The sequence below is a fragment of the Shimia sp. R9_1 genome (genome assembly GCF_017743775.1).
In the GTDB taxonomy this organism is placed as follows: Bacteria; Pseudomonadota; Alphaproteobacteria; order Rhodobacterales; family Rhodobacteraceae; genus Shimia.
Genome location: NZ_JAGHRN010000002.1, coordinates 1 through 115,343, shown reverse-complemented (window position 1 = coordinate 115,343; position 115,343 = coordinate 1). Strand labels below are relative to the sequence as shown.

Annotated in this window: 89 protein-coding genes and 1 tRNA gene (1 of these 90 running past the window's edge); 58 read left to right on the top strand and 32 right to left on the bottom strand. The window is 59.6% G+C overall.

Annotated elements, in window-relative coordinates; genetic code table 11:
• Both J7399_RS06930 and J7399_RS06925 read right to left on the bottom strand, forming a co-directional pair.
• Window positions 1-891, bottom strand: the 5' portion of a protein-coding gene (locus tag J7399_RS06930; RefSeq protein WP_209084930.1) for an NAD(P)H-dependent oxidoreductase subunit E. It extends 801 nt beyond the left edge of the window; 891 of the gene's 1,692 nt are visible here — the first part of the coding sequence; the start codon lies at window positions 889-891; its stop codon lies beyond the left edge, outside the window.
• Window positions 892-980: 89 nt separating this feature from the next.
• The gene (locus J7399_RS06925) at window positions 981-1,865 is read right to left on the bottom strand and encodes a LysR family transcriptional regulator (RefSeq protein WP_209084929.1); all 885 of its coding nucleotides are present in this window, start codon (window positions 1,863-1,865) and stop codon (window positions 981-983) included.
• Window positions 1,866-2,306: 441 nt separating this feature from the next.
• Between J7399_RS06925 and petA the strand changes: the two genes are divergently transcribed.
• From petA to J7399_RS06905, 4 genes are all read left to right on the top strand, one after another.
• Window positions 2,307-2,867, top strand: coding sequence for a ubiquinol-cytochrome c reductase iron-sulfur subunit (gene petA, locus J7399_RS06920; RefSeq protein ID WP_209076002.1), 561 nt, complete (start codon window positions 2,307-2,309; stop codon window positions 2,865-2,867).
• An 11-nt stretch (window positions 2,868-2,878) separates the two neighbouring features.
• A complete protein-coding gene (gene petB / locus J7399_RS06915; protein ID WP_209057808.1) occupies window positions 2,879-4,195 on the top strand; it encodes a cytochrome b in 1,317 nt (438 codons plus the stop codon).
• A gap of 14 nt (window positions 4,196-4,209) precedes the next feature.
• The gene (locus J7399_RS06910; protein WP_209057807.1) at window positions 4,210-5,001 is read left to right on the top strand and encodes a cytochrome c1; all 792 of its coding nucleotides are present in this window, start codon (window positions 4,210-4,212) and stop codon (window positions 4,999-5,001) included.
• 208 nt (window positions 5,002-5,209) lie between these two features.
• Window positions 5,210-6,088, top strand: coding sequence for a phosphotransferase (locus J7399_RS06905; protein WP_209084928.1), 879 nt, complete (start codon window positions 5,210-5,212; stop codon window positions 6,086-6,088).
• Window positions 6,089-6,262: 174 nt separating this feature from the next.
• On the opposite strand, the gene J7399_RS06900 is transcribed toward J7399_RS06905, so the two are convergent.
• The 3 genes from J7399_RS06900 to J7399_RS06890 all read right to left on the bottom strand — a co-directional run bounded on the left by J7399_RS06900 (window position 6,263) and on the right by J7399_RS06890 (window position 8,158).
• Window positions 6,263-7,573: an FAD-dependent oxidoreductase gene (locus J7399_RS06900; protein ID WP_209084927.1), complete on the bottom strand. Its 1,311-nt coding sequence runs from the start codon at window positions 7,571-7,573 to the stop codon at window positions 6,263-6,265.
• A 308-nt stretch (window positions 7,574-7,881) separates the two neighbouring features.
• Window positions 7,882-8,007: a type B 50S ribosomal protein L36 gene (gene ykgO / locus J7399_RS06895; protein ID WP_008562923.1), complete on the bottom strand. Its 126-nt coding sequence runs from the start codon at window positions 8,005-8,007 to the stop codon at window positions 7,882-7,884.
• 76 nt (window positions 8,008-8,083) lie between these two features.
• Window positions 8,084-8,158, bottom strand: a tRNA-Val gene (locus J7399_RS06890).
• Between the two features lie 147 nt (window positions 8,159-8,305).
• On the opposite strand from J7399_RS06890, the gene J7399_RS06885 reads away from it, so the two are divergent.
• From J7399_RS06885 to pncB, 4 genes are all read left to right on the top strand, one after another.
• Window positions 8,306-9,169: an N-formylglutamate amidohydrolase gene (locus tag J7399_RS06885; RefSeq protein WP_209084926.1), complete on the top strand. Its 864-nt coding sequence runs from the start codon at window positions 8,306-8,308 to the stop codon at window positions 9,167-9,169.
• Between the two features lie 127 nt (window positions 9,170-9,296).
• Entirely contained in the window at window positions 9,297-9,893 is a 597-nt protein-coding gene (gene pncA / locus J7399_RS06880) for a bifunctional nicotinamidase/pyrazinamidase (protein WP_209084925.1), read from the top strand.
• A gap of 68 nt (window positions 9,894-9,961) precedes the next feature.
• Window positions 9,962-12,199 (top strand): PAS domain-containing hybrid sensor histidine kinase/response regulator, encoded by a 2,238-nt coding sequence (locus J7399_RS06875; RefSeq protein ID WP_209084924.1) that lies wholly within the window; start codon window positions 9,962-9,964, stop codon window positions 12,197-12,199.
• Between the two features lie 128 nt (window positions 12,200-12,327).
• A complete protein-coding gene (gene pncB / locus J7399_RS06870) occupies window positions 12,328-13,620 on the top strand; it encodes a nicotinate phosphoribosyltransferase (RefSeq protein ID WP_209084923.1) in 1,293 nt (430 codons plus the stop codon).
• Between the two features lie 2 nt (window positions 13,621-13,622).
• Here pncB and J7399_RS06865 read toward each other — a convergent pair whose 3' ends face one another.
• Both J7399_RS06865 and J7399_RS06860 read right to left on the bottom strand, forming a co-directional pair.
• Entirely contained in the window at window positions 13,623-14,582 is a 960-nt protein-coding gene (locus tag J7399_RS06865) for a phosphotransferase (RefSeq protein ID WP_209084922.1), read from the bottom strand.
• Window positions 14,579-15,844, bottom strand: a complete 1,266-nt coding sequence (locus J7399_RS06860; protein WP_209084921.1) for an aminotransferase class III-fold pyridoxal phosphate-dependent enzyme — start codon at window positions 15,842-15,844, stop codon at window positions 14,579-14,581. The genes J7399_RS06865 and J7399_RS06860 overlap by 4 nt, the downstream gene beginning before the upstream one ends.
• A gap of 205 nt (window positions 15,845-16,049) precedes the next feature.
• On the opposite strand from J7399_RS06860, the gene J7399_RS06855 reads away from it, so the two are divergent.
• Complete coding sequence (locus J7399_RS06855) at window positions 16,050-17,045, top strand: ATP-grasp fold amidoligase family protein (RefSeq protein ID WP_209084920.1); 996 nt, start codon at window positions 16,050-16,052, stop codon at window positions 17,043-17,045.
• A 24-nt stretch (window positions 17,046-17,069) separates the two neighbouring features.
• Here J7399_RS06855 and arfB read toward each other — a convergent pair whose 3' ends face one another.
• The 6 genes from arfB to J7399_RS06825 all read right to left on the bottom strand — a co-directional run bounded on the left by arfB (window position 17,070) and on the right by J7399_RS06825 (window position 22,325).
• A complete protein-coding gene (gene arfB, locus J7399_RS06850) occupies window positions 17,070-17,492 on the bottom strand; it encodes an alternative ribosome rescue aminoacyl-tRNA hydrolase ArfB (RefSeq protein ID WP_209084919.1) in 423 nt (140 codons plus the stop codon).
• Window positions 17,493-17,862: 370 nt separating this feature from the next.
• On the bottom strand, window positions 17,863-18,498 hold the full coding sequence (locus tag J7399_RS06845; RefSeq protein ID WP_209075978.1) for a queuosine precursor transporter: 636 nt from the start codon (window positions 18,496-18,498) through the stop codon (window positions 17,863-17,865).
• A 96-nt stretch (window positions 18,499-18,594) separates the two neighbouring features.
• Window positions 18,595-19,500, bottom strand: a complete 906-nt coding sequence (locus J7399_RS06840; protein ID WP_209084918.1) for an esterase-like activity of phytase family protein — start codon at window positions 19,498-19,500, stop codon at window positions 18,595-18,597.
• Window positions 19,473-20,399: a penicillin-insensitive murein endopeptidase gene (mepA, locus tag J7399_RS06835; RefSeq protein ID WP_209057769.1), complete on the bottom strand. Its 927-nt coding sequence runs from the start codon at window positions 20,397-20,399 to the stop codon at window positions 19,473-19,475. Before mepA ends, J7399_RS06840 begins: the two co-directional genes overlap by 28 nt.
• Window positions 20,375-21,733, bottom strand: a complete 1,359-nt coding sequence (locus tag J7399_RS06830; protein WP_209084916.1) for an MFS transporter — start codon at window positions 21,731-21,733, stop codon at window positions 20,375-20,377. The genes mepA and J7399_RS06830 overlap by 25 nt, the downstream gene beginning before the upstream one ends.
• A gap of 55 nt (window positions 21,734-21,788) precedes the next feature.
• Window positions 21,789-22,325 carry an acyl-CoA thioesterase gene (locus J7399_RS06825; protein WP_209057753.1) on the bottom strand — a complete coding sequence of 179 codons (537 nt, stop codon included), beginning with the start codon at window positions 22,323-22,325 and terminating at the stop codon, window positions 21,789-21,791.
• 126 nt (window positions 22,326-22,451) lie between these two features.
• On the opposite strand from J7399_RS06825, the gene J7399_RS06820 reads away from it, so the two are divergent.
• The 3 genes from J7399_RS06820 to yaaA all read left to right on the top strand — a co-directional run bounded on the left by J7399_RS06820 (window position 22,452) and on the right by yaaA (window position 25,663).
• Window positions 22,452-22,736: a YggT family protein gene (locus J7399_RS06820; protein ID WP_209057751.1), complete on the top strand. Its 285-nt coding sequence runs from the start codon at window positions 22,452-22,454 to the stop codon at window positions 22,734-22,736.
• 81 nt (window positions 22,737-22,817) lie between these two features.
• On the top strand, window positions 22,818-24,857 hold the full coding sequence (gene recQ, locus J7399_RS06815) for a DNA helicase RecQ (protein WP_209084914.1): 2,040 nt from the start codon (window positions 22,818-22,820) through the stop codon (window positions 24,855-24,857).
• 29 nt (window positions 24,858-24,886) lie between these two features.
• The gene (gene yaaA, locus J7399_RS06810) at window positions 24,887-25,663 is read left to right on the top strand and encodes a peroxide stress protein YaaA (RefSeq protein WP_209084912.1); all 777 of its coding nucleotides are present in this window, start codon (window positions 24,887-24,889) and stop codon (window positions 25,661-25,663) included.
• Window positions 25,664-25,668: 5 nt separating this feature from the next.
• Here the strand turns inward: yaaA and J7399_RS06805 are convergent, their stop codons facing one another.
• Window positions 25,669-27,849: a response regulator gene (locus tag J7399_RS06805; protein WP_209084910.1), complete on the bottom strand. Its 2,181-nt coding sequence runs from the start codon at window positions 27,847-27,849 to the stop codon at window positions 25,669-25,671.
• A 144-nt stretch (window positions 27,850-27,993) separates the two neighbouring features.
• Here J7399_RS06805 and J7399_RS06800 point away from each other — a divergent pair, with 144 nt between their 5' ends.
• Window positions 27,994-33,429, top strand: a complete 5,436-nt coding sequence (locus J7399_RS06800; protein WP_209084908.1) for an alpha-2-macroglobulin family protein — start codon at window positions 27,994-27,996, stop codon at window positions 33,427-33,429.
• Window position 33,430: 1 nt separating this feature from the next.
• Window positions 33,431-35,470: a penicillin-binding protein 1C gene (gene pbpC, locus J7399_RS06795; RefSeq protein WP_209084906.1), complete on the top strand. Its 2,040-nt coding sequence runs from the start codon at window positions 33,431-33,433 to the stop codon at window positions 35,468-35,470.
• A gap of 127 nt (window positions 35,471-35,597) precedes the next feature.
• Here the strand turns inward: pbpC and J7399_RS06790 are convergent, their stop codons facing one another.
• Window positions 35,598-36,773: an acetyl-CoA C-acyltransferase family protein gene (locus J7399_RS06790; protein ID WP_209084904.1), complete on the bottom strand. Its 1,176-nt coding sequence runs from the start codon at window positions 36,771-36,773 to the stop codon at window positions 35,598-35,600.
• A gap of 149 nt (window positions 36,774-36,922) precedes the next feature.
• On the opposite strand from J7399_RS06790, the gene J7399_RS06785 reads away from it, so the two are divergent.
• Complete coding sequence (locus J7399_RS06785) at window positions 36,923-37,480, top strand: XRE family transcriptional regulator (protein ID WP_209084902.1); 558 nt, start codon at window positions 36,923-36,925, stop codon at window positions 37,478-37,480.
• A gap of 60 nt (window positions 37,481-37,540) precedes the next feature.
• Here the strand turns inward: J7399_RS06785 and J7399_RS06780 are convergent, their stop codons facing one another.
• Complete coding sequence (locus J7399_RS06780; RefSeq protein ID WP_209084900.1) at window positions 37,541-38,437, bottom strand: helix-turn-helix domain-containing protein; 897 nt, start codon at window positions 38,435-38,437, stop codon at window positions 37,541-37,543.
• Window positions 38,438-38,533: 96 nt separating this feature from the next.
• Here J7399_RS06780 and J7399_RS06775 point away from each other — a divergent pair, with 96 nt between their 5' ends.
• Together J7399_RS06775 and J7399_RS06770 are read left to right on the top strand one after the other, a co-directional pair.
• On the top strand, window positions 38,534-39,334 hold the full coding sequence (locus J7399_RS06775; RefSeq protein ID WP_209084898.1) for an MBL fold metallo-hydrolase: 801 nt from the start codon (window positions 38,534-38,536) through the stop codon (window positions 39,332-39,334).
• Window positions 39,335-39,465: 131 nt separating this feature from the next.
• A complete protein-coding gene (locus tag J7399_RS06770; RefSeq protein ID WP_209057721.1) occupies window positions 39,466-40,023 on the top strand; it encodes a TetR/AcrR family transcriptional regulator in 558 nt (185 codons plus the stop codon).
• A 15-nt stretch (window positions 40,024-40,038) separates the two neighbouring features.
• Here J7399_RS06770 and J7399_RS06765 read toward each other — a convergent pair whose 3' ends face one another.
• Window positions 40,039-43,503 (bottom strand): translocation/assembly module TamB domain-containing protein, encoded by a 3,465-nt coding sequence (locus J7399_RS06765; RefSeq protein WP_209084896.1) that lies wholly within the window; start codon window positions 43,501-43,503, stop codon window positions 40,039-40,041.
• Window positions 43,503-45,314 (bottom strand): BamA/TamA family outer membrane protein, encoded by a 1,812-nt coding sequence (locus tag J7399_RS06760; protein ID WP_209084894.1) that lies wholly within the window; start codon window positions 45,312-45,314, stop codon window positions 43,503-43,505. Before J7399_RS06760 ends, J7399_RS06765 begins: the two co-directional genes overlap by 1 nt.
• Window positions 45,315-45,457: 143 nt before the next feature.
• Between J7399_RS06760 and J7399_RS06755 the strand changes: the two genes are divergently transcribed.
• The 7 genes from J7399_RS06755 to J7399_RS06725 all read left to right on the top strand — a co-directional run bounded on the left by J7399_RS06755 (window position 45,458) and on the right by J7399_RS06725 (window position 53,064).
• Window positions 45,458-46,189, top strand: a complete 732-nt coding sequence (locus tag J7399_RS06755; RefSeq protein ID WP_209057707.1) for a lysophospholipid acyltransferase family protein — start codon at window positions 45,458-45,460, stop codon at window positions 46,187-46,189.
• A 111-nt stretch (window positions 46,190-46,300) separates the two neighbouring features.
• Window positions 46,301-47,125, top strand: a complete 825-nt coding sequence (locus tag J7399_RS06750; protein WP_209057704.1) for a flagellar motor protein MotB — start codon at window positions 46,301-46,303, stop codon at window positions 47,123-47,125.
• Window positions 47,126-47,219: 94 nt separating this feature from the next.
• Window positions 47,220-48,530, top strand: coding sequence for a flagellar hook-basal body complex protein (locus J7399_RS06745; RefSeq protein ID WP_209057702.1), 1,311 nt, complete (start codon window positions 47,220-47,222; stop codon window positions 48,528-48,530).
• A 40-nt stretch (window positions 48,531-48,570) separates the two neighbouring features.
• Window positions 48,571-50,025, top strand: a complete 1,455-nt coding sequence (gene flgK, locus J7399_RS06740) for a flagellar hook-associated protein FlgK (protein ID WP_209084892.1) — start codon at window positions 48,571-48,573, stop codon at window positions 50,023-50,025.
• 1 nt (window position 50,026) lies between these two features.
• Window positions 50,027-51,040: a flagellin gene (locus J7399_RS06735; protein ID WP_209057696.1), complete on the top strand. Its 1,014-nt coding sequence runs from the start codon at window positions 50,027-50,029 to the stop codon at window positions 51,038-51,040.
• An 8-nt stretch (window positions 51,041-51,048) separates the two neighbouring features.
• Entirely contained in the window at window positions 51,049-52,149 is a 1,101-nt protein-coding gene (locus tag J7399_RS06730) for a flagellar basal body P-ring protein FlgI (protein ID WP_247742801.1), read from the top strand.
• Between the two features lie 204 nt (window positions 52,150-52,353).
• Window positions 52,354-53,064, top strand: a complete 711-nt coding sequence (locus J7399_RS06725) for a porin (RefSeq protein ID WP_209084888.1) — start codon at window positions 52,354-52,356, stop codon at window positions 53,062-53,064.
• A gap of 178 nt (window positions 53,065-53,242) precedes the next feature.
• Here J7399_RS06725 and J7399_RS06720 read toward each other — a convergent pair whose 3' ends face one another.
• Complete coding sequence (locus tag J7399_RS06720) at window positions 53,243-55,516, bottom strand: ATP-binding protein (RefSeq protein ID WP_209084887.1); 2,274 nt, start codon at window positions 55,514-55,516, stop codon at window positions 53,243-53,245.
• 279 nt (window positions 55,517-55,795) lie between these two features.
• Here J7399_RS06720 and J7399_RS21170 point away from each other — a divergent pair, with 279 nt between their 5' ends.
• From J7399_RS21170 to J7399_RS06705, 3 genes are read left to right on the top strand one after another with little or no spacing between them, the layout of a single operon-like run.
• Complete coding sequence (locus J7399_RS21170) at window positions 55,796-56,266, top strand: MarR family transcriptional regulator (protein ID WP_209084886.1); 471 nt, start codon at window positions 55,796-55,798, stop codon at window positions 56,264-56,266.
• Window positions 56,263-57,318: an efflux RND transporter periplasmic adaptor subunit gene (locus J7399_RS06710; RefSeq protein ID WP_209057684.1), complete on the top strand. Its 1,056-nt coding sequence runs from the start codon at window positions 56,263-56,265 to the stop codon at window positions 57,316-57,318. The genes J7399_RS21170 and J7399_RS06710 overlap by 4 nt, the downstream gene beginning before the upstream one ends.
• An 8-nt stretch (window positions 57,319-57,326) precedes the next feature.
• Entirely contained in the window at window positions 57,327-60,401 is a 3,075-nt protein-coding gene (locus J7399_RS06705; protein WP_247742800.1) for an efflux RND transporter permease subunit, read from the top strand.
• 71 nt (window positions 60,402-60,472) lie between these two features.
• Here J7399_RS06705 and J7399_RS06700 read toward each other — a convergent pair whose 3' ends face one another.
• Window positions 60,473-61,351, bottom strand: coding sequence for a haloalkane dehalogenase (locus J7399_RS06700; protein WP_209084885.1), 879 nt, complete (start codon window positions 61,349-61,351; stop codon window positions 60,473-60,475).
• A 77-nt stretch (window positions 61,352-61,428) separates the two neighbouring features.
• Between J7399_RS06700 and J7399_RS06695 the strand changes: the two genes are divergently transcribed.
• The 3 genes from J7399_RS06695 (at window position 61,429) to J7399_RS06685 (ending at window position 64,638) form a co-directional block, all read left to right on the top strand.
• Complete coding sequence (locus J7399_RS06695; RefSeq protein ID WP_209084884.1) at window positions 61,429-62,040, top strand: TetR/AcrR family transcriptional regulator; 612 nt, start codon at window positions 61,429-61,431, stop codon at window positions 62,038-62,040.
• Window positions 62,037-62,636: an exonuclease domain-containing protein gene (locus J7399_RS06690; RefSeq protein ID WP_209084883.1), complete on the top strand. Its 600-nt coding sequence runs from the start codon at window positions 62,037-62,039 to the stop codon at window positions 62,634-62,636. Before J7399_RS06695 ends, J7399_RS06690 begins: the two co-directional genes overlap by 4 nt.
• 211 nt (window positions 62,637-62,847) lie before the next feature.
• Complete coding sequence (locus J7399_RS06685) at window positions 62,848-64,638, top strand: methyl-accepting chemotaxis protein (RefSeq protein ID WP_209084882.1); 1,791 nt, start codon at window positions 62,848-62,850, stop codon at window positions 64,636-64,638.
• Between the two features lie 79 nt (window positions 64,639-64,717).
• Here the strand turns inward: J7399_RS06685 and gyrB are convergent, their stop codons facing one another.
• The 4 genes from gyrB to dnaA form a co-directional block, all read right to left on the bottom strand.
• A complete protein-coding gene (gene gyrB, locus J7399_RS06680) occupies window positions 64,718-67,135 on the bottom strand; it encodes a DNA topoisomerase (ATP-hydrolyzing) subunit B (protein ID WP_209084881.1) in 2,418 nt (805 codons plus the stop codon).
• Window positions 67,136-67,229: 94 nt separating this feature from the next.
• Window positions 67,230-68,336: a DNA replication/repair protein RecF gene (recF, locus tag J7399_RS06675; protein WP_209084880.1), complete on the bottom strand. Its 1,107-nt coding sequence runs from the start codon at window positions 68,334-68,336 to the stop codon at window positions 67,230-67,232.
• Between the two features lie 57 nt (window positions 68,337-68,393).
• The gene (gene dnaN, locus J7399_RS06670; RefSeq protein WP_209057553.1) at window positions 68,394-69,512 is read right to left on the bottom strand and encodes a DNA polymerase III subunit beta; all 1,119 of its coding nucleotides are present in this window, start codon (window positions 69,510-69,512) and stop codon (window positions 68,394-68,396) included.
• Between the two features lie 183 nt (window positions 69,513-69,695).
• The gene (gene dnaA, locus J7399_RS06665) at window positions 69,696-71,090 is read right to left on the bottom strand and encodes a chromosomal replication initiator protein DnaA (RefSeq protein WP_209084879.1); all 1,395 of its coding nucleotides are present in this window, start codon (window positions 71,088-71,090) and stop codon (window positions 69,696-69,698) included.
• A gap of 785 nt (window positions 71,091-71,875) precedes the next feature.
• Here dnaA and nth point away from each other — a divergent pair.
• Both nth and J7399_RS06655 read left to right on the top strand, forming a co-directional pair.
• Window positions 71,876-72,520 (top strand): endonuclease III, encoded by a 645-nt coding sequence (nth, locus tag J7399_RS06660; RefSeq protein WP_209084878.1) that lies wholly within the window; start codon window positions 71,876-71,878, stop codon window positions 72,518-72,520.
• Window positions 72,517-73,503: an adenosine kinase gene (locus J7399_RS06655; protein WP_209084877.1), complete on the top strand. Its 987-nt coding sequence runs from the start codon at window positions 72,517-72,519 to the stop codon at window positions 73,501-73,503. The genes nth and J7399_RS06655 overlap by 4 nt, the downstream gene beginning before the upstream one ends.
• A 302-nt stretch (window positions 73,504-73,805) precedes the next feature.
• Here the strand turns inward: J7399_RS06655 and J7399_RS06650 are convergent, their stop codons facing one another.
• Window positions 73,806-74,423 (bottom strand): TetR/AcrR family transcriptional regulator, encoded by a 618-nt coding sequence (locus J7399_RS06650; RefSeq protein WP_247738550.1) that lies wholly within the window; start codon window positions 74,421-74,423, stop codon window positions 73,806-73,808.
• Window positions 74,424-74,571: 148 nt separating this feature from the next.
• On the opposite strand from J7399_RS06650, the gene J7399_RS06645 reads away from it, so the two are divergent.
• The 8 genes from J7399_RS06645 (at window position 74,572) to J7399_RS06610 (ending at window position 83,749) form a co-directional block, all read left to right on the top strand.
• Window positions 74,572-75,753, top strand: a complete 1,182-nt coding sequence (locus tag J7399_RS06645; protein ID WP_209084876.1) for an acyl-CoA dehydrogenase family protein — start codon at window positions 74,572-74,574, stop codon at window positions 75,751-75,753.
• Between the two features lie 10 nt (window positions 75,754-75,763).
• On the top strand, window positions 75,764-76,879 hold the full coding sequence (locus J7399_RS06640; protein WP_209084875.1) for an acyl-CoA dehydrogenase: 1,116 nt from the start codon (window positions 75,764-75,766) through the stop codon (window positions 76,877-76,879).
• Window positions 76,880-77,040: 161 nt separating this feature from the next.
• Window positions 77,041-77,916, top strand: coding sequence for a branched-chain amino acid ABC transporter permease (locus J7399_RS06635; protein WP_209084873.1), 876 nt, complete (start codon window positions 77,041-77,043; stop codon window positions 77,914-77,916).
• A gap of 4 nt (window positions 77,917-77,920) precedes the next feature.
• Window positions 77,921-79,006 carry a branched-chain amino acid ABC transporter permease gene (locus J7399_RS06630; protein WP_209084871.1) on the top strand — a complete coding sequence of 362 codons (1,086 nt, stop codon included), beginning with the start codon at window positions 77,921-77,923 and terminating at the stop codon, window positions 79,004-79,006.
• Complete coding sequence (locus J7399_RS06625; RefSeq protein WP_209057517.1) at window positions 79,003-79,773, top strand: ABC transporter ATP-binding protein; 771 nt, start codon at window positions 79,003-79,005, stop codon at window positions 79,771-79,773. The genes J7399_RS06630 and J7399_RS06625 overlap by 4 nt, the downstream gene beginning before the upstream one ends.
• Window positions 79,773-80,546: an ABC transporter ATP-binding protein gene (locus J7399_RS06620; RefSeq protein WP_209086040.1), complete on the top strand. Its 774-nt coding sequence runs from the start codon at window positions 79,773-79,775 to the stop codon at window positions 80,544-80,546. Before J7399_RS06625 ends, J7399_RS06620 begins: the two co-directional genes overlap by 1 nt.
• 13 nt (window positions 80,547-80,559) lie before the next feature.
• The gene (locus tag J7399_RS06615; protein ID WP_209084869.1) at window positions 80,560-82,452 is read left to right on the top strand and encodes a long-chain fatty acid--CoA ligase; all 1,893 of its coding nucleotides are present in this window, start codon (window positions 80,560-80,562) and stop codon (window positions 82,450-82,452) included.
• Between the two features lie 142 nt (window positions 82,453-82,594).
• Window positions 82,595-83,749 carry an ABC transporter substrate-binding protein gene (locus J7399_RS06610; RefSeq protein WP_209084867.1) on the top strand — a complete coding sequence of 385 codons (1,155 nt, stop codon included), beginning with the start codon at window positions 82,595-82,597 and terminating at the stop codon, window positions 83,747-83,749.
• A gap of 368 nt (window positions 83,750-84,117) precedes the next feature.
• Here J7399_RS06610 and J7399_RS06605 read toward each other — a convergent pair whose 3' ends face one another.
• Window positions 84,118-84,825, bottom strand: coding sequence for a response regulator transcription factor (locus tag J7399_RS06605; protein ID WP_209075890.1), 708 nt, complete (start codon window positions 84,823-84,825; stop codon window positions 84,118-84,120).
• Window positions 84,826-84,835: 10 nt separating this feature from the next.
• A complete protein-coding gene (locus J7399_RS06600) occupies window positions 84,836-86,749 on the bottom strand; it encodes a PAS-domain containing protein (protein WP_209084865.1) in 1,914 nt (637 codons plus the stop codon).
• A 208-nt stretch (window positions 86,750-86,957) separates the two neighbouring features.
• Here J7399_RS06600 and J7399_RS06595 point away from each other — a divergent pair, with 208 nt between their 5' ends.
• The 8 genes from J7399_RS06595 (at window position 86,958) to J7399_RS06560 (ending at window position 95,749) form a co-directional block, all read left to right on the top strand.
• A complete protein-coding gene (locus J7399_RS06595) occupies window positions 86,958-88,928 on the top strand; it encodes an AMP-binding protein (protein WP_209057489.1) in 1,971 nt (656 codons plus the stop codon).
• Window positions 88,925-89,746 carry an ABC transporter ATP-binding protein gene (locus J7399_RS06590; protein WP_209084863.1) on the top strand — a complete coding sequence of 274 codons (822 nt, stop codon included), beginning with the start codon at window positions 88,925-88,927 and terminating at the stop codon, window positions 89,744-89,746. The genes J7399_RS06595 and J7399_RS06590 overlap by 4 nt, the downstream gene beginning before the upstream one ends.
• Window positions 89,747-89,787: 41 nt before the next feature.
• Entirely contained in the window at window positions 89,788-90,789 is a 1,002-nt protein-coding gene (locus J7399_RS06585) for a branched-chain amino acid ABC transporter permease (RefSeq protein ID WP_209084861.1), read from the top strand.
• 20 nt (window positions 90,790-90,809) lie between these two features.
• Window positions 90,810-91,067: a hypothetical protein gene (locus J7399_RS06580; protein WP_209057482.1), complete on the top strand. Its 258-nt coding sequence runs from the start codon at window positions 90,810-90,812 to the stop codon at window positions 91,065-91,067.
• Complete coding sequence (locus tag J7399_RS06575) at window positions 91,067-92,143, top strand: branched-chain amino acid ABC transporter permease (protein WP_209057480.1); 1,077 nt, start codon at window positions 91,067-91,069, stop codon at window positions 92,141-92,143. Before J7399_RS06580 ends, J7399_RS06575 begins: the two co-directional genes overlap by 1 nt.
• 78 nt (window positions 92,144-92,221) lie before the next feature.
• Window positions 92,222-93,505, top strand: a complete 1,284-nt coding sequence (locus J7399_RS06570) for an ABC transporter substrate-binding protein (protein ID WP_209057478.1) — start codon at window positions 92,222-92,224, stop codon at window positions 93,503-93,505.
• Between the two features lie 77 nt (window positions 93,506-93,582).
• Window positions 93,583-94,401, top strand: a complete 819-nt coding sequence (locus tag J7399_RS06565) for an ABC transporter ATP-binding protein (protein WP_209057476.1) — start codon at window positions 93,583-93,585, stop codon at window positions 94,399-94,401.
• Between the two features lie 127 nt (window positions 94,402-94,528).
• Window positions 94,529-95,749, top strand: coding sequence for an AMP-binding protein (locus J7399_RS06560; protein WP_209084859.1), 1,221 nt, complete (start codon window positions 94,529-94,531; stop codon window positions 95,747-95,749).
• A gap of 267 nt (window positions 95,750-96,016) precedes the next feature.
• Here J7399_RS06560 and J7399_RS06555 read toward each other — a convergent pair whose 3' ends face one another.
• The 3 genes from J7399_RS06555 to J7399_RS06545 all read right to left on the bottom strand — a co-directional run bounded on the left by J7399_RS06555 (window position 96,017) and on the right by J7399_RS06545 (window position 98,492).
• The gene (locus J7399_RS06555) at window positions 96,017-97,270 is read right to left on the bottom strand and encodes a DNA polymerase IV (RefSeq protein ID WP_209084858.1); all 1,254 of its coding nucleotides are present in this window, start codon (window positions 97,268-97,270) and stop codon (window positions 96,017-96,019) included.
• 82 nt (window positions 97,271-97,352) lie between these two features.
• Window positions 97,353-98,072, bottom strand: a complete 720-nt coding sequence (gene pyrF / locus J7399_RS06550; protein WP_209084857.1) for an orotidine-5'-phosphate decarboxylase — start codon at window positions 98,070-98,072, stop codon at window positions 97,353-97,355.
• A gap of 153 nt (window positions 98,073-98,225) precedes the next feature.
• On the bottom strand, window positions 98,226-98,492 hold the full coding sequence (locus tag J7399_RS06545) for a hypothetical protein (protein WP_209057454.1): 267 nt from the start codon (window positions 98,490-98,492) through the stop codon (window positions 98,226-98,228).
• A 258-nt stretch (window positions 98,493-98,750) separates the two neighbouring features.
• Here J7399_RS06545 and clpB point away from each other — a divergent pair, with 258 nt between their 5' ends.
• The 3 genes from clpB (at window position 98,751) to J7399_RS06530 (ending at window position 103,471) form a co-directional block, all read left to right on the top strand.
• Window positions 98,751-101,366, top strand: a complete 2,616-nt coding sequence (clpB, locus tag J7399_RS06540) for an ATP-dependent chaperone ClpB (RefSeq protein ID WP_209084856.1) — start codon at window positions 98,751-98,753, stop codon at window positions 101,364-101,366.
• Between the two features lie 88 nt (window positions 101,367-101,454).
• Window positions 101,455-102,810 (top strand): dGTP triphosphohydrolase, encoded by a 1,356-nt coding sequence (gene dgt / locus J7399_RS06535; protein ID WP_209084855.1) that lies wholly within the window; start codon window positions 101,455-101,457, stop codon window positions 102,808-102,810.
• 7 nt (window positions 102,811-102,817) lie between these two features.
• A complete protein-coding gene (locus J7399_RS06530) occupies window positions 102,818-103,471 on the top strand; it encodes an HAD family phosphatase (RefSeq protein WP_247742799.1) in 654 nt (217 codons plus the stop codon).
• Here J7399_RS06530 and J7399_RS06525 read toward each other — a convergent pair.
• Window positions 103,458-104,429 carry an alpha/beta hydrolase gene (locus tag J7399_RS06525; RefSeq protein ID WP_209084853.1) on the bottom strand — a complete coding sequence of 324 codons (972 nt, stop codon included), beginning with the start codon at window positions 104,427-104,429 and terminating at the stop codon, window positions 103,458-103,460. The genes J7399_RS06530 and J7399_RS06525 overlap by 14 nt on opposite strands.
• A 316-nt stretch (window positions 104,430-104,745) precedes the next feature.
• On the opposite strand from J7399_RS06525, the gene J7399_RS06520 reads away from it, so the two are divergent.
• From J7399_RS06520 to J7399_RS06495, 6 genes are all read left to right on the top strand, one after another.
• The gene (locus J7399_RS06520; RefSeq protein WP_209077454.1) at window positions 104,746-106,230 is read left to right on the top strand and encodes an FMN-binding glutamate synthase family protein; all 1,485 of its coding nucleotides are present in this window, start codon (window positions 104,746-104,748) and stop codon (window positions 106,228-106,230) included.
• 160 nt (window positions 106,231-106,390) lie between these two features.
• Window positions 106,391-107,296: a protein-methionine-sulfoxide reductase catalytic subunit MsrP gene (gene msrP / locus J7399_RS06515; RefSeq protein ID WP_209084852.1), complete on the top strand. Its 906-nt coding sequence runs from the start codon at window positions 106,391-106,393 to the stop codon at window positions 107,294-107,296.
• Between the two features lie 5 nt (window positions 107,297-107,301).
• Window positions 107,302-107,526, top strand: coding sequence for a GDCCVxC domain-containing (seleno)protein (locus J7399_RS06510; RefSeq protein ID WP_209084851.1), 225 nt, complete (start codon window positions 107,302-107,304; stop codon window positions 107,524-107,526).
• Window positions 107,519-108,145, top strand: a complete 627-nt coding sequence (gene msrQ, locus J7399_RS06505) for a protein-methionine-sulfoxide reductase heme-binding subunit MsrQ (protein ID WP_209084850.1) — start codon at window positions 107,519-107,521, stop codon at window positions 108,143-108,145. The genes J7399_RS06510 and msrQ overlap by 8 nt, the downstream gene beginning before the upstream one ends.
• A gap of 310 nt (window positions 108,146-108,455) precedes the next feature.
• Window positions 108,456-110,399, top strand: coding sequence for a methyl-accepting chemotaxis protein (locus J7399_RS06500; RefSeq protein WP_209057437.1), 1,944 nt, complete (start codon window positions 108,456-108,458; stop codon window positions 110,397-110,399).
• A gap of 366 nt (window positions 110,400-110,765) precedes the next feature.
• Window positions 110,766-112,757: a methyl-accepting chemotaxis protein gene (locus tag J7399_RS06495; protein ID WP_209084849.1), complete on the top strand. Its 1,992-nt coding sequence runs from the start codon at window positions 110,766-110,768 to the stop codon at window positions 112,755-112,757.
• Between the two features lie 29 nt (window positions 112,758-112,786).
• Here J7399_RS06495 and J7399_RS06490 read toward each other — a convergent pair whose 3' ends face one another.
• Window positions 112,787-113,671, bottom strand: a complete 885-nt coding sequence (locus J7399_RS06490; RefSeq protein ID WP_209084848.1) for an AraC family transcriptional regulator — start codon at window positions 113,669-113,671, stop codon at window positions 112,787-112,789.
• A gap of 198 nt (window positions 113,672-113,869) precedes the next feature.
• Here J7399_RS06490 and J7399_RS06485 point away from each other — a divergent pair, with 198 nt between their 5' ends.
• Window positions 113,870-114,601, top strand: coding sequence for an SDR family oxidoreductase (locus J7399_RS06485; protein ID WP_209057408.1), 732 nt, complete (start codon window positions 113,870-113,872; stop codon window positions 114,599-114,601).
• The last annotated feature ends 742 nt before the right edge of the window (window positions 114,602-115,343 follow it).

Here is a 115,343-nt window from a genome sequence, read left to right as displayed (position 1 = left end):
GGGGTTCTCGTCGCGCATGTAGATAAAGCAGGTCGCCGCTTCCACAGCCCAGGCCGCAATCAGCATGCCCTCAAGGAACATATGCGGGTTGCGCTCAAGATGGTGGCGGTCCTTGAAGGTGCCGGGTTCGCCCTCATCCCCGTTCACCGCCAGATAGCGGGGGCCGGGGTTGGCGCGCACAAAGCCCCATTTGGTGCCGGACGGGAAGCCCGCACCACCAAGGCCACGCAGGCCAGCTTCTTTGATCTGCTCCTGCACCTCTTCCCAATTGCCGTTCTCACGCAGGGCGCGCAGGGTCTGATAGCCGCCATCAGCCTTATATTCCGCCAGCCCTTGGTAGTCGCCGATCTGCGGATGGGTTTCCCCGGCATGGATCGCGGCGTTCACCTTTTCATGGGTGGCATGCAGAATGTGGTTGTGGCCCACTTCGACCACAGGCGCTGTGTCACAGCGGCCCATGCAAGGCGCGCGCAGCACACGCACCTCCGACGGGTCCATGCCGATTTCGAGCGCTTTGCGCAGCTGCTCGGCACCGGCCAATTCGCAGGACAGCGAATCACACACGCGAATCGTCAGGGCAGGGGGCGGGGTCTCATCCTCGGCCACCACATCGAAGTGCGCATAGAATGTCGCCACCTCATAGATCTCTGACTGCGCCAGACGCATCTCTTCGCCCAACGCACGGATATGCGCTGCGGACAGATGTCCGTAACTATCCTGAATCAGATGCAGAAATTCGATCAGCAGATCGCGGCGGCGTGGCCTGTCGCCCAGCAGCGCCTGTATTTCGTTTAAGGCGGAATCATCCACCTGACGGCCTTTGGGCGTACGGCGTGATTTGCCGGTGCCCTTCTTTTTCCAAACGCCTTTTGAATCGTCCAGCGGTACCATAGTGCTCTCCCTACCAGATCGACATAGGGTGACATCACAAAGACTGATGATCAATCAGGCATTTCTTATCCTTAGATAAGCATTGCTTATCATGAATTCAGCTTGAGGACGGTACGTAAAGCTTCCACCGTAGACAGCCCCGGAAGCCGGTGTGGCGTGACCAAACTGACGTTCTTTTCCACCGCAGGATCGCCCAGAGGCAGGGCTACGATGTCCTGCATTTCACCCAGACTGTGCAGCAATCCTTCGGGAATCACGGTGGCCGCCACACCGTTTGCAGCCATCAGCAGTGAAGAAGTGAATTCGCCGGTCTCCGCCACCACAGAGGGCACCACACCCACGTCGCGAAACACCAAATCCAGAATGCGCCGGTTCTGCATACTCGGCTCAAGCAGGCTCAGGGGCAATTCCGCCGCCTCCGCCCATGTCGCCGTGCCGGTTTTACGTGGCGCCAGCGCCTTTGGTGCCACCAGAACATAGCGCTCTTCATAGAGCGGCTCGACCCGCATCATCTCTGGGGAGACGCCCTCGCCATAGGTGATGCCCGCATCAAACACGCGCTTTTCCAGCCCCTGCTGGATGGTCAGCGAGGAGGCCGTTTGCAGCCGCACCGTGATCGCGGGGTGGGCGGCGCGCAACTGCCCCACGGCCTGCGCGGCAAATCCCACGGCGGTGGGGATCACCGCAAGCGAGAGCTGACCGGTGACCTCGCCCCCGGCGGAGCGGAACTCCTCTTCCAGCAGTTTCATCCCGTCCATGATCTTGCGGGCGTGCCGCATCAGCGCCTCACCCTCGGGGGTGAACCCCTGAAACCGGTTGCCCCGTTTCACAATCGCCGCATTGAGCCGCTCTTCCAGTTTGCGAATGCGCATGCTGAAGGCCGGTTGCGAGACGCCACACTCCTCAGCGGCGCGCGCAAAATGCCCGTGACGTGCCAGTGAGGTGAGAAATTCGAGGTCTTTCAGGCTAATCACGGCGCAGATCTCCGAAGTGAGCGACACTGCAAGCACTAGCCGCTTTGCGTCATTGGAGCCAGTCAAACGCGAATCGACTTGGCCTCTGAGCGACCTGCAGCGCAGAGGGCTGCGGCATGTCCTCGCCGCGCAAAACCCATGGAAACCGCGTCAAAACCCATGAATTTCAGCGGTTTTGGCGATTCTTCAGAATTTTCGCACCCGCCCCTTGAGGCGGCTCAGACAGCGCCTAAGTAAGAGGTTCCAGCAGAATGTGCGACATTCGCGCCACTCTCAATCTTCTGTTAAGCGCGACACAGAGCCGCGATGCGCCTCCTGATGTGACTGCGCGCTGGACGGGTTGCACCACCTTCGTTAAAAACCGCCCATGAAAGGCTGCGGGCAACCGTGGCCGGAAAGTATTTATAGGCCGCTGTTGCGGTCGCTTAATGGAGGAACCTCGTGTCCCACGCAGAAGATCACGAAGGCACCCGCAGAGACTTTCTCTACTACGCCACCGCTGGCGCAGGCGCAGTCACTGCCGGTGCAGCCGTCTGGCCACTGGTCAATCAGATGAACCCCTCCGCGGATGTGCGGGCGCTGTCCTCGATTCGCGTGGATATTTCGGGCATTGAGCCAGGCACCCAGCTGACCGTGAAGTGGCTTGGTAAGCCGGTCTTTATCCGTCGCCGTACGCAGGATGAGATCGACGCGGCCCGTGCGGTTGCTCTGGAAGACCTGACCATCGACGCCACCAGCCAGAACGCCAACAAGCCCGGCACCGACGCTGCGGATGAAAACCGCGCGATGGATGAAACCGGCGAATGGCTCGTCATGATGGGTGTGTGTACCCACCTTGGCTGTGTGCCTCTGGGCGACGGCGCGGGTGAGTTCGGCGGCTGGTTCTGCCCATGCCACGGCTCCCACTACGACACTTCCGGCCGCATTCGCAAAGGTCCGGCCCCCCAAAACCTGCATGTTCCGCTCGCCCGCTTTGAAGGCAGCGAACTGGTTCTAGGATAAGGAACGCGATCATGTCCGGAATTCCACACGATCATTACGAGCCCAAGTCTAAGGGCGCAAAATGGGTTGAAAGCCGCCTGCCGGTGATTGGCCTGATTTACGACACCATCATGATCCCGACCCCCAAGAACCTGAACTGGTGGTGGATCTGGGGCATCGTTCTGGCTTTCTGCCTGGCGCTGCAAATTGTCACCGGCATCGTTCTGGTGATGCACTACACCCCACACGTTGATCTGGCCTTTGCCTCCATCGAGCACATCATGCGCGATGTGAACGGCGGCCATATGCTGCGTTACATCCACATGAACGGCGCGTCGCTGTTCTTCTTTGCGGTCTACATCCACATCTTCCGTGGCATGTATTACGGCTCCTACAAGGCGCCGCGTGAAATCACATGGATCGTCGGCATGATCATCTACCTGTTGATGATGGCCACCGGCTTCATGGGCTACGTTCTGCCCTGGGGTCAGATGTCCTTCTGGGGTGCGACCGTGATCACTGGCCTGTTTGGCGCGATCCCGTTTGTGGGTGAAGGGCTGCAGACCTTCCTGCTCGGCGGCCCTGCGGTGGACAACGCCACCCTGAACCGCTTCTTCTCGCTGCACTATCTGCTGCCGTTTGTGATTGCTGCTCTGGTGATCGTCCACATCTGGGCGTTCCACACCACCGGCAACAACAACCCAACCGGTGTTGACGTGCGTCGCGGCTCCAAAGAAGAAGCCCAGAAAGACACGCTGCCATTCTGGCCCTACTTCGTGATCAAAGATCTCGTAGGTCTGGCAATTGTTGTCACCATCTTCTTCGCGGTTGTTGGCTTCATGCCAAACTACCTCGGCCACCCGGACAACTACATCGAAGCGAACCCGCTGGCGACACCGGCACACATCGTGCCTGAATGGTACTTCCTGCCGTTCTACGCGATCCTGCGTGCCTTCACCGCCGACGTTTGGGTTGTGATGGCCGTGAACTGGATCACCGGTGGCATCATCGATGCGAAATTCTTCGGTGTTCTGGCGATGTTTGGTGCGATCATCGTGATGGCGCTGCTGCCTTGGCTCGACACCTCCCGTGTCCGCTCCGGCCGCTTCCGTCCGATGTTCAAATGGTGGTACGCGCTGCTGGTTGTCGACTTCATCGTTCTGATGTGGGTCGGTGCTCAGGAAGCCAAGTTCCCCTATGACTGGATCTCTCTGGTGGCGTCTGCCTACTGGTTTGCCTACTTCCTCGTGATCATGCCGCTTCTGGGTATCATCGAGAAGCCGACAACTCCGCCGGCGACCATCGAGGAAGACTTCAACGCCCATTATGACATCAAGCCTGCCGAGTAATAAGGACAACAGCCATGCTTAAGAAGCTTAGCATTATCGCATTCGCGGCACTGTCCCTGTCAGCAGGTGGTGCCATGGCCGCAGGCGGCGCGGGCCACATTCACGATGTGGACTTCTCCTTCGAAGGCCCGTTCGGCAAATTTGACCAGAACCAGCTGCAGCGCGGCCTTCAGGTCTACACCGAGGTCTGCTCGGCCTGCCACGGGATGCGCTACGTGCCCCTGCGCACGCTCGCAGACGAGGGCGGCCCGCACCTGCCCGAAGATCAGGTGCGCGCTTACGCGGCGCAGTTTGACATCTATGACCCTGAGCTGGATGACGACCGCCCACGCAAACCAACCGACTACTTCCCTGAAAGTGGTCTGGAAAGCGCACCGGACCTCAGCCTGATGGCCAAGGCCCGCGCCGGTTTCCACGGCCCTTACGGCACCGGGATCAACCAGCTGGTCAAAGGCATGGGTGGCCCGGAATATATCGCCTCGATCCTGACCGGTTACACCGGTGAGGAAAAAGAGGAAGCGGGCACCACCTTCTATGAGAACACCGCCTTCCCGGGTGGATGGATCGCCATGGCGCCGCCGCTTTACGGTGAGGATGTTGAGTATGCCGACGGCCACTCCAACTCCCTGCACCACGAAGCCGAAGACGTCTCCGCCTTCCTGATGTGGGCCGCAGAACCCAAGATGATGGCCCGCAAGCAAGCCGGTCTGACCGGGGTTCTGTTCCTGGTGGTTCTGAGCACATTGCTCTACCTGACCAACAAAAAGCTCTGGGCGCCGGTCAAAGGCAAAAAACTGGACCTCTAAGGCCTGACCTGAGCAAGATAAGAAAGACGCCGTCAACGAAAGTTGGCGGCGTTTTTTGTTTTAGAGTCGCTGTGATGGCTTCGCGCCAGGCATGTTTAGGCTGAGGTCGCCCTTGGTTGCGCTGGTTCAAGCGCTGGCCCCACCTACCCATCGCACCTGAAAAAGGGCATCAACAGGTATGACTGACCTTTCAAGAATAGCGGCCATTATGTCTGATATGGACATCTCGGTCGCCTCGGCACAGGCGCTCTCAGGCGGACACTCTCGGGAGACCTGGCTGGTCACCTGTGCAGACAACAGGCGCGTCGTCCTGCGCTTCGGAGGCGCCCACTCCCACATTGAAGCCGCGATTCTAAGCCGGTCAAAAACCGTTGTCCCTGTTCCGGAGGTCATTGCCTGTGGCGCTGGGTTTTTGGTTTCTGAGTTCGTCGAAGGCCAGACCTTGGAAGAGCTTCTCCGCGCGGGCATCGCTGCGGGTGAAGGCGAAGCGCTGGCCGCCCAGCTTGGCCAATCCGCTGCCGCGATTGGGACCGTTGAGTTTGACCGTTCCGGGTTTTTCACAGACGGCGATCTGTCGGTAGGCAAAACCCTTCCACAAGCGCATCAACTGGCACCGCTTTGTGCAGAATGGCTCAGCAAGTCAGGGCGTTTCACCTCTTCTGAGACAGAGAGATGGAAGGCGCAGTGCGCACAAAACTTCGAGATATTGACCCCTCTGAACCAGATCAGCCGCTTGGTGCACTCGGATATGAACCCGAAGAATATCATCGTGGACCGCGTCGACGGGGGCTGGAAGCTCAAAGCTTTCATTGACTGGGAATTTGCCCATTCAGGCTGCCCATTTGCCGATGTTGGTAATTTCTGCCGGTTTGCCTCGGAATATCCCAAAGGTTTCCTGCGTTCTTTTGTCAAAGCCTTTGAGGATGCCGCCCCTCTGACCACCGAGGAATGGCAACAGCAGGCACGGGTTCTGGATATGATTGCTCTGAGCGATCTGGCCTCAAGGCCGGTCGGACATGTGGTTGGCGACAAAGCAGCAGCGCTGATCCGCTCTTGGACTGCCAACGGTATCCCGCCACTCGTGTGAAAGCCCCAAAACCCTAAGTCTGCTTCCCATTCGCCCGCAGCAGATCATGGAAGGCCCGGAGCCCTCTCGCGTACCAAGCCAAGCCCCCCCAAGCTTCTCATTCCCAAAATATCCCGGGGAAGCCACCGCTTGCGGTGGCAGGGGCAGCGCCCCCAAAACCCCCGCTTCACCCCCTCACTCCGCAGCCAGCTCCGCTGTCCCCAGCCGGTTAAGCCCCTGCTCCTGCAACAATTGCAGAAGCTGCGCGTGGGGCACCTCCTGCACCGGCACATTGGCGTGCAATGCCAGCGCCGCTGCCGTGCCGGTGGCCTGTCCCATGGCCATGCATTGCGGCATGCCGCGCACCGAGGCAAAGGCCACCGGATCCGCCGACAGATTCCGCCCGGCAAACATCAGGTTGGGAATGCGTTCAGGCAAAAGCGCGCGAAACGGGATGGTGTAAAACTGCCCGGCCTCAAGCGCAGCGTGATGGGTCATCTCCCCTTCGGCGCGCATCACATCATCCACCGGGTTGTCACAGGCCACAATGCCATCGGCAAACTTGGTGGCGCGGGCCAGATCCGCGCCGGTCAACCGGTAAACCCCTTGCAGCTTGCGGGTCTCGCGCACCCCGACCGTCGGCGACAGCATTGCCATATGCGCCCCAGCAAATCCGGGCACATCGCTTTGCAGGAACTGCGCCAGCTGATGGCACCGTCTGCGCCCTTCCTGAGTCGCGGCAGCCACCGCCACGGGATCCGTGCCGTCCACGCCCCGCACATGCACCGAATTGCAAAACACCGTCCCTGGATGAAACCCGCGCATCAGGTAAAGCTGCGCCAGATCCGCGTGCAGCCGCCCCTCGGCAATGCCTTTGGCCGCATACGCCTGAAAATAGGGATCGGGATCGGCAAAGGCGCGGTCCCAGTCCACCCCCATCATGAAAAACGATATGGTCACCGCCATCATATTGCCTGAAGCATCGCCCAAGGCGTAAGGCACCCCCGCCTTGGCGGAAATGTCGCCATCTCCCGAACAATCAATGACGATCTTGGGTTTCACCGTGAACGGCCCGTGCCGGTCACAACACTGCACGGCGGAAATGCTGTGGCCCGCCATCTCCGGCGCGATGGCCATCGCCCCCAGCCGGACCTGCACAGCGGCCTCTTCCAGCATCTCGAACATGGTCAGGGTGGCCACGTCGTGGTCATAGATGATCTCAGGCCCGAAATTCTCCAGCGTGCAGGCGCGTTTTTCCGCGGCAGGCGGATCCATTGCGGCCAGCCGGTCGGTCAGCTCCTCGATCAGCCCGCCAATGATGCGGTCCATCGGGTAGGCCCCACCCCAGGGCATGCCGGGGCAAAAGGCCATCACGCCGCCCACCTTATAGGTCGCCTCCAGAAGCGTCACCGCAAGCCCCTGCCGTGCCGCCGCAATCGCGGCCCCGAAGCCCGCCGTTCCGCCCCCAATCACCAGCACATCGGTCTGAACACTGTCTTTGGCCAATTTCTATTCCCCGCCTTAAAAACCCGGCGCCTGCGCCTTTTGGGAAAAAGACGCCCCACAGCGCGCCGCAGTCAAGCAGAATGTCAGACAATAGGTGGCGCGGCTGTCCGCCAACCGTTGCCAGAGGGCAGTCGTCTGCCATCCTGCCAATATCTTCTCATTCTCAAAGTATCCCGGGTGAAGTCCCAACTTGCTTGGGACGAGGGCAGAGCCCTTCTGCTGATCCCTCAGCGAGTACCCGAACCCCAAACACAAAAAAGCCGCCCAAAAAGGCGGCTTCTTCAACTCTGTGATGCAAGTCCTGCGACTTAGCCCTGACGTGCTTTGAAGCGACGCTGGGTCTTGTTGATCACGTAAACGCGGCCCTTGCGGCGCACAACGCGGCAATCACGGTGCCGGTTCTTGAGCGAGCGGAGCGAGTTCTTGACCTTCATGGGTCTTCTCCTCATTTCGCGGCGCTGCATTGCGCCTGGGGTTACGGGACCTCTCCTCAGAGAGGCGATGAATTCATGGTGGGCGATACTGGGATCGAACCAGTGACCCCTTCGATGTCAACGAAGTGCTCTACCGCTGAGCTAATCGCCCTTTACCGACGTATACGTCCTGACCCCTAATGAAAGGGGCGCGGAAATCCGCGCCGGTGGCGGCTTCTATAAAAGGAGTCGCGGGGGGGATCAAGGGCTTTTGGCACAGTAATTTTTGCGTCTATAATTTGTTGGAACAGGAGAGACGATGCAAACGCAGGCTTATCACATTTTTGCCCCTGAATCATGCCGGACATCGGTGGTTTTTGCCTCTCCGCACAGCGGCAATGACTATCCTGAGTGGTTTATCCAGCGTTCCCTGCTCAACGCGCATACGATTCGCTCTTCAGAGGATGCCTTTGTGGATCAGCTGTTTGCGGATGCCCCGTGCTTTGGCGCGCCGTTTCTGGTGGCCAATGCCCCCCGCGCATTGCTGGATCTCAACCGCGCGGCCGAAGAACTTGATCCTGCGCTGATCCAAGGCGTGCGCAAGGTGGGCCACAATCCGCGAGTCGCCTCCGGACTTGGGGTGATTCCCCGCGTGGTGGCCAATGGGCGGGCGATCTATCACGGGAAAATGAGCCGGACCGAGGCCGATCACCGGGTGGAGCACTACTGGCGGCCCTATCACCGCGCGCTTACGAGTCTCCTCGCCGCCGCGCACAATCAATTTGGCGAAGCGATTCTCATTGATTGCCACTCCATGCCCCATGAGGCCGTCGCCGGAGCCGCCCGCCGCAGCGGTAATGCGCCCGAGATCGTGCTTGGCGATCGCTTTGGCGCGGCTGCGGATGTGGAGATCGTGGACCGGATCGAGGCCGCCTTTGTGCGCGCGGGTTTCACCGTGTCGCGCAACACGCCTTTTGCCGGCGCCTATGTGACCCAGCAATACGGCCGCCCGCACCGCCGCCAGCACGCTATTCAGGTCGAGATTGACCGCGCGCTCTATATGGATGAGGCGCGGATCGAGCCGCTGCCGGAGTTCGACAGCTTCCGCACACGGCTGCGGAGTGTCATTGCAGAGATCTCCGAGATCGGCGCGGCACCGGAGCAGGATCTGGCCGCCGAATAAGCGCGCCAGCGGCCCACCGGCGTTTCACACATCCCTGCTGAGGCTCTCTGATTCCCTCTGACGCCGCGCTTTCATTGACCTTACGTGCAGGCTTCGTCAGATTGCGCGCAAACCAGAGGAGAGAGCCATGTCCAGCGCCCTGATCGTGATCGATGTCCAGAACGACTTTTGCCCCGGCGGCGCATTGGCGGTGCCCGAAGGTGACCTGATCGTGGCAGGCATCAACGCACGGATGGCCGCCTTTGACACGGTGGTGCTGACACAGGATTGGCATCCCGCAGGCCATTCCTCCTTTGCCAGCAGCCACGCAGGCAAAGCGCCTTATGATCTGGTTGAGATGCCCTATGGCCCGCAGGTGCTGTGGCCGGATCACTGCGTGCAGGGCAGCGCGGGCGCGGCGTTTCATAACAGGCTGGATGTGGATCGGGCCGATCTGATCATCCGCAAAGGCATGAACCCAGCCATCGACAGCTATTCCGCCTTTTTTGAAAACGACCAGACCACCCCAACCGGGCTTGAAGGCTACCTGCGCACCCGCGGGATCACCGCGCTGACACTGGTGGGGCTGGCCACGGATTTCTGTGTGAATTTTTCGGCACAGGATGCCGCGCGGTTGGGCTTTGATGTCACGGTGGAAGAGGCACTTTGTCGCGGCATTGATTTAGATGGATCTTTAGCCTCCGCTCGGAATACACTACAATCTATTGGTGTGTCTCTTATATAGCATTAACGATTTGAAATTTATTAACCTTTTACCGCCACGCATAATACGTTGCCTTTGGGAGTAAGCGTATGTCAGCGGGTATATTGGAACTGAGGCAGGCGCTCGCAGCATTTGACCGGAAAAACACTCGGTCTGGTAGATTGCAGCGCTATGCGCGCGGCCGACGCCGCTACGCGACCAGCCGGCTGGTGGTCGAGGTTCTTGGTGCAACCTTGATCATGGCGGCTGCATCTCTCCAACTGGGTCTCACAGCACTCGCCGCCGCACTTGTCGGAGATGCGATCGACCTGCTGATTCTACGCAAAATCAAGGCACGTCTGAAAGCCGGGGTGTCGATCCAGCGCATCGAACGCCTGTCCACTCTCAGCGCCTTTGCTCAGGCGGCGGGTCTCGCGGTTTTTGTTTCCGTGATGTGGACATCCCTGCCGGGCGAAGTCGGGCTGTTGCTCTGCCTCAGCTATCTCATTGCGGCGTCTATCAACGCGATCATGGCGTATTCTTACCACCGCGCTGCAGCGACGGTACGTATTGTGGTCTTTGGCCTTGCCATTGTGCTGCTGTTTCTCAGCGACATTTACACTGGGCGACAGGAGGGCGTGCCGCTCCTTATCAATATCTGCGCCACACTGCTGGTGGCATATGCGATGCTGCCCTTTGTGAACTATGTCACCAAGGTCCGCTTTGGCGATTTGCAGCAAAAACGCCAGCAGATCCAACAGGCGCTGGCGCTTGCCAAGGCCAACGCCTCTTTGCTGGCGCAACAGCGGGAAACACGGCGTCTTCTCTCCATCCCGGAAAACGCCGCCGAAGGTGTTTTGATGCTGGATAAAGACGCCTGCATCCTCTGGGCCAACCCTGCCTTCACCAAGCGCTCGGGCTACGCTTTGGAAGAGGTGTTGGGGCGGCGGCCTTCGGAGTTCCAATACGGCCCGGCCTCTGATCCCGAGGCGGAGGCCAGCTTGCGCGAGAGCATTATGGCTGGCCGGACCGCCCGCAAAGTCAATATGAACTACACCAAATCCGGAGAGGCATATTGGGTTGAAAGCAATGTGGCCCCGGTGTTTGACGAAAAAGGCGAGCTGGAAATCTGCGTCTCCATTGAGCGCGACATCACGCTGCAGAAACAGAATGAACGAGAGTTGGCGGAGGCCAAACGCGCCGCAGAAATCGGAGAGCAGGCCAAAACCATCTTCCTCGCCAATATGAGCCATGAAATCCGCACGCCGATGAATGGCATCATTGGCATGGCGGATCTGCTGTCTGATGCGAATCTGGAGCCGGAGCAGGCACTCTACGTGCAGACCATCCGCCATTCCTCTGAGGCGCTACTTACAATCATCAACGACATTCTGGACTACTCAAAACTGCAAAGCGGTAGCATGGCCATCAACCCGTCCCGCTTTGATCTGAAGGCGCTCATTCAGGATATTGTGAACCTGCTACAGCCGCAGGCCGATGCCCGAAATCTGGCACTCAATGTCCACATACAGGACGACCTGCGCCAGTTTTTGTGGGGTGATCACGGGCGTCTGCGCCAGATCTTGCTGAACGTTATCGGCAACGCCATCAAATTCACCGAATTTGGCAGTGTCAGTGTCGAAGTGGCGCAAAGTGAAGGGGGCGATGGCCTGACCATTCAGGTCACGGACACAGGCATCGGCATTTCGACCAACCGGCTCCCGCATGTGTTTGAACAGTTTGAGCAGGCCGACAAGGATACCACCCGCCAATTTGGTGGCACCGGTCTTGGCCTGGCGATTTCTCGGCAACTCGCGCGCATGATGGGCGGGGATGTGACCGCCACCAGCACGCTGGGCGTTGGCTCCTGTTTCACCATCAATGTGGCCATCCCCTCGGCACGTGCCCCTGACATCATACAGGATCCGGCCAAATCGGGCCTTGATAAGAGCCTGTTTGAGGGGGTGAAAGTCCTTCTGGCAGAGGACAATCGCACCAATCAGCTGCTGATCAAGAAGATGCTGAAAGACCTGCCCCTGCGTCTCTACGTGGCGGGGGACGGCTCTGAGGCGGTTGTGCAAGTCATTTCAGAGGAGCCTGACATCGTGCTGATGGACATGTCCATGCCGGTGATGGATGGTCTCGACGCCACCCGTGAAATCCGCCGTCTCAGCATCACACAGCCCAAGATCGTGGCCATCACTGCCAACGCTTACAGTAGCGACCGCGCGGCCTGCATTGAGGCGGGTATGGATGACTTCCTGAGCAAGCCTCTGCGCCGGGCCGAGTTGTTGGACACACTCGCCAATATCCTGCGGGCGCGCGGCTCTCAGCCACTGGACGCCTAGTCCCGCCCAGAGACCTGCCCAGTGCTCTCCCCAACCCCGCGCCCCAAGCCTCAAACGCTTATGGGCTTGGAGCGCCTCGCAATTCTCGTTATCAACAGCGTTATCAGTGACTTTGAGGGCCGGCAAAGATGGTCGATATCGCTACGCGCGTCTGGAACCACAAATGGAAGATCGACCCGATTGTGCGGTCTCTGATCGACAACGACTTTTACAAGTTGCTGATGTGTCAGTCGATTTTCCGCAATCGCCCTGATGCCCATGTCACCTTCAGCCTGATCAACCGCTCCTCCAAAGTGCGGCTTGCCGACCTCATCGACGAAGGGGAGCTGCGCGAACAGCTCGATCACATCCAGTCGCTGTCGCTCTCCCGCGGAGAAAGCACCTTCCTGCGCGGTAACACCTTCTACGGCAAACGCCAGATGTTCCGCCCCGATTTCATGGAGTGGTTTGAGAACATGCGCCTGCCGGATTACCATCTGGAGAAGCGCGACGGCCAATATGAGCTGACCTTTGAGGGCAAATGGCATGAGGTCATGCTCTGGGAAATCCCCGCCCTTGCGGTGCTGATGGAGCTGCGCGGCCGTGCCGCGCTGAATGACATGCGCAAATTTGAGGTGCAGGTGCTCTATGCCCGCGCCATGACCAAGCTCTGGGAAAAGATTGAACAGCTGCGCACCTTGCCTGATCTGCGCATCGCAGATTTTGGCACCCGCCGCCGACACTCCTACCTCTGGCAGGATTGGTGCGTGCAGGCCATGGGCGAGGGGCTGGGCGACAAATTCATCGGCACCTCCAACTGCCTGATCGCCATGAAACGCGATCTGGAGGCCATCGGCACCAACGCCCATGAAATGCCTATGGTCTTCTCCGCGCTGGCCAACTCCGACGCAGAGCTGGCCCATGCGCCTTATCAGGTGCTGGAAGACTGGCATGAGGAGCACGACGGCAACCTGCGCATCATCCTGCCAGACACCTATGGCACCGAAGGCTTCCTGAAGCGTGCGCCCGATTGGCTCGCAGGCTGGACCGGCATCCGCATCGACAGCGGCGATCCGGCTTCCGGCGCGGAAACCGCGATCCGCTGGTGGAAAGAGCGCGGCGAAGACCCCACCAAGAAGCTCATCATTTTCTCCGATGGTCTGGACACCGACAAGATTGTCGAGCTGCACAACCAGTTTGCCGGCCGTGCGCGTGTTTCCTTTGGCTGGGGCACCCTGCTCACCAACGACTTCCGCGGCCTCACCCCGGATGACGGCCTCGCGCCCTTCTCACTGGTCTGCAAAGCCATCAAGGCAGACGGCCGCCCCACGGTCAAACTCTCTGACAACCCCAACAAAGCGATGGGGCCACAGGCAGAGATCGACCGCTACAAGCGCGTCTTCAGTGTTGGGGAGCAGGATAAGATGGACGTGATTGTTTAGGCTCAGCCCCGCCACCGACGCGCCATCTCCAGCGCGCGTTCTGCATAGCCCCGCACCGCCGGATCATCATCCGCATACCGCCCGTTGGTCCAGCCACAGCTGGCCAGCCCGCGCATCAATGTGAAGGCCTCCAGCAGGTCTTCTGCCCGCTCCGGCAGTGCCCGCACGGTGGCATAGCCCCGCAACAGCGCCGCGCCCAGTTCCTCGCGGTTGGGTTGATCCCAGTTCTGCGACATCTGCACACCCAGCTCATACATGCGAAAGCCAAACACACCGTCGTCAAAATCAATCAGCCGCACCTGATCGCCCTGTTGCAGCACATTCTCCCGCAGCGCATCCGCATGGATCAGGCCAAAATCCCCGCCCTGTTCGGCGTGCTTGGCAATCACCTCACGCAGCTCTGCGCCCGCCGCGCGCAGCTCTGCAGATTCCGCTTCCGTCAGGCTTGGGTTCTCCCAATACCGCCCCCAGGCCGGATCCGACCCCAGCAGCGCTTCGAGATCCATCGTCGCGCGCTCAAAGGCCTCCGGGCGGGTCATGTCGTCACTGACCATATGCAGCCGGGCCAATTCTGCCCCCAGCGCTTCATGCAGGGCTTCCTGCTCGGCAGGAGGCATGGCCAGCGGCACGCCTCCTTCGCCCAGCGGCTCGCCGTCCAGCCAAGTCACCAGCGAGGCCACCCGCGCGCCACCTGTCGCCAGCACCTCACCGTCCAATGTGCGGATCGGCTGCGGCACGGTCATGCCCGCCGCCACCAGCGCCTCAGACCACCAGAGTTCCGAGCGGATCGCATCATCGCTCTGATAGCCGGGCCGATGCAGGCGCAATGCCGCGCGCTGCCCCTCTGGGCCCTCGGACTCCAGCACGATATTCTCGCGGTTCTTGATCAGCCGCGGCGTCGCGGTGACACCCCAAGCCTTCAGCGCGTCCTGTGCTGCCTTCAGTGCCTCTGCTTCGGTCATGCCACTTTCTCCAGCGCTGCATCCATCACCTCCGCCAATTGATCGGCGTTCTCCTTGGTGAACACACAGGGCGGGCGGATCTTCAGCGTGTTGTCAAACCGCCCCTCGGTGTGCAGCAGCACGCCAGTGTGGCGCATCTCTTCCACCACCGCATCACAGAGCGCAGTCGCAGGCTTGCCATCCCGCCACAGCTCGGCCCCAAAGAACAAACCCGAGCCGCGCACATCGGCAATCACATCATGACGCTTTTGCAGCTCGTTCAGCAGGCCAAGCGCATAGGCGCCCACTTCTTTGGCGTTCTCCACCAGCTGTTCATCCTCAATCACATTCAGCACCGCCATCGCCGCTGCCGCGCTCACCGGGTTGCCGCCAAAGGTGTTGAAATATTTGAAGCCTTCCTGAAAACAGGTGAGGATTTCCGGCCGTGTGATCACCGCCGCCACCGGATGGCCGTTGCCCATCGGTTTGCCCAGCGTCACGATGTCAGGCGCGAAATTCAGCTTCTGATGGCCCCACCAATGGCTGCCAATTCGGCCAAAGCCCGGCTGCACCTCATCGGCAATGATGATCCCGCCCGCCGCACGCACCAGCGCGATGGCCTCATCCAGAAAGCCTGCGTCCAGTGTCGGGAAGCCTTCATTGGCAAAGTAGGGGCAGACGATCAGCGCCGAGACCCCGTGGCCGTTCTCTTCCAATGTGGCAATCGCCTGTTTCACCCCTTCGGCAAAGGCCGCCGCCTGTCCGTCGCGGGTGCCGCCGGGGGGCATCATATTGTCCGGTGCCGGGGCGCGCTGCACATGCGCCTGAAAGCCGCCAATCGGCACTTTGGAGGTGTTGAGCTGGCTCACCGCCGCGGTGTTGCCGTGATAGGTGTTGTCGGTGGTGATCACCCCGGTCTTGCCGGTCATCGCCTGCGCCATGCGCAGTGCCACGTCATTGGCCTCAGAGCCGGAACAGACCATCACCATACTGTCCAGATCATGGTCAAACTTCGCGGTCAGCGCCTCGCCATATTCCACAATCCCGTCATGCACATAGCGTGTGTGGGTGTTCAGCACCGCCGCCTGTGAAGCAATCGCCTCAACCACCTTGGGGTGGCAATGGCCCACATGCGGCACATTGTTGTAGCAATCCAGATACTGACGCCCGTCCGTATCCCAGAGAAACACACCTTCGCCACGGGCCACATGCACGGGCTCTTTGTAAAAGGTGGTCATATGCGGCCCCAAAAGCCGCGCGCGGCGCTCATAGATAGTGGTCATGTCGCTCTCCTGTTTGGCGCGACCCTAAAGCGCAATTTCAAAAGGGGGAACCAGTTTTAAGTGTGGATAATAGGTCATTTTTCCCCGCGAATTCCGGAGCTCCCAAGAGGTGCTGCTACGCACAATCCCGTGCATCGGCAAGCGGCGCTTGCTTACGCTTTGGCAGCCTGTATCTTTCTGGCAAATAACAATGAAATTGAGCCCGATGGCAGTAGCTAACCACATCAAACGCAAGTCACGCAGACTGACGCGCAGTTTTATCGCCAAAGCTTTTGCGGAAAATCTGTTTGGCGCGGCCCGCCCGGCCCCTGCGGGCACCTTAAGAGGGATCGACGTTCTGCCAACCTCCACGGTGCAGCAAAAACTGTCCCGTGCGGCTCAGATCATGTTCACTTCGCGCGGGGAACTGCCCAATTATGAAGCGCCCAGCACGTTTTACGAGAAGCTGGTGCTCAGCAAGTTCTTCGCTCCGATCCCCATGCCCTCTCCCGCAGACAAGCTGGGCTGCGGGGAGTTTATTCCTGAAGAGTTTTCCGAGGTTGCGCAGACCATCCCGCCTGTCTGGGTCGGGCATGAACCCATCACGCTGGAGCTTCTGCAGTCGCTTGATTTGCCGGAGGGGCGGTATTTTGCAAAATCCAATTGCGGCTCGGGCACCAATCTCAGTTTCCAATGGCCCATTTCTGAAGAAAAGCGCGCCAAGCTGGAGAAATACTCCGAAGGCTGGTTGACCCTTGCCCATGGGGAGCGTGCAGGTGAATGGTGGTATGGGTTGATCCGTCCGCAAAATCTGATCGAACCGGATTATGCGCCCGATCCCTCCGCGTCGCTGAGCGATTGGAAATTTCACACCGGCGGCGGACGTGTGGTGGCGGTGCAGCTCGATCTGGACCGCAGCGGGGCCCATCGGCAATTGATTTTTGATCGCGATTTCAACTTCATCAACGAAGAGCTGTTCTTTCGCACCGGCGCGCCCATCGACAAGCCTCCGATGTTTGAAACTGCGGTCGCTGTGGCAGAGAGCATGGCGCGCAAGTTCGAATATGCGCGGATCGATTTTTATCTGATGGAAGACCGTCTCTATCTCGGAGAGGTCACACTCGCGCCCATTGGTGGCCAGCGTTTGCCGCGCTCATCTGAGCTTGACGCCATCATGGGCCGTGCATGGCAAAGCGGCCTGTTTGGAAGCGGTGAAAGCTAAGATTGCTCTAAGCTGCGGCGGTATCTAATCCTCGCCACGTACCTTGCCGCGCATGGATTTGACTTCACCGCGCTCTTTCTTGGCCTTCAGTCGCCGCTGTTGGCTGCCGTAGGTCGGCTTGGTCTTGATCCGGCGTTTGGGGGCGACCAGCGCTTTGCGGATCAATTCGGCAAGGCGCTCGCGCGCGATCTCCCGATTGCGGGCCTGGCTGCGGGTCTCGTCACATTGGATCACCAGCGCGCCGTCTTTGGTCCAGCGCCGGCCCGCCAGCCGTTTCAGCCGGGCCTTGATTGGCGCGGTCAGCCCGGGAGAGCGTGCCGCCTCAAAGCGCAGCTCCACAGCGGTCGCCACTTTGTTCACATTCTGCCCGCCCGGGCCGCTGGCGCGCATGAACTGTTCGGTCAGCTCCCAATCCTCAATTGTGATCTCATCGCTGATTCTCAGCATGGCGCTCCCCGTGTTGCGCGACCGATGGGTTAAGACATGCGGTTTTCTATGCGCTCAAAAATTCCACCGACGCAATACAGTGGGGATACCGACGCGATACCGACGTGTGATTTTTGCCCATAAAATAGGTTAACGCAGAAACAAAAAGGGCTGTTTCCCGCGTTGGAAACAGCCCTTCGAGATGATTGGAGGTGCGCCGGTTAGGTCCACACCAATTCGGACATTATGTCAGCCAAGGGCTGCCTCAGCTGCACTCCTTCCAAACTGTTCCGACTCCGTTCTCCATAGCTTCTCTAGACAATGGGCACCTCCTTTCAGATTGTTTCGCGTATCTCCAGCCTGCCATAGGTTGGAGATATGTCAAACAAAATCATGTGGTGCGTGCTGTCAAAGACCCCACGATGATGCGGAATGGCACAAGTGCGAGCAAAGCAAGCGAAAGTTTGACCATCCAATCGGCAAAGCCAAGGCTCACCCACAGAGGCGCGATCGGGCCGACACCCAGCAGGGGCAGCATTTCACCGGCCCAGCTGACGTCGTTGCCGGGTTCAACAAAGGTGAGTGCGCCGCTGAAGGCAACGGTGAAGAAAATCGCGGTATCCAGTGAGGAGCCGATCAGCGTGGAGGCCAGCGGCGCACGCCACCAGGCACCGCCACGCAGACGATCAAAGATAGCAACATCAAGCAGTTGCGCGGTCAGGAAGGCCAAGCCGGACCCGATGGCAATGCGCAGTGTCACCGCCGGATAGGTGAAGCCATCGCCTTCCAGCATGATCTTGGTGCCGATGAAGGAGCAGATCACGCCGACGATGAAACCGGCCAGAACCACGCGGCGCGCAGCGGCGACACCGTACACCCGGTTCATCACATCGGTGACAAGGAAAGCGAGAGGATATGTGAAAGCACCCCATGTCAGCCATTGCCCGTAAAGGAACTGCACGAGGATGTTAGAGGCCACCACAATGGCGGCCATGGCAAGAATGCCAGGAAGATAGGTCTTGTTCATAAGCTTAAGCCCGTTTTGACAAGGTAGCGGCGACTTGGCCCCACGCGCATCGCGGGACGACAGGCACCTACCTTTAAGGGGCGGATAGATCAAGTTTTATTGAGGAAGCACATATTCCACGAGTTCTGTGCGCTGGATCAGCCGGAAATTGTCGTCAGAGATCATCGTGAGCCTGATACGCCCCTCAGCATCGCGCCAGACCGACAGGCCTTCGAGGTTGTCGTGACCGCCTATACCATTGCGAAACAATATCTTTTCGTCACTGGCGCCGGTTTTGTCGACGTGAAAACTGCGCACACGGGTGCGAAACCCAAAGCCGTTAAAGCCCCGTTCCAGCAGATAAAGCCGCCCATCCGGTCCAAAATCCGCGCCAACCGGTTGAAACTGTTTATCCCGTCTCAGCGTAAACGCCGCGCGCCACCGTTTGCCCTGCAGCACATAGGCTTGGATCAGCCTGTCGTTCTCCAGCGCATCTTCGGGCATCACCACCAGTTGCCCAGCGGGATCGACCGCAAGTGCTTCAAAGCCCGCGTTGCCCTCCATGTCCTCAAACCAGGCTTCTGTGGGAAAGGATTTGGGCCGCGTGCCGGGGGCAGTGAAAGCTTCAACCCGATGCACCCCTTCAAAGGACACCACCAACGCTCCGTTCTTCAGGCGGGCCAGCCCTTCGCTGTCCCTTTGATTGGTGTGCGGGGAGAATTTTCCCTTTTTGTTGAGAACCTTATCGTGTTTGACATTGGACAGGCTCACAATCACATCATTCTCACGTGCGATGTCGGCGCTGACAATCTGGCCGCGGTCGGAGATGGTGATCAGCTGCGTGCCATCCTCTGAAATCTCCAAACCGGAAAACCCGCCAAACCAGCCCGCCTGGATCTGCCACCGATAGGTGGACAGATGCTCTGCGGTGCCAGATTTGGGGTTAGAGGCTTCGGCCCAAAGCGCCAGCCCGCCGGACACGGCGAGGCAGGCGGTTATGGCGATTGCAAGACGGTGACGCATTGGCGGGGCAGATCTGTCATTTGAAGGTCACGGCGAGGTTTCGGCTTGGGCGCATTGGGGTCCGGTGGCGGAGGCGGTGGTGGGAACAGAATATCCTGCACCCATTTTTTGGCATCTGCGCAGCCATCTCCGGCGGGGGGCGGGTCCTGATTGACACAGCCTGCGGCCCCATCCGGGCAATTCAATCTGACGTGAAAATGATAGTGGTGTCCCCACCACGGGCGTATCTTGCGCAGCCAAGCCCGGTCGCCTTTTTCGTCTTCACACATCTGCACTTTGGCACCGGGGAAGACAAAAATACGCGCCACACGGGGATCACTCGCGGCCGCTTTCAGGATCTCATGATGCTGTTTTGTCCAGCTGCTGTTGACATAAGCCCCATTGTCGCGCCGCATGGAGATCGACGAAATATTCTCCCGATCCGAAGCACTTAGCGAGAGATTGTTTGCCGGGCGCATCCAGATATCGACGTCCAGCCCAAGCTGGTGGCTGCGGTGCCCAGTGAGCATCGGCCCACCGCGCGGCTGGCTTATGTCTCCGATATAGAGCCCCTGCCAGCCCGGCTGACGTGCCGCCTTGGCAGAGAGATCCTGAATATAGGAGATGGTTTCCGGATGGCCCCAGTTGCGGTTCCGCGAAAGCCGCATCGCTTGCCAAGTCGGCCCGGTCTCCGCCAGCTCGGCACCGCCGGCCAGACAGCCTTTGGCGTAGCTGCCATACGGCGTGCTGCTTTGTTTTGAGCCTTCGGGTTTCGCGCCAAAAAGCTGTTTGGCGGCAACCCCCTGCATGGCGACGGGCACTTCCTGCTGGGTGGAGAGCACCACCGAAGATTTTGGTGTGTCTTCCTGACAGGCGGCCAAGCCAAGCAGGGCAATCAGGATGAAGAGGCGTGGCCCCATTGTGCGCGATCTCCCTCTGGGTCAACCCAGCGTAGCAGGATCAGCCCCACCAAGAAAAGTGCGATCAGCGGGGTCACGCCAATCTGTTGGCTGTCTGACAATGTGGTCATCACACCGATGAGAAATGGGGCAATGAAGGAGGTGGCTTTACCCGCCAGAGCGTAGAGCCCAAAGGACTCAGCGGTGCGTCCCGGAATGGATTGACGTACCATCATTGTGCGGCTCGCGGATTGGATCACGCCACCCGCCGCGCCGATGATCGCGCCAAACACATAGAAGGTGTAATCCGGCAGGTTGGACTCCGGTCCAACCGCGATACCAAAGACGCTTTCACGGGATACAAAGATGATGGAAATCGCCACCCCACAGAGCAGCAGAATGCAGATATTGATCACCGGCTTCGGGCCAAATTTCGTGTCTGCCTTGCCGCCAAGCCAGGCAAAGACTGCGCCTGCGATGATCGCCAGAATGCCAAAGATACCCACATCCACCACGGACCACTGCAGCACCCCTGCCGCATAGATGCCGCCGAAGGTATACATGCCGTTCAGCGCGTCGCGATAGAACATGGAGCTGCCGAGATAGGCAAACAAAGAAGGGGTTTGCGGCAGGTTGCGGATTGTCCCCCACACATCGGTGAGCGCTTTGCCCACAGCGCCTTTGGGCGCTTTGGTGGGGCGCGGATCACGCACCCACAGGAAGAAGGGGATCATGAAGACCGCATACCAGATCGCGGTAAGCGGGCCGACAAACCGTGTGCCCTCGCGCTGCTCCGCATCCAGCCCGAAGAGCGGATCTTTCCCGATCAGCGTTTTACCTGTTTCCGCGTTTTCGGCAAACAGCGTGAGCATGACCACCAGCCCGACCAGACCGCCGAGATAGCCAAAGGCCCAACCGTTGCCGGAGATACGTCCGATTTCCTCTTTGGTGCCCAGATCCGGCAGCATCGAGTTGGTGAAGATCGTGGCGAACTCCATCCCGATCATGCCGATGGCAAAGAGGGTCAGGGTCCACAGCAGGTTGAAGTTGTCCGGCGCAGCCCACCAAAGGCCAAAGGCGCCAACCACATACATCACCGAGAACAGCCATATCCAACGCAGTCGGTTGCCAGAGCTGTCAGACAAGGCGCCCAGCACAGGGGCGAGCACGGCGATGATCACACCGGCCGCGGCGATCCCAAATCCCCAGGCAGCCTGCGCTTCTGCGCCGTCGCCAATCAGGTCTTTGATGTAGGGAGCAAAGATAAATGTGATCAGAAGGGTGTTGTAAGGCTGGCTTGCCCAATCAAAAAAGAACCAACCCCAGATGCGCTTTTTTGTTGCCGTCTTGTTCATCCGCATCCCCCCGGACTTTAGCTTCAATTAGACAGGAAGGATCAACCATAGCAAGTTATTCCTGCATGGGCGGCCAGGGCCGTGTTGCTTCGGCATCAATCCAGGCTTTGATCCATTCCGGAGCTGGCGGGGAGCTTTCGTCACGGCCCAGAGCCTCCATCACCTCTGCCGGCGGCACAATGCCTTGGCGGTTGGTGATCGCCGCACGATAGAGCGCGTGGTTGGCGCATTCGCCGTTCTGCTTCCACATGGATTGCTCAATGTAGACAAAGCGTTCGTCCCAATAGGCCGTCCGGCTGCGCATTTCGATTTTCTCAAAAGTCCGGATACGCCGGCGATAGCGCACCGTGGCCCCGGCCATCGTCATGCTCCATTTGTTTTTGCGCAGGACAGGGACCAACCCGATGCGGCTGGCCAGCGGAATGCGCCCCAAATCAAACAGCGTCAGGGTGCGGCCGTTGTTAAGCTCCATCCACAGGTCAATGTCAGAGGGCCAGCAGCGGTGCTCGGACACATGTGTGCCGGTCAGCGGCAGAGGTGTGGCGTTGCGGTATTTGACCAACTCTTTGATCATGCGCATGACAGGGTACATGGGGCTCTCCTTTGCACGCCCTTCAAGGCTGCTTTAAACGGTTCGTCAACCGACTTCCTCGCGTCAGTCTTGTGCTTTTTGCGCTTGGTGCTTAACTGTGGGCCAATCGCAGCAAAGGAGCCCTCCATGATGGCAATTTACGGTCCGCTGAGACTGATCCTGGACATCGCCTTCTTCTTTATGTTGGCGCATATCATCATGAGCTGGCTGATCAATTTTCAGGTCTTGAACCTGCGTCAGCCGATCGTGGCGCAAATCTGGACCGGTCTGAACCGTTTGCTGGAGCCGATCTATGAGCCGGTGCGCCGGGTGCTGCCTGACACGCGCCCGCTGGATCTCGCGCCGCTGGTGGTCTTTGTGATCATCATCTCGCTGCGTGATTACATCCTGCCGTCTATCCTTCTGGGCTAAACGCACGCTTCGGGCTTGAGCCTGCTTGGGCACTGTGGGACAACTGCGCAGAGCAGATTGCCCAGATAAACAAGGTGAACAATGCGGGCTGCCAGTACCGTTCTCAGTGATGTTTTCGGCTTTGACGCATTCCGCCCCGGGCAGGAAGAGATCGTCAGCGCCGTGACCCAAGGCGAAGACGTCCTGGCCATCATGCCGACAGGCGGTGGCAAATCTCTGTGTTTTCAATTGCCTGCGCTTTTGCGCGAGGGGGTGACCGTTGTCATCTCCCCGCTGATCGCCTTGATGCGAGATCAGGTGCGGGCCTTGCGGGAAACCGGTGTTGAGGCCGGAGCGCTGACCTCTGGCAACACCGATGAGGAGACCGCACAGGTTTGGGATGCGATTGAGGCGGGGCGGCTGAAGCTGCTTTATATTGCGCCTGAACGTCTTACCTCCGGTTCCGCGCTGGGCATGTTGCGCCAGATTGGTGTCAGTCTGATTGCCGTGGACGAAGCCCACTGCGTCAGCCAATGGGGCCATGATTTCCGCCCGGACTATCTGCGCATCGGAGAGCTTCAGCAGGCGCTGAATGTCCCGATTGCTGCCTTTACTGCCACCGCCGATGCGGAAACCCGCGATGAAATCATCGAGCGGCTGTTTGCAGGACGCACCCCGCAGGTCTTCCTGCATGGGTTTGACCGCCCCAACCTGCATCTGGCCTTTGCCGCCAAGGACAATCCGCGCCGTCAGATCCTGCAATTCGCTGCTGCGCGCAAAGGCCAGTCCGGCATCGTTTATTGCGGCACACGCGCAAAAACCGAGAGTCTTGCCAAGGCTCTGCGCGAAGACGGGCATCAGGCGCTGTATTATCACGGCGGTATGGACCCGCAGGAACGCCGCGAAACCGAGGCGACCTTCCAGCGCGAAGACGGGCTGATCGTTGTGGCCACGGTGGCGTTCGGGATGGGTGTGGACAAACCCGACATTCGCTGGGTGGCCCACGCCGACCTGCCAAAATCCATCGAAGCCTATTATCAGGAGATCGGCCGCGCCGGGCGGGATGGCGCACCGGCGGAGACATTTACGCTCTTTGGCCCTGATGACATCCGCCTGCGCCGCGCACAGATCGACGAGGGGCTTGCCCCGCCGGAGCGCCGCGCAGCCGATCATGCGCGGCTCAACGCGTTGTTGGGGCTGGCCGAAGCGCTGAAGTGCCGTCGTGAGCAGCTTCTGAAGTATTTTGGCGAAGATGAGGTCACCTGCGGCAAATGTGATCTCTGCGACACGCCACCTGAGGTCTTTGATGGGACCGTCGCCGTGCGCAAGGCGCTCTCCGCCATTCTGCGCACGGGTGAGTGGTTTGGCACCGGGCATCTGATTGACATCTTGCTTGGCAATGAAACCGACAAGGTGCGCGAGCGCGGCCATGATGCGCTGCCGACCTTTGGGGTGGGCGGCGAGTTTGACAAACGGCAATGGCAGGCGGTGTTTCGCCAGATGATGGGGCATGATCTGGTGCGCCCCAACCCGGAGCGCCACGGGGCTCTGACGATGACGGATCGCGCCCGTCCGGTGCTGCGCGACGAAGAGACTGTGGAGCTGCGCCGCGATACCATCCGCGTGACCTCCCGCAAACCGGCGGCCAAAACCTTGGTCAGCGAAGAAAACGCGCCGCTGATGTCCGCGCTCAAAGCCAAGCGGCGTGCTTTGGCCGAGGCCGCCAAAGTGCCAGCCTATGTGATCTTCAATGACCGCACCTTGGCCGAAATGGCCGAAGCGCGGCCCGGGGATCTGGACGACATGGCGCGGATCAGCGGTGTGGGGGCCAAAAAGCTCGCAAACTATGGCGATGCGTTCTTGGAGGTCATCAACGGCGAAGCTGAACAGATGCACCCCAGCCGCCGCAAAATTGCGGGGCGTCAGGACGCTGATCTCTATGACCAGCTGCTGGAGGCGCAATCGCGCCTGATGCGGGGACCAAACGGCATCGACAAACCAATGAGCTGCTCTGCCTCCCTGCTGGCCAAGGTCGCTAGCCTGAAGCCGCGCACATCACAAGACATGGAGCGCCTTCTCGGAGATCGCCGCGCAGATCGTTTTGGTGCCGCCTTTCTGGACGTTCTGCATCAGGCAGATTAGATAGATTCTAAATCAGATGGAGCTGCCGCATGCTTGTTGTAATTTCACCGGCCAAACGCCTGAATTGGGATGCTGTCGAAGGGCCCACCACCGCGCCTGATTTTCAGGAAGATGCGGTGCGTCTTGCCAAGACAGCGCGCAATCTGACTTTGGGCGATTTGCGCAAGCTGATGGATCTGAGCGATGATCTGGCACGTCTGAACCGCGATCGCTTCAAAGCGTTTGAGGCCGAGCCTGATGCAGAGGCGACGCGCCCCGCCGTGCACGCCTTTGCCGGTGACACCTATGTGGGTTTGGACGCTGGCAGTCTGGAACAGGATGAAATGGCTTGGGCGCAGGACCATCTGCGCATTCTGTCCGGTCTTTACGGAGTGTTGCGCCCGCTGGATGCGATCCAGCCCTATCGCCTTGAAATGGGCAGCCGCTTGAAGACCCGCCGCGGGTCGTCTCTCTATGATTACTGGAGGGCGGCTCCAGCTAAGGCGCTGCGCGCGCAGGCAGAGGCCATGAACACCGACACGCTCATCAACTGCGCCAGCCAAGAGTATTTCGGGGCGGTGGATCTGAAAGCCCTCAAGATGCGTGTGATCACTCCGGTCTTCATGGAAGAGCGTGACGGCAAAGCCAAAATCGTCTCTTTCTTTGCCAAAAAGGCCCGTGGCTCCATGGCGCGTTTCATGATCCACAACCGCATTCAGGACCCAGAAGGCCTCAAAGGTTTCGATTACGGTGGGTATCGCTTCCAGGAAGATATGTCCGAAGGCGACCGCTGGGTCTTTCTGCGCGATTACCCCGAAGCGGGCTGATCAGATCAGCTCGCAATCGCCTCGGAATTTGACTCAAATGGATCAAGCGTTTCTTCAGGGTGCATCTCTGAAATCACCTTGAAAATCTCCGCCTTGCGTAGGGGTTTGGTCAGATATCGATCCAACCCGTGGCTCAACACATGCTCCTCATCGCCTTCATTGGCCAAGGCGGTGAGGGCGACAATCGGCGTGCGGCGATTGTTGTTGTTGGCTTCCAGCTCGCGGATTTTTTGCGTGGCCTGGGTGCCATCCATGCGCGGCATGGAGATATCCATGAAGATCAGATCAGGCGAATAGGAGATATACTGCTCCACCGCCTCGACACCGTCGTGCGCAAACATCAATTCTAGATCGAGAGATTTGAGCAGCTTTTCCAGCACCAGGCGGTTGGTTTTATTGTCTTCGGCAGAGAGCACACGCATGCGCCGGCGCGCGGTTGCTTTGCCTTTGGTGTTCTTGGGGCTGGCCTCTGCCGCCTTCGCAATGCCGAGATTGAGCTCAGCGCGCGAGCCGGGTTTGGCCAGAACACTCTTGATCAAGCCCAGATCATCGGCGTCCCCGAAGGCTTTTGGATCCGAGCTCAGCGCGACAATTGGTGTCGCAATCCCCTGCGCGCTCAGCTCGGTGTTCAGCTGCTGCGCATCAATGCCGCCAGCCGCGTGATCAGCCAGGATCAAATCCACATGTTGGGCCAACAGCATGACCTGCGATTGATCGGTGCAGATCGTGACGGTTGCCCCCATCTGTTCGAGCTGTTTCTTCAGCAGGTCGCTGTTCACCTCGGTGTCGGATGCCACCAGCACATGCTGCACATTGTCGGGCAGCGGCACCGGCAGGTGATCGCAGTTCTCGTCAATCGGCAGTGTCAGGCGGAAGCCAAAGGAAGTGCCCGCACCCACAGTGGATTCCACCCAGATTTCGCCGGACATGAGATTGACCAGCTGTTTGGTCAAAGCAAGGCCGAGACCGGTGCCTTCAAACTCACGGTTCTGGCTGGTGTCGACCTGATTGAATTCGCCAAAGATGTGCTCAAGCTGTTCTTCGGCAATCCCGATCCCGGTGTCCTCTACGGTCACATGCACCACGGCGTTTGAGCCATCGTTGGTGATCACCCCAACCACACGCACGAGGATGTGCCCGGTGTGTGTGAACTTCACACCATTTCCAATGAGGTTGGTTAGGATCTGGCGCAGTCGCGCGACGTCGCCCACAAACTGGGTTGGCAGGAAGAGGTCGTAATCCACCAGCAGCTCCAGCCCGCGCTCACGTGCGGAGACCTGATGCAGGGTCATGACCTCATGGATACAACGCTCCAGATCGAAGGTCTCATTGCGCAGACCGACGTTTTCCGCCCCGAGTTTGGAATAATCCAGAACATCGTTGATGATCGACAGCAGCGCTTCGCCGGAGTTCTTGATGGTGGAGGCAAACAGACGCTGCTCTTCGGTGAGCGTGGTGTCCATCAACAGGCTGGCCATGCCCACAACACCGTTCATCGGCGTGCGCAGCTCGTGGCTCATATTGGCCAGAAACGCAGATTTCGCCTGACTTGCGGCTTCCGCTTCCTGACGCGCCCTCTCCAGTTCCGCTTCCTGGCGCATGGTGTCGGTGATGTTCATCGCAAGACTGGCACGATCTTCGCCAATGTTGCGGTGATCAATCAGCTTGAGGAATTCCTCGTTCCACAGCTGCACAATCACCGGCTCCGGTTCTTCATGATGCCAGCGCTGCTGCATCATATTGCACCAGTCGTCCGGCGAGGTGTCCTCAAGCACAAAGAGGCCCTCATGCGCCGCAAATTCCATGATTTCGTTGTAAGAAATCCCGGGCTTGATGTGCTCCGCGCCTTCAAAGATCGCCAGATAGCTTGGGTTGGCGGCAATCATCTTGCCGTTTTCGTCAAAGAACGCAAAGCCATCGCGGATGGTGGAAAGCGAATGCCAGAGCCTGTGCTCTGCCTGTTCCGCGCGCTCCTGGGCGTTTTCCAGATCCGTGCGGAACTTCTTGTTTTCTTTGGTGACGGTCTTGACGGTCTCGCGCGCTTCGACAATCTCGTTTGCCAGCTGCGCAGCATGTTTGCCCAGCTTACGATTGGCCGCATAAAGCTCGCGCTTTTTTAACTCTAACAAACGTTCTGCAGCCAAACGGGCGCGCCGTTCGTCAGCAAGTTTTTGCGTCAGCGACATTCGCCGATCCTCAAGCCGTATTTTCCTGAGAGCCATATTTCAGACTGTCCGTGAACATCTGCTTAACTCCGCCGCGGCGTTATCGCCGTTGCAATGCGTGATTGCGCCGTGGCACCATCAAGTCATTGATTGTTGGAGATTAGAATGCTTCGGATTTTAGCGATTGGGCTTTTCGCCCTGACCGGTACAGCGGCGGCAACGCAGGAAAGCTATGTGCCCGACCGTCGGGTGGTGGTGAGTCGCGATGTCGATTTCTACGGCGCAGACCTGCAGAACCTTTTTGACACCACATATGCGGCCTGTGTGGAGACCTGCTTGAACAACCCGCAATGCGTTGCGTTCACGTTCAACCGCCGCTCAAACGCCTGCTTCCCAAAATCCGAAATCAACGAGCGCCAGCCCTATGAAGGGGCGCTCTCTGCGGAGATCTTCAACGCGCCTGAAGAATTGCTGAACACCGCACAAGACCGTGCCAAGGATCTGAACTTCCTCAGAGAAAGAGACCTCTTGGCGGCCAAGGAGCTGGCGGCCAACATCGGGCGCACCCATGCCGGTGGTCGCTGGGGCGTTGAAGAGATGCTCACCGCCGCCAGAGAGCGTCGGGCAGAGGGCAACCTTCTGAGTGCCATGCGTTGGACGGGGGCCGCTTTGAGCAAAGCGGATCGCAGCGATCTCTGGCTGGAGTATGCGCGTCTCAATGCCAATCTTGAGGGCGACAGGGCGTCGGAAACCCGCCAATACAAAGAGCGCGCCTTTATGGGGGCGATGAACGCCTATCTGCGCGCGCAGTCGGATCCTGAGCGTATCAACGCGCTTTTGCTGATGTCTGAGCAACTCGAAGATCAGGATCGGGGCAAAGCGGTGCTGCGCAGTCTGCGCCTGGCAGAGGTCATAAGCCCGCGAGACGATGTGATCACACAGCTTGAGGATGCCATCGGGAAATACGGTTTCCGGGTGTCAGATCATCAGGTTGAGAGTGATATCGAAACCCCACGCTTGTGTGCCGAGTTCAATGAGGTGCTCATTGAAACCGGGCAGGACTACACCCCGTTTGTGAAACTGCCGGATGCCCGCCTTGCCTTGCATGTCGAGGAACAGCGCATTTGTGTCGAAGGGCTGACACATGGTCAGGACGTCCAAGTTACTTTCCGCGCTGGCTTGCCTGCCAAAAGCGGGGAGACCTTGGTGCGCGACACCAATGTGCGCGCCTATGTGCGGGATCGCAGCCCAAAGGTTGCATTCTCAGGCCGCGCCTATGTGCTGCCGCGCAGCTCGGACGCCGGATTGCCGATTGAGACTGTGAATCTGGATGAGGTGTCGCTCACTTTGCAGCGCGTGAACGATCGCAACATCCTGCGCGCCATTCAGGATGGCTATTTTGGGCAACCGCTGAGCTATTGGCAGATGGAAGACTTCGACCGCGATGTGGCTGAAACAGTCTGGACCGGCCGTGGCGAGGTTGAAAACACACTCAACCAGACGATGACCACACGTCTGCCGATGGCGGAGCTGGTGGCGGGGCAGCCTGCGGGCGTTTATGCGCTCACCGCCGATCTGCCGGGCGCGGACAAATATGATGAAACATCCACAACACAGTGGTTCCTGCTGTCAGACATCGGCATCTCAAGCCTGAGAGGCACCGACGGACTGCATGTGTTCACCCGCCAATTGTCAGATGCCGCAGCACTTGGCGCGGCGAAGGTGCGCCTGTTGTCGCACGCAAACCGCGTGCTGGCGGAAACGGTCAGCGATGCGGAGGGCTATGCGGTCTTTGACGCGGGGCTGACGCGCGGCACCGGCGGCGCGTCCCCGGCGCTGGTGATGGTGCAAAAGGGCGAGGATTTCTCCTTCCTGTCGCTGACCGATCCGGCCTTTGATCTCTCTGACCGAGGCGTGGAAGGGCGGCCTGCCGCACCGCCGATTGATGTTTTTGTCACCACAGATCGAGGCGCCTATCGCGCCGGCGAGACCATCCATGTCACCGCCTTGGCACGTGGCGCAACGGCGCAGGCCTTGCCTGCCTTGCCGATCACCGCGATCCTGACCCGCCCCGATGGGGTGGAATACAGCCGACAGGTCTCCACCAACAGCGTGGCGGGCGGACATGTCTTTGCACTGCCACTTGGGGCAACCGTGCCGCGCGGGCGCTGGTCTCTGGATTTCAAGTCCGATCTGGAGGCGCCTGCTTTGGCGAGTGCAAAAGTTCTGGTCGAAGACTTCCTGCCCGAGCGGATCGATTTTGAGCTCACGCCGCCTGAGACGCCATTTGACGCCAGCAACCCTGCGGCAGTGTCGCTTGAGGCGCGCTATCTCTTTGGCGCACCTGCCGCCGATCTGGAGATCGAAGGGCAGGTAACCCTGAATGCTCGCGACACGTTGGAGGGGTTCAAAGGGTTCCGGTTTGGGCGCTATGATGCGCCGTTTTATGGTCAAACTGCCTATTTCTCTGGTGAGGAGACAGATGAGACCGGGCTGGCAGACATCTATCTGTCCCTGCCTGAACAGGAGGCCCAGGGCCGCGCGCTTGTCGCTGATGTGGCCGTGCGTGTGCTGGAAGGCTCTGGCCGTCCGGTAGAGCGCCGCATTACCCACCCTGTGGCCTCTGCCACACCGCTGATCGGGATCAAACCGCTTTTTGACGAAGAGGTGGTGCCAGAAGGCAGCGAGGCCAGCTTTGAAATCATCGCAGTAGATCCAAGCCTGCGCGCCACAGCAATGCCGGTCACATGGACCGTGAACCGCCTGCGCACGCGCTATCAGTGGTATCAGCTCAATGGCGGTTGGGAGTGGGAGCCCACCACCACGCGCGAAACCATTGCCAGCGGTTCCGCCATACTTGACGGCGGCCCCTTGGAAATTGGCGCAGATGTGGATTGGGGCCGCTTTGAGGTGGTGGTCACGCAAGACGGTGGGGAATATATCTCCAGCGCGATGACATTTGAGGCCGGTTGGTATGCCCCTGCGGATGCCACAGAAACGCCGGACACCCTCGAATTGTCACTTGATGCAGAGCGGTATCGCAGCGGGGACACCGCGCAATTGCGGCTGGTGCCGCGCTACCCGGGAACCGCGCTGATTTCGGTGATGTCCAACCGTCTGATCACGATGAAAACCGTCGCTGTTCAGGAAGGCGAGAACCTGATCGATCTGGATGTGACCGATGAATGGGGCGCAGGAGCTTACGTGACCGCTTCGGTCATCCGCGCCGCAGATGCGCCCGCAGGACAAAACCCGGCCCGCGCCCTTGGGCTGAGCTATGCGCAGGTTGATCCAGAGGAGAAGCAGCTCGCGGTTTCCATCACCGCACCAGAAGTGATCGACCCGCGTGGCCCCTTGGATGTGACTTTGAAGGTCGACGGCGTGAGCGCCGGTGAAACCGCCTTTGTCACTCTGGCAGCGGTGGATGTGGGCATTCTCAACCTCACCAGTTTTGAAAGCCCCGACCCTTCGGCGCATTACTTTGGCCAGCGCCGTCTGGGCATGGAAATCCGCGACGTTTATGGCCGGCTGATCAACGGTTTGAGCGGCAATATGGGACGCCTGCGTTCCGGAGGGGATGCCACTGCGGCCACAGGGTTTGACGCGCCTCCCCCCACCGAAGAGCTGGTGGCCTACTTTCAAGGGCCCATTCAGATCGGCGCAGATGGCACCGCAAATGTGCAGTTTGATATTCCCGAATTTAACGGCTCAGTGCGCCTGATGGCAGTCGCCTGGTCGCAAACCGGGGTGGGGCAGGCCGATGCGGAAGTGGTGGTACGCGATCCGGTGGTTGTCACCGCAAGCCTGCCGCGCTTCCTTGCCCCCGGAGATCAGAGCCGCCTGCTGCTAGAATTTGTCCATGCAGAGGGTGCTGCGGGTCGGGTGGGGCTGGATGTTGTGGCAGAGGGCGTGACGCTGGATGCTGTGCAAATCCCCTCAGGTTTTGCGTTGGAACCAAAAGGAACAGCGCGGTTCTCTGTGCCGGTTGTCGCAGGTGAGATCGGAGATCACATCCTGCGCGTTGTGCTCTCAACGCCGGATGGCAAACAATTGGTCAAATCGCTCACCTTGCCGGTGCGGGCCAATGATCCGGCAGTGAGCGAAACCCGCCAGATCAACTTGGCGTCCGGCGACAGTCTCTCCCTTGGTGCAGATGTATTCGCCGATCTGCGCGCAGGCTCCGCTGAGGCGGTCCTGTCCACTGGCGCTTTGGCGCGCTTTGATGCGCCGGGTCTGTTGCAGACGCTGGATCGCTACCCTTACGGCTGCACAGAGCAGGTGACCTCCCAGACGCTGCCGCTGCTTTATTTTGAAGATGTGGCAAGCGCGCTGGGCATGGGCGTGGATCGCGATCTGGACAGCCGCATCGCAGGGGCCATCGAGCTCGTCCTGACGCGGCAGGCCAGCAATGGCAGCTTTGGTCTGTGGCGTCCTGAGTCCGGAGACTTCTGGCTGGATGCCTATGTCAGCGATTTCCTTTCTCGCGCACGGGCACAGGGGCACGTGGTGCCTGATCTCGCCTTCAAACAGGCAATGAACAACCTGCGCAACCGTGTGAACTATGCACCGGACTTTGACGCAGGTGGTGAGGATCTGGCCTATGCGCTCATGGTTCTGGCGCGCGAAGGGGCGGCGGCGATGGGCGATCTGCGCTACTATGCGGATGTGAAGGCCGACGCTTTTGCGACGCCTCTGGCGGCGGCGCAACTTGGCGCGGCACTGGCGCTTTACGGCGATCAGACGCGGGCGGATGACATGTTCCGCACCGCCGCGCGCAAGATCGCCGCACAGGTCGGCCGTGAAGAGGCCGCGCTCTGGCGCGCCGACTATGGCACTGATCTGCGCGATATCGCAGGCACTGTGGCTCTGGCCGTGGCGGCGGGCAGCGAGGCTTTGGATGCCAACGGGCTTGCGCAGCAGGTGGCCTTTGGCAGTGAGACACCCTCCACCCAAGAGGCGGTCTGGTCACTGATGGCGGCGCATGCGCTGATCGAGGATGAACGGCCCAGCGGATTGACCCTCAACGGGCAGCCGCTGAACGGGCCGTTGTTGCAGCGGTTCACGGACCAAGACCTGTCTCAGGAGATCGCACTGACCAACACAGGAGAGGCCGCGCAGTTGGTGACGCTGACAACGCTTGGCGTGCCAACCTACCCGGCTGAGGAGCGCAGCTATGGCTACCGCATCGAGCGGCAGTATTTCTCTGTAGAAGGGCAGGCGGTTGACGTGCGGCAGGTGCAGGCAGGTGAACGGCTGGTCGCGGTTTTGACGGTGATACCTTCCGGTGAAGGTGGCGCGCGTCTGATGGTGAATGATCCGCTGCCTGCGGGCTTTGAAATCGACAATCCCAACCTGCTGGCAGGCGGTGACCTGCGCAACATGGACTGGTTGCAACCGGTCGAAGCCGCCAACACCGAATTCCGTGCGGATCGGTTTCTGGCGGCTGTGGACTGGCGCTCGGCGCAGTCGTTCCAGCTGGCCTATATGGTGCGCGCGGTCAGCCCCGGTGATTACCATCACCCGGCGGCCTCTGTGGAGGATATGTATCGCCCGCAATACCGTGCCAATACCGCCGCATCCCGTCTGCTCGTGACCGAATAACATGCGGATCCTGCCTGTTTTTCTGGTGTTCACGCTCCTGCTTCTGGCAGGGGCGCGGGACGCTTTTGATCAATGGGTGGCCGAGACAGAGCTGCCAAATCTTCTGGCCGACACCTCGGTCGAAGTGGTGGATCGCAACGGGCAGCTCCTGCGGGCCTATACAGTTGACGGAGGACTGTGGCGGCTTGGGGCGCAGAGCGACGCGGTTGACCAGCTCTATCTTGAGGTCTTGCTGGCCTATGAGGACAAGCGCTTCTGGTCCCATCAGGGGGTAGATGCTTGGGCGCTGGCCCGCGCCGTAGCGCAATCTGCGTGGTACGGGCGGGTGGTGTCCGGAGGCTCCACGCTCACCATGCAGGTGGCGCGGCTGATTGAGGATTCCGGCACCGGGTCCTGGGCGGGAAAGCTGCGCCAGATCCGACTGGCGCTTGCGCTGGAGCAGCATCTGAGCAAGCAGGAAATTCTTGATCTTTATCTCACCCATGCGCCGTTTGGTAGCAATCTCGAAGGTATACGCGCGGCCACCCTGTCTTGGTTTGGCAAAGAGCCCCATAGGCTGACACCTGCGGAGGCAGCGCTTTTGGTCGCGTTGCCGCAAAGCCCCAATGCGCGGCGGCCTGACCGCAACCCTGCGGCTGCTGAGGCCGCGCGGGAACGGGTGCTTTGGCGTGCAAAGACCGCTGGGGTTCTTGATCAAGAGGGTGTGGATGCGGCTTTGATGACCCCTGTGCCAAAAGTGCGGCGGGCCTTTCCCGCCGTGGCGATGCATCTGGCGGACCGCGCCAAGGCGACTGCCCCGGAGGCCGCGCGGCATCAGGTGACGGTGGATCGCGTCTTGCAGACCTCGCTTGAGGCTTTGGCGCAGGAGGCATTGCGCGGCCTTGAGGGGCGGGTGTCGATCGCCATGGTGGTGGCAGATCATCACAGCGGTGAGATCCTGGCCTCTGTTGGGTCTGCAGGTCTGTCGCAGGCGGATGCACGGCAGGGCTTCATTGATATGACCCGCGCCAAGCGCTCGCCGGGCTCAACGCTGAAACCTCTGGTTTACGGGCTGTCCTTTGACCGAGGTTTGGCCCATCCGGAAACCCTGATTGCCGATGTGCCCACCCGATTTGGCCGCTATGCGCCGCAAAATTTTGACGGCCGGTTTCGCGGAGAGCTGCGCGTGCGGGAGGCCTTGGCGCAGTCGCTGAACATTCCGGTGGTCATGCTCACGGATGAGCTGGGGCCCGCCAATCTGATGGCCGCGATGCGGGCTGCGGGCATGGCTCCGGAGCTGCCCGGCGGCACAGCTGGCCTCGCGGTTGCGCTGGGCGGTGTCGGGGTCTCTCTGGAAGAGCTGGTGACGCTTTATGCGATGATCCCACAAGGCGGTGTCGCGCAACCTCTGATCTGGCAGGCGGGGAAGGACACCCCGCGACAGCAGCGCGTGATCAGCAGATCGGCGGCCTGGCATCTGGGCGATATCCTCTCGGAGATTGCCCCACCCGCAGGCGCACCACGCAGCGGCTTGGCCTATAAAACCGGCACCAGCTATGGGCATCGGGACACTTGGGCCATCGGTTTTGATGGGCGTCATGTGGCCGGTGTCTGGATCGGGCGACCCGATGGCACGCCGGTGCCGGGCGCCTTTGGCGCAGAGATCGCGGCCCCTGTGCTGTTTGATGTGTTTCAGCGGGTGAAGCCCACGCTGGATCCCTTGCCAACCCCATCGCCGGAAACGCTGATCGTCGGCAACGCCGCTCTGCCTGAACCGCTCAAAACATTTCGCGGTCGCAATGCTGTCTTTGAGCGCAGGGAAGACGCCTTGGAAGTGGCTTTCCCGCCGGAAGGTGCCAGACTTGCCGGCGCGCGGGAGGGCATGACGATCAAGGTCAAAAACGCCGCCTTTCCGATGACTGTTCTGGCCAACGGGGCGCCGGTGGCGAGCGGAGTGCGTCGGGGGGATGTGACCCTGCCCGCGACCGGGCGTGGCAGCGCGACAATCACCGTGATCGATGCGCGCGGACAATCAGATCGCATCACCGTCTGGATCGACTAGCGCACAACATCAGTCATTTTGGGAAACATGGGTGTCGCATCTGTTTTGCGGCCCTATTGCGACGGGGCCGATAGGGCGGATGGCCAAGGCATGAACCTTTGGCCATCCGCCGAAATCTCAGCGCGGCTTAGATGCGCTCGATCGCCAGCGCGATGCCCTGACCGCCGCCGATGCACATGGTCGCGAGACCTTTGGAACCGCCGGTGCGCTCCAGTTCATACATCAGCTTCACGGTGATGATTGCGCCGGTTGCGCCAACCGGGTGGCCCAGAGAGATCGCGCCGCCGTTCGGGTTCACTTTGTCGGTGTCCAGGCCAAGGCCCTTGTTCACGGCGATGGCTTGGGAGGCGAAGGCTTCGTTGCTTTCGATCACGTCAAAGTCGGCCACGGAGAGGCCGGTTTTTGCCAGCAGGTTTTCCACCGCTGGGATTGGGCCAATGCCCATCACCTCTGGGCGCACACCGGCGTGGGCGTAGCCCAGCACGCGGAACTTCGGTGTCAGGCCAGCGGCTTTGGCAGCTTCTTCGCGGGCCAGTACGATGGCGGCGGCACCGTCGTTCAAACCCGATGCGTTGCCAGCGGTCACACGGCCGTCTTTCTTGAAGACCGGACGCAGCTTGCCGAGGGTCTCCATGGTGGAGACGGTTGGGTGCTCGTCACGCACAAACGGCACCATGTCGCGCTTCACTTTGACGTCGACCGGGGTGATCTGCTCGTCAAAATAACCTGCTTCGATGGCAGCTGCGGCGCGCTCTTGGCTGGTCAGGGCGAAGGCGTCCATGTCTTCACGGGTCACATCGTGCTCATCCGCGACGTTTTCCGCAGTCACACCCATGTGGCCAGTGCCAAACGGGCAGTTCAGCGCGCCCAGCATCATGTCCAGGGTTTTCACGTCACCCATCTTCTGCCCCCAGCGCTGCTGCTGCAGGATGTAAGGGGAGCGGGACATGTTTTCGGCACCACCGGCCAGTGCGAAATCCGCATCGCCCAGCATCAGAGACTGGGTAGCGGACACGATTGCCTGAAGGCCGGAGCCGCAGAGGCGGTTCACGTTCATCGCCGGGGTGGTGTTTGGCACGCCCGCTTCAACGGAAGCAACGCGGGACAGATACATGTCGCGCGGCTCGGTGTTGATGACATGGCCAAATGCAACATGGCCGATCTGGTCGCCCTGAACGCCAGCGCGCTCGATCGCGGCTTTGGACACAGCGGTGGCCAGCTCGATCGGTGGGGTGTTGGCGAGAGAGCCGCCAAAAGTGCCAACAGCGGTACGGGCGCCGCCCAGAATTACGATATCCGACATGGGTCATCTCCTCTCAGTCGTATTTATCGCGCACTATGCAGATGCAGAAAGGGCGAGTCAGCAGGAACGGCGCGTCACAGTTGCTGTGAGATATGTGCCAAAGCGCGCGGCAATTGACAAAGGCAGTGGCTTGACCGCATCTGTGAGAGATGGATAACGATCTGTCGATACTTCAACTTTTGCCCAGCCGTCTGCGCGCGGCGCGTCGTGAACAGGGGCTGTCTCTGGAAGCGGTGGCCAAACTCTCCGGGGTGAGTCGCTCTATGGTGAGCCAGATTGAGCGTGGCGAAAGCAGCCCGACCATTGCGACCCTATGGAACCTCACGCGCGCCTTGCAGGTGGATTTCGCGGGGCTTCTGGATGAAGAAACAGCCGACAAAATAGACGTGCTGCGCGACAGCGATGTGCCGAGTTTTGACAATATGGGGCACCTTTGCGTGATCCGCATTCTCTCCCCGCCTGAGGATGTGGGCGGGCATGAGGTCTATGACATCCGTTTCGAGACCGGCGGCAGCCTCAAAAGCCAGCCTCACAAACGCGGTGCTCAAGAGCAGCTGACGGTGCTGGAAGGGGCGGTGCGGATCAACAGTGGCACAGCCGAGCAGGACTTGGCAGCTGGGGACACCGCGCGCTATGCGGCGGATGTGGCACACGCCATTGAAGCGACAGAGGCCGCGCGGGTGTTCTTGATCGTCAAAAACGCCTGATCAGATTCACAGAATTCAGGTGAATTAGAGACTGTTTCTGCTCTGAGCGGAGGCGTTTTTCTATGACGTTGTGTGTTGCGACCAGACCGATTTGCGAAAGCCCGCAGGTGTCATCCCTGTGATGCGAGAGAAGACACGGTGAAATGCGGGAAGGTCGCTATAGCCAGACCGTGCCGCCACCTCGGCCACGGGAATGCGGCTGTCCGCCAGCAGAGATTTTGCACGCTCCATACGCAGGTTCTGTAAGTAGCGGGTGAGATTGAGGCCCGTGGCCGCGCCGAAACGGCGCTGAAGGCTGCGTTCGGACAGACCTGCGTTTTGAGCCAGATTAGAGACTGATATGCGCTGATCCAGCACGCGCTCCAGATGCGTCTGTGTGCGCAAAACCTGCGCATCCCCGTGGTCGAGGATGGGCCGAAACCGTTGAAAGCGCCTCTGATCGCGCCGCACAGGTTCCACCACAAAATGCCGGGCGGTGTTGAGCATCACCTCATGGCCCGCCAGCCGTTCGATCACGATCAGCGCCAGATCCACCCAAGCCATCATCCCGCCTGCGGTGACAAGGTTTTGATGTTCGATCACAAGCTGATCGGTGTCCACGTGAAGTTGAGGCCAGTCTTTACGCAGTTGCGGCGCAACGCCCCAATGGGTGGTGACCGCACGTCCGGCATCCAGCCCCGCGGCGGCAATCCAGGTCACGCCGACGCAGGCGGAACAGATCAACGCGCCACTCTCTGCTGCAGCTTTCAGCCCATTCAAGAGGTCTGGGTGGGTTTGTGGAACCACAGACTGCGCGGCTGGTGGAAGCAGGATGGCATTTGATTTTGAGCCAAATTCAGCTGAATTAGTCACGATTTTTGGATTGAGATCCGTATGGGATAGGAAATCCTGCAACCCAAAGACCGCAGATTGCAGAGCGCCGGGATAGGCAAGAATGGTGGTGGTTTTGGAAGGCATATGTTTGACGCTTTCAGCAAATAATTTGTCATTTACGACAATAGCACAGCCAGCGCCCGCCACCATATGCTTTGGGAAACAGTGATGGAGCATATCATGACAGAGCGTACACACAGCCTGGCTATTGGCGAATTTGAGGTGACCACCTTCAACGACGGGGGCTTTGTGCTGCCCTCGGCGTATTTCTCCCAAGTGCCCGAAGACGTCGATTTGGGCGATGAGGTTGAGATCGGCGCAAATCTATGGGTCTTGCGGGGGCAAGACCGGGTGATCCTTGTGGACACAGGTTCTGCCCAAGCGCTTCAGGCGAGGTTTCCGCAGACCGGCCAGGCATGGAAGCCTCTGCAAGGCGAAACCCCTACAGACATCGTGCTGACCCACATGCATGCAGATCATCTGGGCGGTTTTCTGGACAGTGATGTGTTTCCGCAGGCGACCATTCACATTGCCGAAGCGGAGTGGGCGTTCTGGACCAACCCGGATCTGCTGAACGCGGTGGATGAAGACACCCGCCCGATGGTGCAGATGATCCAGAGTGTTGCCGCTGGTATCAAAGACCAGGTGGTGCTTTTTCAGCCGAAACAGAGTCTGATATCAGGGATCAGTTTGGTGCCGCTTCAGGGTCATACACCCGGGCATTCGGGTGTACAGATTGAAAGTGGCAATGAGACACTTCTAATCATTGGAGATGCGGTCATCTCAGAGGCGGTGCAGTTTGCCCATCCCGAGGTCACCTATGCCCTGGATGGGGATGCGGCGCAGGCGGCGGCCACGCGGCGCGCCCTGTTGGCTGAGGCCGCAGCATCCGGCACCACCATTGCCGCCACACATTTTGCCTTTCCAGGATTGGGCAAAGTTGCGGCAGAGGGGGAAACCTTCCGCTTTTTGCCTCTGTAAGCAGGGCTGCTGACAGGCAGAGCGCGCACAAACCCTTGTCTCAATCGTGCCCTGCGCTTAGGGTCGGTGCCCAGTTGAACGAGAGTTCATTGGGGCATGGCTATTGGCCGAGCGCAGGGACACGACACGGGATGCGTGAAAAAATTCTGGAAGCCACCGCAGCAATGCTGGTTGCGCATGGGACACAGGCGTCCATGTCCAAGATCGCACAGCGCGCCGGGGTGGCGACGGGATCGCTCTACAATCACTTTGAAAACAAGGATGTGCTGATCCGCGCGGTCTATGACGATCTCGCCGCGGTGATGGCAGAGGCGCTCACGGCGGGCGATGATCCAAGCCAGCCCGCGCTCACGCGGCTTGAGCGTTATATCGACAACCACATCGATTTCATCTGGCAGGATGCCGACCGGGCGGTGCTGTTTGAATATCTGTCCAACGTGCCCCTGCTGCCGGGTGCGGATGTGATGGCCAGCTTTGAAAAGTCGGCGTCCTTTATCGCGGGTGTTCTGCGGCAACTGCAGGACGAAGGTGGCTCTATTGCAGGCGATCCGGGCGTTATGGGCGGCTTTATCGGCGGGGCGATCCGCAACACCCTGAAATGGCAGCGCGCACAGGGCAAGCCGCTCAGCGATGAAACCCGCGCGCAGCTGCGGGACATGTGTTTGCGCAGCGTGCAGGCCGGTGCCTGACCGCGCACACCCCGCTCAATAGTCGCGCTGGAAGAATATCCCGATCCCGCTTTCGTCATCTGAGCCAACCTTGCCTTTGACGGTCAGATTGTCGGTGACATCGAGGTTGAGGCTGATGGTGCTTTTGCCTTCGCTGTCCACACCCACCTCGGTGTAGATGTTCTCATCAAGGTATTTGCCCGCCCGCACGCCCGGCGCGCCATCCTCGTCAAAGGTCAGCCCAAAATCATCAAGCCCTGCGTTTTTGCCAAGCTGCGGCCCGCGCGCGCCCTGTCCGGAAAGCGTGGCCAGCGCGGCGGCCAGCTGTGCGGCCTGCAGAGGCGAGATGCTGGACAGATCGCGCCCAAACAACAGTTGCGACAGAACTTCGTCGTCAGGCAGTTCCGGGTCGCTCTCCAGCTTGATCTCAGGATCGTCCATCCGGCCGTCGATGATGATGAAGATGGTTGCATCCGGCTGCTCTGCGGTGGCCTGCACGCGCATGGTGGGGACAAAATCCCCCAACAGCGCGATATTGCCCTCATCAAGCTCAAACGGGTTTGACAGGAAGTCGAGCCGACCCCGGATCAGATCAAGCTCGCCGTTTGGCCGAATGTCATTGGTGGTGCCGGTGATGCGCATGCCGCCGTTGAAATCCGCGTTCAGGCCAAGCCCGCGCACGGCGATGCGGTCGGCAATGTTGATCGCCACATCCAGACCAAAGGGCGGCGCGGAGGGCCCGGAGGAGGCCTCTTCCCGCGCAATCAGCCCCGCACGGTCGCGGGTAATATGCACAGCGCCCGGCTCGGCCAGATGGGTGATCTCAGGTACAGCGCCACCACCAGAGAGGCCCACAGGAGAGATGCGGATATTGGTCTGGCTGAGGCTGATGTCCCCGGCAATGCGGCCGCCCCCAGTGGCTGGGCCAGAGAGCGTGATGGTGCCGTCTGCGGTGGTCTCAAACAGCTGGCCTTGCTGATATTGTAGGCCCCGCAGGGTCACGGGCAGGTTGGCGTTGAAAGGCGGGGCGAGGCCAAGCGAGCCTGCAACAGCAATGTCTCCGCCGCCGGAAAACTGCGTGTTGAGGTTGATTTGTGCCGCATTATTGGCAAGCCCGATGGTGCCGGAGATGTCTTCCAGTGCGATGCGCAGATCCGGCATGGCAAAGCGCGCGCCAGACATCGAGACCGTGCCGGTCACGCTGGCCGGTTCCAACGCGCCCTGAATGCGCAGATCATATTGGGCAAGACCCTGTATCGCATTGGGCTGCAAGGCCGGGTTGGCGGCGGCGAGCGGGAAATCCCCGGCCACTGCAAAGTTGGTGCCCGTGCCGGTTGGATCGATCACACCCTGGCCGCGCCCTTTGGTGTTAAACGGCGCTGCTGCGTCAAAATCGACGGCCCAGCCCGCGTCTGACTGTGCCGCCGTGCCTTTGATGCTGGCCGCCCCCGGCAGGCTGGGAACAAAGGTTTCCACGCGGCCGATCTCCAGATCATAGTCCGCAGAAATGCCGCCGGATTGCGGCAGCGCCGCCCGGATCACGGCGCGGCTTTGCGCAGGCGCGGTCGCAGAGAGATCAAAAGCCCAGTCTGCTCCGGTTTGTTTGGCGTTGCCCTCCACGGTTGCCGGGCCGCTCAGGCCTTCGGTCTGCGCAACAGGGCCCACCTCTGCAAGCGCGGCCTCAAAATGAAGATCGCTGTTTTCGCTGGCGAGCGTGCCGTTGCCGGAGGCGGTGAGCTGAGAGGTTTTGAGATCGCCCTGACGCAGCGTGAGGCCTGTTTCATCGCGCCGCGCGGAAAAGGCGAGGCTGCTTTCGCCTGTCAAAAGCGCATCCACCTGAGGCTCGCCAATGGCCAGATCCATGGCGCCAGCGGTCAGGTCCAGATCAAAGCCCGCGCTGAGCGGGGCAATGTCTCCAGACAGCTGCGCCATGATGGCGCCGCCCAGATCGCGGCCCACAAGACCGGCAAGATTTGCCAAATCGGGCACGGAAAGGTCGGCATTGGTGGCGATGTTCATATCCTGACCCTGGCCGGTCAGATGGGCATCGCCTTTCAGGGAAGCCTGCGCGGCATCCACCGTCAGATCGGACAGGCGCACGCCTTCGCCTTCGGTCCAGTCAACATTGGCAGCCATACTGGCGCTGTCGCCCAAAGCCTCGGTCAATGCCGGATCGGGCAAGGCCAGCCCGGCCATGGTGAGCGCAATCTCTGCGGTGACCCGCTGCTTTGGATTGGCGACAATATCACCGCTGCCGTCCAGCATGACGGATTGCAATTTGGCGCTCTCGGTTTCGATGCCGGTCACATCGCCCTTAAGCGTCCAGATCTGCCCTTCGGTGGCATCAAACTGCGCCTTCAGCTGCGCGCTTTGGACGTAGTTTTTCGGGCCGCTCACCGGCAGCAGAACCGGCGCGCCCGTGTCATCGCGCAGGGTGATATCCAGATCAAAACTTTCCGGCAGGTTTTTGGCGGTCAGCGCCAATTGCCCATCCAGATTGAGCGTGCGGGAGACAAGGCTCAGGTTTTCCAGCGTGGTGCGCCCGTCACCAAACCGGCGCAGGAGCGTGTTGAGCGCGATGCTCTCACCAAAAAAGTCCTTGTAATCCGGCGCAAAAAGCGGCGCCATATTGCCCGCAATATCGGCACGGATCACCTGCGTGGGCTTGGTCTCTGCGCTGTCACCACCCTCTTCGAGGGCCACATCAGGAGCCGGTGCAGGCTCGGTGGACAGTTCCACCTGTCCGGCCAGACGCTCCTCGCCATCACTTGTCAGCCGCAGATCAGCGATAAAATCGCTCAGCGGGCCTTCCCCCAGAACGGTCAGACCGAGCGGTGGCGCTCCGGGGAGCTGCGCCAGTGTGGCCACCAGCCCGCCGGCATCCTCTGCCGCCTGCAGATCCAGCCGCAGCAGTTCGGTGTCGTTGGAATAGGCCCCATCCACGAAAAAACGTCCCGCAGGGCCACCCAGCCGTGTCGCGCTCAACAGCACATCCCCGTTGCCGCCCTCAAGGATCAGGCGGGCATCCAGTGCAAAATCCACTGCTTCGCCCAGAATAGGCTCTCCCAGCGAAATGCGATCCGCCTTTAACGCCTTGATGTTGATGCTGACCGGCAGTTCCGGCAGCGCAAAGGGCTTGGCCTCAGCGGTTGTCGGGCTGGGATCGGTTTTCGGAATGCGCGCCAGAGAGATTTCTTCGGCGCTGAGTTCGTTGACGTTTACATTGCCCCGAAGCACCGCCAGCCTGTTCCAGTTCAGCGACAGGCCTTTGAGCGAGAGCCAGGGCCCATCAGCGTCAGAGATGCGCAGCTCTTCGATGGTGGCATTGGAGCTGATCGCCCCGCGCAGCCCGATAACCTCGACCTCACGCCCCGCACCAGACAGCGAATCCTCCAGAAAACGGGTCAGCATGCCTTTGTCTTCGTCGCTGGCCTCCTCAGCCTGCTGCGCGGTTGCCGTCATGGGCAGAAGCCAGAGGAGTATGATCGCAAACCACCGCATCAGAAGGCGTGTCCTATGCCGATATAGAGTTGAAGACCGTCGCCGGTGTTGCCCGAAACCGGCACGCCCAGATCCAGTCGGATCGGGCCAAAGCCAGTGTTGTAGCGCACGCCAAGCCCGGCACCGGAATGAAAGCTGCCATCGTCAAAGAGATTAGAGGTCTCCCCAACAAAGCCGCCGTCAAAGAAGGCCACCGTCGTGATTGCGTCGGTGATCTTGACCCGCGCTTCGGTATTGAACCCCAGAAACGAGAGGCCACCGCTGTCGATGCCGTCCACTGTGACAAAGCCGGATTGATAGGGTTGCCCGCGCACGGTGCCGCCCCCGCCTGAATAAAACAGCAGATCTGGTGGGGTGCCTCTGAGCGAGGGGCCAAGAATGCTTCCAACCAGAACACGGCCCGCCGCAATAAAGCGGTTGTCAGCACCAAATCCCTGATACGCGCGCAGGTCGCCTTCCAGAAAGAGCGCAGGCTCTGTTTCGGAGAACCCCGCATAGGGGAAGGCGGTGGCCTGAATATAGTAGCCGCTGGTCGGGTTCACGATCACATCGCGGCGGTCGAGCTTGGCCTGTGCCCAGACCCCGATGCCCTGAAATGTACGGTCGCCAAAATTGTCTCGCACATCAGAGTAGAACCCGGTCAGCGCGGCGCTGGTTTCCAATCGTTCAGAGACAATGCGTTTATAGCCGACGCTCGCCCCGAACTGGCGCAGGAAATAGAGGTCTTCGTCTTCCTGTTTGATTTCGGCCCCAACGATCAAGGCCGTGTCGGAGTTGAATGTGGCCGGGCGGGAGTAAAGCGTGCCGAGGCGATAGTTGATTCCGCCACCGTCCCCCCCGATGTTTTCCACTTCCGCATCAAACCGCAGGTTTTCAGCGCCACCATTCCAGTTGCGATGCATCCAGAAGGCCGAGACGCTCAGGCCTTGCGTGCTTTCCAGCTCTGCACCAAAGCCAAATCGGCGCGGCGGGCTGTCCACAAGCGCAAGTTCCATATCCAGCGTGCCATCGGGGTTGGGCTCTTCCGCCTCACGCAGGTCAACGGTGCGGAAGGTTTCGGTGCGCCGCAAACGCGCGGTGACCCGGCGCGCGGCTTCGGGGCTGAATTGGCTTCCGGTGGGCAGATCGGCAATCTCTTCCACCCGCTCGGGGCGCACGGTGGATTGGCCTTTGTAAATCAGCTTGCCAAACCGCAGCTTGGGGCCGGGATCAAGCGCCACATCCACATCCAGCTCAGAGGCACGGTGATCGGCGGTGATATTCTCTGCCGCAACCTTTGCCTTGGCATGACCCTCATCCCGCCAGCCACTGACGCCCGCGCGCGCAGCGGCCTCCACAGCGCCCAGGTCGGCAGGGGCAGCCGGGGCAAATTCCTCGGGCAGTTCGGTCTCAGGCGCAATTGGCGCGATAGAGGTCTGACCAAAGCGGAACTTGTTGCCCGGTGTCACCGACACGCTGACATTTGAAACCGTGTTGATCTGCGCGAAAGGCGAGATATTGGCCGCCTCCTGCCCGTTGACCTTAATCGAGATCGACGGGCCGAAATAGCCCGCACGGTAGAGCACCCCAAGCAGGCGCTTGTAGTCTGACTGCGCCGCCGCGACGATGTCTTGGCCTTCTGTGGTGCCCTCTTCTTTGGCAGTCGTCAGCAAAGAGGCGGCCTGAAGCCGATCTCCTAGAGTTTCATCGCCCCCTGCGGTGCGGAAATCGATTTCAAAGGCCTGAGCGGCGGAACAGGACAGGCCGCAGATCATCATCGCGGCCCATGGCAGACCGTTGAGCTTGCGATGCCACCTCACACGTCGTCGCAACCTAATCTCCCAATGCTTCAAAACAACACTTCATAAAAAACAATGTGGTGAAGCACTTGCCTCGCCTGTCATAGCTAGAGTAGCCCAAGCCGGACTCGCTGGCCATATGGCAAAATGCGGAAAGCAAAGGCGTATTTGTGCGAATGCAGGACGAAAGCAGAGAGCATGCGGTGGGGCGAAGGGGCCTCTGGCTGCCGGTCATCGCGCTGCGTAGTGTGTTGTTTTATGTCGCCGCACTGATTGCGGCCTTGCCGTTCCTGCTGCTCTGGCCAGGTCTGTTGTTGTCGCGGGATCGGGTCTACGCCGTGATTGATCGGTATTTGCGGGTGCAACTTTGGCTGCTGCGGGTGATCTGCGGCATTCGTTATCAGCTCGAAGGGGCGCATCATTTGCCCGACACGCCGGTCTTGATGGCCTCACAGCATGAAAGCACCTGGGAAACGCTCTTTTACCAGCTGCTGCTCAAGCGCCCGGTGATGTATGCCAAAAAGCCGATTTTCTCCTATCCGGTGTTTGGTCCGCTGATGCGTAAGCTCGGGCATATTCCGGTCTCCACCAGCGCCAGCGGTGACGCCATGCGCGACGGTTTTCGCGCCGGGGCTGCGGCTGTCAAGGAAGGCCGCAACCTGCTGATCTTCCCAAGTGGCACAAGGCGCTTGTCTCAGGCCGATCAGATTCAGGCCGGGGTGGGTGTGCTTTATCAGCTTGCAGGTGTTGCGGCTGTTCCGATCCGCATCAATTCCGGGGCTTGCTGGCCTTATGGCACCTTTCTTAAATATCCCGGTGTCATAAAGGTGGAGATTGGCGCGCTAATTGCGGCTGGTCTGGATCGCCGCAGCTTTATGGCGCAGCTGTCCGCCGCGCTGCGCGGTTAAGGCGATCAGCACCGGGAAAGCGCGCGTAATACGTCTAAAATCCCATTTGTTAAGGGCCGGGTAAGGGCTGCTGGGTAACTGTCATCCTGGGTGAGAAAAAGGTGACGTGCGATGGCAGATAATTCCAACGCGCCGGTGATCATTAAACGCAAGAAAGTGGTCGGCGGTGACGGACATCATGGTGGGGCGTGGAAAATCGCCTATGCGGACTTTGTGACCGCAATGATGGCGTTCTTTCTATTGATGTGGCTGATCAATGCGACAACAGAACAACAACGGCTCGGTATTGCGGAGTTCTTCAACCCGTCTGTGCCGCTGAACAAAACTTCCGGTGGGGGAAGTGCGATGTTCGGCGGGGACAGCGTGTTGACGGAACGCATTCTGGCGCATCAGGGCACCGGCGGTTTGCCAACCTCTATTGAGGGACAGCCAGATCCGGTGGAGTTTGAAACCGCTGGCAAAGGCGAAGAAGACGAGCTTGAACGCCTGCGCGATGGCTTGATCGGCGGCGGTGGCGAAAGCTTCCTGTCTGACAACCTCATGAAACATGTGGTCACACGTGTGACGGACGAAGGTCTGGTGATCGAGCTCTTTGACTCGCCAAACCAGCGCCTGTTTGTGGAAGGCACAGCGCAACCCATGCCGCTGTTGCTGGATCTGGCGGAAGTGCTCGTCGAGGTTGCGGGCTATGTGAGCAATGATGTGGCGATTGAAGGACATGTGCGGTCAGAGCCGGTGACGGTGCGCAACACGCAAACCTGGTCCATGTCCTCGATTCGCGCCGATGCCATGCGGCAGCTGATGGAGACTTTCGGTCTGGAGAAGGAACGGGTCGCCCGTGTGACCGGACATGCTGACCGCGAAATGGTGTCAAACATCCCGCGGGATCTGAGAAATAACCGCATTGAGATTATCTTGCTGCGATCAGATCAGTGAGTTGAGGGAAATCTTTGTGGCGCGTTAGTGCGCTGTTAAGTTGGAGCGTCGTAACAGGGAAGTCGAACAAAGGGTTACAGCAGAAAGGCGTACCATGTCGATTTCCTCTTCGCTTAATGCCGGTGTGGCCGGGTTGTCGTCTAATGCGACTCGCCTGGCGACCATCTCCGACAACATTGCGAACTCCGCCACCTACGGCTATCGCCGCGTAGAAACGGACTTTCAGTCCATGGTCAGCGGCTCGCAGGGTGGCGGCAAGTATTCGGCAGGGGGCGTTCAGGCGACCAGCCGCCGACTGATCGACGAAGGCGGCTCTCTGACCCCAACCACCAACGCGACCGACCTTGCTGTGCGGGGCCGTGGGTTTATTCCGGTGGCCTCCGCGACCGCGATCAAGGCTGGCGACACCAGCCCTCAGCTGATGCTGGCAACCACCGGGTCTTTCCGGGCGGATGAAGATGGCTATCTGGTGTCTCAAGCGGGCCTGTCGATGATGGGCTGGCCGGCGAACGCAGATGGCACGATCCCGAACTATCCGCGTGATGCGGATACAGGTCTGGAGCCGATTCGCCTGCTGACCACCGAGCTTGTGGGCTCTCCGACCACCGCGGTTGAGTTGGGTGTAAACCTGCCGGCAACCTCTACCGTGGCTGGCGCGCCAGGTGACGTGGAAACCCTGACCATCGAGTATTACGGCAACCTTGGGCAGGCGGAAACGCTGAGCATCACCTTCACGCCAACTGTGCCTGCGACCGGAGCATCCAACGCTTGGACTATGGAAATTCGCGATTCGGCGTCTGGCGGCGCGGTGATCGGGAACTTTGACCTGACATTTGATGATGGCCGTACCACCGGTGGCCGTCTGTCTGCGGTTACCTCCAACGCACCGGGTGGCCCCTATGATCCGACCACCGGCACCGCGATTCTGAACGTGGCTGGCGGCCCGATGGAAGTAGACATTGGTCTGATCGGCGCCACCGGCGGCATGACCCAGCTGGGGGATGATTATGCACCGCTGAAAGTTGATAAGGACGGCGCGCCGGTTGGAACTATGACCTCTGTTGAAGTCGACGCAAACGGCTTTGTCACCGCATATTTTAACACCGGCATCACTCGCACCATCGCGCAGATTCCACTGGTTGAGGTGCCAAACCCCAACGGTCTGGATATCTCTCTCGACTTCCAGACATACATCCCCTCCAACGAGAGCGGGCCGTATTTCATGTGGGATGCGGGCACCGGACCAACCGGTGAGATCCTGTCCTATGTCCGTCAGGAATCAGCCACCGACGTGGCGGCGGAACTGACCGACATGATCCAGACACAGCGTGCCTACAGCACCAACGCCAAGGTCATTCAGACCGTGGACGAGATGCTGCAGGAAACCACCAACATCAAACGCTGATAACCGCGCCGGGGCCACGTGAGGCCAGAAAGGATAAGTCATGAGTATTTCAAGCGCTCTGTCCAATGCTTTGAGCGGTCTGACCGCCTCGGCGCGCAGTGCGGAAGTTCTGTCTTCCAACATCGCCAATGCGTCGACCGAAGGCTACGGTCGACGCACGCTCAGCCAGTCAGCTTCCGAATATGGCTATTCTGGCGGGGTGAAGTTGAACGGGGTCATGCGCAACGTGAACCCGGTGACCATTGCCGAGCGGCGGCTCGCTGATGCGGGCAGCCAGCTCGCGACAGGCACCAATGCCTTCTACACCCGCCTTGAAAGCGAAGTGGGCACGCCGGATCAGGCCGATAGCCTGTCCGGTCTTATGGCCAGCTTTGAAAGCACATTGGCCACCGCAACAGGTGCGCCAGACAGCGATGTGCGCCTAGCCAATATTTCTCAGGATGCGGCTCGGATCGCAGATGCTTTCAATGCGGCATCTGACGCAATTCAGGGCATGCGTTCTGAAGCAGATACAAAAATTGGCCGTCAGATTGATGAGCTCAACAACCTGCTGCAGCAGACCGAAGAGTTTAACCGCAAGATTTCACTAGCCATCAACCAGGGCCAGGAAACCGCCGGTCTGGAAGACTCCCGCCATCAGCTTTTGGACCGCATTGGCGAGCTGGTCCCAGTCCGTGCAGTGCCACGGGATCGCGGTGGGGTAGCGCTTTATACCACCAATGGCGCCGTGCTGCTGGATGGCAAAGCGGCGGAGATTGAATTCAATGAGGTTGGCACCATTCAACCGCATATGACCGAAGCCAATGGCATGCTGGGCGGCATCACCATCAATGGCTATGCGATGCGGATTGATTCAAACAAAGGCGCGCTTGCTGGCGGCGCAATCGGCGCGCAATTTGCAATCCGTGATGAACTGGCAGTGAGCGCGCAGGCCGATTTGGACGCCGCCGCCCGCAGTCTCGTAGAGCGGTTTCAGAACACCACCACGGATCCAACGTTAAATCCGGGAGATGCTGGCATTTTCACGGATGCGGGGCTGGCCTTTAACACCGTGGATGAAGTTGGGCTGGCCGGTCGTCTGGAGCTCAATGATCTTGTCGATATCGACGGTGCTGGAGAAACATGGCGTATTCGGGATGGCCTCGGCGCAGCAGCGCCCGGTGATTCCGGCGAGGCAGCACAGCTCAATCGCTTGCTGGACGCCATGCGCGAACCTCTGGCTCCAGTATCAGGTGGTTTTGGCCCGAAGAACGTCTCTATGACCGAGCTGAGCGGCAAGTTTTTGTCCAGCATTTCCAGCGCGCGTGTACAGAGCGATCAGGAGGTTGTCTTTGCCTCTGCCCAGCTCAACAGCCTGGAAGATATGGAACTTTTGGACGGCGTGGACACCGACCAGGAATTGCAGCGTTTGATGCAGGTGGAGCAGGCCTATGCGGCCAACGCGCGCCTGATCCAGGCTGCGGATGAAATGATGGACGCATTGCTGAGGTTGTAAAATGATCACTTCTATCGGAGACATGGCGCAGCAGATGATGATGTCGCGCCGCACCACATCGGTCAAAAATGATCTTGACCGTTTGGCACAAGAACTGGCGTCCGGGCGCAAATCAGATGTGGCCGCATCGCTGAGAGGCGATTTCAACATGCTGGCCGGGGTCGAGCGTCAATTGACCGTACTCGAAGGGTTCGAGGTCGCTTCTAACGACGCCAAAGTATTTGCCGAGGTGGCACAGTCCTCTCTGAAGATGATTCAGGAAACTGCTGGCGGTCTTGGCAACGATCTGATGTCAGCCAGTAGCTCTGGCTTGACCGCTTCGGTGGACAGTGTGGCCAAGAACGCCCGCAATGACTTTGACGCCATCGTCAGCGCGCTCAATGGTCGTGCTGGGGATCGGGCACTTTTTGCAGGGACAGCCACGGATGCTGGCGCTTTGGTCTCTTCAGAAGACATGATGACGCAAATTAATGCGGCGATCACCGCCGCTGGTGCGGTCACTGTGACAGATATTGTTGCTGCAGTGGATGATTACTTCATGACGGCTGGAGGTGGGTTTGAGACCAGCGCCTATGTCGGTTCGACAAACAATCTGACACCTTTCCGACTGAATGAAACGGAAACGGCAGACTATGAAATTCGAGCAGACAATACAGCGTTGCGTCAGGCGATGCGTGATACGGCACTTGCCGCGCTTGCAGATGAGCCGTCCCTGAGCCTCAACTTGACCGAAAAGCAGCAGCTGATGCGGACCGTGGGTGAACGCCTTTTGAGCAATCAGGACAAGATTGTCGAGGTGCGCGCAGATCTGGGCTTCAACCAGGAGCGCATCGAAAACGCGCAGGCCAACAACTCAGCACAGCGCAGCGCGCTTCTGATGACACAAAGTGATCTTCTGTCGGCAGACTCCACCGAGGTTGCCGGCCAACTTCAGGCGGTTCAGGTACAACTAGAATTGGTGTACACGATCACCGCCCGTCTTTCCCAACTGACACTGGCGAATTACATACGATGAAACAATTCATGAGCTTAGCAAGAATGCTGATGCTCCTCGTACTGATGCCAATGATGGCAACAGCAGCGCCGATCCGGATCAAAGATCTGGTAGAATTTGACGGTGTACGGGGCAATGATCTGGTTGGCTACGGTCTTGTGGTCGGCCTGAACGGAACCGGGGACGGGCTGCGAAACGCGCCCTTCACCGAAGAAATAATGACCAATATTCTGGAGCGCCTTGGTGTGAACATCACCGGCGAACAGATGCGGCCTAAGAACGTGGCAGCGGTTTTCGTAACAGCAACCCTGCCACCCTTTGCCCGTGCAGGCGGCACGGTGGATGTGACCATTTCGGCTATTGGCGATGCCAGCAGCCTTTTGGGCGGAACCTTGGTGATGACACCATTGAACGCCGCGGATGGTGAGATCTACGCAGTCGCGCAGGGCACGGTGATCGCAGGGGGCGTGGCAGCCGAAGGGGACGCCGGTGGCGTCGTCAAGGGCGTGCCAACGTCGGGTGTGATCCCATCCGGCGCCCGCGTAGAAAGAGAGATCGACTTCGATTTCTCATCGCTGACCAATATGCGTCTGGCGTTGCGGGAGCCGGATTTTACAACTGCTGGTCGCATCGAGCAGGCCATCAACCGTAACTACGGAGGCCGGGTCGCTTTGATGCTGGACTCAGGCACCGTACAAGTGGACATCAACCGCACCAACCAAATTTCCCCGGCCCATGCGCTGAGCCAGATCGAGAATCTGCTGGTACAGCCTGAGCGCAAGGCGCGTGTGGTGGTGGATCAGCGCTCCGGCACCATTGTGATGGGCGAAGACGTGCGGATTTCCCGCGTGGCCGTTTCTCAGGGTGGGCTCACATTGCGCGTCACCGAAGAGCCACTGGTTGTGCAACCCAACCCCTTTGCCGATGGGCAAACCGTGGTGGTCCCACGCACCGAAGCCGCGATCGAAGAGGAACCGGGCGTTGGCCTCGCTGAAGTGCCAACCACAACCTCTCTGAGCGAAGTGATTGCCGGTCTTAATGCGCTGGGTGTTGCGCCCCGCGACATGATCGACATTCTCAAGAGCATCAAAGCCGCCGGCGCGCTTCATGCGGAGTTCATCGTGCGGTAAAGTGGCCGACATTGGCGGAAAAGAAGCGACGGCGTCCAATTTTGGGCGCCGTTCCTTTATTTAAATCAGCGCCTTAAGGTCGGTGTGTTTCATTTATGCAACCCGTTTTAGCTGAATTTGAAGTCCATTTTACAATCAGAATGGGATTCTAGATACGGGCGCACGCAGCTCCTGGCTGCATTGTGACTATTCTGGAGAACAAAAATGAAAACAGCTCTGTCTCTTATTGTTGGTTTGAGCACTCTCGCGGGCACCGCACAGGCATTCGAATTCAAAGGCGCAGAAATCGGCCTGAGCTATTCCAGCTTCTTTGACGAAGTCAACAACGAGTCGGTGGCCACCTCGACCCTTGATGGCTCTGCGGAATTTGCGTTCTCCCAGCGCTTTGGGGTCCAGTTGGATCTGGCGCGCCATGATTTCAGCCTGCTCAGCGAAAGCGGCAACACAGTTGCTCTGCACGGTATCTTCAACGCCAATGAGCAACTGGCTCTGGGTGTTTACTACGAACGCGCCGACGTGAACAACGACATCCAGTCTTTCGGTATCGAAGGCCACTATGACTATGGTCTGGGCTATGCTGAGGCCTATTTTCAGAAAGACAACGAAGACAATGTGGACCTGACCCTTCTGGGTGTTATGGGCGGCTGGGATGTCAGCGAGACGCTGGTGTTGACCGCTGCGTATGATTACGTGGACGTTGGCGGCCTGAACGCGGCAGCGGATGCAAACCTCTTCACCTTTGGGGTGCGCTACAACCTGATTGAAAACACCACTCTGACTGCCGATCTGGGCCTGATTGACGGTGACGGAGATTCCGAAGGCTTCTTTGGTCTGGGCATCGAATACAACTTCGGCCCAAACCGCGGCACCACCTTTGGCAAGCGCGGCTTGCTCAACGTGTTCCCGGGCCTCTGATCCTACCTTTCAGAGACAAATTCGAAAGGCCGCATCTGATGGGTGCGGTCTTTTTTGTGCCTTTAAAGCAGTTTGCGTTTTATATGAGGCAAGTGGATCGCTTTTCACGTTCGACCGAATGAGTGAGGCAGCGAACAAACGATTCAAGCCAAACGCAAACTGCCATAAGCAGGTAGGACTAGGCGTCAAGCGCCGAGCGCACAGCAGAGCCCGGCACATTGCGATGGCCCACATGGCGCTGGATACAGTCCACAAGCTCATTTCGGCGGATTGGTTTGGTCAGGAAATCATTCATTCCGGCTGCAAGACAGGCCTCTTTTTCACTGTCAAAGACATTGGCAGTGAGCGCCACAATGCTGGGCTGTTTCACATCAGCACCGCGAATGGCTTCGGTGGCCTCAATACCGCTCATGACAGGCATCGACATATCCATGAAAATCAAATCCGGCGCATGCTGCAGCGTTGCTTCGACAGCGGCATAGCCATTTTCAGCGAAATGCAGCGTGATCGGAAGAGGTTCCAGATATTTGCGGATCAGCAGCCGGTTGGTTTTGTTGTCCTCGGCCACCAGAATTTTCAAACCCGCGAGGTCTATTGCGTCATATTTGAGAGGTGCAACCGGGGCGGGGGATGTGTCATTGTCCTGAGCAGGAATCGTGACGGGCAGGGTCACATGCACTGTGGTCCCGGCGCCAAGGGTTGATTGCACAGCAATCTCACCGCCCATCTCCGTGGTCAGCCTGCGGCATATGGCGAGGCCAAGACCTGTGCCGCCAAAGCGGCGCGTAGTGGAGCTTTCTGCCTGCGAAAACTCTTCAAAGATGCTTTGAAGCTTCTTCTCCGGGATGCCGATGCCGGTGTCTTTCACCACAAAATGCAACATCGCCTTTTGCGGATCAGACGCGCCCTCGGACCATTCTGTCCAGACCTTCACATCCACCTGTCCCTGTTCCGTGAACTTGGTGGCATTGCCGATGATATTGGTCGCGATCTGACGAATGCGCACATCATCGGAGATCACTTGCGCGGGCACTGCGCTTTCAATGTTCAGCGAAAGCGCGATGTCTTTTTCCTGCGCCGCCGGGGTCAACAGACGGGTGACCTCCTCAAAACAGTGGCGCAGCTCAAATTTGGTTTCCGACAGGCTCAGTTTGCCCGCCTCCAGCTTGGAGAGGTCCAGAATATCGTTGATGATGGTCAGCAGGCTGCGCGAGGAGCTGAGGATCGTTTGGGTGAAGACCTCTTGATCCTCCGTCTGCTCCGTGTCCGCCAAGAGATCCGCCATCCCGATGATACCGGTCAGAGGCGTGCGGATTTCATGGCTCATATTGGCCAGAAAACGCGACTTGGCTTTGGCCGCATCCTCCGCAGCCTCCCGCGCGATGCGCATGGACTCGCTGTGTTCTTTGACCGCTGTGATGTCGCGCGCAATGGTGACCAGAAAATCTATTTTGCCCTCATCGTTTTTCACCGGCAGCAGCTGAAAATCGACCCAGAGCGGGCTGCCATCAGGCAACGTGTTGTGGATTTCTGTGCGCAAGGGATCGCCGCCCTGCGTGGCTTTGGCGATATCCAGAAAATCATCAGGTTTGCCGCCAGCGATCCGGATCAGATCGTAGATATTGCGGCCGATGGCCTCCTCAGCCGGGATGCCATTGAGCTTGGTAAAGGCCTCATTGACCCATTCCACTGTGCGATCAGAGGACATCAGGACGACAGTGTCATTGGTGCGGCGCGCCACCATCGAGAGTTTGAGCAGCTCATCCTGATGGGCTCTGAGCTTGGCGTTGGCGGTAAAGAGGTCCCGCTCCCGCTTGCTCAGGTGCTCTGTCTTCTCCGCATTGTCATAGGAGGCGCGCGAAAAAGAATAGCACATGTAGGCCATGCACATCAGCGCCATCATGCTGTGTGCATCAAGATGTGCCGCAGCATTTGGCGCGCGGAACACAAAAATCTGCACCAGAAACAACAAGATTGGTGTGATACCAAACACTGTGAGCTTGGTAATCGCAATCTTTGGATTGGTCGGCAGGATCAGCGTCGCATTGATCGCTCCCATACCCAAAACCGCGGCCACCCCTAGGATTGTACCATCCTGCCCCCAGGAGAAGACATAGATCGTGACAGCAGCGGTGATTGCCAGACATTGAGTCAGCCCGCCAACGGTCGCAAGCCGATGGAGTGCCTTGTAGCTTGCGCCCTGTTCAAGCCGCCGCCTGAGCTTCAAGAGGCAGAGGCAGTCCACCAGTTCGCCTGACAATATGACCAGTGTCAGACCAAGACCGACAAGTGGGGTTGTGGCCCACATCATGAAGATACAGCCGAAGAAATAGATCACAGCCCGGCGCTTCAATGTGGCAAGACGCTCACCCGCATATTGTGTCAGTCGACCACGCAGCCGGTCGTCTGTGTGCAGTGGCTCTTGGGAATCGATAGGAAAATGCGCGGTCATAGAAGCGTGGTGTCTGGCTGTTTCATGCAGACCGTAATGTGGACCAGTTAACCAATGATTTTGCACTAGACATTATCGGCCAAATTCGTCGGGTCTAGTGAAGTGACCTTGCGTCAAGCTGTGGTGGTGGCAGCAGATGTGGCGTCGGAACGCTTCAGATTTGAGCACCTCATGAATTTTCCTCTTCTCGGATACATTTTTGCGGCGGTGGCACTTGCAGCTAATTTTTGGTTCGCTAAATGGATATTTCTGGAAGTGAAGTATCTTGAGGATTCGCGCGTGACCGAAGAGATGTTTGCAAACACCGATCTGCCCGCTGAGATTCGGGCGATGCTTGGTGTGTTTGCACTGGCCAATCAGATTGAGGCGGAGATGATGCACATCAACGTCTCCCCGCCATTGGCTAAGATGGAACGGAAAATCCTGGTCTTTCTGGACCGCCCCAAACGTATGGGGGCGCTCGCAGAGGACATTTTCTGTGTGCCATCCGCAGTGACCCCTGCGGCGGATGCGCTGGCAAATTGCGGCTTTGTGCGACGCATTCCGGATCCGCAGGATCGGCGGGCGATGCTCTTGGAATTGACCGAAGCAGGAAGGGCTGCGCGAGAGGCGTTGATGGCGCTGGTTGTGAACAGCTTTCGGGAGATTTCCGACATGACTCCAGAGGAAATTAAGACTTTTGCCGCATTGGCAATCAAATCCATGCCCGGAGCCGTGAAGGCGGGATTGATGAAGGACAGAGACGAATGAAACGTGCAGGACTTTTTTCGGCGTTGGTGATGGCGCTGTCATTGGGAAGCGCTGGCGCTTCTGTGGCGCAAGAGGATGCCGCGATCAAACCGGTCAAACTGTTGCAGGTGACCGAAGCTCCCGTGGCCTTTGAACGGCAGTTCTTTGGCCGTGTGAAAGCGCGCCAGAGTGTGGATCTGGCCTTTCAGGTGGGCGGGCAGATTGTCGAGTTCCCGGTGACCGAAGGCTTCAACATCAAAAAGGGCGAGATGATTGCCCGCCTTGATCTGGAGATTTTCGAGCTGAACCTCGATCAGGCGCGTCTGCAGAAAGAACAGGCCGACCGCACTGTGAGCCGGTTGAAAAAGCTGCGTGGCAACACGGTCAGCCAGGTGGCGCTGGATGACGCGGAAACGCAGGCCGGGCTTGCGGCGATCGCGGTGCGCAACGCCGAATGGTCCCTGAAACACGCCACCTTGCCCGCGCCCTTTGATGCGCTGATTTCGAGCCGCAACGTTGAGCTCTTCACCACCGTCTCAAGCGGCACCCCGGTGGTGCGTATCCACGATCTGAGCGAGCTGCGCATTGAGGTCGATGTGCCCGAAATCCTGTTCCAGCGGGCCGGCGAAGAGGAAAACGTCGTGATCACCGCCACATTCCCGGGCAGTGACATAGAGCACCCGCTCGAAATCCGCGAATATGACGCGGAAACCTCCGACATTGGTCAGACCTTCCGCATCAACTTTGGTATGGCGCACCCAGAGGGCCGCACAATTTTGCCGGGCTCTTCGGTCACGGTCCATGTGGAAGCCACCGAGCCTTTTGCCGGCATTCTTGTGCCAGCCACCGCAATCGTCATCAACGAAGCGGGCGAGATCGGCGTGATGCGCTTTGATCCTGTGGGCGCCTCTGAGGGTGCAGTCACCTGGACCCCAATCGAGACCACTCCGGCGGAAAACGGTATGTTGCGCGTCACCTCTGGCCTCAAAGACGGTGATGAAGTTGTTCTGACCGGCGGCTCCGGCCTTGAAGATGGCCAAACCGTGCGCCGCTTTGTTGGCTTTGGGAACTGAGGTCCGCCATGATGCCCAATATTGCACGCGGCTCCATTGACCGGCCGATTTACACATGGATGATCATCCTGATTTTCCTCTTTGGGGGGGCGGTGGCCTTCCTCAATCTCGGACGTCTGGAAGATCCGGCTTTCACCATCAAGCAGGCGGTGGTGATCACCTCCTATCCGGGGGCCACTGCCGAACAGGTGGCCACAGAGGTCTCTGAACCGCTGGAATCCGCCATCCAGAAGATGGAGGAGATCGACTATATCACCTCCACCAACCAGCCGGGGTCCTCACGGATTGATGTACACATCAAATCGACCTACGGCGGCGAGGATCTGAAACATATCTGGACGCGGCTGCGGGCGCGCATTCGCGATGCCTCGCGCGGTCTGCCCTCCGGCGTCAGTGAGCCTCTGGTGAACGACACCTTTGGCGATGTGTTTGGCATCTTCTTTGCGGTGACGGCCGAAGGCTACACCGACGCTGAGAAACACGACCTCTCCACCTTCCTACGGCGCGAACTTCTGACAGTTGACGGCGTGGCCGATGTGGAAATTCTGGGGCTGCCCGAAGAGGCCATCTTTGTGGAGCCGGATCTGGCCCTCTCTGTGAACCAGAACATTTCGCTGGCCGCCATCTCCAACGCCATCGCAAACTCCGATGCGGTTACTGCTGCGGGTTCGGTGACCACGGACACCTCTAAAACACGGATCATCCGCCCTGACGGCTCTGACACGGTGAATTCGATCGCAGGTCTGTCGCTGGGCCAAAGCGGCCATGTGGTGAACCTCGTGGACATGGCAAGCGTGTCACGCAACCGCGTGACCGACCCCAGCGTCGTGATCCGCTTTGACGGCGAAGAAGCCTTCACGCTGGGTGTGGCCGGGATCGCGACCGAAAACATCGTCGAAGTGGGCAACCGCGTGGATGCGAAACTGGCCGAGATGGCCGGAGACATCCCCGCCGGTGTGCAGTTGCACCCGATCTATCAACAGCATCTGGTGGTGGACAAAGCCTCTAACGACTTCCTGATCAGTCTGGCGATGTCGGTGGCCATCGTGGTCCTAGTGCTTGCGGTCTTCATGGGCTGGCGCGCCGCGGTTGTGGTGGGCGTCACCCTGTTTTTGACGGTTGTCGGCACCTTCCTCTTCATGGGCATGTTCTCCATCGAGATGGAGCGGATTTCGCTCGGCGCACTGATCATTGCCATGGGCATGCTCGTGGACAACGCCATTGTGGTTGCCGAAGGCATGCAGATTGCAATGCTGCGGGGCAAAAACTCCCGCGACGCTGCGGACGAAGCCTCCGGCAAAACCCAGATCCCGCTGCTGGGCGCCACGATCATCGGCATCATGGCCTTTGCAGGCATTGGTCTCAGCCCGGACGCCACCGGCGAATTCCTGTTCTCGCTCTTTGCGGTGATCGGCATTTCGCTGCTGCTGAGCTGGCTGCTGGCGCTGACCGTCACACCGATGCTGGGGCACTATCTGTTCAAACAGGGACATGAGGGCGCGGATGATGCTTACGGCGGCTTCATTTTCCGCATCTATGGCTGGTCTCTGCGCTTGGCGCTGAAGCTGCGCTGGCTCGTGATCCCCGGCCTGCTGGCGGTGACAGTGGCCTGTTATGCGGGCTTTGGCCTCGTCAAACAGCAGTTCTTCCCGGACAGCAACACGCCACTCTTCTTTGTGCACTACAAGCTGCCGCAAGGCTCTCCGATCAACACCACCTCTGACCATCTGAAAGAGGTAGAGGCGTGGCTGTCTGAGCGCGACGATGTGGAGAGCTTTACCACTGTGGTCGGGCAGGGCGCGACCCGCTTCCTGCTGACCTATGAGTCTGAGCCTTCAAACCCAAGCTATGGGCATTTGATCGTGCGTACAGCTGACCTTGAGGCCATCCCGCCGCTGCAAGCGGATCTGGAGGCCTTTGCTGCCGCGCATCTGCCGGAGGGGGAATTCCGCACCAAACGCCTGATCTTTGGTCCGGGCGGTGGCGACCCCATTCAGGTGCGCTTCTCCGGCAGTGACCCCAAAGTTCTGCGCGCGCTGGCCACTCAGGCGGAGCAGGTTCTGAAAGACGCCTCTGACAATATCCTCAGTGTCCGCACCAACTGGCGCGAGCAGGAGGTGGTGATCAAGCCGCTTTACGCAACAGAACGTGCCCAGACCGCCGGTGTGAACCGCGAAGATCTGGCAGGCATGCTGCAGTTCTCCACCGATGGGATCGCCACCGGCGTGTTCCGCGAGAACGATCGCCTGATCCCGATCATCCTGCGCCGTCCGGCGGAAGGGGATTACGGCCTGATGGATCAGTTGGTCTACTCCCCAACCACCAATGCCTTCCTGCCGGTTGAGCAGATGGTGGACGGCTTTGTGCATGAGACGCAGAACACCCTGCTGCACCGTCGCGACCGGCTGCCGACCATCACCGTTGGGGCGGATATTCCACCCGATCTCACGGCGGCACAGGTGCAGGCAGAAGTCACCGCCGCAATCGAGGCCATGCCGATCCCGGTGGGCTACACGATGGAATGGGGTGGCGAGCTTGAGAACTCCTCTGAGGCGCAGGAAAGCCTTGCGGCGCAGCTGCCGCTCAGCCTGCTGATCATGGTTCTGATCTCGGTACTCCTGTTCAACGCGATCCGTCAGCCAATCATCATCTGGCTGCTGGTGCCAATGTCGGTGAACGGTGTGGCGTTGGGCCTCTTGGGCACCAACATGCCCTTCACCTTCACAGCGCTGCTGGGTCTGTTGAGCCTTTCCGGCATGCTGATCAAAAACGGCATCGTGCTGGTGGAAGAGATCGACTTCGTGCGCGAAGAGGGCCTGCCTCTGCGCGAAGCCATCGTGAAGGCCAGCGTGTCACGTCTGCGTCCGGTGATGCTCGCGGCGGTCACCACCATTCTTGGTATGGCACCGCTCCTGTCTGACGCCTTCTTTGTGTCGATGGCGATCACCATCATGGGCGGTCTGGCTTTTGCCACCATCCTCACGCTGATCGCGGCACCGGTGTTCTATCTGGTGTTCTTCCGCGGCGATGAACGGCGCGAGATGGCCGCTGCCAAAGCCTCCGGCGCGGCCGTGCCTGCCTAAATTGGCCAGATACCAAAAAGAAAAGCCGCCCCGGTCTCTGGGGCGGCTTTTTTGTGTGCGCGTGGCAGCGATCAGAGCGTGGCGTGCCAGTCTTTGATGGCGATGCCGATCTCATCGGGGCTGTCTTCCTGAATGAAATGGCTGCCTGCCACAGTGACTTCGCTCAGATTGGGGAAGGCCCGCACATAATCCCGCACCGGCCCTGCGATCAGCGCGCCGGGCTCTGCGTTCACAAAGAGCTTGGGCAGATCACTTTCCTTGAGCCATGCGGAATAGGCCGCCACAATTTCGGTCACATCCACCGGTGTGCCCTCAATCGGGATCTGGCGCGGCCATGTCAGCGTCGGGCGACGGTCTTCTCCGGCATTAGCAAAGGGGCGGCGGTACTCGGCCATCTCTTCCTCGCTCAGATCGCGCAGGATGGAACCGGGCAGAATCGCTTCCACAAAGGTGTTGTGTTCAAGGATCATCTCTTCCCCCGCCGGAGAGCGCATCGCCTCAAAGATCGGGCGCGCCGCCGCAGGGAAGCTGTCCCAGCTTGGCACAGGCGCCACGATGCCCTCCATAAAGGCGATGCCTTTGACCTTCTCGGGGTTGCTGTGCGCCCAGTGAAACCCAAGGGCGGAGCCCCAGTCATGGATCACCAGCGTGACATTCTCCGTCACCCCCAGCGTTTCCAGCAGCGCGTAAAGATAGCGGCGGTGCTCCACAAAGGTGTAGCGCTCAGGCCCGCTGTCATCGAGCTTGTCGGAATCGCCCATGCCAATCAGATCCGGCGCGATCAGCCGCCCTTTGCCAACCAGATGCGGCATGACATTGCGCCAGAGATAAGACGAGGTCGGATTGCCATGCAGAAAGACAATCGGATCCCCTTCGCCTTCCTCGATATAGGCCATCTGTTTGCCAAGCACCGTGGCAAATTTCTTTTTCTCGCGGAACGCTGTAGACATGGGCCTCTCCCCTGTTGATCCTTGTTTGAGAAACAGGATTAGAGTAATGGAATGATCGTTCCAAAACAAGAGTTCAAATGCCAAGACCACAGTCCCAGACCCGCCAAGACCTGCTGACCAACGCGATGATGGCCTTTTGGAAAGGCGGCTATCGGGCGGTGTCCGTGGGGGATCTGGTGCGCGAAACCGGGGTCAGCCGCGGCTCTCTTTATAGTGACTATTCCGGCAAAGAAGCCTTGTTTTCAGCCGTTCTGGATCATTACCAAACCCATGTTGTGACCCCGCTTTTTGGCCCAGTAGAGGTAGCGGATGCGGGGTTGGAAGCCATAGCCAGCTATCTCACTGCTGCCATCGCGCAGGAGGGGCTGGCAGATGAAGGCGTGACCGGCTGTCTGGTCTGCAGCACTTGGGGGCAGGTCAGTGCAGAGGAGGCCGACATAAAGGCCAAGCTCTTGGCCCATGCGGACCGGCTCACCGCTGGGTTCACCGCCGCGCTGTCGCGCGAGAATGCCCAGGCGGGCAATCCTCTCAGCACAGAAGAGCTCGAAGCCCTTGGCCACTACACAATGACAGCGGTGCAGGGGCTTTGGTCCTACGCGCGCCTTGCACCCTGCCGCGATCAGCTTCAAAAGGCAGCGGACCAGCTCATCGCGCATCTGCGCCGATGCCTCTACGGAGCCGCCTCATGACCGCCTTTCTCCCTGACCAGCCGATGCTTGAGGGCCTCTTTCGCTTCATTGCGCTGGATGTGGAAACCGCTAATGCCCACCGTCACAGCATCAGCCAGATCGGCCTCGCCGGGTTGCGTATGGACGGCACGATCGAGACTTTCGCCACCTACATCGACCCCGAAGAGCCCTTTGCGCCGTTCAACACCGAACTCACCGGCATCAGTGCCGCCACCGTGCGCGGCGCGCCCACTTTTGCGCAGGCCTGGCCGCTGATGGCCCCTGTGCTGTCACGCCATCTGCTGGTGCAGCACAGCGGCTTTGACGAGAAGGCCATCACCGCCGCCTGCCTCACCGCAGACCTTGGCAAGCCCAAGCTGCATTGGGCAGATAGCGTGAAAATCGCCCGCAAAGCTTGGCCGGAGTTTCGCGGCAATGGCGGTCATGGGCTGGGCCACCTCAAGGAAGCCTTGGGTCTGGAGTTCCATCACCACGACGCTGGCGAAGACGCACGCGCCGCCGCCCAAGTGGTGCTACAAGCCGAGGAGCGCCTTGGCAAAACCATCGAACAGATCACTGGCAAAACCGCCCATCTGCAGCTCTCGTTTGCGTTTTGATCTGCGGATCATCGCAGCGATTCTGCGGGATATGCTCAATTAATTGGCGAACTTTCTTGCGATGCTAATCGTAACATCAGGTGCGCCGCACCCTTGGGTTGAACACCCTTTTCCGCCGAACGGATTCTTAAGGTTTTTCACCAACACCCCCTCCAGAAATTCGCGAATGTAAGGCCGCCACAGCGGATGCGGCCTGCCAAAGAGGACGTTGATGAAACAAAATGCCAATCACCGACACGGGCCTTTCCGGACCGTGTTGCTCAGTGTGTTTGCCGCCCTTCCGATCCTAGTGCTGTGCACCGGCATGTCGATTTACAGCGCTTATCAAGAATCAAACACCGAAAAGGCCGCGCTGGTTGAGGTCATTCAGGCCTTCTTCAAAAGCTACGTGACCAACCGGGGTGACGGCGCAGCCGCACCTGCGAGCTTCCGTCAGGAAGGTCTGACGAACTTCAACGCCGCTGGCGGGCATGGCAGCGAAGCCTTTGAAATCACCATGCCGGGCCTGCCCGATCATGAGGTGGTCACAATCGAAAACGATCCCTACGTGCGTGGCGTGATCAGCGGCTTTCAGGAAACGCAAAACCACGAGATTGTGGAGCGCCTGATCTGGGATCAGGACGGCCTGTCCTCCCTGTCGATCTACCCAAGTGTCGCGCAGTCTCAGGCCTGTGTGGATTGCCACAACAGGATCGTGCCCTCCCGCAATTGGCAGCTGGGCGACATCATGGGCGCCTATGTGGTGCGCGCGGATCTGAACAATGACCTGATCGCAGGCGTGACCATTGGCTTTGTTTTGGCGGGTGTCGTGGTGGCGGGGCTTGTTTGGCTTCAGCTGCGCGAAGCGGCGGCGCGCAAAGTCGAACAGGAGGCCATCGCTCAGGAAACAGCGCGGGTCGCGCGCTCCGACATTGCGCTCGGGGAGGCCAAATCGGTCGTGGGTGCCTTTGCCCAAGGCCAAGTCGACAAACGCATTGAGATTTCCGACGCACAGGTCGCCTCGGAGAATGCGCCGCTGATCGAAACCGTAAATGATCTCTGCACCGTGGTAAGCGATTTTGTGACCGATGCGCAGAGCGTGACACAAAGCCTTGCGAAAGGCGATTTGTCCGGCCGCATCGAAAGGGATTACTCTGGCAGCTTTGGTGAAGTGGCCGCAGGGCTGAACGCCAGCCTCGCGCGCATGAGCGCAACGGTGCAGGTCATCAACCAATCCGCCGAACATGTGGCCCAAACCGCCAAGACGCTCGATCAGGAAACCCGCCACCTCTCTGACCGCACCAAACACCAGTCCCAGATCGTGGAGCAAAGCACTGATATGATGCGCGGGATCGGCAATGCCGTTGGGGCCAACGTCACCGCCGCGCAAGATGCCATGGCAACCGGACGCCGCGCCAACAAACGCGCCGAGGAAACCGTGGGCGTGGTGTCCCATGCCAGCGCGGCCATGGCGGGCGTTGAGGCGGGCACAAATGAGATCAAGAGCATCATCACGCTGATTGACGAAATCGCCTTTCAAACCAACATGTTGTCTGTGAACGCCTCGGTCGAAGCCGCGCGCGCGGGCGATGCGGGCAGGGGCTTTGCCATCGTGGCCTCAGAGGTCCGCAACCTCTCCCAACGCACCAGCGACGCCGCGCTTCAGGTGGCGGAACTGGTGGCCTCAAACGTGGAAAAAGTGGCCGAGGGTGTCTCTGAGGTTGAGGAAGCAAAAACCTCTATCGTCGACGTGCAATCCGCCAACAATGCGGTGGATCAGACACTGGTGGAGATCGTTGAGATGAACGAGACCCAATCCGAACGCCTGCGCCAACTCAGCACCTATGCCCAGGATCTGGACACAATGACCCGCGAGAATGCGGATCTGGTTGATGGCACCGCTTGGGCCTCAGATCAGCTGTCTGAAAGCGCGGCGCGTTTGATGGAGGCGGTGGCGTTCTTCTCGGAAAACGGCGCTGTGGCGGCACATGCTGCAGTGCGTGAGGATGAACGCGCGGCCTAAATCGCCCCGCGCTTTTTCCAACCTGCCAAACAAAAACGCGGAGCCAAGGCCCCGCGTTTTTTTGTGACAGAAAACCGGATCAGAAATCCAGATTTTCCACGCTCAGCGCGTTTTTCTGGATGAACTCGCGGCGTGGCTCCACCACATCGCCCATCAGCTTGGTGAAGAGGTCATCGGCTTCCGCCATATCTTCCACCTTCACCTGCAACAGCGTGCGGGCATCCGGGTCCAGCGTGGTCTCCCAAAGCTGATCCGGGTTCATCTCGCCCAGACCTTTGTAGCGCTGCAGCGTCAGACCCTTTTCGCCTTCCGCCAGAATGGCTTTCAGCAGGTCCAGCGGGCCGTAGATGATCTGGCTGCGGTCCTTGCGCACCAGCGTTGCCGGTGTGCCGTAAACTTCCTGCAGGCTGTCTGTGAAGCTGCCGGATTTGCGGGCCTCACCAGAGCGCAGCATCGGGCCATCCAGCGTGCGCACCTCTTCGACACCGCGCAGAATACGCGCCAGACGGATGCCGTGATCCTGCGTGATACGGCCCGTCCAGCCACGCTCATATTCCAGCGCGATCAGGTCCAGACGTTTGGCCACTTTATCGGCCACACCCTGCAGATCGCTGTCCACCGCGCCCGGCACAAAAGCGCCAGCAATGGCGGCCTGCTCCAGAATGTGGCGCGGATAATGGGTTGGGAAGGCGTCCAGAACCTGCTTCAGTTGCCGCGCCTCGGTCACCACACGCGCCAGATCTTGACCGGTCATTTCCATGCCGTTGCCTAGCTTCAGCACCGCGCCTTCAATGCCTTGGTTCACCAGATAATCATCCAGCGCACCCTGGTCTTTCAGATACACCTCGGACTTGCCGCGCGCCACTTTGTAAAGCGGAGGCTGCGCGATGTAGAGGTGCCCTTTCTCGATCAGCTCAGGCATCTGGCGATAGAAGAAGGTCAGCAGCAGCGTCCGGATGTGCGCACCGTCCACGTCCGCATCGGTCATGATCACCACCTTGTGGTAGCGCAGCTTGTCGACGTTGAATTCATCGCGCCCAATGCCGGTGCCAAGCGCCATCACAAGGTTGCCGATCTCCTGCGAGCTCAGCATCCGGTCAAAGCGCGCGCGCTCCACGTTCAGAATCTTACCGCGCAGCGGCAGGATCGCCTGTGTCATCCGGTCCCGACCGGTTTGCGCAGATCCGCCCGCAGAATCCCCCTCCACGAGGAAGACTTCAGTCTTGGAAGGGTCTTTCTCCGCACAGTCCTTGAGCTTACCGGCGAGGAAGTTCACATCCATCGCCGTTTTGCGCCGCGTCAGCTCGCGCGCCTTACGGGCCGCTTCGCGGGCATGGGCCGCCTCAAGGATTTTGGAAACGATCATCTTCGCGGTCTGCGGGTTTTCCTCAAACCACTCGGTCAGCTTCTCGTTCATCAGGCCTTCAACCGCCGGGCGCACTTCCGAGCTCACCAGTTTGTCTTTGGTCTGCGAGCTGAACTTCGGATCCGGGACTTTCACGGAGAGCACACAGGTCAGACCCTCCCGCGCATCATCGCCGGTGAAGGTGATCTTCTCTTTCTTCGCAACACCGCTTTCCTGTGCGTATTTCTGCAAGGTGCGGGTCAGCGCGCCTCGGAAGCCCGCAATATGGGTGCCGCCATCGCGCTGCGGGATGTTGTTGGTAAATGGCAGCACGTTCTCGTGGTAGCTGTCGTTCCACCACATCGCCACCTCAACGCCGATGTCGTCTTTCTCGCCTTTCACATAGATCGGCGCTTCCATCAGCGACGTCTTGTGACGGTCGATATATTTGACAAACTCATTCACACCGCCGTCGTAATAGAGCTCCGTGTGCAGCGGTTCTGCCGGGCGTTCGTCTTCCAGAATGATGCGCACACCAGAGTTCAGGAAGGCCAGCTCGCGCAGGCGCTTTTCCAGCGTATCAAAGGAGTACTCGATGTTGGAAAACGTCTCGGTGGAGGCCATGAAGCGCACCTCGGTGCCGGTCTCATCGCCACATTCCGCCACTTCGCGCAGGTGCTCGGTACAATCGCCGTGCTCAAACTTGGCGTAATGCTCTTTGCCGTTGCGCCAGATACGCAGCTCAAGCCACACCGAGAGCGCGTTCACAACCGAAACCCCCACGCCGTGCAGACCGCCGGAAACCTTGTAGGAGTTGCTGTCAAACTTACCGCCTGCGTGCAGCTGGGTCATGATCACCTCGGCGGCAGAGACGCCCTCTTCGGGGTGAATATCCACCGGAATGCCGCGCCCGTTGTCATAGACAGAGACCGAACTGTCGGCGTGAATTTTCACCCGAACATGGTCTGCGTGGTTGGCCAGTGCCTCATCAATGCCGTTGTCGACAACCTCGTAAACCATATGGTGCAGACCCGAGCCATCATCGGTGTCACCGATATACATGCCCGGCCGTTTGCGGACCGCTTCCAAACCCTTGAGAACTTTGATGGAATCCGCGCCATATTGCTCGGGATTTTGCGCGTTATCAGACATTCATGTCGCCCTTTTTGATTTCCCGAATTTATATCGGGTTTGGGCGGGGTTGTCACGCAAATGGCCAAATTTTCCGCAACGAAAGCGGTGTGGGCTAGGCGTGCTCGGAAAGCTGTGAAATCCCATCCGTGTCAGTGACTTCAAAGTACTGCGCACGCGCGCCCAAAGCGTCAAACAGGCTGCGCTCCGTGCCGGTCATCCAGGCCTGCGCCCCAAGGGTGCAAATCTCGTCATAAAGTGCGGCGCGGCGGTTAGGATCAAGGTGGGCCGCCACCTCATCCAGAAGCAGCAGGGGCGGCGCGCCAAGGTCTTCGGCCAGCGCCCGCGCATTGGCCAGAATAAGCGACACCAGAAGCGCCTTCTGCTCCCCGGTGGAACAGTCTTTTGCCGGCACACCTTTGCTGAGGTAGGTGCCCAGCATATCGGTGCGGTGTGGCCCCACCAGCGAGCGTCCGGCGGCAATGTCACGAAACCGGCTTTCCGCCAGCGCCTCGGCCAGATCTTCGCGGCTCTCGGGCATGCTGCCTTCTGACTGGATCAATTCCAGCTCGGCCGTGGGAAAGGCGGTTTCCGCTTGGCCTTGCGCAAGGCTCAACCTCTCGACCGTTTGCTGACGGGCAGCGTGAATGCGCGCGCCGCTCTCGGCCATCTGCTTTTCAAGGGCCATATACCAATGGGCATCGTTGAGCTGCTCTTTCAGCAACCGGTTGCGCTGCCGCATGGCCTTTTCATAGGCCAGCGAATGCTCCGCATGGTCCGGGAAAAAGCTCAGCGTCATGCGGTCCAGAAACCGCCGCCGCCCCTCTGCGCCCTCAATCCACAGCCGGTCCATCGACGGGATCAGCCACAGCACCCGCGCGAGCCGTCCCAGCTGCACCTGTGGCGCGGCTTTGCCGTCCATCTGCACCTGCCGTGCGGCCCCATTCTCAGAGCGAATGTCGATTTCATAGGCGGTCTGGCCCGATTGCAGCAGGCCGGAGATCTTCCAGCCAATCGCCTCTGGGCGCCGGGTCATCTCTTCGGCACTGGCCCGGCGAATGCCCCGACCCGGCGAAAACAGCGACACCGCTTCCAGAATATTGGTCTTGCCCGCCCCATTGGGCCCAAACAGCGCCACAGGGCGCCCATCACACTGAAGAGCGCCTTTTTTGTGAGACCTGAAGTGAGACAGGCTGAGGGATTTTAGAGCAAGCTCAGACATATGCTGCGCTTCTTATTCTGCGAAAATCTCTCAGCCAGAGGCATCGACGCAAGCCGATCAAACCCGCATCGGCATAACCACATAGACTGCGGAGGTGTCATTGCCTTCGCGCATCAGGGTTGGGTCGCCTGCGGAATTGAACATGAAGACAGCATTTTCACGGTCCACCTGGCTGGCGATTTCCAGCAGGTATTTCGCGTTAAAGCCGATCTCCAGACGCTCGTCATTGTAGGCCACGGCCAGCTCTTCTTCCGCCGCACCGCTGTCTGGCGAGTTCACCGACAGCACCAGACGGTCTTCATCCAGTTGCAGCTTCACCGCACGGGAGCGTTCCGAGGAAACAGTCGCCACACGGTCAACCGCCTTGGCAAATTCGGCGGCATCCACTTCCAGCTTGCGGGTGTTGCCCTGCGGGATCACGCGACTGTAGTCGGGGAAAGTGCCGTCGATCACCTTGGAAGTCAGGGTGATATCCGGTGTGGCAAAGCGCACTTTGGTCTCGCTGACAGAGACCGCGATTTCCATCTCATCGTCATCCAGCAGCTTGCGCAGCTCGCCCACGGTTTTGCGTGGCACGATCACACCGGGCATATCCGCCGCGCCCGCAGGCACATCGGTGTCAATCCGCGCCAGACGGTGACCGTCCGTTGCCACAGCCCGCAGCGCCTTGCCACCGTCCGCATCCGCAACGTGCATATAGACACCGTTCAGATAATAGCGGGTCTCCTCGGTGGAGATCGCAAACTTGGATTTGTCAAACAACCGCCGCAGCGCCGGAGCGGGGGCGGAGAAGTTTGCGCTATATTCTGAGGAGGCCATTACCGGGAAATCCTCGCGCGGCAGCGTGGCCAACGAGAAGTTGGAGCGGCCCGCATCCACGGTCAGGCGGCCTGCGGCGCTGTCATCGGTCAGCGTGACCAGTGCGCCATCGGGCAGCTTGCGCACAATCTCATGCAGGGTGGTTGCGGCCACTGTGGTTGCGCCGGCGCGCTCCACCATGGCGTTGGCTTTGTCCACGACCTCAATATCCAGATCGGTTGCACGGAACTGAACCGTGTCCCCTTCGGCCTCGATCAGAACGTTTGCCAGGATCGGGATCGTGTTGCGACGCTCTACCACAGACTGCGCTTGCGACACTGCTTTCAGCAGCACGGCGCGTTCGATACTGATCTTCATCCCATCGTCCTCCGATTGCCGGGAAGGGCAAATTAGCGACATCCCTTGCCGACACAAGTGTTTTGTTGGTTTTGTCGGCCACTTCGAAAGGGCCGTCAAGCGTATTGGGGGAATGAAAACGCCGCAGCCCATGCGGACGCGGCGTTTTGGTAACGTATTTGGCGTTTGATGCGGGTTTGCCGCTTAGGCTTCCAGCGCCCGGCGCAGCATTTCCAGATCTTCCGCGATTTGCCCGTCAGAGCTGCGCAGCTCTTCGATCCGCTTCACGCCATGCATGACCGTGGTGTGGTCCCGTCCGCCAAAGCGACGGCCGATTTCCGGCAGGGAGCGCGAGGTCAGCTGTTTGCACAGATACATCGCCACCTGACGTGGACGCGCAAAGGTGCGCACACGTTTTGGGCCGATCATGTCAGACAGACGGATGTTGTAGTGCTCCGCCACCTTACGCTGGATCTCTTCCACAGAGATCTTGCGCTCAGAGGCACGCAGCACGTCAGACAGACAGTCCTGCGTCAGCTCCATGGTGATCTCACGACCAACCAGCGAGGCGAAGGCAAAGAGACGGGTCATCGCGCCTTCCAGCACGCGCACGTTGGTGGAGATGCGATGCGCCAGGAACTCCAGCACGCCATCCGCGAGCTGCAGCTCAGGATATTGCTGACGGTAGCTGTCCACCTTGTTCTGCAGGATGCCCAGACGCAGCTCATAATCGGTTGGGTGCAGGTCCACCACGAGGCCACATTGCAGGCGGCTTTTGATGCGGTCTTCCAGATCCTTGATCTCACCGGGCGCGCGGTCGGCCGAGATGATGATCTGTTTGTTCTGATCCACCAGCGCGTTGAAGGTGTGGAAGAACTCTTCCTGCGTGCTGTCTTTGCCGGCGATGAACTGGACGTCATCCACCATCAAAACGTCCACAGAGCGGAACAGCTCTTTGAAATCCATCATCTTGCGGTCACGCAGAGCCTGCACGAAACGGTACATGAACTGCTCGGCAGAGAGGTAAAGCACGTTGAGGTCGGGGCGGTGCGCCTGCAACTCCCAGGCGATTGCGTGCATCAAGTGTGTTTTACCCAGACCCACGCCACCATAAAGGAACAGCGGGTTGAATGTCACCGGACCACCCTCGGCAACACGGCGCGCAGCGGCATTGGCCAATTCGTTTGGTTTGCCGACCACAAAGCTGTCGAAGGTGAAGCGTGCATCCAACGGGGCACCGGTCATTTCGGTGTCAGAGCCCGCTGCGGCCTTCGCAGCCGCACCCAGGCTGGTTGCACCGCTTGCAGGCGTCGCAGCAGGTGCCGCGGCGGCCGCCGCAGTCGCGCGACGAGGTTGCTGATCTGCAACTTTAAATTGCATGCGTTGAACACCTGCGCCCGCCTGGTTCAGCTGGTGCATGATCAGATCGCCATAGTTTTGCGATACGTAGTTGCCGATAAAATTGGTCGGCACGTGGAAGGTGGCGACACCCTCGTTCAGGTCGGCAAGATCGACGGGCTCGATCCAGGTTTTAAAATTGTTTTGGCCAACCGTCTTGAGAAGGTCTTGTTGAATATCGCCCCATTTATCTTCGGTCATCTGTCCCCGTGTTCCTTCAAAAGTTCCGTCGCGCCGGGCTGAGCCCAGTCATAGTTTTGTCCCGAAATCACGTCGTCCGGAGGCCAAAACGGCAACAAATTAGACAAACCTCAACCGTTCCGGGGGTCCCTATTCCCCGGTTGAGATTCTCTAAATGCGCAAGCGCAGATTTGTTGGAACAGCAGGCACCCTGCCAACTGATAAAGTTACATCTACGATGTAACCGGATCAGCAGGCTGGCATGGCAAAGCCATAATGTGTCAGCGTCTGTCCCCCCCAAGGCGATGTGAATCGCTGTGAGAAACTAGCAAGCTGGTGCTCACGCGGGCAACTGAACTTCGATCTTGACTCAGATGATTCAGAAAAAGAATCTATCCACAGGTGGATAAGTGCCTGTCTGGTAATGAAAATTCCAAATTGGCTCAAATGCCCGCGGATTCACTCTCTCTTAATACGTGTATTTTATACAAACTTTCGTTGTCGGCAGTGCGGCATCACAAATGCTGTGTTTTTCCCTTGTTTCGGGGCGTGTTGACCCCGGATTGCTGTGACCTGCCAGCCACAGGGGTTCTGCACTGCGGCGGCTCCAAAAGGGAATCGCCAAGAATTCCATCATATGCACGGGGCACAATACTGCCCCGTCAGATTTGCCGTGCCCTCGCCCTGAGTTCGGTCTGAAGGAGGGGCAATGCAACCTGAAACAGGTGAGGCGATTCTCCTTCGCGTGCTCTGCCCGCCCTCTGCGGGGTTGTTTCACCGCGCAGGCCCGTGCAAAACAGGCCGCGATGGCAAAGCAACTTGATTACCACACGATCCGCGAGATCTTCACCCGGTTTGAGGCAGCTGAGGCCCACCCCAAAGGCGAACTTGACCATGTCAACGTCTATACATTGGTGGTGGCTGTCGCGCTGTCGGCGCAAGCAACCGACGCCGGTGTGAACCGCGCCACCAAAGAACTCTTCAAGGTGGCCGACACCCCACAGAAAATGCTGGATTTGGGCGAAGACGCTCTGATCGAGCACATCAAGACCATTGGTCTTTACCGCAACAAAGCCAAGAATGTGATCAAGCTCTCCCGCATTCTGGTGGAACAGTACGGTGGCGTGGTGCCGAATTCCCGCGCCGCGCTGGAAAGCCTGCCCGGTGTGGGCCGCAAGACCGCCAATGTGGTTTTGAACATGTGGTGGCAATATCCGGCCCAGGCTGTGGACACCCACATCTACCGTTTTGGCAACCGCTCCGGCGTCTGCCCGGGCAAAGATGTGGTGGTGGTTGAGCGCGCCATCGAAGACCATATCCCCGTGGATTTTCAACTCCACGCCCATCATTGGATGATCCTGCACGGCCGCTATGTGTGCAAAGCACGCAAGCCGCTCTGTGGCACCTGTCTCATCCGCGATCTCTGCCTTTTTGAGGACAAAAACCTATGAAAAACTATCAGGTTGTCGGCATCGGCAACGCCATTGTTGATGTGATCAGCCAGTCGGATGACAGCTTTCTGGATCTTATGGGGATCGAGAAAGGCATCATGCAGCTTGTGGAAAAAGAGCGCGGCGAGATGCTCTATGCGGCGATGACCAACCGCACACAGGCGCCGGGCGGCTCGGTGGCAAACACGCTGGCGGGCCTCGGTGCGCTGGGCCTTTCGACTGCCTTCATCGGCCGTGTGCATGATGACGCGCTGGGCCAGTTTTATGCGCAATCCATGGAGACCGGCGGCACCGATTTTGTGAACCCGCCGGTGCCAGGCGGCGAGCTGCCGACCTCGCGCTCGATGATCTTTGTCTCCCCGGATGGCGAGCGTTCCATGAACACTTATCTGGGCATCTCCTCTGAGGTTGGCCCGGATGACGTTTCTGATGATGTGGCCGGTCAGGCACAGCTCCTGTTCCTTGAGGGCTACCTCTATGACAAACCCAAAGGCAAAGAAGCCTTTGAGCGCGCTGCCAAACTCTGCCGCGACGGCGGCGGCAAGGCGGGCATTGCCCTGTCTGATCCTTTCTGCGTAGAGCGCCACCGCGACGATTTCCGCCGTTTGGTGAAAGAACTGGATTTCGTGATCGGCAATGAACACGAATGGGCCTCGCTCTATCAGACCGACCTCAGCACCGCGCTTGAACAGGCCGCTCAGGACGCTGGCATGGTGGTTTGCACCCGCTCAGGCAAAGACGTGGTGCTGCTCAGCGGCGAGGAAGAGGCCACCGTTGCGGTGAATGAAATTGTGCCAGTGGATGCCACCGGCGCCGGGGATCAGTTTGCCTGTGGCTTCCTCTATGGTGTGGCCACCGGACAGTCGCTGGAAACCTCCGGCAAAATGGGCTGCATCGCGGCGGCAGAAGTGATCAGCCACTACGGCGCGCGCCCGGAGAATGATGTGAAAGCTCTGTTCCAAAAGGCCGGTCTGCTCGGCTGACGCGCCATTGCAGACCAATCCGCTGGTGGCATTTTGCGGAATGCCTCCGGCGGGGATATTTTGAGAATGAGAAGCCAAGCGCGCCTCAATGTCACCGCCAGACGCCACGCGCGCGGCTCGCAGGACATTGAGGCGCTTCTCATTCACGGCCATCGGCTTCCCAGCCTGTACCGCCAGAACATCTTGGCAACTTAAGTTTAAGATTGTCTTAAAAGGCTTCTCATTCCTCAAATATCCAAAGCGCGTCCTTGGCGTCTTCATGCAAGGCTGATGGGGCAGATGCACCTAGGGGCAGGCGCAGCCTACGTCAAAGAGGCGATCGCCATATCTGCCAGTTGTGCCGCGAGATCAGGAATGAACTCCTCAGGCTCATCGGCACGCGGCTGATACCAGAACACCGGCGCATTCACCAAAAGCAGCAGCGATTGCAGTGCGATGGAGAGGTTCTGTTGTTTGAACCGGCCTGCTTCCATGCCTTCCGCAATGACGGCGCGGAACAAATCCTGATAGGCGGCGCGTTCTGCGCGGATCCCGTCAAAAAGTGCGCGTTCCTGCGCGGTCGTCGATTTCTGCATGATGCCGAGATAGGACTGAATGATCACCTTGTGATAGGGCAGCGTGCCCAGCACGGCGGGCACATGCGCAAGGATCATTTGGCGCAGTTTGTCCTCCGGCGGGAGCGGCGTGTCGATCACCGGGGCCACCGCCTCATGGGCAAAAGCCGCCGCGCGCAGGCAGACCTCCCCCAGCAACGCGCCTTTGGAGGGGAAGTGGTGGTAGATCCGGCCTTTGGTGGCGCCAAGGTGGCGCGCCACATCGTCGATGGAGGCCGCATCTGCGCCAAGTGTCATAAAAACATGCGCGGCCGCGTCCAGGATTTCGGATTTTGACCGGCTGATCGGGGGCGAAGTCGGGCTCAAGAAAGGCTCCTGCGCGGCTGGCTTGACGCTACGTCGGCGTCACGGGCTGAATTGACAGCATACTAAGTAGTATGTTTGCATCCTCCCTGCAAGATCACCGCCGGGCACCTGTCATTTCAAGCCTGCGGCTGAGCAGGGAGGATTTGAAATGACGGATCTGGCGCAATTCCGCCAAGAGACACGGGATTGGCTTGCCACCCATTGCCCCGCCGAAATGCGCGCGCCGATGGGCGAGAATGACATCTGCTGGGGCGGGCGAAACTACGTGTTTCAGTCTTCGGCTCAAAAAGAGTGGCTCGACGTGATGGCCGCCCGTGGCTGGACCGTGCCGGCCTGGCCCAAAGCCTACGGCGGTGGCGGATTGTCAGGGCCAGAGCAGAAAATCCTGTCCGAAGAAATGGCGCGGATCAATGCCCGCCCGCCTTTGCAGAGCTTTGGCATCTGGATGCTGGGGCCAGCGCTGCTGGAATTCGGCACCGAAGCCCAGAAACGCCATTACCTGCCGCAGATCGCGCGGGGAGAGATCCGCTGGTGTCAGGGCTATTCCGAGCCGGGCGCGGGCTCCGATCTGGCCAGTCTGCAGACCAAAGGCGAGGACAAGGGTGCCTATTTTGAGGTGAGCGGCCAGAAGATCTGGACCTCTTATGCCGATAAGGCGGACTGGATTTTCTGTCTGGTGCGCACCGAGCCTGACGCCAAGAAACACACCGGCATTTCCTTCCTGTTGTTTGACATGGCCAGCGAAGGCGTCACCACCAAACCGATCAAGCTGATCTCCGGCGCATCGCCGTTTTGTGAGACCTTCTTTGATGCCGTGCAGGTGCCCAAGGATCAGATCGTCGGCGCACGCGGGCAGGGCTGGACCATTGCCAAATATCTGCTGACCCATGAGCGCGAGATGATCGGCGGCTCTGATGCGGCGATCTTTGCCAAAACCGATCTGATCGCTGATGCGTCACAGGCCATTGGGCTCGATGACACCGGGCGGCTGGATGATCCGATGATGCGCGCGGAGCTGGGGCGCTTTCTGGTGGATGAAATGGCCTTTGACGCCCATGTGGATATGACCCGCGCCTACATGCGGGCGGGCAACGAGCTGGGCGCGCGCTCTGCGGAGCTGAAATATCTCGGCACCGAACTCAACAAGCGCCGTCAAAGCTTGCGGGTCGCAGCGGGTGGCGCAGATGATCTCGTGTGGGAAGGCCCTGCCAATGACGCAGGGCAGGCGGCGCAGGATTGGCTGCGCTCCAAAGGCAATAGCATCGAAGGCGGCACCTCTGAGGTGATGCTGGGCATCTTGTCCAAAGCCGTTCTGAATTTGCCAAGCTGAGGGGGCGGAGATGGAAATCTTAAATGACGATCACCAGATGGTGGCCGATGCCGCCGCGGCCTATCTTAGCAAATCCCACCCGATCACGGCGTTTCGGGCCTTGCGCGAGAACAGCGCTGCGCAGGGTGATACACGCGCGATCCTTACCGAGTTCGCCGAGCTGGGCTGGATGGGCATTCTTCTGCCTGAAGAGGTCGACGGCGCAGATTTTGGCGCACGGGCTGCAGGCGTGATTGCCGAGGAGATCGGGCGCAACCTGACAGTGGCACCGTTTTTGTCCACGGCGGTTCTGTCGGCGTCCCTGCTGCGCCAGACCGGCGGCACGGCGCTCTCGGAATGGGGCGCAAAGATTGCAAGCGGGGCTGCCATTGTGGCGCTGGCGCTGGAGGAGGGGGCCAAACACCGCCCCGGCCGGATCACAACCACGCTGACCCAAACGGGCGACAGTCTGACCCTGACGGGCCGCAAGAGTTTTGTGGTGGATGGCAGCGGCGCAGACCGTCTGATCGTGGTGGCCCAGTCTGTGGAAGGGCTGGCGCTTGTACTGGTGGACCCGGCGGCCAAAGGGTGTGTGATCACACCACAGCTGCTTCTGGATCAACGCAATGCGGCGTTGGTGCACTTGGATGAGGTATCTGTGCCCAAAGGGGCGGTTCTTGCCACGGGCGCAGCGGCGCAAAAAGCCTTGGATCACGCGCTCTGTCTGGGCCGTGCGGTGGCCGCCGCAGAGCAACTCGGCGTGGCCAAGGCCGCCGCAGAGCAGACCTTTGAATACCTGCGCACTCGCAAACAATTTGGCCTGTTGATTGGCCAGTTTCAGGCGCTTCAGCACCGCGCGGCAGATCTGAACTGCGAATTGGAACAGACCAGCTCGCTGATCGCCCGCGCGCTCAACGCCATTGATGCGGGCAGCGAAGAGGCTGAGGCGCTCAGCCGCGCCGCCAAAGCCAAGATGGCCCATGTGGGGCAGCAGGCCACGGAAGAGGGGGTGCAGATGCATGGCGGCATCGGCATGACCGACGAGATGGACCTCGGGCTTTTCATGAAACGGGACCGCGCATTGACCGAGTTTCTCGGCGACGCAGGTTGCCACACCGAATGGCTTTTGCGGCACCGCGGTATCTAGCAAGGGTTGAAAAGGCGCTAACCTACGGAGGCGTATGCAAAAATAGGGTGAAGTAACGGGGTTTTCAAGAATTCGTCAAACGGGAGGCTTGACGCAACAATATTACCTTCGGACACTGATCCTGGAAAGCTGGCAAAAAAATGTCGGCATGGGAGGAAACATTGGAAGTTGTGCAACTGCTCGTCAGCGGGCTTGCGAACGGCTGTGTCTATGGCTTGATCGCGCTTGGCTTCGTGCTGATCTATAAGGCGACCGAACAGGTGAATTTCGCCCAAGGCGATTTCATGATGCTCGGCGCCTTTATTACTTTGGGCCTCACGAATGCGCATTACATGGGGCTGCCCTTCTGGTTGGCGGCCCCTCTGGCCATCGCCATCATGGCGGTGCTGGGCTATCTGCTTGATTTCTTTGTGCTGCGCCATCTCTTCGGGCAAAGTCAGGTCGCCGTGGTGATCCTCACCATCGCGCTGGGCTTTGTGATCCGCTTTGTCGCAGGTGCGATCTGGAGCCACGAGCCCCAGACGCTGGAAAGCCCGCTTGCGATTGGTGATTTCAATGTGGGCGGTGTGGTGCTTGGCATGGCCGACATCGCGGTGATTGTCGTCACTGTGCTCCTGACCTTCTTCCTCTATCAGTTCTTTCAGCGCACAAAACTGGGGCTCGCCATGCAGGCGGCCAGCCAAAACCAGATGGCGGCCTACTTCATGGGCATTCCGGTGAAACGTGTGCAGGGCATGATCTGGGGCTTATCCGGTGCAACCGCAGCGGTTGCTGGCATCCTCTTTGCCTCCAAGGGTGCGATTGACCCCAACGCCGGGCTTTTGGGCATCAAAGCCTTTGCCGCCGCTGTCATCGGTGGCTTTGGCAGCCTGCCCGGCGCGCTCATGGGCGGGCTGATTGTGGGGGTGATCGAACCCTTCGCTGCGCGCTATCTCGCCGCCGGATACAGCCAGATCGCGCCCTATGCGCTCCTGCTCTTCGTACTCGTCTTCCGACCCCACGGCCTGTTCTCACAGGTCCGCACAAAGAAGGTCTGAGCCGATGCGGATACATTTCAAAACCTCTTATGACCATGACATCCGCCTCTTTCCGGACCTCTGGAGCTTCTGTGTCTATGCCGCGCTGATTGTCATCGCCGTGCTGCTGCCTTGGCTGATTGACGAATTCTACCTTGGCGAAGTCACCAACGTGCTGATCTGGGCCATCGCCGGTCTGGGGCTGATGCTGCTCACCGGACAGACCGGACAGGCCAGCCTCGGCCACGCCGCTTTTCTTGCGCTGGGCTGTTATTCCTGTGTGATCTTCATGGAGCAGGGCTGGCCCTTCCTGATCGCCTTCCCAGCCGCTGGCATCCTCACCGGCGTTGTTGGCACCATCATCGCCATTCCCGCCATCCGCCTGCATGGCATCTATCTCGCCATTGCCACCATCGCGCTCTCCATTCTGGCTGATGACATCATCGTGCTGATGGAGCCGGTCACCGACGGGGTGTCGGGCAAATTTGCCCCGATGATCACCATCTTCGGCATCGAGATTGAGCGCTGGACCACACCGGACCGCTTCTATTGGCTGGTGCTTACGGTCACGATCCTCTGCACGCTGGGGTATCGCAACCTCTTGCGCGCGCCGCTGGGCCGCGCCTTTGCCGCGGTGCGCGACAGCGAGGTCTCCGCCACCGCCATGGGGGTACACATCGCGCGCACCAAGGCGGCGGCCTTCGGGATTTCCTGCACCATCACCGGCCTCGCGGGCGCGCTGATGGGGTTCTACGCCGGGGCCTTTAACAACGAGACTTTTAGTATCGTGATCTCCATCACGCTCCTGATGATGATTGTGATTGGCGGCCTTGGCTCCATCCACGGCGCGTTCTTTGGCGCGGTGGTGGTGGCCTTCCTGCCGCAGTTTCTGTCGATCACCAAAGACCTGATCGGCGGCGGCTCTGTTGCCATTCCGGGGCTGGAAACCGGCGTCTTCGGCATGATCCTCATCCTTTTCATCCTGTTTGAACCCATGGGCATCTACGGGCGTTGGATGAAAATCCGCATCTGGTTTGAGCTCTTCCCCTTTGCACGCAAAGACATGTTCAAACGCCAAAAAAGTTATTTGAAGACGGAGCGGTTGAGATGAGCCATCTTTTGGAAATCACCAACGCAACGCTCAAATTTGGCGGTGTGGTTGCGGTCAATGATCTGACGTTTTCGGTGGATGAAGGCGAGGTCTACGCCATTGTCGGCCCCAACGGTGCTGGCAAATCCACGGTCTTCAACCTGATCTCGCGGTTTTACGATCCCTATGCCGGATCGATCAGCTTTGATGGCAACGACCTGCTGGCGCGCAATGCAGACTCGGTGGCTGATCTCGGCATCGCGCGCACCTTTCAGAACATCGAACTGTTTGACCACGCGACCGTTTTGCAAAACCTTCTGGTGGGGCGGCATCGCCATCGTCAGACCAATATGGTTCAGGAGATGCTCTTTACGCCCAAGGCGCGGCGCGAGGAGAAACGCCATCGCGAGGCGGTGGAAGAGGTGATCGATTTCCTTGATCTGCAGCCTTATCGCGACAAGATGATTGCCGGTCTGCCGTATGGTGTGCGCAAGGTGGTGGAACTGGGCCGCGCGCTGTCTTCTGGCCCGCGCCTCTTGCTGCTGGATGAACCCGCCTCAGGGCTGTCGGTCGAAGAAACCCAGGACATGCGCTGGTGGATTGATGACATCCGCAAACAGATGGGCATCACCGTTCTGATGGTGGAGCACGATATGGGGCTGGTCTCCGGTGTCTCAGACCGCGTGCTGGCGCTGGCCGATGGGGCCAAACTGGCCGAAGGCACGCCCGCGCAGGTGCAATCTGATCCGGCGGTGATTGAGGCCTATCTGGGCGCGGGGGCGGCATGATGGGCGAAACAGTGCTTGATATCAAAAACATCGAAAGCTTCTACGGCCCGATCATGGCGATCCGTGGTGTTTCGCTTCAGGTGGAAAAAGGGCAGGTGGTCACCGTGCTTGGCGCCAATGGCGCAGGCAAATCCACGCTTCTGAAAACCATCTCCGGCATCATGGACCCCGAAAAAGGACAGGTGGTTTTTGAGGGCCGCGAAATTCAGGGCATGGAGCCGCATAAGGTGGTGCAGGAAGGCATTGTGCATGTGCCCGAGGGCCGCGAAGTCTTCCCGCTGCTGACGGTGGATGAAAACCTCTCTCTGGGGGCCTACACCCGGTCTGACAAGGCGGAGATCGAAAAAGACCGGCAGATGGTCTTTGACTATTTCCCCATTCTCGCCGAACGCCGCGGCCAAGAAGCGGGCACGCTATCGGGGGGGCAGCAACAAATGCTCGCCATTGGGCGCGGCCTGATGCTGCGGCCCAAAATCATGCTTCTGGATGAGCCGTCCCTCGGCCTGTCTCCGCTGCTGGTGCAGGAGATTTTTGCAATTCTGCGCCGCCTGAACAAAGATGAAGGCGTGACCATGATGCTGGTGGAGCAAAACGCCAAAGTTGCCTTGGAGCTGGCTGATGTGGGCTACGTCATGGAGGTGGGCCGCATCGTGATGGACGACACCGCCGACCGGCTGATGGAAAGCGAAGACATCAAAGCCTTCTATCTTGGCCATCAGGAAGAAGGCGCGCGTGGTGAACGCCGCTGGAAACGCAAGAAAACGTGGCGCTGAGGGAGGATTGGACATGAACATTCACAACACATCCCGCCCGCCGGAACAGGTTGAAATCAACGGGGTGATTGTCTCCGCCATTCCCGGTCAGCGCCCCGCGCTTGTGGACGGCTGCGACACCATGGTGCGCCTGTTTCAGAAACGCTGCGAGCAGTTGGGCACCCGCACCGCGCACCGCGAAAAAGACCTCGGCATCTGGCAAAGCTACTCCTGGCGCGACTATTGGGAGCACGCCAAATGGATCGGCATGGGCCTGCGCGCGCTGGGCCTTGAGCGCGGCGAGGTGGTCTCGATCCTGTCCGAGGACCGCAAGGAATGGCTCTATGCCGACATGGGCATTCAATGTGTCGGCGGCATCGCCTCAGGCGTCTACACCACCGACAGCGCCAGCCAGCTCGAATACCTTCTGCGCGACAGCGGCAGCCGCTTCCTGTTTGTGGAAAACGACGAGCAGCTTGATAAGTTTCTGGAGATTGAGGATCAGGCCAGCCATGTGGTGAAGGTCATCATTCTGGATCAGGACGGGCTGCACGACCTGCGCCACGAAAAATGCGTCTTCATCGAAGATCTCTATGACACTGGGCGCGCCTTTGCGGCCGAAAACCCCGGCATGTTTGAGGCCGAGATCACCAAGGCCAAACCCGATGACACCGGGCTTCTGATCTACACCTCCGGCACCACAGGCATGCCCAAAGGGGCCATGCTGTCTCAGGAAAACATCATCTCCGCCTGTGTCTCTGGCGCACACGCCTTGCCGACCTCTGACAAAGACGAACAGCTCTGTTTCCTGCCGCTCTGTCATATTCTGGAGCGCAATGTGTCGGCCTATTTCCCGATTGCCGGCAAGGCCACGGTGAATTTTGCCGAAAGCCCGGAGACGGTGTTTGACAACCTGCGCGAGGTCTCGCCTGCGCATTTCACCGCCGTGCCGCGCGTGTGGGAAAAGATCTATTCCCGCGTTCTGGTGCTGGCGCAGGAGGCCACGCCCATTGGCCGCTTTGCCTTTTCCATGGCGGTCAAGGCAGGGCTCAAACGCGCGGACTATCTGCTGGAACGCAAACCGGTGCCGATGGGCACACAGATCAACTATGCGGTCTGGGATTTTCTGGTGCTGCGCAACCTGCGCCGGATGCTTGGTATGGACAAAATGCGCCGTGGCGGCACTGGGGCCGCACCGATTTCACCAGAGCTGATCCGCTGGTATTGGGCGATTGGCGTGACCCTGCTTGAGGGCTACGGCATGACCGAAAACGCCGGGCTCTGCTCCATCAACCTGCCTGACGAAAACAAGATCGGCACCGTGGGCAAATCCTGCCCCGGCTTTCAGGTGCGCATTGCCGAGGATGGCGAAATCCAGACCATGGGGCTCAACAACTTTCAGGGCTACTGGCGCAACAATGAAAAGACGGCAGAGACCTTCACCGCTGACGGCTGGCTGCGCACGGGCGATGTGGGCCGCGTCGATGAGGACGGCTTTGTCACCATCACCGGGCGTCTCAAAGACATCATCATCACCGCCGGCGGCAAGAACATCACGCCCGCTGAGATCGAAAGCCGTCTGAAGTTCAGCCACTATATTTCCGATGCGGTGGTGATTGGCGATGCGCGCAAATACCTCAGCTGTCTGATCATGATCGATCAGGAAAACGTGGAGAAATACGCCCAGGACCGCAAAGTGCCGTTTTCCGATTTTGCCTCACTCTGCGCGGCGCAGGATGTGGTCGATCTCATCAAGGGAGAGGTGGATGCGGTCAACAAGGAGTTCGCCCGCGTCGAACAGATCAAGGATTTCCGTCTCATCAACGTGCTGCTCACCGCAGAGGACGAGGAACTGACAGCCACCATGAAGCTCAAGCGCAGCTTTGTGGAGAAGAAACACGCAAGCCTGATTGAGGAGATGTACTGAGGCAGTTCGCGTTTTATCTCAGGTATGCGGATCGCTTTTCGCATTCGACCACTCGGGAGAGGCAACGAATAAGCGGTTCAAGTTAAACGCAAACTGCCACGCATTCACGTGGCCTCAGACCACAGATTAACGGGAGGAAACTATGAAACATCTGACGACTGCACTGGCGGTTGGCGCGGCGGCGCTGGCGTCTCAGGTTGCTGCGGACACGCAGGGCGTGAGCGACAGCGAAGTGGTGATCGGCTCGGTCAATGACCTTAGCGGCATTTTTGCCGCCGTGGGTGTTCCCGCGGTGAACGGCGCCAATATGCGCTTTGAAGAAGCCAACAGCGCCGGTGGCGTGCATGGGCGTCAGATCCGGTTTGTTGTGGAGGACAACGGCTACCAGATCCCGCGCGCGATGCAGGGCTACAACAAGCTGCTCAACCGCGACAAGGTCTTTGCCATGCTGCTCAGCCTTGGCACGCCGATGAACACCGCCGGTTTCAAACTGCTGGACTCTAAAGGCATTCCCAACATCGGCCCGCTCTCGGCCGCGCGCCAGATGCTGCAGGATCCGGTCGACAATAAATTCATCGCTTTCTCAAGCTATTACGATCAGGTGCAGGTGGGCGTGACCTATCTGGCAGAGGAGTTTGGCGCCCAAGAAGTCTGCTCCATGTATATCCCGTCTGACTTCGGCAAAGAGATCGCGGAATCCACCGCCGATGCGGCCGAAACGCTGGGCCTTACCATGGCGGGGGAAACCACCCACAAGCCTGACGAGCTGGATTTTGTCGGCTCCTTGACCAAGCTGAAAGCGGCTGAATGTGACATCGTCACCATGGCGCTGGGCGTGCGTCAGGGCATCACCGTGGTGGGCACCGCCAAAAAGCTCGGCTGGACCGATGTGAAATTCCTCAACACCTCCGCAGGCTTTCTGGAGCCGGTGGCACAGGTGCCGGGCGGCGTGACTGACGGGCTTTATGCCGCTGCGGGCTGGCGTGATCTGTATGAGCGCGCGGCCGATCCGGTACCGGCCAAATTCATCGCGGATTACAAAGCCAAGTTTGACCAGCCCGCCTCAGGCTTTGCCATGCTTGGCTACTCCGCCGCAGACACTGTGGTGCGCGCGCTCGAAGCCGCCGGTGCCGACCTCACCCATGAAAGCTTCCTCGCGGCCATGGAGTCTCTGGACTACGCCGATGAGCTGACCGATGTGCAGATCACCTACGGCCCGGACGACCACCGCGGCGCGGATGTGGTTGTGGTGTCCGTTGTGGAAAACGGCGGCTGGAAAACCCTCGCGGTGAAATAAGCCTGAGGCACATAGACTTAGGAAGGCGCGTCATCGGGCGCGCCTTTTCTTTTGATGGAAGCAAAAGTGCTGACTGTAAAATAGACCATGAGGCACATAAAAATTCCCCGCAGCCGATGGTCTGGTCTGCGGGGAAGGCGGGAGTGACCTTTTGTTGTATCTGTCCCCGAGGTGCTGCCGCGCCCAGCGTGTCGCGGCTGCCCCGTTGGTGGCTTCCCAGTCCGCCTGTGCGCGCGCTGTCTGCCCCATTCTGCAGAGCAGCCCGCATTTTGCGGCCTCTAGTTGCCGCCTGATATCAGTCTACGCTATTTTGGGTGCAAAATCTACATATAGTGTAGATCGCGTTCGGAGATCCTACATACGCAGCGTCAGCGCCAGCTCACATCCCCAAGGAAAATATATCCGGCACCGTAGATCGTTTTGATAAGGCGCGGGTTTTTGGGGTCTTCCTGCAATTTGGTGCGCAGGCGTGAAATCCGCACATCCATGGCCCGGTCAAAGCTCTCGCCAGCCGCGCCGCCCAAAGTCTCCTGCATCTGCGCCCGGCTGATCAGCCGCTTGGGGCTGTCAAGAAACAGCCGCAGCACTTCGCCTTCCGCATGGCTGAATGTTGTCTCCGCGCCGGTCTCATCTTCCAGCACATAGCGGTCAAAATAGGCGGTCCAACCGTTGAACTCGGCGGTATTGGCCACCGCCACCGGCGCAGCCGCACGGTCTTTGCGCAGCCGTGCGCGCACGCGCGCCACCACTTCGGTCGGGTCAAAGGGTTTGATGATGTAGTCATCCGCGCCCAGCTCCAGCCCGGTGATCCGGTCCTGCACCTGCGCGCGCCCGGAAATGATGATCACCGCCGCGCCCACCTCCAGCGCCAGCCGATGCACCAGCGTCAGCCCGTCTTTGTCCGGCAAGCCCAGATCCACAAGGCAGACATCCGGCGTGGTGGATTTCAAAGCAGCTTCAAATTCGGTGGCCCGCGAAAACGCCATGGTGCGAAAGCCCGCATCCTCCAGCGCATCCGCCAAAATCATGCGGATATCCGGTTCATCGTCCAGAATGGTGACAAGCGGAGCAGTCATAAACAGGGCCTCACTTCGGGTGCAAAAATTGGTCTAACTGTTTGGCCGTAAAGGGTTTGGGCAGCACCGGCGCCCGCGCCGCCCCTTCGATATAGAGCGTGTGGCTCTGGGGCAAGCTGGTCATAAGGTAAGTTGGCACACGCTCCCGCCCGACCTCGCGGATCAGGTCAACACCTGTGGCCTCGCCCTCCAGCGAAATATCGGAAAGCACCAGCTTGATCTCGGGCACCTGATCCAGCAGCACCCGCGCCTCATCCACGCTGGCGGCCTCGATCACCGTGTGTTTCATATCGGTCAGCATGTCGCGGATCAGCCCGCGCAGATCGGGGTTGTCCTCCACCAGCAGCGCCAGCCCGGGCGTGGCATCCTGCACCGCCCGGCGCAGCGGCAGCCGCAGGATCACCTGCCCGCCGTTCACCGCATTGCCGATCTTGATGTCGCCCCCCACCAGCTTGGTCATGTCATAGACCATCGCCAGCCCAAGGCCCGATCCATCCGCGCCCTTGGTGGTGAAGAACGGATCGAGCGCGCGGCTGAGCGCTTCCTTAGAAAAGCCCGGCCCGGTGTCGCGCACCGTGAACTGCACCCATGTGTTCTGCACCAGCTCCGCAATCAAGAGGATCGTACCCCCGGCGCCGCAGGCATGGGCGGCATTCAACAGCAGGTTCACCAGAGAATCCTGCAACATCGCCGGATCCACCATCAGCGCGCCGTCAGGAATGTTGTTTTCAATGATCAGCGCCACCTTCTTGTCGACCGTCGGGCGCGCCAGCGTCTCCAGATCAGACAGAAAGCCCGCCATATCCGTGGCGGCAAGCTTGGGCACCCGCGGGCCGGTGACATTGGCCAGATTGTCCAGAAGCGTGCCGCCGCGCCGCGCCGCGCCCAGGGTGGCCTCAATCAGCGATTGCGCCTCCTCCGGCAGGCCCATCTTCTGCAGCTTGCGCTGGGTGCCAAGAATGATGGTCAAGAGGTTGGAGAAATCATGCGCCAAGCCGCTTGTCATCTGCGCCGCGATTTCACGGCGGCGGGTCTGTTGCAGGGCAACGCGGGTCTGGGTTTCCTCTGTGATGTCCATCGACAGCACATAGACCCCGCGCGCCGCGCCCTCGCTGTCATCCGGCGTAAAGGCCACGCGGATCCGCCGCGTGCTCGGATGTTCGTTGAACTCAAACACCGAGGCCTTGCCGCGAAACGCCGCCTCAAGGTGGGGGCGGATCGCACGAAACGCACTTTCGCCAAGCGCCTCCTCGGCCCGCATGCCCACAATATCTGAGGGGCGCCCTGGGATCACCGCGCTGAGGCGGCGGTTGGAATAGGTGTAGATCCAGTCCGGCCCCACATGGGCGATATGGGCCGGCATCATCTCCGCCGTCAGCCGCATCCGCGCCTCGCTCTCGGTCAGCTGGCGTTTGACCTCCTCCAGCGTGTTGACCGTGCTCTCCATCTCCCGGTTGGTGGCAGACAGCTCCTCGGCATATTGCAGCACCTGATCTGACAGCTCCTCAGAGCGCGCGCGCAGCAGCGCCTCCTGCCGTTTGGTGGAGGTGATATCGGTGTAAACCGCAACCCAGCCCCCCTGAGGCAGAGGTGAGCCTTCCACGCTGATCCAGCGCCCGTCGGCGCGCTTCCGTTCAAAGTAATGCGGCTCAAACGCCAGCGCCCGCTCCACCCGGTCCTGAATGAACGCCGCCTTCTCAGCCTCCGCAATGGCGCCGTATTCGCCATTCTCAATCAGAAAGGCGATGGTGTCGGCAAAGGTCGCCCCGGGTTGCATCAACCCCTTGGGAATAGAGAACATCTCGCGAAAGCGCGCATTGGCCACAACCAGTTTCAGCTCGCTGTCATAGATCGACAGAGCCTGTTTGATCAGGTTCAGCCCGGCGACGGTCATCGCCTGCGTTTCCCCTTTCACATGCGCCATGCAGCTCTCCTTTTCTTATCGCTAACACCGGTTTCGGGGTCAGCGAAAGTCCGAAATGCGCGCTGTTACAATTCGTAAGGTTTAGGAAATGTTAAGGAAAAAGTTGACCCGCAGCCTGTTCTGAGCCCCACTGTGAGGGGAGGAATCGTTTCGACGGTTTTGGCTTGCTCAAAACACCAATAGGGCGAGCTTTAGGGAGGAAAGAAATTTGGCACAGTCGTCACAGGCGACCGGCGGACTCGCGTCCATTCCGGCGCTGTTGCAGCGGAACGCCACCCAATTTGCGGATAAAGACGCATACCGGGAGAAAGAGTTTGGGATCTGGCAGACCTGGACTTGGGCAAAGACAGCAGAAGAAATCGAAGCGCTCGCGCTCGGCCTGATCAATCTGGGCGTGTCGGAGGGCGATTTTGTCGCCATCATCGGACGCAACCGCCCCTATTTTTACTGGTCGATGGTTGCCGCCCAATCCGTGGGCGCGGTGCCGGTGCCTGTGTATCAGGACAGCGCGGCAGAGGAGATGGAATACATCCTCGGTCACTGCGGCGCCAAATATGCGATTGTCGAAGACCAGGAACAGGTCGACAAGATCATCGACATTCAGGACAGCCTGCATCAGTTCGAACATATGATCTACGTCGATCCGCGCGGGCTGCGGAAGTACGATCACCACCAGCTGCATGAGTTCAGCCACATTCAGGCGCAGGGCCTCGCGGCACGGGATGAATGGATCACCGATCTTGAGGCGCGCCGTGGCAAGCTGACCTACGACAGCACCTGCGTGATGCTCTACACCTCAGGCACCACCGGCAAACCCAAAGGCGTGGTGCTCTCCAACCGCAACGTGATCGAGAGCGCGAAGAACTCTTCTGAGTTTGACAAGCTCACAGCGGGCGAAGAGATCCTCGCCTATCTGCCGATGGCATGGGTCGGGGATTTCATCTTCTCCATTGGTCAGGCCTATTGGACAGGCTTCTGCGTGAACTGCCCGGAATCCGCCGACACGATGATGACCGACCTGCGCGAAATCGGACCAACCTACTACTTCGCCCCGCCGCGCGTGTTTGAGACCCAGCTGACCAACGTCATGATCCGCATGGAAGACGCAGGCTCCCTCAAACGCCGGATGTTCCACAACTTCATGGAGCACGCCAAAAAAGTGGGCGGCGATATTCTGGACGGCAACCCCGTCCCCTTCATGGATCGTCTGAAATACAAACTGGGCGATATGCTGATCTACGGCCCGCTGAAAGACACGCTCGGCTTTGGCCGCGTGCGTGTGGGCTACACTGCGGGCGAAGCGATTGGTCCGGAGATTTTTGAGTTCTACCGCTCCCTCGGCATCAATCTGAAACAGCTTTACGGTCAGACCGAAGCCACCGTGTTTATCACCGCCCAGCCGGACGGTCAGGTGCGCGCGGACACCGTGGGTGTGCCAAGCCCGGACGTGGAAATCAAAATCGACGACACCGGCGAAATCCACTACCGCAGCCCCGGTGTGTTTGTGGAATACTACAACAACCCCGAAAGCACTGCCTCCACCAAGGACGCGGAAGGCTGGGTGGCAACCGGTGATGCTGGCTTCTTTGAAAAAGACACCGGCCACCTGCGCATCATCGACCGTGCCAAAGACGTGGGCAAAATGGCTGATGGCTCCATGTTCGCGCCCAAATATGTCGAGAACAAACTGAAGTTCTATCCCGACATTCTCGAGGCTGTGCTCTTTGGCAGCGGCAAGGATCGCTGCGTGGCCTTCATCAACATCGACCTGACGGCGGTGGGCAACTGGGCAGAGCGCAACAACGTGCCTTATGCCTCCTATCAGGAGCTCGCAGGCCATCCGAAGGTGCTTGAGTCCATTCAGAGCCATGTGGAAACGGTCAACAAATCCGTGGCCGATGACCCGATGCTGGCCGGTTGTCAGATCCACCGCTTCCTCATCCTGCACAAGGAACTGGATGCGGATGACGGCGAAATGACCCGCACCCGCAAAGTGCGCCGTGCGGTTGTGGCCGACAAATTCAAGGATCTGGTGGATGCGCTCTATGGCGGCGCCAGCTCGGTCTCAACCGAAACCGAAGTGACCTATGAAGACGGCCGCAAAGGCAGCATCCGCGCCACGCTTGAATTGCGCGACGCCGCAGTGGTGCCCGTGGCCAGCAAGGTGGCAGCAGAATGAACGATATGAGCAACGACAGCTTCGTCACCGACGACGGCCGCACCATTGGCGGTGTGGTCATGGAAATGAAAAACATCACTCTGCGCTTTGGCGGGGTGAAGGCGATCACCGACATCAGCTTTGACATCCGCGAAGGCGAGATCCGCGCGATCATCGGCCCCAACGGTGCGGGCAAATCCTCCATGCTGAACGTGATCTCCGGTTTCTATGTGCCGCAGGAAGGCGAAGTCTGGTACAAAGGATCCAAGCGCCCGCCGATGAAACCTTATCAGGTGGCGCAACAGGGCATCGCCCGCACCTTCCAGAACATCGCGCTGTTTGAGGGCATGTCCGTTCTGGATAACGTGATGACCGGCCGTCTGCGCCAGATGAACGCCAATCTGATCCAGCAGGCGCTCTGGAAAGGCAAAGCCGAGCAGGAAGAAGTGGAAAACCGCGCCTTTGTGGAGCGGATCATCGACTTCCTTGAAATCCAGCACATCCGCAAAACACCGGTGGGGCGTCTGCCTTACGGTCTGAAAAAGCGGGTCGAGCTAGCGCGCGCACTGGCGGCGGAGCCTTCGATCCTGCTTCTGGATGAGCCCATGGCCGGGATGAACGTCGAGGAGAAAGAGGACATGTCCCGCTTTATCCTTGATATGAATGATGAATTTGGCACCACAATCGCGCTGATCGAGCACGATATGGGCGTGGTTATGGATCTTTCCGACCGCGTGGTGGTGATGGATTACGGCAAGAAGATCGGGGACGGCACACCAGATGAGGTGCGCAACAACCAGGATGTGATCGACGCCTATCTGGGGGTGGCTCATGACTAAGCAAATCCCTGACTTCAAAGAAAAATTCGGAGGCGTTTGTGATGCCTGAAAGTCTTCTCTACGGCACCGAGGTTGTGCTCAACGGCCTGATGGCAGGAGTGCTTTATGCCCTCGTCGCGCTGGGCTTCGTTCTGATCTACAAAGCCTCCGGCATCTTCAACTACGCCCAGGGTGTGATGGCGCTGTTCTCTGCGGCGACACTGGTGGGGATCATGAAGGGGCAGGTGCCCTTTGCGCATCTGATCAACGCGGCGCTTGGCACGGAAATCCACCACTTTGGCTGGCATGTGCCCGCGATCTTGGCGATCCTTCTGACCATGGGTGTCATGGTGTTCCTCGCCTGGGCGGTGCAGAAATTTGTGTTCCGCCATCTGGTCAACCAGGAGCCGATCATTCTGTTCATGGCCACCATTGGCCTCGCCTATTTCCTCGAAGGTTTTGGCGACCTGATGTGGGGCTCTGACATCAAGACGCTGGATGTGGGTCTGCCCCAGGGTGGCAGCTTCTGGATTGAGGAAAACACCCAATGGCTCGGCATGGGCAACGAGAACTTCTACGGCTTCTTCTTGGATCAGCTCGATCTGATTGCCACGGTGATCGCCACCATTCTCGTGATCGCACTGGTGCTGTTCTCTCAGTACACCAAACAGGGCCGCGCCATGCGCGCTGTGGCCGACGATCACCAAGCGGCGCTGTCGGTGGGCATCTCGCTCAACTTCATCTGGGTCATGGTCTGGTCCGTGGCAGGCTTTGTCGCGCTGGTGGCGGGCATCATGTGGGGCGCCAAATCCGGTGTGCAGTTCTCGCTCTCGCTGATCGCACTCAAGGCGCTGCCGGTGCTGATGCTGGGCGGCTTCACCTCGATCCCCGGCGCCATTGTCGGCGGCCTGATCATCGGTGTGGGTGAAAAGCTCTTTGAATTTACCATCGGCCCGCTGGTCGGCGGCGCAACCGAAAACTGGTTCGCCTATGTGCTGGCACTCGTCTTCCTCGTCTTCCGGCCGCAGGGCCTGTTTGGGGAAAAAATCATCGAGAGGGTCTGAAACGAAAGGTCTCACAGGATATGCCAAAACTTCTAGCCATCCTGAACGTCATCGCCTGGTCCGGCTTCTGGGCCTTCGGCTACCTCGCCATCACGGCGGACCCGGCTGATGCGGGGCAAATGACCACCGCCGCGGTCCTCGCGGCGACAGGGGGAGCGCTGGGAGTGTGGTGTTACCTCAAGCTTGTGCGGCACTCAGAGGCCACGGGCTATGCGAAAAAGGGGAACCGGGCGGACCGGTCCCATCTTGAAAGAGAATATAACGAGGAGAACAGCTGATGTTCTATCGTGAAGCGGGCGACTTCAAAACGAACTACGCCGACGACAACCAAACCTTCCCGATCCGCTTTGATCGCTATCGGTACTATGCGGTGATGCTCTTTGCCTTCTGCGCGGTGCCGTTCCTGATCAATGACTACTGGGTCAACGCGATCTTCCTGCCGTTCCTGATCTACGCGATCGCGGCGATTGGTCTGAACATCCTCGTGGGCTACTGCGGGCAGGTCAGCTTGGGCACCGGGGGCTTCATGGCGGTGGGGGCCTATGCCTGCTACAAGCTCATGACCTCTTTCCCGGAGATCAACATCTTCATCCACGTGCTCCTGGCGGGCGGCGTGACCGCGCTGGTCGGGGTGCTCTTTGGTCTGCCATCGCTGCGCATCAAAGGCTTCTATCTGGCGGTGGCCACACTGGCGGCACAGTTCTTCCTTGTGTGGCTCTTCAACCGGGTGCCGTGGTTTTACAACTACTCCGCCTCCGGTCAGATCTCCGCACCGGAACGCACCGTGTTTGGCATCGCCGTGACCGGCCCCAACACCACCGCTTGGGCGCCCTATCTCTTCTGCCTCGTGATCCTCACGTTGCTGGCGATTGTGGCGCGCAACCTGACGCGCGGCATGCAGGGGCGCAAATGGATGGCGATCCGCGACATGGACATCGCCGCTGAAATCATCGGTGTGAACCCGCTGAAGGCCAAGCTCTCCGCCTTTGCTGTCAGCTCCTTCTTCATCGGTGTTGCGGGCGCGTTGTTCTTCTCGGTCTATCTGGGCGCGGTGGAAGTGGGCGAGGCCTTTGGCATCAACCAGTCCTTCCTGGTGCTCTTCATGATCATCATCGGCGGCCTGGGCTCGATCTTCGGCTCCTTTGCCGGCGCAGCCTTCCTGGTTCTGATGCCGGTCCTGCTGAAAAACGTGCTGGTGGGGGGCCTTGGCTGGCCGACCGATATTGCCGCACACCTCGAATTCCTGATCGTGGGGGCGCTGATCATCGTCTTCCTGATCGCAGAACCCCATGGTCTGGCGCAGCTCTGGCGCGTGGCCAAGGAGAAGCTGAGGTTGTGGCCCTTCCCGCATTAAGGCGGGGCCATGACCAGCGCGCGGGGCGGGGAGGCCCTGCGCTCACCATCGGACAAAAACCAAGGGAGGAGAAACCCGATGAAATTGAAATTCGCATCCATGGCGCTCGGCGCGGTGATGGCGGCAGCCCCGGCAATGGCCGATCTGGTGTTCCCATCACTCAGCTACCGCACAGGCCCCTACGCTGCAGGCGGCATTCCTTTCGCGGATGGCTACGCAGATTACTTCACTCTGCTGAACGAGCGTGATGGCGGCATTGGTGGCGTTCCGATCCGCATGATCGAATGTGAAACCGGCTACAACACCGCCAAAGGTGTGGAATGCTACGAATCCACCAAAGGCGAAGGCGCGCTGGTCTATCAGCCGCTCTCCACCGGCATCACATATCAGCTGATCCCCAAAGCGACCGCGGATGACATTCCGATTCACTCCATGGGCTATGGCCGGACCTCTGCCGCCAACGGCGAAGTCTTCAGCCACGTGTTCAACTACCCTGGCAACTACTGGGATGGGGCCTCCGGTGCGGTGAACTACCTGCTTGAGACCAATGGCGGTGACCTGAAGGGCAAGAAAATTGCGCTGGTCTATCACAACTCCGCTTACGGCAAAGAGCCGATCCGCACGCTCGAAGAGCTGCAGAAAAAGCACGGCTATGAGCTGAGCCTGCTGCCGGTGGATCACCCCGGTCAGGAGCAGAAATCCCAGTGGCTGCAGATCCGCCGCGAACGTCCGGACTTTGTTCTGATGTGGGGCTGGGGCGTGATGAACCAGGTTGCGGTTCAGGAAGCCGCCAACATCCGCTTCCCGATGGAAAACTTCATCGGCATCTGGTGGTCCGGTGCAGAGCATGACGTGCTGCCAGCGGGCGCGAAGGCCAATGGCTTCAAGGCGCTGACCTTCCACAACGTGGGCCGTGACTTCCCGATCTTTGACGACATCCAGAAGTATGTTGTTGATGCGGGCAAAGCGGCAGGCGCAGGCGATCAGGTCGGCAACGTGCTCTATAACCGTGGCATGTATGCGGCCATGCTCGCAGCTGAGGCGGCCAAAACCGCTCAAGGCATCCACGGTACAGCCGACATCACTCCAAGCCAGATGCGTGACGGCATGGAAGCGCTGCAAATTGATGAGGCCAAAATGACCGCGCTCGGCATGCCGAACTTTGGTCCGGCCTTCAACGTCTCCTGTCAGAACCACGGTGGCCCGGGCCTCGTTGGTGTGACCCAGTGGGACGCGGCCAATCAGACCTGGTCGTTGATCTCTGACTTTAAAGAGACTGACGGTGAGGTGATCGGCGCGCTGGTGGCGGAAGATTCCGCAGCCTACGCCGCTGAAAACAACATCGAAGCGGCCTGTAAGTAAGCCCCGCTCAAACCCAACCGCCCCGGCCGGAACTTGCTGGCCGGGGCACCCTGATCCTGAGACGAAAGACAACGCTTATGCTTGACGCTGGTCGCACCGAAGAGACCCTTCTGGAGGTCAACAACATCGAGGTGATCTACAATCACGTGATCCTTGTGCTGAAAGGCGTGAGCCTCTCGGTTCCCAAGGGCGGCATCACCGCACTGCTGGGCGGCAATGGCGCAGGCAAAACCACCACGCTGAAGGCCATCTCAAACCTGCTGCACTCCGAGCGCGGCGAGGTCACCAAAGGCACGATCAACTATCGCGGCGAACCTGTGGCCGATCTTGATCCGGCAGCGCTGGTGAAAAAGGGCGTCATTCAGGTGATGGAAGGCCGTCACTGCTTTGAGCACCTCACGGTCGAAGAGAACCTGCTGACCGGGGCCTATACCCGCAGCGGTGGCGAAGTCGCCGCAGATCTCGAGATGGTCTACAATTATTTCCCACGCCTGAAAGAGCGCCGCAAATCGCAGGCGGGCTATACCTCCGGCGGGGAGCAGCAGATGGTCGCCATTGGCCGCGCGCTGATGAGCCGCCCGGAATGTATTCTGCTGGATGAACCTTCCATGGGCCTTGCACCGCAGCTGGTGGAAGAAATCTTCACCATCGTGAAAGACCTCAATGAGAAAGAAGGCGCGACCTTCCTTCTGGCAGAGCAGAACACCAATGTGGCGCTGCGCTTTGCCCATTATGGCTATATTCTGGAATCCGGCCGCGTGGTGATGGATGGCCCTGCCGCCGAACTGCGCGAAAACCCGGATGTGAAGGAATTTTATCTCGGCATGTCTGAAGAAGGCCGCAAATCCTTCCGCGACGTGCGCTCCTATCGTCGCCGCAAACGCTGGCTGAGCTGACCTCAGCCTCCCTTTCTGCCCGGTCTGACCGGGCACCCACTTCCCGTCTCGCGCCGCTCTCTCTCAGCGCGCGCACAAGAAATCTTTGGCCGCACGCATGGCGGCAGAGCACATAAAGGATGGCAACATGAGCCGCTTTTTTGATGAGTTGGAAACCCGCAGCGCCGATCAGCGCGCCGCCGATCTGAGCGCAGCCCTGCCTGCGCAGCTGGACCGCGCTAAGGCCTTGCCGGGCTTTGCGGCCAGTCTGGCGGATGTGGATCCGGCCAAGATCACCTCGGCTCAGGCGCTGGCAGACCTCCCCGTGCTGCGCAAATCAGAGCTTGGTGCCGCACAGAAAGCTTCCGGCCCCTTGGGCGGTTTTGCTGATCTCAGCAATCCCAACATTGCCCATGTGTTCCAGTCTCCGGGTCCGATCTATGAACCCGGTGGCACCAGCCATGACTGGTTCCGCTTTGGCCGCGTGCTGCATGCGGTGGGCATTGGCGCGGCTGACATCGTGCACAACTGCTTTTCCTACCATCTGACCCCGGCGGGCATGATGTTTGAAAGCGGCGCCCGCGCCGTGGGTGCCAAAGTGCTTCCCGCAGGTGTGGGGCAGACCGAAATGCAGGTCCGCGCCGCGGTGGACATCGGCACCACTGCCTATGCGGGCACGCCCGACTATCTCAAGATCATATTGGACAAGGCTGAGGAGATGGGCGAAAAACTCCAGATCACCAAAGCCACTGTCGGCGGCGGCGCGCTTTTCCCCTCGCTGCGTCAGGAATATGCCGATCGCGGCATCACCTGTCTGCAGGGCTACGGCACCGCCGATCTGGGCTCGATTGCTTATGAATCCGAGGCCATGGAAGGCATGATCATCGACGAAGGCGTGATTGTCGAAATCGTCACGCCGGGCACCGGCACCCCAGTCGCGCCGGGCGAGGTGGGCGAAGTGGTGGTGACCACGCTCAACCCCGATTACCCGCTGATCCGCTTTGCCACCGGCGATCTTTCCGCAATCCTCCCGGGCGAAAGCCCCTGTGGCCGCACCAACATGCGCATCAAAGGCTGGATGGGTCGCGCCGACCAGACCGCCAAGATCAAAGGCATGTTTGTGCGGCCAGAGCAGGTTGCGGCGCTGGTGGCCAAACATGACGAGATCGCAAAGGCGCGCGTCATCGCGACGCGTTCAGGCGAGATGGATGTGATGACAGTGCAGATTGAATCTCCGGGCGGTGATGCGGCCGCCTATGGGGCCTCCGTTGTGGATGCGCTCAAGCTCAAAGGCACAGTCGAAATCGTCGCGCCGGGCAGCCTGCCCAAAGACGGCATCGTCATCGAAGACCAGCGCAAATACGATTGATCTAAAACCAACGCCCGTGTCGCTTGCGGCACGGGCAGCGCCCGCCGCCCCCCGGCAGGTGCATGCGCACCTCCCCAGGCAGGCGCCGCCCTTGTTAGCTTCGCCCGGAATCAAGGCGCATCGCGCCGCCGGGCAGCGCCCGTCCGCCCCCATGGGCGGGCGCTTTTGCAACGGTTGCACATGTCGTGAACGACCAGTTAGTTGCGAGATAAAGTGCCACGCTTACCGGATTGAGCGCCCACCCGCGGTCGGGCGCGGCCCTTCCTCTCAACGTATCCCACGCCCCTTCTGGATCGCATCCGCGCCAAACCGTGCGCGGATCGCATCGGTGGCGCGCTCCGCCTTGGCGCGCTGCACCGCCTGCGGATCGAGCAGATCGCCTGAAAGATCCGCCTGCGTAGCGGGCACCAGATCCGCAAGTCCCACCCCGATCAGCCGGTAAGGCCCCTCATTTCCAACCTGATCAAACAGCCCACGCGCGGTGCGATAGAGCGTGTCCGCCATCTGTGTCGCATCCCGCAGGCTCACTCGGCGGCTGATCGTGCTGTGATTGGCGCGCTTGAGCTTCAGGGTCACCACCCGCCCCGCCAGATCCTTGGCTTTCGCCCGATCCGACACCTTTTCCGACAGCCGCCATATGTGCCCGTCCAGCACATCCAGACTGGCGGTGTCCTCAAAAAACGTGGTCTCGTTGCTGATGCTCTTCATCGGCGCATGCGCAGAGACCTTACGCTTGTCCTGCCCCCGCGCCAGATGCCACAGCCGATAACCGGTGTTGCCAAACCGTGCGATCAGGTCTTCCTGATCCCAGCGCAACAGGTCGGTGAAGGTGCGAATGCCCGCGCGCTCAAGGCTCTCTTGCGCCACCGGGCCAATCCCCCAGATCATCCGCACCGGCTTGTCACTCAGGAAGTTCGCGGTCTCCGCCTTGCCAATCACCGAAAATCCGCGCGGCTTGTCCAGATCACTGGCCACTTTGGCAAGGAATTTGTTGTGGGACAGCCCGATTGAACCTGTGATCCCCAGCTCGTCTTTCATCCGTTTTGTCAGCCGTGCGAGCATCACCGCTGGCGGCGCACCATGCAGTTTTGTGGTGCCGGTGAGATCGAGAAACGCCTCATCCAGCGACAACGGCTCAATCACCGGGGTCAGCTCGTCCATCATCGCGCGAATGGCGCGGCTGACCTCCACATAAACCGACATGCGCGGCTTGATCACCACCGCCTCTGGGCAGAGTTTCAGCGCCTGAAACATCGGCATGGCGCTGCGCACCCCGCGAATGCGTGCCACGTAACATGCCGTGGAAACCACGCCGCGCCGCCCGCCGCCAATGATCACCGGCTTGTCCACCAGCTCCGGATTGTCGCGCTTCTCCACGCTCGCGTAAAACGCATCACAATCCATATGCGCGATGGAAAGATCAAACAGCTCCGGATGGGAAATCATGCGCATGCTGCCACAATGGCCGCAGCGCGCCGCGCTTTGGCTCTCGGTCAGGCAGTCTCGGCAAAATGCGGGCATCCGCGCGTCTCTCGTGTGAGTCTCGGAGCCTCAATATAGCAGCAGTCGCGCCGCCTGACAGGGGCGGCGCGCAGGCTTTGGCTTAGCGGTTGGGGCGCTTGGCCTGTGCCGATGCCAGCTCTGTCACAATGGCTTGCGCTGCGGCGCGCGGGTCTTCGGCGGTCCAGACCGGGCGGCCCACCACAATGTGGTCAGCGCCATCTGCCACCGCATTGGCCGGGGTTGCCACGCGTTTCTGATCGCCCAGTGCTGCGCCTGCGGGGCGCACGCCGGGGGTCACGATCAGACGGCCCTCAGATTCCGGCAAAGCCCGGATCAGCGCCGCTTCCTGTGGGGAGGCAATCACGCCATCCGCGCCCGCGTCAAACGCCCGGCCTGCGCGCTCCTGCACCAGATCCTTGATCTCGCCGTCTTTGATCAAACAGTTGTCCAGATCCGCGCGATCCAGCGATGTCAGGATGGTCACACCCAGAATTTTCAGATTGCTGCCCGCCGCGCCTTCCTTGGCCGCAGCCACCACATGCGGGTCACCATGCACGGTGAGGAAATCCAGATCAAACTGCGCCAGCCCGCGCACCGCCGCCTCAACCGTGGCGCCGATGTCAAACAGCTTCATGTCCAGAAAGATGCGCTTGCCGTGCTCGTCTTTCAGCTCATTGGCCAGCGCCAGCCCGCCTCCGGTCAGCATGCCAAGCCCGATCTTATAGAAAGACACGGCATCGCCAATCTGCTCTGCAAGCTGCACACCCTGCAGGGCGTTGGGCACGTCAAGGGCTACGATCAGGCGGTCGTCTGAACTCATGGGAGGTCTCCAGCAATTTAGGGTGGCACAAAGCAAACGCGCGCCTTCTAACGCTTCATCCCCGCTGCGGCAAGCCTGCGTGCTTCAGGGCAGACCCCAGAAACGTAAAAAGCCTCCCCACCGGGAGGCTCAATAGATTGCCTTTGAGGCGGATCAGCCCTCGCTTGGCAATACGCCCGGCGCAAAGGAAAGCTCTTCGCGGCCGGTGCGCATCTCTGGCATCCGGCGCAGTTGCCGCAGCGCTTCGCGGATCAAGGCCAGCCGTCCCGCGCCTTTCTGCGGCTCGGTGCTGTCTTCCGCCGGCACTGCGCAATGCACCCGCACATCACGCGATGCACTGCTGAGGCTCACCACAGCCGTCAACTCGCCCAGTGTCTGGCGATACATCGGGTTGGTGATCTGAATTTCTGTCACATGCATGGCATGCCACCCCCATAAACATTCTGTTCGACGTTCAGTCTGGCGCGAAAATAGGGCGAAAATTGTCTCAATTTAGGGGAATTTTTGTGCCCTTTTCGCCCTGGAAAATCCCGCATCCGTTGAGACAGATTTAAATTCCTGTCTGGCAATCTTGACCTGACACACGCAAGATCCCACATCTTTACCGAGGCCCACAACCTGACGTGCCGCAAAGCGGGCGTTATCGGCAATCGGGCGCTTATGAGAAGGAGAAAACCCATGGACTTGAGCAAGTTCACGGAGCGGTCACGCGGCTTTATTCAGGCGGCGCAGACCATCGCGATGCGGGAAAACCACCAGCGTCTGGTGCCCGAACACATTCTGAAAGCATTGATGGACGATGATCAGGGGCTTGCGGCCAATCTGATCAGCCGCGCAGGCGGCAACGCCGCAGCTGTGCGCGAGGCGGTCGATGCCGCCGTTGCCAAACAGCCGCAGGTGTCGGGCGACACTGGCCAGCCCTATCTGGAAAACACCTCAGCCAAAGTGCTCTCTGAGGCCGAAAGCCTTGCCAAGAAAGCAGGCGACAGCTTTGTGCCGGTGGAGCGCATCCTGATGGCGCTGGTGATGGTGAAATCCAAAGCCCGCGACGCGCTTGAGGCCGGTAATGTCACCGCCAAAGCGCTCAATGCTGCGATCAACGACATCCGCAAAGGCCGCACGGCAGACAGCGCGTCGGCAGAAGACGGCTATGAGGCGCTCAAGAAATACGCGCAGGATCTGACCGAGCGCGCCAGCGAAGGCAAAATCGACCCGATCATTGGCCGCGATGATGAAATCCGCCGCGCCATGCAGGTTCTGAGCCGCCGCACCAAAAACAACCCGGTGATGATCGGGGAGCCCGGCGTCGGTAAAACCGCGATTGCCGAAGGCATGGCTCTGCGCATCGTCAACGGCGACGTGCCTGAAAGCTTGCGTAACAAGAAGCTTCTCGCGCTCGACATGGGCGCGCTGATTGCAGGCGCAAAATACCGTGGTGAGTTTGAGGAACGCCTCAAATCCGTGCTCACCGAAGTCACTGAGGCCGCAGGTGAAATCATCCTCTTCATCGATGAGATGCACACCCTTGTGGGCGCCGGCAAATCTGAGGGCGCGATGGATGCGGCCAACCTGATCAAACCGGCCCTTGCGCGCGGCGAGCTGCACTGCATCGGCGCCACCACGCTCGATGAATACCGCAAATACGTGGAGAAAGACGCGGCCCTCGCGCGCCGCTTCCAGCCGGTGATGGTCGAAGAGCCCACCGTGGAAGACACAATTTCCATCCTGCGCGGCATCAAAGAGAAGTATGAGCTGCACCACGGCGTGCGCATCTCTGACTCTGCACTGGTCGCCGCCTCTACGCTCAGCCACCGCTACATCACGGATCGCTTCCTGCCGGACAAAGCCATCGACCTTGTGGACGAGGCCGCCTCCCGCCTGCGCATGGAAGTGGACAGCAAACCCGAAGAGCTCGACGCGCTTGACCGCCAGATCCTTCAATTGCAGATCGAGGAACAGGCGCTCCAGCTGGAGGATGACGCCGCCTCCGTGGACCGTCTGGAAACCCTGCAGAAAGACCTCGCCGATCTGCAGGAGAAGTCTGCCGAGCTCACCGCCAAATGGCAGGCCGGTCGTGACAAACTCGCCTCCGCGCAGCACATCAAGGAAGTGCTCGATCAGGCCCGCGCCGATCTGGACATCGCCAAACGCGAAGGCAATCTCGCCCGCGCGGGTGAGCTGAGCTACGGCGTGATCCCAGATCTCGAAAAACAGCTCGATGCCGCCGAAAACGGCGAGGGTGAAATGACGGTGGAAGAAGCCGTGCGCCCGGAGCAGATCGCCCAGGTGGTCGAGCGTTGGACAGGCATTCCAACCTCCAAGATGCTTGAGGGCGAGCGCGAGAAACTCCTGCGCATGGAAGAGGACCTGCACGCCCGCGTGATCGGCCAGAACGCCGCCGTGACCGCCGTGTCCAACGCTGTGCGCCGCGCCCGCGCAGGCCTCAACGATGAAAACCGCCCCCTTGGCAGCTTCCTCTTCCTCGGCCCCACCGGCGTAGGGAAAACCGAGCTCACCAAGGCCGTGGCCGACTTCCTCTTTGATGATGACAGCGCCATGGTGCGCATCGACATGTCCGAATTCATGGAGAAACACGCGGTCGCCCGCCTGATCGGTGCGCCTCCCGGTTATGTCGGCTATGACGAAGGCGGGGTGCTAACAGAGGCCGTGCGCCGCCGCCCCTATCAGGTGGTGCTGTTTGATGAGGTCGAGAAAGCCCATCCGGATGTCTTCAACGTGCTCCTGCAGGTGCTCGATGATGGTGTGCTCACCGATGGCCAGGGCCGCACGGTGGATTTCAAGCAAACGCTGATCATCCTCACCTCCAACCTTGGCGCACAGGCGCTCAGCCAGTTGCCCGAAGGTGCGGACGCAGCCGATGCGCGGCGCGATGTGATGGATGCGGTGCGCGCCCACTTCCGCCCCGAATTCCTCAACCGACTGGATGAGACCATCATCTTTGACCGCCTCGCGCGCGCAGATATGGATGGCATCGTCGAGATCCAGCTCGCCCGCCTGAAAAAACGTCTCGCAGGCCGCAAAATCGGTATCGAACTGGATGAAGGCGCGCAGAAATGGCTCGCCGATGAAGGCTATGATCCGGTCTTTGGTGCCCGTCCGCTCAAACGCGTGATCCAGCGCGCTCTGCAAAACCCGCTGGCGGAGGCTTTGCTGGCGGGGGATGTGAAAGACGGCGACACCATCCCGGTCAGCGCCGGGGCAGATGGGCTGATCATCGGCGACCGGCTTGGCACCTCAGGGCAGCCAAAACCGGATGATGCGGTTGTACATTGATCTGAAATCTTCCAGAAAGCCCGCTGTCCGCAGCGGGCTTTTTCTTTTCATCCACAGACTTCACTGACAGACAAACGGACCTCACATTTTGGACTGGCACACCCTGATCAACACCGACCGCGCTTCTGACATTGGCAAACAGGAAGACCCCCTGCGCCAGAACTTCGTTCAGGATGCCGACCGGATCACCTTCTCTGCGCCGTTTCGCAGGCTCGCCAACAAAACACAGGTCCACCCGCTTTATGAGCACGATCACCTGCGCCACCGCATGATCCACTCGGTCGAGGTCGCCAGCGTGGGCCGCACCTTGGGCATGAAAGTTGGCAGCTGGCTGGAAGAGCAGGGGCATCTGACCGCTGGCGAAGCGCCCAAGATCGCGGGCATCGTCCACGCTGCCTGTCTGGCACACGATATTGGCAACCCGCCTTTTGGTCACTCAGGAGAAGAGGCCATGGGCGGCTGGTTTGCCGAGAAATTTGACGCCAACACAGGGCTATTTGCAGATTTTGACCCCGCCAAGCAGGCGGAATTCACCCCGCTGGAAGGCAATGCACAGGGGTTTCGCATCGTTACCCGACTGGAAATGTATCGCAACGAAGGCGGCATGCGGCTCTCCAATGCGGTGCTTGGGGCCTTCACCAAATACCCGATGACGGCGAGCACCTCCGCCGCGCTGAAAGCGGCCAATGGCGGCAAAGCACCTTATGTGGGGGCGAAGAAGTTTGGCGGCTTTCACAGCGAATATGACACGCTCAAAACCGTGGCGCAGGCGCTGGGCCTGCCCGAAGAAACCGCACCTGATGGCAGCCTCTGGTGGCGGCGTCACCCGCTGGTCTATCTGGTCGAGGCGGCAGACGACATTTGTTACAACATTGTGGATCTCGAAGACGGCTATTCCGCCGGTGATCTCAGCCTTGAGCGGGTGGAGGACCTGCTCGCGCCGCTCTGCCGTCTGACCAACCGCGATCAATCTGCCTACACGCCTTATGAACGCATCAGCTACCTGCGCGCCCGCGCCATTGGCGGCGCGATTGACGCCTGTTTGGCCGCCTTCATCGCCCATCACGATGCCATCCTGTCCGGCCAGTTCTCAGATGAGCTGATTGCCGTGTCGGACAAAAATGAGGCTTTCGCGCGCATCAAGGAAACCGCACGTGAGCGCCTGTTCACTGCCCCGCGCAAAACCCGGCTGGAAATTCAGGGCCGCAATGCAATCTGGCGGGTGCTTGATGGCGTGTTGCCGGTCTATGATGCGCTGCGCCAAAACGGCTGGAACGCCGAGGCGCTGCCCAGCTACGAGGCGCAACTTGTTCGCGCCCTTGGCCTTGATCTGCGCGACGTGAGCAATCCTTATGCCGCGGCCCATGGGATCACTGATTTTGTCTCCGGCATGACAGACCGCCACGCCATTGCTTCCGCCCAAATGATTTCGGGCACCGCCTGAGATGCCCATGACCCCAGATCTTGTTCTCTTTGATTGCGACGGCGTGCTGGTGGACAGCGAGCCTGTCACCAACGCGTTGCTGGTTGAAAACCTCGCCGCGCGCGGCCTGCAAGTGTCCCATGACCGGGTCATAGACCTCTTTGTCGGCGGCACCATCGCGGGCGTTGCCAAAACGGCGCGCGGTCTTGGGGCCACCCTTGAGGACAATTGGGTTGATCTGATCTACGCGGAAATGTTTGCGCGCCTTGCCACCGAGGTCACCGCGATCCCCGGCGCCGTTCACGCGCTGGATGCATTGGATGCGGCAGGTATTCCCTATGCGGTCTGTTCAAACGGCCCGCATGCTAAAATGGAGATCACGCTCACCCGCTGCGGCATCGCCTCACGTCTCGCAGGCCGCATCTATTCCCGCGAAGATGTGACTAACCCCAAACCCGCACCTGACGTTTATCTCAAGGCCGCGGCGGATGCGGGCATCGCCCCTGCAAGCTGCGTGGTTGTGGAAGACAGCCCCAGCGGTGCCCGCGCAGGCAAAGTGGCAGGCATGCGCACCTTGGGCTTCACCGCAGACACAGACCCGACACGCCTCACGCCGATCTGTGACGATGTCTTTGACGATATGCGTTCGCTGCCCAGGCTGCTGGGGCTCACTTCAAAATGATCGAGCGCTGATCGGGGTCATCGGGAAACACCCGCCCGTTCAGGATGCAGTCAAACATGTGGTTGAACACTTTGCCGGGCTTCTTGCCGCCCCCGTCGTCGAGAAAATACATATGCCCGGTAGGGGTGTCATAGCTGGTGTTCACATCGTCACAATCCACCTGAAACACATTGCGTGGCGTGCGGCCGATGTTTTCCGGCCCCGTATGCCCCAGCCGCCGCGATGCCACTTTGTTGCGCAGGTTCGCCGCCTTGCTGGCCCGCAAGGCCAGATCGTCTGAGGCGTAGTAGACCACCACATTGCGCGAGGCATGGCTGATCAGCGCGCCGGGCTTGCCCTCATGCACGGTCTCATTCACCACATCGGCGGCCACCATAAACGTGTTGCGCAGCAAAAGCGGCACACCGGCGGCCAGATCATATTGATCCCAGGCGACCAGCGTCTGGCGCAGCACGCGGTTGCCCATGGAATGCGCAATCAGATTGATCCGCTTCAGGCACGGCGCAACTTCCGGCTCATTGTCCGCGCTGTTGCGCCATTTCATGAACCGCTCCAGCACCCGCGCAAAGGAATAGCCGCTCTGATCGGCGGATTTCTGATCGTCCCAATAATCCCGCACGACCCCCAGCCCGTTGTCACAGGGCCAGATCAGCGGCAGCACCAGAACTTCTTTGGGTTTGGCCGCATCACAAAACGCCTGCAGCTCGGCAGCACGCTCAAACACCACATCGGGCAGATTGTTGAACCCATGCACATAGAGCAGGATCTGACGGCGCTGGCTTTCGCGCACGCGTTTGAGAAGCTCATCGCTGGTGATCTCGGTGTGGTGCCCCTCCGCGCCGGTCTCGCAGTAAAACACCGAGTTGGACGGTGCGTTGTTGTCCAGATCAAAGGTAAAGCGGCGGCCCTTACGGCTGCGAATGCTTTGGGTGGGAAAACGATTGGTGATAAATAACATGAGACACATCCACTCAATAAACAAAGCGCTGAAGATCGCGCAGCGCACAAATGGCCCAACATCCTGCAAAAATGCGCAGACCCACCGCAGAGATCTCAAAAACGATCCTCATAGAGCGGCAGAAAGGCAGGATTTGCGGGCTCAGAAACAGTAAGATCAGCCTAGATCGAAACGTCTGACCTCGCAACGTGGCGCGCTGTTTGTCGCCCAACACACGCATTTGTTGTCTGATCGTGACTTGCCCCTTGGGACACATAAGATCACTTTAAGGCCAAAATAATCATAAGGAGCGCCACCTATGGAAATGGCAGCCTCAATGGAAACCGCCTTTGACATCGTCGAAGTGCTGGGTCTCGTCTTTGTTTTGATCTTTGCCGCTCTGGTGCTTCTGGCCCTTGTCCTCTTTGTTGTTGACCGCAGCCAGACCGAAGACGCCATCCGCCGCAACTATCCGGTGATCGGGCGCTTCCGTCATATTTTCTCCGAGCTTGGCGAATTTTTCCGCCAGTATTTCTTTGCCATGGACCGCGAAGAGCTGCCCTTCAACCGTGCGCAGCGGGAATGGGTCGGTCGCGCCGGCGAAGGCAAATCCAACACCATTGCGTTTGGCTCCACCCGCAACCTCAGCGTGCCGGGCACGCCGATCTTTGTGAATGACCCTTTCCCGCCGCTCGATGACCAATACGCCAAATCAGAGCCTCTGCTGATCGGGCCAACCGCCCGCACCCCTTATCTGGCGCCGTCCTTCTTCAATATCTCGGGCATGAGCTACGGCGCCTTGTCCAAACCTGCCATTCAGGCGCTCAGCCAGGGTGCGGCGCAGGCCGGGATCTGGCTCAACACCGGGGAGGGCGGCGTGTCACCATTCCACTATGAGGGCGGCTGCGACCTGGTGTTTCAGATCGGCACGGCCAAATTTGGCGTGCGCGATGAACATGGCGGTCTGGATGATGCCAAACTGGCAGAGGTTGCCAGCCACGAGGCCATCCGCATGTTTGAAATCAAAATGGCGCAGGGGGCCAAACCCGGCAAAGGCGGCATTCTGCCCGGCGAGAAGGTGACAGAGGAGATCGCCGCCATTCGCGGCCTCAAAGTGGGGCAGGATGGCATCTCCCCCAACCGCCACCGCGAAATCGACAGCTTTGATCACCTCATCGACATGCTCACCCATGTGCGCGAGGTCACGGGCAAGCCGGTCGGGATCAAAACCGTTGTGGGCGCGGAAACCACCATGCGGGAGTTCTTTGAAGCCATCACCCGGCGCGGCGCGGATTTTGCGCCCGATTTCATCACCATTGATGGCGGCGAAGGCGGCACCGGTGCCGCTCCCATGCCGCTGATGGATCTGGTGGGGATGCCGGTGCGCGAAGCGCTGCCTCTGGTGGCCAATCTGCGCGAAGAGTTCGGCCTGCAGGATCGCGTGCGCCTGATTGCCTCGGGCAAGCTGGTGAACCCCGGCGATGTGGCCTGGGCCCTGGCGGCGGGCGCGGATTTTGTGACCTCTGCGCGCGGCTTCATGTTCTCCTTGGGCTGCATTCAGGCGCTCAAGTGCAACAAAAACACCTGCCCAACCGGCATAACCACCCATGACCCGCGGTTCCAGAAAGGTCTCGTGGTGGACCGCAAGGCCCCGCGCGTGGCCAATTATGCCAAAGCCATCGTGAAAGAGGTGGAGGTGCTCTCACACTCCGTGGGCGTGTCTGATCCGCGCAAACTGCGGCGGCGTCATGTGCGCCTGGTGCAGGAAAACGGCCGCTCCGTGCCGATGAACGAGGTCTTCCCGCGCCCCGAGAGCGTCTGACCGCGTCGCGCGCCTGTCCTCCTGTTTGGCGGGGCAGGCGAGGGCCGCACCAAAACATTACAGCCCGCCCACATCATCGTGACCGCTGGTGTGGCCTGTCTTTGTGGCGATTGGGGGGGCAAATGCGCTATGTCTCTCCTCAAGACAAAGGAGACTCCACATGGCCCACCGCTGGACCAACGACCTCACACATGACGATGTGACCCCAAAGTCCGCCTATCTGAACCGCCGTCAGATCATGGCGGGCATGGCCGGTCTTGGCCTTGCAACCATCGCGCCCAAGGCGCAGGCCGCCACCGAGACGCTGGAGCCAACGCCATTTGACGTCATTACCCAGTACAACAACTTCTATGAGTTCGGCACCCGCAAGGAAGATCCGGCCCGCTACGCCGGGGCGCTGACCACCAAACCCTGGTCGATCAAGATCGACGGCATGGTGGACAATCCGGGTGATTACGCTCTGAGCGACATAATGTCCAAGATGACGATTGAGGAGCGCATCTACCGGTTCCGCTGTGTCGAAGCCTGGTCGATGGTGGTGCCTTGGAACGGCTTTGAGCTGAAAGACCTGCTGGATCTCGCCGGTGTGCAGTCCGGTGCCAAATACGTCGCCTTTGAAACGCTCTACCGCCCGGAAGAAATGCCCGGCCAGCGCCAGCCGTTTTTGGAATGGCCCTATGTCGAAGGCCTGCGTCTGGACGAGGCCAACCACCCGCTCACACTGATGGCCACCGGGATTTACGGCAAACCCATGCCAAACCAGAACGGCGCGCCGATCCGTCTGGTGGTGCCTTGGAAATACGGCTTCAAGTCGATCAAATCCATTGTCCGCATCACGCTGACGGACAAAGAGCCGCCCACCAGCTGGAACAAGTCGATCCCAAGCGAGTACGGCTTTTATTCCAACGTGAACCCGCAGGTGGATCACCCGCGCTGGTCTCAGGCGTCTGAACGCCCGATCGGTGGCGGTTTCTTTGCCAAACGCATCCCGACGCTGATGTTCAACGGCTATGAAAAAGAAGTGGCCGGCCTCTATGAAGGCATGGACCTGCGGAAGAACTACTAAGCCGGATGCAGGGGCTGATCCTCATATCCCAAGTGACCTGCCCGCATTGCGGTCATGAGGAGGCACATCAGATGCCTGAGGACAGCTGCCTTTTCTTTCTGGAATGCCCCTCCTGTGACGGGCTGATCAAACCGCTGCCCGGCGATTGCTGTGTGTTCTGCTCATACGGCACCGCGCCATGCCCGCCGATCCAGCGGGGCGAAGCCTGCGGGGAAGGTGACGATGACTGACGCGCTCAACACCGCCATTCGCAAAACACCAAGCTGGCTGCTCTATCTTGTCGGGGCGACCTATCCGGTCTGGCTGCTCTATGCGGGGTTCACCGGCGGTCTGGGCGTGGATCCGGTCAAGGCGATGGAGCACGCGCTGGGCAAGGCGGGGCTTCAGGTCTTGGTGGCGGTTCTGCTGGTCTCCCCGCTGCGCCGTTTCACCTCTCTGAACTTCCTCAGCTGGCGCCGCGCGCTGGGCGTGATCAGCTTTTTCTACATCCTGCTGCACTTTCTGGTCTGGGTGGTGCTCGATGTGCAGATCCTCAGCCAGGTCTGGGCGGACATCGCCAAGCGCCCCTACATCATTGTGGGCATGGCCTCGCTGCTGATCCTGCTGCCGCTTGCGGTGACCTCCAACAACCGATCCGTGCGCAAGCTCGGCCCCAACTGGCGCAAACTGCACAAGGCGACCTACCTCGCCGTGCTGCTGGGCGGCATCCACTACATCATGCAGATCAAGAGCTTTCAGTATGAGCCCTACGTCTATCTGATCGTGATCGTCGGCCTGATCGCCCTGCGCCGCCTGCCCAAACGCCAGATGCGCCACCCCAAAAAAGGCCCCTTGCGCAGCGCCGCCTGACGTCTCTGCGCTTGTCTGCCGGGCGGCCAGTTTCGCCCGCTCCTGAAGCGCGGGCAAAAACGCTGTGCGCCGCTGAGAATTCCTCTCGCATTCTCTCTATTTCTTCAGCCCGCTTTGCCTTGACCTAAGCCCTTGTTGTCACTGACTTTCACACGGGTCGTTTTGAGGCAACAATCGGTTTTCACCGTCTCGCCGAGCAAATTCCCCAATCGCGCCGCGAAAATCGCCCACTGGCAGTAAGCGAACATTAACCCGCTCCCCCCTATCTCCCGCCTCCAAAAGTATCGGTTGGTGTAGGAATCCCGAAATCATGCCCCCATTCATTCACAAAATCTCCACGCGTATCGCTGCACTCGCCGCTATGGCGCTGGCATTGTCGATAGTGCTGACCATCGTGTTGCAAAATCAGGCCACCCGCACCGCAGAAAGCATGCGTGACCAGCAGCTGCACGCGATCACCGAAATTGGTGTGAACCTGCTCAAAGATCTTGAAAGCGATGTTCAAGCGGGTCGCTACACAGAAGATGAGGCCAAAGATCTGGCGCGCGAACGCCTCTCGAACATGGCTTTTGGGGAGAATGGCTATGTCTACGCGTTTGACGACGACTACGTCATTCAGGCCCACCCCGTTGCACCAGAAACCGTTGGTGTGAACCGCAAGGATTTCCAGGATACCAACGGCATTTATGTCTATCAGGAGCTGAAGAACGCCACCCGCGCCACCGGCGCCGGCACGCTGATCTATCACTTCATCAAGCCGGGCAGCGATGTGATGGAAGCCAAAATTGGCTTTATCCGGTATTTTGAGCCTTGGGGCTGGGTGATCGGCACCGGCGCTTATGTGTCCGACATCGACGCCGAGATCGCGGTGATCCGCAACAAGGCGCTGATGGTGCTTGGCATCACACTGGTGCTTCTGGTTGTGGCCTCTGTCTTCCTGACTCGCAGCGTCACCCGCCCGATGGGCAAACTCAGCAACCGCATGACTGATCTGGCCGAGGGTGACACCGACGGCGACATCCCGTTCACCGAAACGAAGAACGAGCTGGGCGACATGGCCCGCACCGTAGGTGTGTTCCGCGATGCGCTGGTGCGTCAGAAAGAACTGGAAGAAGAGCAAAAAGTACGCGACGCCGCGCAAAGCGAAGTTGTGACCACGCTCTCCAGCCATCTGTCACGTTTGGCTCAAGGCGATCTGTCGGCCAAAATCATCGAGCGCTTCCCGTCGCATTACGAAGCGCTGCGCGCCGATTTCAACTCCTCCATCACCACGCTCAGCCAGACCATGACCGAAGTGGTTGAGTCGGCCCGCTCCATCCGCAACGGCGCAGATGAGATCAGCCAGGCTTCTGACGATCTGTCCAAACGGACGGAAAGCCAGGCGGCAACGCTGGAAGAGACCGCCGCTGCGCTGGATGATATGACCGACTCAGTTAAATCCGCCGCCACCGGCGCACGCGATGTTGAAGTCGCCATTGCCGAAGCTCAGAGCGAAGCGAAGGCGAGTGAAGAGGTTGTGGGCGATGCTGTGCGCGCCATGAATGAAATCTCACAGAGCTCCAGTCAGATTTCTCAGATCGTTTCGGTGATTGATGACATCGCCTTCCAGACCAACCTTCTGGCGTTGAACGCCGGTGTTGAGGCCGCCCGCGCTGGCGACGCTGGCCGTGGCTTTGCGGTTGTGGCGTCCGAAGTTCGCAATCTGGCCCATAGCTCCTCTGAAGCTGCCATGGAAATTAAGAATCTGATTGATGAATCCGCCAAGCAGGTCGAGCAGGGTGTCGAACTCGTCGGCAAAGGTGGCACATCGTTCAACAGTATTGTCGCACGTGTGACTGAGATTTCGCGGATGGTGTCAGGCATCGCCGAAGGCGCGGTGGAGCAATCCACCGGTCTGGGCGAAATCAACGCCGGTGTGTCTCAGCTGGATCACGTGACCCAGAAAAACGCCGCCATGGTCGAAGAGGCCACCGCCGCCGGGCACCTGCTCAAAAGCGATGCGGCGCGTCTGGTGGATCTGGTCAACAACTTCGACCTCGGTGCCGTCAAAGCCAAACGCCCTGTGGCGAAAGCTGTGGTCTCGTCCGAGAAACCGGCTGCGAAACCCGTCGACAAACCAAAGGCTGCAGCACCAAAATCGGCAGCGCCCAAACCCGCCGCAGAGCAGCCCGCCAAGACCGAGCCTGCGCGCCAACCGGCGGCCATCACCTTTGATGATGGCAATGCAGCGGCCGACATCTGGGCGGAATTCTAAACCCTATGCTCTCCTACACCACGAAAAACGCGGTCCCTCAGGGGCCGCGTTTTTCTTTGCATCCCCCCAGCCATCCAACGGCATTCCGCCAGCCCCCGCGCCCAAACCGCAAAAACCGCCTGAAATCGGAAGAATTTTAGGTATTGAGGCGAGGGCGAGAGGTGCACAACTCAAAGATGTTTTAATCATTTGAAACCGCGCGGTTTTCCGCGTCTCAACTTTGCGCGTTTTTTGTGCACGTCGCCGCGGATCGTCCCATCGGAGCCCCAAATGCCCTGCGCAATGACACACAGTAAGTCGGCCTTAACCTTTGCGGTCCTACCAAAAAAGTAAGCACATTTCTTTCTAAATCGGGGCCGCCAAATTATGCCAACCTTCCTGTCCAAACTCTCCACCCGCATCGTGGCGCTTGCGGTGCTGGCGCTTGCCCTGTCCGTTGGCCTGACCACCATCCTGCAGACCCACATGCGCAGCTCCATCGAGACCATGCGCGAGAAGGAACTGCACCACATCACGGAAATCGGCGCGAGCCTGCTCGACGATCTGCACGCCGGCGTGCAATCCGGCGCCTACACGCTGGAGGAGGCACAGGCCATCGGCCGCGAACGCCTCAATACGTTTTCCTATGATGAAACCGGTTATCTCTTTGTCTTTGACAAGAACTACATCATGCAGGTGCACCCCCACCGACCCAACTGGATCGGCACCAGCCAGCGCGATCTGGAGGATGTGAACGGTCTGCGCCTGTTTGAGGCGCTCTACAACGCCGCCTTTGAAACCGGCCACGGCAGCGTGCTCTATCACTTCAACAAACCGGACAGCGACGAGCCCGAGGCCAAGCTCGGCTATGCGCTGCAGTTTGAACCCTGGGGCTGGGCGATCGGCACCGGCGCCTATGTCTCTGACATCGAGGCCGATCTGGCTCTGCTGCGCAACAAGGCGCTGATGGTTCTGGCGGGCACACTCCTGATCTTGGGGCTTGCAGCCTTCTTCATCACCCGCAGTGTCACCCGCCCGCTGGGTCGGCTCAGCACCCGCATGGAAACCATGGCGCAAGGCGACACCGACAGCGACATCCCGTTCACAGAGACCAAAAACGAGGTGGGGGATATGGCCCGCTCGGTGGCCGTGTTCCGCGATGCGCTGGTGCGTCAAGGCGAGTTGGAAGAGCAGCAAAAACGCCGCGATGCCGCCCAGAGCGAGGTGGTGCAGACGCTTTCCGCCCATCTTTCCAGCCTGTCCAAAGGGGATCTGGCGGCCAATATCACCACCTCCTTCCCGGAGCATTACGAAGCGCTGCGAACAGATTTTAACGCCTCCATCGCCAACCTCAGCCAGACCATGACCGAGGTGATCGAGGCCGCAGGCTCGATCCGTAACGGCGCTGGCGAAATCAGTCAGGCTTCTGACGATCTCTCCAAACGCACCGAAAGCCAGGCGGCCACATTGGAAGAAACCGCCGCCGCGCTGGATGATCTGACCACCTCTGTGAAAGCCGCCGCCGAAGGCGCGCGCAGCGTGGAAAGCGCCATGGATGAGGCCAAATCAGAGGCCGAACGCAGCGGCGCCGTGGTGCAGAACGCGGTTCAGGCCATGACCGAAATCGAACGCAGCTCCAGCCAGATTGCGCAGATCATCTCGGTGATTGATGACATCGCGTTCCAGACCAATCTGCTGGCCCTGAACGCCGGGGTCGAGGCAGCGCGCGCCGGGGATGCGGGCCGTGGCTTTGCGGTTGTGGCCTCCGAGGTGCGCAACCTGGCCCACAGCTCTTCTGAGGCGGCGATGGAAATCAAGAACCTGATCGAAGACTCCTCCAAGCTGGTGGCACAGGGTGTTGAACTGGTGGGCAAGGGCGGCGAGTCCTTCAACAGCATCACCGAACGTGTGGCGAGCATTTCCCAGATGGTGTCTGACATTGCCGAAGGCGCGGTGGAGCAATCCGCAAGTCTGGGTGAAATCAACGCGGGTGTATCTCAGCTTGATCTGGTCACACAGAAAAACGCGGCCATGGTGGAAGAAGCCACTGCCGCTGGCCATATGCTCAAAGGCGATGCCACGCAGCTTGCGGATCTGGTGGGACGTTTCAATATTGATGCAGCGGCGCGCAAACGTCCGACGCCACCCGTTGTTGAGACTGCCGAAGAGGCTCCAGCGGCCGCAGCCAATGATGCGCCCGCCAAAGCGGCCTCAGCACCGAAACCGAAGCCAAAGCCGAAACCCGCGCCCGCCAAAGCCAAGGTCGAAACTTCCAAGCCCAAGCCCGCAGCCCCGGCGGCTGCAACGGCTGCGGCCGCGGCCCCGGCGATCACCTTTGATGATGGCAGCGCAGCGGCTGACATCTGGGCGGAGTTCTAAACCGGCCCACTCAGATCACCGTCGGGCGATCACAGATCAATCGGATGATAGCCCGACGATTGCGCCTCTTTGGGGCTGACCTGAAAATGCTTTTTGAATTCGCGGCTGAAATGGGCCGCGTTTTCATATCCCACCCGATGCGCCGCCTCGGCCACGCCAATGCTGCCTTCCAGCAACAGCCCTTTGGCCCGGCTCAGGCGTGTGGCCTTCAGATACTGCAAGGGGGATGATCCCGTGATGCTCTTGAACGCGCGGTAAAACACAGGCGCACTCATGCCTGCGGTTTCTGCCAAAGCATCCACGCTGATGTTGTCGGGGTAGTGCTCGCGGATCAATGTGATGCTGCGCGCCACCCGGTCATAGTGTGAATCCGACTTGGCCAAGGCCTGCAGCGCCGGACCATGGGGGCCTTTGAGCGCGTGAAACAGAATCTCGCGCACAATGCCATTGCCCAGTGCCTGACTTTCCGCCTCCGAACACAGCGCCTTGAGCAGCCGGTCAACAGATCCTTTCAGCTCGGCATCCGCAGGGGCAGGGGACAGCCCCAAAGGCGCGGCGGTCGGGCTCAATGTGTCGCTGTCCACCAGAGGCGCAAGGCTGCGCAGCTCCGCAGGCTCAATATTGATGAAGAGCCCCAACATCGGGTCCTCTGCGGTGGCAAAGGTGGCGCAGTCAAACGGCGTGGGCAGGCTGACCACCAGATAATGGTCCGGATCATAGGTAAAGACGTGATCGCCCAGATAGCCGATCTTGTGACCCTGCAGGATCAGCACAATGCCCGCATTATAGATCAGCGGCGCACGCGGCACGGTCTGTGTCGACCAGAAGAACTGCACCTGCGGCAGCTGCGTTGCTACATACCCCGCCCCGGGGCCAAAGCCATGCTGTGCTTTCACCGCTTCCAAATGCTGCATTCTCTGGCTCCTTGTGCCAAACCTCATGTGCCTGAGGTGCAATAGATCATGTTTTGCCGGATCGTCTCGGGGCTTTTGCGCCCAATTGATAGGAATGCGCAAGTCTTCGACAGAATGCATCATTCACCAAATGCGCCAATGGTCCTATCTCCCTGTCAGAACAAACGGCCCAGAGCCGCACATCATATGGAGAGTGAAATGTCCGAACACACCAAAGGTCTTATTGTTATCACTGGTGCCAGCTCCGGTATCGGGGCCGCCATGGCAAAGCGTTTCTCCGAAGCGGGCCACCCTTTGCTGCTGGTTGCGCGTCGCGTTGAGAAAATCGAAGCGCTGGGTCTGCCCAATGCGCTCTGCCGCAAGGTGGATGTGACCGATGCCGCCGCTTTCCGCGCCGCGATCACCGAGGCAGAGGCCGCCTATGGACCGGTGGATTGTCTGGTCAACAACGCAGGCGTGATGCTGCTGGGTCAGATCGACACGCAGGATCCTGTGGAATGGCAGCGCATGTATGACCTCAATGTTGTTGCTCTGCTCAATGGCATGCAGGCCGTGCTTGGTGACATGAAGGCGCGCAACAGCGGCACCATCATCAACGTCTCCTCTATTGCGGGCAAAAAGTCCTTCCCGAACCACGCCGCATATGTGGGCACCAAATTCGCGGTCTCCGCGATCAGTGAAAACGTGCGCGAAGAAGTGGCCGACGCAAATGTGCGTGTGATGAGCCTCTGCCCCGGTGCCGTCGAAACCGAACTTCTGGGTCACACCACCGATCAGGAGATCATCGACGGCTATGAAGCGTGGAAAGACAGCATGGGTGGCGTGCTGGTAGCAGACGACATCGCCCGCACCGCAGCCTTTATGTATGCCCAGCCTCAGGGCGTGAACATCCGCGACGTGGTGATCACCGCAACGCGTCAGCAGCCATAAACCGGACGGCGGCTGTTTTCCTCCCCCGGCCGCCGCCAGTTTGGCGCCAAGGGCTGCCTTCGCTCATATAGAGCGGGGCAGCCCTTTTTGCATTCTGCCCCCCCGTTGCGGAATCTGCGTCTTTGCGCCCGTTGGTGCTTGCGGTCCGATTGTTCCACCTCCGCGATACGTATGCGTTACCGACGCGAAACCGACGTTTGTGTTTGGTGTTGCGTGGAGTGTTTCGGGAGATCGTTCTGATTTTGGAGCGAGTCTTCTGCGAGTCTGCCACGAGTCTGTGGGTTACTCTGTGGATAAGGTTGGTTTGCGGGGATTTGGGATTGGTTTGTGGGGTTTTTGGTTTGGTTGTGTGTGTTTAAGTCGTTGATATTGTTTATTTTTGCAAGAAAGTTTTTGAATTTGGGAAAAAAGTGAAAAAAGCGCTTGCGGCTGGTGGGTGATAACCTTAGAACCCCCTTCACCGGCGGCGCTGAGGCGCACAACGGCGGGACGGACTGGCGGGGAGCGAGGCTCTGGGTTGGGAAGTTCTGGAAATATCGAGCAGTATCAGCGGGTTGCGCTAGGAAGTTTTTCGGCGCGGTCTGGTGGTTTTGTCTCTGGGGTTCTTTTTTGGGCTCCGACGTTATTTGACATTGTGATGACACTGAAGAGATATGAGGGCGGTTTGGTTCTTTCGATGAACAAACACCTGCATATCGGCTCTTAGGCTTCGGCTGATAATAGAGTTTACAACAGCTTCACT

What these genes read in the sequence shown, in the direction of transcription:
- J7399_RS06745 (WP_209057702.1), top strand. Translation starts at nt 47,220, where the DNA reads ATGTCGATTTCCTCTTCGCTTAATGCCGGTGTGGCCGGGTTGTCGTCT.
- J7399_RS06605 (WP_209075890.1), bottom strand. Translation starts at nt 84,825, where the DNA reads ATGACTGCTCCGCTTGTCACCATTCTGGACGATGAACCGGATATCCGC.
- mepA (WP_209057769.1), bottom strand. Translation starts at nt 20,399, where the DNA reads ATGGGGCCACGCCTCTTCATCCTGATTGCCCTGCTTGGCTTGGCCGCC.
- J7399_RS06705 (WP_247742800.1), top strand. Translation starts at nt 57,327, where the DNA reads ATGATGCCCAATATTGCACGCGGCTCCATTGACCGGCCGATTTACACA.
- J7399_RS06780 (WP_209084900.1), bottom strand. Translation starts at nt 38,437, where the DNA reads ATGCCTTCCAAAACCACCACCATTCTTGCCTATCCCGGCGCTCTGCAA.
- J7399_RS06865 (WP_209084922.1), bottom strand. Translation starts at nt 14,582, where the DNA reads ATGACCGAAGCAGAGGCACTGAAGGCAGCACAGGACGCGCTGAAGGCT.
- nth (WP_209084878.1), top strand. Translation starts at nt 71,876, where the DNA reads ATGGCAAAGCAACTTGATTACCACACGATCCGCGAGATCTTCACCCGG.
- J7399_RS06845 (WP_209075978.1), bottom strand. Translation starts at nt 18,498, where the DNA reads ATGAACAAGACCTATCTTCCTGGCATTCTTGCCATGGCCGCCATTGTG.
- J7399_RS06700 (WP_209084885.1), bottom strand. Translation starts at nt 61,351, where the DNA reads ATGTCTACAGCGTTCCGCGAGAAAAAGAAATTTGCCACGGTGCTTGGC.
- J7399_RS06825 (WP_209057753.1), bottom strand. Translation starts at nt 22,325, where the DNA reads ATGTACCCTGTCATGCGCATGATCAAAGAGTTGGTCAAATACCGCAAC.
- J7399_RS06805 (WP_209084910.1), bottom strand. Translation starts at nt 27,849, where the DNA reads ATGTCGCTGACGCAAAAACTTGCTGACGAACGGCGCGCCCGTTTGGCT.
- ykgO (WP_008562923.1), bottom strand. Translation starts at nt 8,007, where the DNA reads ATGAAGGTCAAGAACTCGCTCCGCTCGCTCAAGAACCGGCACCGTGAT.
- clpB (WP_209084856.1), top strand. Translation starts at nt 98,751, where the DNA reads ATGGACTTGAGCAAGTTCACGGAGCGGTCACGCGGCTTTATTCAGGCG.
- J7399_RS06555 (WP_209084858.1), bottom strand. Translation starts at nt 97,270, where the DNA reads ATGCCCGCATTTTGCCGAGACTGCCTGACCGAGAGCCAAAGCGCGGCG.
- J7399_RS06775 (WP_209084898.1), top strand. Translation starts at nt 38,534, where the DNA reads ATGACAGAGCGTACACACAGCCTGGCTATTGGCGAATTTGAGGTGACC.
- J7399_RS06490 (WP_209084848.1), bottom strand. Translation starts at nt 113,671, where the DNA reads ATGCAGCATTTGGAAGCGGTGAAAGCACAGCATGGCTTTGGCCCCGGG.
- J7399_RS06590 (WP_209084863.1), top strand. Translation starts at nt 88,925, where the DNA reads ATGAACGATATGAGCAACGACAGCTTCGTCACCGACGACGGCCGCACC.
- dnaN (WP_209057553.1), bottom strand. Translation starts at nt 69,512, where the DNA reads ATGAAGATCAGTATCGAACGCGCCGTGCTGCTGAAAGCAGTGTCGCAA.
- J7399_RS06840 (WP_209084918.1), bottom strand. Translation starts at nt 19,500, where the DNA reads ATGCGTCACCGTCTTGCAATCGCCATAACCGCCTGCCTCGCCGTGTCC.
- J7399_RS06750 (WP_209057704.1), top strand. Translation starts at nt 46,301, where the DNA reads ATGGCAGATAATTCCAACGCGCCGGTGATCATTAAACGCAAGAAAGTG.
- recQ (WP_209084914.1), top strand. Translation starts at nt 22,818, where the DNA reads ATGCGGGCTGCCAGTACCGTTCTCAGTGATGTTTTCGGCTTTGACGCA.
- J7399_RS06910 (WP_209057807.1), top strand. Translation starts at nt 4,210, where the DNA reads ATGCTTAAGAAGCTTAGCATTATCGCATTCGCGGCACTGTCCCTGTCA.
- pncA (WP_209084925.1), top strand. Translation starts at nt 9,297, where the DNA reads ATGTCCAGCGCCCTGATCGTGATCGATGTCCAGAACGACTTTTGCCCC.
- J7399_RS06720 (WP_209084887.1), bottom strand. Translation starts at nt 55,516, where the DNA reads ATGACCGCGCATTTTCCTATCGATTCCCAAGAGCCACTGCACACAGAC.
- J7399_RS06625 (WP_209057517.1), top strand. Translation starts at nt 79,003, where the DNA reads ATGAGCCATCTTTTGGAAATCACCAACGCAACGCTCAAATTTGGCGGT.
- pyrF (WP_209084857.1), bottom strand. Translation starts at nt 98,072, where the DNA reads ATGAGTTCAGACGACCGCCTGATCGTAGCCCTTGACGTGCCCAACGCC.
- yaaA (WP_209084912.1), top strand. Translation starts at nt 24,887, where the DNA reads ATGCTTGTTGTAATTTCACCGGCCAAACGCCTGAATTGGGATGCTGTC.
- pbpC (WP_209084906.1), top strand. Translation starts at nt 33,431, where the DNA reads ATGCGGATCCTGCCTGTTTTTCTGGTGTTCACGCTCCTGCTTCTGGCA.
- J7399_RS06685 (WP_209084882.1), top strand. Translation starts at nt 62,848, where the DNA reads ATGAAACAAAATGCCAATCACCGACACGGGCCTTTCCGGACCGTGTTG.
- J7399_RS06790 (WP_209084904.1), bottom strand. Translation starts at nt 36,773, where the DNA reads ATGTCGGATATCGTAATTCTGGGCGGCGCCCGTACCGCTGTTGGCACT.
- J7399_RS06765 (WP_209084896.1), bottom strand. Translation starts at nt 43,503, where the DNA reads ATGCGGTGGTTTGCGATCATACTCCTCTGGCTTCTGCCCATGACGGCA.
- J7399_RS06525 (WP_209084853.1), bottom strand. Translation starts at nt 104,429, where the DNA reads ATGTTATTTATCACCAATCGTTTTCCCACCCAAAGCATTCGCAGCCGT.
- J7399_RS06545 (WP_209057454.1), bottom strand. Translation starts at nt 98,492, where the DNA reads ATGCATGTGACAGAAATTCAGATCACCAACCCGATGTATCGCCAGACA.
- J7399_RS06785 (WP_209084902.1), top strand. Translation starts at nt 36,923, where the DNA reads ATGGATAACGATCTGTCGATACTTCAACTTTTGCCCAGCCGTCTGCGC.
- J7399_RS06615 (WP_209084869.1), top strand. Translation starts at nt 80,560, where the DNA reads ATGAACATTCACAACACATCCCGCCCGCCGGAACAGGTTGAAATCAAC.
- gyrB (WP_209084881.1), bottom strand. Translation starts at nt 67,135, where the DNA reads ATGTCTGATAACGCGCAAAATCCCGAGCAATATGGCGCGGATTCCATC.
- J7399_RS06610 (WP_209084867.1), top strand. Translation starts at nt 82,595, where the DNA reads ATGAAACATCTGACGACTGCACTGGCGGTTGGCGCGGCGGCGCTGGCG.
- J7399_RS06905 (WP_209084928.1), top strand. Translation starts at nt 5,210, where the DNA reads ATGTCTGATATGGACATCTCGGTCGCCTCGGCACAGGCGCTCTCAGGC.
- J7399_RS06520 (WP_209077454.1), top strand. Translation starts at nt 104,746, where the DNA reads ATGGAAACCGCCTTTGACATCGTCGAAGTGCTGGGTCTCGTCTTTGTT.
- J7399_RS06885 (WP_209084926.1), top strand. Translation starts at nt 8,306, where the DNA reads ATGCAAACGCAGGCTTATCACATTTTTGCCCCTGAATCATGCCGGACA.
- J7399_RS06730 (WP_247742801.1), top strand. Translation starts at nt 51,049, where the DNA reads ATGAGCTTAGCAAGAATGCTGATGCTCCTCGTACTGATGCCAATGATG.
- J7399_RS06695 (WP_209084884.1), top strand. Translation starts at nt 61,429, where the DNA reads ATGCCAAGACCACAGTCCCAGACCCGCCAAGACCTGCTGACCAACGCG.
- flgK (WP_209084892.1), top strand. Translation starts at nt 48,571, where the DNA reads ATGAGTATTTCAAGCGCTCTGTCCAATGCTTTGAGCGGTCTGACCGCC.
- J7399_RS06565 (WP_209057476.1), top strand. Translation starts at nt 93,583, where the DNA reads ATGCTTGACGCTGGTCGCACCGAAGAGACCCTTCTGGAGGTCAACAAC.
- J7399_RS06710 (WP_209057684.1), top strand. Translation starts at nt 56,263, where the DNA reads ATGAAACGTGCAGGACTTTTTTCGGCGTTGGTGATGGCGCTGTCATTG.
- petB (WP_209057808.1), top strand. Translation starts at nt 2,879, where the DNA reads ATGTCCGGAATTCCACACGATCATTACGAGCCCAAGTCTAAGGGCGCA.
- J7399_RS06860 (WP_209084921.1), bottom strand. Translation starts at nt 15,844, where the DNA reads ATGACCACTATCTATGAGCGCCGCGCGCGGCTTTTGGGGCCGCATATG.
- J7399_RS06725 (WP_209084888.1), top strand. Translation starts at nt 52,354, where the DNA reads ATGAAAACAGCTCTGTCTCTTATTGTTGGTTTGAGCACTCTCGCGGGC.
- J7399_RS06820 (WP_209057751.1), top strand. Translation starts at nt 22,452, where the DNA reads ATGATGGCAATTTACGGTCCGCTGAGACTGATCCTGGACATCGCCTTC.
- J7399_RS06510 (WP_209084851.1), top strand. Translation starts at nt 107,302, where the DNA reads ATGCAGGGGCTGATCCTCATATCCCAAGTGACCTGCCCGCATTGCGGT.
- J7399_RS06830 (WP_209084916.1), bottom strand. Translation starts at nt 21,733, where the DNA reads ATGAACAAGACGGCAACAAAAAAGCGCATCTGGGGTTGGTTCTTTTTT.
- J7399_RS06630 (WP_209084871.1), top strand. Translation starts at nt 77,921, where the DNA reads ATGCGGATACATTTCAAAACCTCTTATGACCATGACATCCGCCTCTTT.
- J7399_RS06800 (WP_209084908.1), top strand. Translation starts at nt 27,994, where the DNA reads ATGCTTCGGATTTTAGCGATTGGGCTTTTCGCCCTGACCGGTACAGCG.
- recF (WP_209084880.1), bottom strand. Translation starts at nt 68,336, where the DNA reads ATGTCTGAGCTTGCTCTAAAATCCCTCAGCCTGTCTCACTTCAGGTCT.
- J7399_RS06875 (WP_209084924.1), top strand. Translation starts at nt 9,962, where the DNA reads ATGTCAGCGGGTATATTGGAACTGAGGCAGGCGCTCGCAGCATTTGAC.
- J7399_RS06585 (WP_209084861.1), top strand. Translation starts at nt 89,788, where the DNA reads ATGCCTGAAAGTCTTCTCTACGGCACCGAGGTTGTGCTCAACGGCCTG.
- J7399_RS06690 (WP_209084883.1), top strand. Translation starts at nt 62,037, where the DNA reads ATGACCGCCTTTCTCCCTGACCAGCCGATGCTTGAGGGCCTCTTTCGC.
- J7399_RS06770 (WP_209057721.1), top strand. Translation starts at nt 39,466, where the DNA reads ATGCGTGAAAAAATTCTGGAAGCCACCGCAGCAATGCTGGTTGCGCAT.
- arfB (WP_209084919.1), bottom strand. Translation starts at nt 17,492, where the DNA reads ATGCTGAGAATCAGCGATGAGATCACAATTGAGGATTGGGAGCTGACC.
- J7399_RS06575 (WP_209057480.1), top strand. Translation starts at nt 91,067, where the DNA reads ATGTTCTATCGTGAAGCGGGCGACTTCAAAACGAACTACGCCGACGAC.
- J7399_RS06530 (WP_247742799.1), top strand. Translation starts at nt 102,818, where the DNA reads ATGACCCCAGATCTTGTTCTCTTTGATTGCGACGGCGTGCTGGTGGAC.
- pncB (WP_209084923.1), top strand. Translation starts at nt 12,328, where the DNA reads ATGGTCGATATCGCTACGCGCGTCTGGAACCACAAATGGAAGATCGAC.
- J7399_RS06735 (WP_209057696.1), top strand. Translation starts at nt 50,027, where the DNA reads ATGATCACTTCTATCGGAGACATGGCGCAGCAGATGATGATGTCGCGC.
- J7399_RS06495 (WP_209084849.1), top strand. Translation starts at nt 110,766, where the DNA reads ATGCCAACCTTCCTGTCCAAACTCTCCACCCGCATCGTGGCGCTTGCG.
- J7399_RS06645 (WP_209084876.1), top strand. Translation starts at nt 74,572, where the DNA reads ATGACGGATCTGGCGCAATTCCGCCAAGAGACACGGGATTGGCTTGCC.
- J7399_RS06620 (WP_209086040.1), top strand. Translation starts at nt 79,773, where the DNA reads ATGGGCGAAACAGTGCTTGATATCAAAAACATCGAAAGCTTCTACGGC.
- dnaA (WP_209084879.1), bottom strand. Translation starts at nt 71,090, where the DNA reads ATGACCGAAGATAAATGGGGCGATATTCAACAAGACCTTCTCAAGACG.
- J7399_RS06655 (WP_209084877.1), top strand. Translation starts at nt 72,517, where the DNA reads ATGAAAAACTATCAGGTTGTCGGCATCGGCAACGCCATTGTTGATGTG.
- J7399_RS06500 (WP_209057437.1), top strand. Translation starts at nt 108,456, where the DNA reads ATGCCCCCATTCATTCACAAAATCTCCACGCGTATCGCTGCACTCGCC.
- msrQ (WP_209084850.1), top strand. Translation starts at nt 107,519, where the DNA reads ATGACTGACGCGCTCAACACCGCCATTCGCAAAACACCAAGCTGGCTG.
- J7399_RS06600 (WP_209084865.1), bottom strand. Translation starts at nt 86,749, where the DNA reads ATGGCGCATGTGAAAGGGGAAACGCAGGCGATGACCGTCGCCGGGCTG.
- msrP (WP_209084852.1), top strand. Translation starts at nt 106,391, where the DNA reads ATGGCCCACCGCTGGACCAACGACCTCACACATGACGATGTGACCCCA.
- J7399_RS06755 (WP_209057707.1), top strand. Translation starts at nt 45,458, where the DNA reads ATGCAGGACGAAAGCAGAGAGCATGCGGTGGGGCGAAGGGGCCTCTGG.
- J7399_RS06855 (WP_209084920.1), top strand. Translation starts at nt 16,050, where the DNA reads ATGGCAGTAGCTAACCACATCAAACGCAAGTCACGCAGACTGACGCGC.
- J7399_RS06485 (WP_209057408.1), top strand. Translation starts at nt 113,870, where the DNA reads ATGTCCGAACACACCAAAGGTCTTATTGTTATCACTGGTGCCAGCTCC.
- J7399_RS06570 (WP_209057478.1), top strand. Translation starts at nt 92,222, where the DNA reads ATGAAATTGAAATTCGCATCCATGGCGCTCGGCGCGGTGATGGCGGCA.
- J7399_RS06560 (WP_209084859.1), top strand. Translation starts at nt 94,529, where the DNA reads ATGAGCCGCTTTTTTGATGAGTTGGAAACCCGCAGCGCCGATCAGCGC.
- J7399_RS06640 (WP_209084875.1), top strand. Translation starts at nt 75,764, where the DNA reads ATGGAAATCTTAAATGACGATCACCAGATGGTGGCCGATGCCGCCGCG.
- J7399_RS06580 (WP_209057482.1), top strand. Translation starts at nt 90,810, where the DNA reads ATGCCAAAACTTCTAGCCATCCTGAACGTCATCGCCTGGTCCGGCTTC.